The sequence below is a fragment of the Emcibacteraceae bacterium genome (assembly GCA_041396985.1).
In the GTDB taxonomy this organism is placed as follows: domain Bacteria; phylum Pseudomonadota; class Alphaproteobacteria; order Sphingomonadales; family Emcibacteraceae; genus Pseudemcibacter.
In genome coordinates, this window is sequence record JAWKXO010000002.1 from 312,843 (window position 1) to 428,185 (window position 115,343).

The 115,343-nt window shown below is 43.9% G+C and carries 108 protein-coding genes and 1 pseudogene (1 of these 109 only partly in view); 62 read left to right on the forward strand and 47 right to left on the reverse strand.

Going from position 1 to position 115,343, the window contains the following annotated elements; genetic code table 11:
- The 3 genes in view from coaBC to ubiE are tightly spaced (at most 48 nt apart) and all read right to left on the reverse strand, a layout consistent with a single transcriptional unit that may run on beyond the window.
- On the reverse strand, positions 1-1,089 hold the 5' portion of the coding sequence (gene coaBC, locus R3D86_06060; GenBank protein ID MEZ5757765.1) for a bifunctional phosphopantothenoylcysteine decarboxylase/phosphopantothenate--cysteine ligase CoaBC. The gene continues 126 nt to the left of window position 1, outside the view; 1,089 of the gene's 1,215 nt are visible here — the first part of the coding sequence; its start codon is at positions 1,087-1,089; its stop codon lies off the left edge, out of view.
- A gap of 48 nt (positions 1,090-1,137) precedes the next feature.
- Positions 1,138-2,667: a 2-polyprenylphenol 6-hydroxylase gene (gene ubiB / locus R3D86_06065; GenBank protein MEZ5757766.1), complete on the reverse strand. Its 1,530-nt coding sequence runs from the start codon at positions 2,665-2,667 to the stop codon at positions 1,138-1,140.
- Between the two features lie 2 nt (positions 2,668-2,669).
- Complete coding sequence (ubiE, locus tag R3D86_06070) at positions 2,670-3,485, reverse strand: bifunctional demethylmenaquinone methyltransferase/2-methoxy-6-polyprenyl-1,4-benzoquinol methylase UbiE (protein MEZ5757767.1); 816 nt, start codon at positions 3,483-3,485, stop codon at positions 2,670-2,672.
- Positions 3,486-3,531: 46 nt separating this feature from the next.
- Between ubiE and mutM the strand changes: the two genes are divergently transcribed.
- From mutM to gyrB, 8 genes are all read left to right on the forward strand, one after another.
- Positions 3,532-4,362, forward strand: a complete 831-nt coding sequence (gene mutM, locus R3D86_06075) for a bifunctional DNA-formamidopyrimidine glycosylase/DNA-(apurinic or apyrimidinic site) lyase (protein ID MEZ5757768.1) — start codon at positions 3,532-3,534, stop codon at positions 4,360-4,362.
- A gap of 13 nt (positions 4,363-4,375) precedes the next feature.
- Positions 4,376-4,777: a hypothetical protein gene (locus tag R3D86_06080; GenBank protein ID MEZ5757769.1), complete on the forward strand. Its 402-nt coding sequence runs from the start codon at positions 4,376-4,378 to the stop codon at positions 4,775-4,777.
- A gap of 327 nt (positions 4,778-5,104) precedes the next feature.
- Complete coding sequence (gene rpsT / locus R3D86_06085; protein MEZ5757770.1) at positions 5,105-5,368, forward strand: 30S ribosomal protein S20; 264 nt, start codon at positions 5,105-5,107, stop codon at positions 5,366-5,368.
- Between the two features lie 435 nt (positions 5,369-5,803).
- Positions 5,804-6,223: a rhodanese-like domain-containing protein gene (locus tag R3D86_06090; GenBank protein MEZ5757771.1), complete on the forward strand. Its 420-nt coding sequence runs from the start codon at positions 5,804-5,806 to the stop codon at positions 6,221-6,223.
- A 53-nt stretch (positions 6,224-6,276) separates the two neighbouring features.
- A complete protein-coding gene (dnaA, locus tag R3D86_06095; protein MEZ5757772.1) occupies positions 6,277-7,710 on the forward strand; it encodes a chromosomal replication initiator protein DnaA in 1,434 nt (477 codons plus the stop codon).
- A gap of 193 nt (positions 7,711-7,903) precedes the next feature.
- Positions 7,904-9,025, forward strand: a complete 1,122-nt coding sequence (gene dnaN, locus R3D86_06100; GenBank protein ID MEZ5757773.1) for a DNA polymerase III subunit beta — start codon at positions 7,904-7,906, stop codon at positions 9,023-9,025.
- A gap of 12 nt (positions 9,026-9,037) precedes the next feature.
- Positions 9,038-10,240: a DNA replication/repair protein RecF gene (recF, locus tag R3D86_06105; protein ID MEZ5757774.1), complete on the forward strand. Its 1,203-nt coding sequence runs from the start codon at positions 9,038-9,040 to the stop codon at positions 10,238-10,240.
- A gap of 57 nt (positions 10,241-10,297) precedes the next feature.
- Entirely contained in the window at positions 10,298-12,742 is a 2,445-nt protein-coding gene (gene gyrB, locus R3D86_06110; GenBank protein ID MEZ5757775.1) for a DNA topoisomerase (ATP-hydrolyzing) subunit B, read from the forward strand.
- Positions 12,743-12,787: 45 nt separating this feature from the next.
- Here the strand turns inward: gyrB and R3D86_06115 are convergent, their stop codons facing one another.
- Positions 12,788-13,321 (reverse strand): VOC family protein, encoded by a 534-nt coding sequence (locus R3D86_06115; GenBank protein ID MEZ5757776.1) that lies wholly within the window; start codon positions 13,319-13,321, stop codon positions 12,788-12,790.
- A gap of 135 nt (positions 13,322-13,456) precedes the next feature.
- Here R3D86_06115 and R3D86_06120 point away from each other — a divergent pair, with 135 nt between their 5' ends.
- Positions 13,457-15,340, forward strand: a complete 1,884-nt coding sequence (locus R3D86_06120; GenBank protein MEZ5757777.1) for a PBP1A family penicillin-binding protein — start codon at positions 13,457-13,459, stop codon at positions 15,338-15,340.
- Here the strand turns inward: R3D86_06120 and R3D86_06125 are convergent.
- The 3 genes from R3D86_06125 to R3D86_06135 are packed head-to-tail and all read right to left on the reverse strand — an operon-like array spanning position 15,324 to position 17,090.
- Positions 15,324-16,028, reverse strand: a complete 705-nt coding sequence (locus R3D86_06125) for a SprT family zinc-dependent metalloprotease (GenBank protein ID MEZ5757778.1) — start codon at positions 16,026-16,028, stop codon at positions 15,324-15,326. The two genes, R3D86_06120 and R3D86_06125, sit on opposite strands and share 17 nt — an antisense overlap.
- Positions 16,021-16,476, reverse strand: a complete 456-nt coding sequence (locus tag R3D86_06130) for a YcgN family cysteine cluster protein (protein ID MEZ5757779.1) — start codon at positions 16,474-16,476, stop codon at positions 16,021-16,023. The genes R3D86_06125 and R3D86_06130 overlap by 8 nt, the downstream gene beginning before the upstream one ends.
- On the reverse strand, positions 16,473-17,090 hold the full coding sequence (locus tag R3D86_06135; protein MEZ5757780.1) for an SCO family protein: 618 nt from the start codon (positions 17,088-17,090) through the stop codon (positions 16,473-16,475). The genes R3D86_06130 and R3D86_06135 overlap by 4 nt, the downstream gene beginning before the upstream one ends.
- A gap of 93 nt (positions 17,091-17,183) precedes the next feature.
- Between R3D86_06135 and R3D86_06140 the strand changes: the two genes are divergently transcribed.
- Positions 17,184-17,771: an ankyrin repeat domain-containing protein gene (locus tag R3D86_06140; protein ID MEZ5757781.1), complete on the forward strand. Its 588-nt coding sequence runs from the start codon at positions 17,184-17,186 to the stop codon at positions 17,769-17,771.
- A gap of 8 nt (positions 17,772-17,779) precedes the next feature.
- On the opposite strand, the gene R3D86_06145 is transcribed toward R3D86_06140, so the two are convergent.
- Together R3D86_06145 and R3D86_06150 are read right to left on the reverse strand one after the other, a co-directional pair.
- The gene (locus R3D86_06145; protein MEZ5757782.1) at positions 17,780-19,132 is read right to left on the reverse strand and encodes a hypothetical protein; all 1,353 of its coding nucleotides are present in this window, start codon (positions 19,130-19,132) and stop codon (positions 17,780-17,782) included.
- 79 nt (positions 19,133-19,211) lie between these two features.
- Entirely contained in the window at positions 19,212-19,877 is a 666-nt protein-coding gene (locus tag R3D86_06150) for a transglutaminase-like cysteine peptidase (GenBank protein MEZ5757783.1), read from the reverse strand.
- Positions 19,878-19,985: 108 nt separating this feature from the next.
- Here R3D86_06150 and R3D86_06155 point away from each other — a divergent pair, with 108 nt between their 5' ends.
- A complete protein-coding gene (locus R3D86_06155) occupies positions 19,986-22,094 on the forward strand; it encodes an HD domain-containing phosphohydrolase (protein ID MEZ5757784.1) in 2,109 nt (702 codons plus the stop codon).
- A gap of 101 nt (positions 22,095-22,195) precedes the next feature.
- Here R3D86_06155 and R3D86_06160 read toward each other — a convergent pair whose 3' ends face one another.
- Complete coding sequence (locus tag R3D86_06160; GenBank protein ID MEZ5757785.1) at positions 22,196-22,405, reverse strand: hypothetical protein; 210 nt, start codon at positions 22,403-22,405, stop codon at positions 22,196-22,198.
- Between the two features lie 169 nt (positions 22,406-22,574).
- Here R3D86_06160 and R3D86_06165 point away from each other — a divergent pair, with 169 nt between their 5' ends.
- Positions 22,575-22,910: a hypothetical protein gene (locus R3D86_06165; protein MEZ5757786.1), complete on the forward strand. Its 336-nt coding sequence runs from the start codon at positions 22,575-22,577 to the stop codon at positions 22,908-22,910.
- Here the strand turns inward: R3D86_06165 and R3D86_06170 are convergent.
- The 7 genes from R3D86_06170 to gltB form a co-directional block, all read right to left on the reverse strand.
- Complete coding sequence (locus R3D86_06170; GenBank protein MEZ5757787.1) at positions 22,907-23,299, reverse strand: DUF983 domain-containing protein; 393 nt, start codon at positions 23,297-23,299, stop codon at positions 22,907-22,909. The two genes, R3D86_06165 and R3D86_06170, sit on opposite strands and share 4 nt — an antisense overlap.
- Positions 23,300-23,309: 10 nt before the next feature.
- Entirely contained in the window at positions 23,310-24,176 is an 867-nt protein-coding gene (locus tag R3D86_06175; GenBank protein ID MEZ5757788.1) for an NAD(P)-dependent oxidoreductase, read from the reverse strand.
- Between the two features lie 10 nt (positions 24,177-24,186).
- Positions 24,187-24,405, reverse strand: a complete 219-nt coding sequence (locus tag R3D86_06180) for a SlyX family protein (protein MEZ5757789.1) — start codon at positions 24,403-24,405, stop codon at positions 24,187-24,189.
- A 106-nt stretch (positions 24,406-24,511) separates the two neighbouring features.
- Entirely contained in the window at positions 24,512-25,294 is a 783-nt protein-coding gene (locus R3D86_06185) for an FAD-dependent oxidoreductase (GenBank protein MEZ5757790.1), read from the reverse strand.
- 190 nt (positions 25,295-25,484) lie between these two features.
- Positions 25,485-25,928 carry a hypothetical protein gene (locus tag R3D86_06190; GenBank protein MEZ5757791.1) on the reverse strand — a complete coding sequence of 148 codons (444 nt, stop codon included), beginning with the start codon at positions 25,926-25,928 and terminating at the stop codon, positions 25,485-25,487.
- A 2-nt stretch (positions 25,929-25,930) separates the two neighbouring features.
- The gene (locus tag R3D86_06195; protein ID MEZ5757792.1) at positions 25,931-27,265 is read right to left on the reverse strand and encodes a glutamate synthase-related protein; all 1,335 of its coding nucleotides are present in this window, start codon (positions 27,263-27,265) and stop codon (positions 25,931-25,933) included.
- Positions 27,210-30,584 (reverse strand): glutamate synthase large subunit, encoded by a 3,375-nt coding sequence (gene gltB / locus R3D86_06200; GenBank protein ID MEZ5757793.1) that lies wholly within the window; start codon positions 30,582-30,584, stop codon positions 27,210-27,212. The genes R3D86_06195 and gltB overlap by 56 nt, the downstream gene beginning before the upstream one ends.
- Before the next feature lie 380 nt (positions 30,585-30,964).
- Between gltB and hrpB the strand changes: the two genes are divergently transcribed.
- From hrpB to R3D86_06215, 3 genes are all read left to right on the forward strand, one after another.
- A complete protein-coding gene (gene hrpB / locus R3D86_06205; GenBank protein MEZ5757794.1) occupies positions 30,965-33,475 on the forward strand; it encodes an ATP-dependent helicase HrpB in 2,511 nt (836 codons plus the stop codon).
- A gap of 380 nt (positions 33,476-33,855) precedes the next feature.
- Positions 33,856-35,697, forward strand: coding sequence for a ribonucleoside-diphosphate reductase subunit alpha (locus R3D86_06210; protein MEZ5757795.1), 1,842 nt, complete (start codon positions 33,856-33,858; stop codon positions 35,695-35,697).
- 30 nt (positions 35,698-35,727) lie between these two features.
- A complete protein-coding gene (locus R3D86_06215; protein MEZ5757796.1) occupies positions 35,728-36,687 on the forward strand; it encodes a ribonucleotide-diphosphate reductase subunit beta in 960 nt (319 codons plus the stop codon).
- 15 nt (positions 36,688-36,702) lie between these two features.
- Here the strand turns inward: R3D86_06215 and msrB are convergent, their stop codons facing one another.
- Positions 36,703-37,098, reverse strand: a complete 396-nt coding sequence (msrB, locus tag R3D86_06220) for a peptide-methionine (R)-S-oxide reductase MsrB (protein ID MEZ5757797.1) — start codon at positions 37,096-37,098, stop codon at positions 36,703-36,705.
- 87 nt (positions 37,099-37,185) lie between these two features.
- Here msrB and msrA point away from each other — a divergent pair, with 87 nt between their 5' ends.
- Positions 37,186-37,656, forward strand: a complete 471-nt coding sequence (gene msrA, locus R3D86_06225; protein MEZ5757798.1) for a peptide-methionine (S)-S-oxide reductase MsrA — start codon at positions 37,186-37,188, stop codon at positions 37,654-37,656.
- Between the two features lie 9 nt (positions 37,657-37,665).
- On the opposite strand, the gene R3D86_06230 is transcribed toward msrA, so the two are convergent.
- Positions 37,666-38,949, reverse strand: a complete 1,284-nt coding sequence (locus R3D86_06230) for a putative O-glycosylation ligase, exosortase A system-associated (GenBank protein ID MEZ5757799.1) — start codon at positions 38,947-38,949, stop codon at positions 37,666-37,668.
- A gap of 194 nt (positions 38,950-39,143) precedes the next feature.
- Between R3D86_06230 and R3D86_06235 the strand changes: the two genes are divergently transcribed.
- Positions 39,144-39,272 (forward strand): hypothetical protein, encoded by a 129-nt coding sequence (locus R3D86_06235; GenBank protein ID MEZ5757800.1) that lies wholly within the window; start codon positions 39,144-39,146, stop codon positions 39,270-39,272.
- A 51-nt stretch (positions 39,273-39,323) separates the two neighbouring features.
- On the opposite strand, the gene tdh is transcribed toward R3D86_06235, so the two are convergent.
- The 7 genes from tdh to R3D86_06270 form a co-directional block, all read right to left on the reverse strand.
- The gene (tdh, locus tag R3D86_06240) at positions 39,324-40,352 is read right to left on the reverse strand and encodes an L-threonine 3-dehydrogenase (protein ID MEZ5757801.1); all 1,029 of its coding nucleotides are present in this window, start codon (positions 40,350-40,352) and stop codon (positions 39,324-39,326) included.
- 5 nt (positions 40,353-40,357) lie between these two features.
- The gene (locus tag R3D86_06245; GenBank protein MEZ5757802.1) at positions 40,358-41,554 is read right to left on the reverse strand and encodes a glycine C-acetyltransferase; all 1,197 of its coding nucleotides are present in this window, start codon (positions 41,552-41,554) and stop codon (positions 40,358-40,360) included.
- Positions 41,555-41,653: 99 nt separating this feature from the next.
- Complete coding sequence (locus R3D86_06250; protein MEZ5757803.1) at positions 41,654-42,229, reverse strand: XRE family transcriptional regulator; 576 nt, start codon at positions 42,227-42,229, stop codon at positions 41,654-41,656.
- Between the two features lie 42 nt (positions 42,230-42,271).
- Entirely contained in the window at positions 42,272-43,024 is a 753-nt protein-coding gene (locus R3D86_06255; protein ID MEZ5757804.1) for a lysophospholipid acyltransferase family protein, read from the reverse strand.
- Entirely contained in the window at positions 43,005-44,399 is a 1,395-nt protein-coding gene (locus R3D86_06260) for an MATE family efflux transporter (GenBank protein ID MEZ5757805.1), read from the reverse strand. Before R3D86_06260 ends, R3D86_06255 begins: the two co-directional genes overlap by 20 nt.
- A 77-nt stretch (positions 44,400-44,476) precedes the next feature.
- A complete protein-coding gene (gene folD / locus R3D86_06265) occupies positions 44,477-45,358 on the reverse strand; it encodes a bifunctional methylenetetrahydrofolate dehydrogenase/methenyltetrahydrofolate cyclohydrolase FolD (protein ID MEZ5757806.1) in 882 nt (293 codons plus the stop codon).
- A 24-nt stretch (positions 45,359-45,382) separates the two neighbouring features.
- Positions 45,383-45,682, reverse strand: coding sequence for a YggT family protein (locus tag R3D86_06270; protein MEZ5757807.1), 300 nt, complete (start codon positions 45,680-45,682; stop codon positions 45,383-45,385).
- Between the two features lie 196 nt (positions 45,683-45,878).
- On the opposite strand from R3D86_06270, the gene R3D86_06275 reads away from it, so the two are divergent.
- Both R3D86_06275 and R3D86_06280 read left to right on the forward strand, forming a co-directional pair.
- Positions 45,879-48,653, forward strand: a complete 2,775-nt coding sequence (locus tag R3D86_06275) for an SBBP repeat-containing protein (protein ID MEZ5757808.1) — start codon at positions 45,879-45,881, stop codon at positions 48,651-48,653.
- A gap of 13 nt (positions 48,654-48,666) precedes the next feature.
- Positions 48,667-49,086 carry a hypothetical protein gene (locus R3D86_06280; protein MEZ5757809.1) on the forward strand — a complete coding sequence of 140 codons (420 nt, stop codon included), beginning with the start codon at positions 48,667-48,669 and terminating at the stop codon, positions 49,084-49,086.
- A gap of 7 nt (positions 49,087-49,093) precedes the next feature.
- Here the strand turns inward: R3D86_06280 and polA are convergent, their stop codons facing one another.
- On the reverse strand, positions 49,094-51,877 hold the full coding sequence (gene polA, locus R3D86_06285; GenBank protein MEZ5757810.1) for a DNA polymerase I: 2,784 nt from the start codon (positions 51,875-51,877) through the stop codon (positions 49,094-49,096).
- Positions 51,878-51,979: 102 nt separating this feature from the next.
- On the opposite strand from polA, the gene R3D86_06290 reads away from it, so the two are divergent.
- A complete protein-coding gene (locus R3D86_06290) occupies positions 51,980-52,924 on the forward strand; it encodes an ABC transporter ATP-binding protein (GenBank protein MEZ5757811.1) in 945 nt (314 codons plus the stop codon).
- Positions 52,925-52,927: 3 nt separating this feature from the next.
- Positions 52,928-54,559, forward strand: coding sequence for an L-aspartate oxidase (nadB, locus tag R3D86_06295; GenBank protein MEZ5757812.1), 1,632 nt, complete (start codon positions 52,928-52,930; stop codon positions 54,557-54,559).
- Here the strand turns inward: nadB and R3D86_06300 are convergent, their stop codons facing one another.
- A complete protein-coding gene (locus R3D86_06300; protein MEZ5757813.1) occupies positions 54,560-54,919 on the reverse strand; it encodes a DUF2794 domain-containing protein in 360 nt (119 codons plus the stop codon). It lies immediately after the preceding gene.
- Positions 54,920-55,156: 237 nt separating this feature from the next.
- Between R3D86_06300 and R3D86_06305 the strand changes: the two genes are divergently transcribed.
- The 3 genes from R3D86_06305 to R3D86_06315 all read left to right on the forward strand — a co-directional run bounded on the left by R3D86_06305 (position 55,157) and on the right by R3D86_06315 (position 58,807).
- Positions 55,157-55,837, forward strand: a complete 681-nt coding sequence (locus tag R3D86_06305; protein MEZ5757814.1) for a glutathione S-transferase N-terminal domain-containing protein — start codon at positions 55,157-55,159, stop codon at positions 55,835-55,837.
- Between the two features lie 87 nt (positions 55,838-55,924).
- Positions 55,925-57,799 carry a molecular chaperone HtpG gene (gene htpG, locus R3D86_06310; protein ID MEZ5757815.1) on the forward strand — a complete coding sequence of 625 codons (1,875 nt, stop codon included), beginning with the start codon at positions 55,925-55,927 and terminating at the stop codon, positions 57,797-57,799.
- Positions 57,800-57,964: 165 nt separating this feature from the next.
- Positions 57,965-58,807, forward strand: coding sequence for a hypothetical protein (locus R3D86_06315; GenBank protein MEZ5757816.1), 843 nt, complete (start codon positions 57,965-57,967; stop codon positions 58,805-58,807).
- 54 nt (positions 58,808-58,861) lie between these two features.
- Here the strand turns inward: R3D86_06315 and acnA are convergent, their stop codons facing one another.
- The gene (gene acnA, locus R3D86_06320) at positions 58,862-61,546 is read right to left on the reverse strand and encodes an aconitate hydratase AcnA (GenBank protein ID MEZ5757817.1); all 2,685 of its coding nucleotides are present in this window, start codon (positions 61,544-61,546) and stop codon (positions 58,862-58,864) included.
- A gap of 232 nt (positions 61,547-61,778) precedes the next feature.
- Here acnA and R3D86_06325 point away from each other — a divergent pair, with 232 nt between their 5' ends.
- From R3D86_06325 to ccmB, 3 genes are all read left to right on the forward strand, one after another.
- A complete protein-coding gene (locus tag R3D86_06325; GenBank protein ID MEZ5757818.1) occupies positions 61,779-62,006 on the forward strand; it encodes a hypothetical protein in 228 nt (75 codons plus the stop codon).
- A 73-nt stretch (positions 62,007-62,079) separates the two neighbouring features.
- Complete coding sequence (ccmA, locus tag R3D86_06330; GenBank protein ID MEZ5757819.1) at positions 62,080-62,739, forward strand: heme ABC exporter ATP-binding protein CcmA; 660 nt, start codon at positions 62,080-62,082, stop codon at positions 62,737-62,739.
- Positions 62,739-63,407, forward strand: a complete 669-nt coding sequence (ccmB, locus tag R3D86_06335; GenBank protein MEZ5757820.1) for a heme exporter protein CcmB — start codon at positions 62,739-62,741, stop codon at positions 63,405-63,407. Before ccmA ends, ccmB begins: the two co-directional genes overlap by 1 nt.
- 26 nt (positions 63,408-63,433) lie before the next feature.
- On the opposite strand, the gene R3D86_06340 is transcribed toward ccmB, so the two are convergent.
- Together R3D86_06340 and R3D86_06345 are read right to left on the reverse strand one after the other, a co-directional pair.
- The gene (locus R3D86_06340; GenBank protein MEZ5757821.1) at positions 63,434-64,453 is read right to left on the reverse strand and encodes a HAMP domain-containing sensor histidine kinase; all 1,020 of its coding nucleotides are present in this window, start codon (positions 64,451-64,453) and stop codon (positions 63,434-63,436) included.
- Between the two features lie 474 nt (positions 64,454-64,927).
- Positions 64,928-65,212: a PGPGW domain-containing protein gene (locus R3D86_06345; protein ID MEZ5757822.1), complete on the reverse strand. Its 285-nt coding sequence runs from the start codon at positions 65,210-65,212 to the stop codon at positions 64,928-64,930.
- 141 nt (positions 65,213-65,353) lie between these two features.
- Between R3D86_06345 and R3D86_06350 the strand changes: the two genes are divergently transcribed.
- The 8 genes from R3D86_06350 to R3D86_06385 all read left to right on the forward strand — a co-directional run bounded on the left by R3D86_06350 (position 65,354) and on the right by R3D86_06385 (position 71,255).
- Positions 65,354-66,085, forward strand: coding sequence for a heme ABC transporter permease (locus R3D86_06350; GenBank protein MEZ5757823.1), 732 nt, complete (start codon positions 65,354-65,356; stop codon positions 66,083-66,085).
- Positions 66,075-66,227 (forward strand): heme exporter protein CcmD, encoded by a 153-nt coding sequence (gene ccmD / locus R3D86_06355; protein ID MEZ5757824.1) that lies wholly within the window; start codon positions 66,075-66,077, stop codon positions 66,225-66,227. Before R3D86_06350 ends, ccmD begins: the two co-directional genes overlap by 11 nt.
- An 8-nt stretch (positions 66,228-66,235) precedes the next feature.
- Positions 66,236-66,712, forward strand: coding sequence for a cytochrome c maturation protein CcmE (ccmE, locus tag R3D86_06360; GenBank protein MEZ5757825.1), 477 nt, complete (start codon positions 66,236-66,238; stop codon positions 66,710-66,712).
- Positions 66,709-68,670, forward strand: coding sequence for a heme lyase CcmF/NrfE family subunit (locus R3D86_06365; GenBank protein ID MEZ5757826.1), 1,962 nt, complete (start codon positions 66,709-66,711; stop codon positions 68,668-68,670). The genes ccmE and R3D86_06365 overlap by 4 nt, the downstream gene beginning before the upstream one ends.
- Entirely contained in the window at positions 68,663-69,184 is a 522-nt protein-coding gene (locus tag R3D86_06370) for a DsbE family thiol:disulfide interchange protein (protein MEZ5757827.1), read from the forward strand. The genes R3D86_06365 and R3D86_06370 overlap by 8 nt, the downstream gene beginning before the upstream one ends.
- A gap of 5 nt (positions 69,185-69,189) precedes the next feature.
- Positions 69,190-69,648, forward strand: coding sequence for a cytochrome c-type biogenesis protein (locus R3D86_06375; protein ID MEZ5757828.1), 459 nt, complete (start codon positions 69,190-69,192; stop codon positions 69,646-69,648).
- Positions 69,648-70,784 (forward strand): c-type cytochrome biogenesis protein CcmI, encoded by a 1,137-nt coding sequence (gene ccmI, locus R3D86_06380; protein ID MEZ5757829.1) that lies wholly within the window; start codon positions 69,648-69,650, stop codon positions 70,782-70,784. The genes R3D86_06375 and ccmI overlap by 1 nt, the downstream gene beginning before the upstream one ends.
- 87 nt (positions 70,785-70,871) lie before the next feature.
- Positions 70,872-71,255: a hypothetical protein gene (locus tag R3D86_06385; GenBank protein ID MEZ5757830.1), complete on the forward strand. Its 384-nt coding sequence runs from the start codon at positions 70,872-70,874 to the stop codon at positions 71,253-71,255.
- Here the strand turns inward: R3D86_06385 and R3D86_06390 are convergent.
- From R3D86_06390 to R3D86_06410, 5 genes are read right to left on the reverse strand one after another with little or no spacing between them, the layout of a single operon-like run.
- Complete coding sequence (locus R3D86_06390) at positions 71,252-71,833, reverse strand: septation protein A (protein MEZ5757831.1); 582 nt, start codon at positions 71,831-71,833, stop codon at positions 71,252-71,254. The genes R3D86_06385 and R3D86_06390 overlap by 4 nt on opposite strands.
- Positions 71,834-71,847: 14 nt before the next feature.
- A complete protein-coding gene (gene ftsY, locus R3D86_06395; protein ID MEZ5757832.1) occupies positions 71,848-72,789 on the reverse strand; it encodes a signal recognition particle-docking protein FtsY in 942 nt (313 codons plus the stop codon).
- A complete protein-coding gene (gene mtaB / locus R3D86_06400; GenBank protein ID MEZ5757833.1) occupies positions 72,782-74,065 on the reverse strand; it encodes a tRNA (N(6)-L-threonylcarbamoyladenosine(37)-C(2))-methylthiotransferase MtaB in 1,284 nt (427 codons plus the stop codon). The genes ftsY and mtaB overlap by 8 nt, the downstream gene beginning before the upstream one ends.
- Positions 74,066-74,106: 41 nt before the next feature.
- Positions 74,107-75,552: a DASS family sodium-coupled anion symporter gene (locus tag R3D86_06405; protein ID MEZ5757834.1), complete on the reverse strand. Its 1,446-nt coding sequence runs from the start codon at positions 75,550-75,552 to the stop codon at positions 74,107-74,109.
- A 39-nt stretch (positions 75,553-75,591) separates the two neighbouring features.
- The gene (locus R3D86_06410; protein ID MEZ5757835.1) at positions 75,592-76,284 is read right to left on the reverse strand and encodes an outer membrane beta-barrel protein; all 693 of its coding nucleotides are present in this window, start codon (positions 76,282-76,284) and stop codon (positions 75,592-75,594) included.
- 242 nt (positions 76,285-76,526) lie between these two features.
- Between R3D86_06410 and ffh the strand changes: the two genes are divergently transcribed.
- The 9 genes and pseudogenes from ffh (at position 76,527) to R3D86_06455 (ending at position 84,541) form a co-directional block, all read left to right on the forward strand.
- Positions 76,527-77,888 (forward strand): signal recognition particle protein, encoded by a 1,362-nt coding sequence (gene ffh, locus R3D86_06415; GenBank protein MEZ5757836.1) that lies wholly within the window; start codon positions 76,527-76,529, stop codon positions 77,886-77,888.
- Between the two features lie 53 nt (positions 77,889-77,941).
- Positions 77,942-78,181 (forward strand): annotated as a pseudogene (rpsP, locus tag R3D86_06420) (30S ribosomal protein S16).
- A gap of 280 nt (positions 78,182-78,461) precedes the next feature.
- The gene (rimM, locus tag R3D86_06425; protein MEZ5757837.1) at positions 78,462-79,052 is read left to right on the forward strand and encodes a ribosome maturation factor RimM; all 591 of its coding nucleotides are present in this window, start codon (positions 78,462-78,464) and stop codon (positions 79,050-79,052) included.
- Positions 79,053-79,056: 4 nt separating this feature from the next.
- Complete coding sequence (gene trmD, locus R3D86_06430) at positions 79,057-79,800, forward strand: tRNA (guanosine(37)-N1)-methyltransferase TrmD (GenBank protein ID MEZ5757838.1); 744 nt, start codon at positions 79,057-79,059, stop codon at positions 79,798-79,800.
- Positions 79,801-79,855: 55 nt separating this feature from the next.
- Positions 79,856-80,236 (forward strand): 50S ribosomal protein L19, encoded by a 381-nt coding sequence (rplS, locus tag R3D86_06435; GenBank protein ID MEZ5757839.1) that lies wholly within the window; start codon positions 79,856-79,858, stop codon positions 80,234-80,236.
- Between the two features lie 114 nt (positions 80,237-80,350).
- Entirely contained in the window at positions 80,351-81,757 is a 1,407-nt protein-coding gene (leuC, locus tag R3D86_06440) for a 3-isopropylmalate dehydratase large subunit (GenBank protein ID MEZ5757840.1), read from the forward strand.
- 3 nt (positions 81,758-81,760) lie between these two features.
- Positions 81,761-82,378 (forward strand): 3-isopropylmalate dehydratase small subunit, encoded by a 618-nt coding sequence (gene leuD / locus R3D86_06445; GenBank protein ID MEZ5757841.1) that lies wholly within the window; start codon positions 81,761-81,763, stop codon positions 82,376-82,378.
- Positions 82,379-82,388: 10 nt separating this feature from the next.
- Positions 82,389-83,486: a 3-isopropylmalate dehydrogenase gene (gene leuB / locus R3D86_06450; protein ID MEZ5757842.1), complete on the forward strand. Its 1,098-nt coding sequence runs from the start codon at positions 82,389-82,391 to the stop codon at positions 83,484-83,486.
- 35 nt (positions 83,487-83,521) lie between these two features.
- Positions 83,522-84,541 (forward strand): aspartate-semialdehyde dehydrogenase, encoded by a 1,020-nt coding sequence (locus R3D86_06455; GenBank protein MEZ5757843.1) that lies wholly within the window; start codon positions 83,522-83,524, stop codon positions 84,539-84,541.
- Between the two features lie 66 nt (positions 84,542-84,607).
- Here the strand turns inward: R3D86_06455 and R3D86_06460 are convergent, their stop codons facing one another.
- Genes R3D86_06460 through sdhC form a run of 4 tightly spaced genes read right to left on the reverse strand, consistent with a single transcriptional unit; the run spans position 84,608 to position 87,980 of the window.
- Entirely contained in the window at positions 84,608-85,390 is a 783-nt protein-coding gene (locus R3D86_06460) for a succinate dehydrogenase iron-sulfur subunit (protein MEZ5757844.1), read from the reverse strand.
- A gap of 17 nt (positions 85,391-85,407) precedes the next feature.
- Positions 85,408-87,195 carry a succinate dehydrogenase flavoprotein subunit gene (sdhA, locus tag R3D86_06465; GenBank protein MEZ5757845.1) on the reverse strand — a complete coding sequence of 596 codons (1,788 nt, stop codon included), beginning with the start codon at positions 87,193-87,195 and terminating at the stop codon, positions 85,408-85,410.
- 12 nt (positions 87,196-87,207) lie between these two features.
- Positions 87,208-87,582 carry a succinate dehydrogenase, hydrophobic membrane anchor protein gene (gene sdhD, locus R3D86_06470; GenBank protein MEZ5757846.1) on the reverse strand — a complete coding sequence of 125 codons (375 nt, stop codon included), beginning with the start codon at positions 87,580-87,582 and terminating at the stop codon, positions 87,208-87,210.
- Between the two features lie 11 nt (positions 87,583-87,593).
- Positions 87,594-87,980: a succinate dehydrogenase, cytochrome b556 subunit gene (gene sdhC, locus R3D86_06475; GenBank protein MEZ5757847.1), complete on the reverse strand. Its 387-nt coding sequence runs from the start codon at positions 87,978-87,980 to the stop codon at positions 87,594-87,596.
- A gap of 254 nt (positions 87,981-88,234) precedes the next feature.
- Here sdhC and R3D86_06480 point away from each other — a divergent pair, with 254 nt between their 5' ends.
- The gene (locus tag R3D86_06480) at positions 88,235-90,301 is read left to right on the forward strand and encodes a S9 family peptidase (protein ID MEZ5757848.1); all 2,067 of its coding nucleotides are present in this window, start codon (positions 88,235-88,237) and stop codon (positions 90,299-90,301) included.
- Here R3D86_06480 and R3D86_06485 read toward each other — a convergent pair.
- Positions 90,298-90,828, reverse strand: coding sequence for a hypothetical protein (locus R3D86_06485; protein ID MEZ5757849.1), 531 nt, complete (start codon positions 90,826-90,828; stop codon positions 90,298-90,300). The two genes, R3D86_06480 and R3D86_06485, sit on opposite strands and share 4 nt — an antisense overlap.
- Before the next feature lie 178 nt (positions 90,829-91,006).
- Between R3D86_06485 and R3D86_06490 the strand changes: the two genes are divergently transcribed.
- Together R3D86_06490 and R3D86_06495 are read left to right on the forward strand one after the other, a co-directional pair.
- The gene (locus R3D86_06490; protein MEZ5757850.1) at positions 91,007-92,422 is read left to right on the forward strand and encodes a M20/M25/M40 family metallo-hydrolase; all 1,416 of its coding nucleotides are present in this window, start codon (positions 91,007-91,009) and stop codon (positions 92,420-92,422) included.
- Between the two features lie 56 nt (positions 92,423-92,478).
- Entirely contained in the window at positions 92,479-92,910 is a 432-nt protein-coding gene (locus R3D86_06495) for a PaaI family thioesterase (protein MEZ5757851.1), read from the forward strand.
- On the opposite strand, the gene R3D86_06500 is transcribed toward R3D86_06495, so the two are convergent.
- The gene (locus tag R3D86_06500; protein ID MEZ5757852.1) at positions 92,907-93,569 is read right to left on the reverse strand and encodes a YggS family pyridoxal phosphate-dependent enzyme; all 663 of its coding nucleotides are present in this window, start codon (positions 93,567-93,569) and stop codon (positions 92,907-92,909) included. The genes R3D86_06495 and R3D86_06500 overlap by 4 nt on opposite strands.
- A gap of 30 nt (positions 93,570-93,599) precedes the next feature.
- Here R3D86_06500 and R3D86_06505 point away from each other — a divergent pair, with 30 nt between their 5' ends.
- Positions 93,600-94,211, forward strand: coding sequence for a thiamine phosphate synthase (locus R3D86_06505; protein ID MEZ5757853.1), 612 nt, complete (start codon positions 93,600-93,602; stop codon positions 94,209-94,211).
- 3 nt (positions 94,212-94,214) lie between these two features.
- Here R3D86_06505 and R3D86_06510 read toward each other — a convergent pair whose 3' ends face one another.
- Entirely contained in the window at positions 94,215-95,075 is an 861-nt protein-coding gene (locus R3D86_06510) for a hypothetical protein (GenBank protein MEZ5757854.1), read from the reverse strand.
- A gap of 381 nt (positions 95,076-95,456) precedes the next feature.
- Here R3D86_06510 and R3D86_06515 point away from each other — a divergent pair, with 381 nt between their 5' ends.
- The 4 genes from R3D86_06515 (at position 95,457) to holA (ending at position 100,197) form a co-directional block, all read left to right on the forward strand.
- On the forward strand, positions 95,457-95,927 hold the full coding sequence (locus tag R3D86_06515) for a DUF3576 domain-containing protein (GenBank protein ID MEZ5757855.1): 471 nt from the start codon (positions 95,457-95,459) through the stop codon (positions 95,925-95,927).
- A gap of 101 nt (positions 95,928-96,028) precedes the next feature.
- Positions 96,029-98,593, forward strand: a complete 2,565-nt coding sequence (leuS, locus tag R3D86_06520) for a leucine--tRNA ligase (protein MEZ5757856.1) — start codon at positions 96,029-96,031, stop codon at positions 98,591-98,593.
- 18 nt (positions 98,594-98,611) lie between these two features.
- Positions 98,612-99,163, forward strand: a complete 552-nt coding sequence (gene lptE, locus R3D86_06525) for an LPS assembly lipoprotein LptE (protein MEZ5757857.1) — start codon at positions 98,612-98,614, stop codon at positions 99,161-99,163.
- Positions 99,163-100,197, forward strand: a complete 1,035-nt coding sequence (gene holA, locus R3D86_06530; GenBank protein ID MEZ5757858.1) for a DNA polymerase III subunit delta — start codon at positions 99,163-99,165, stop codon at positions 100,195-100,197. The genes lptE and holA overlap by 1 nt, the downstream gene beginning before the upstream one ends.
- 21 nt (positions 100,198-100,218) lie before the next feature.
- Here holA and R3D86_06535 read toward each other — a convergent pair whose 3' ends face one another.
- Positions 100,219-100,644: an Lrp/AsnC family transcriptional regulator gene (locus R3D86_06535; protein ID MEZ5757859.1), complete on the reverse strand. Its 426-nt coding sequence runs from the start codon at positions 100,642-100,644 to the stop codon at positions 100,219-100,221.
- Positions 100,645-100,793: 149 nt separating this feature from the next.
- Here R3D86_06535 and R3D86_06540 point away from each other — a divergent pair, with 149 nt between their 5' ends.
- Positions 100,794-101,867, forward strand: a complete 1,074-nt coding sequence (locus tag R3D86_06540; protein MEZ5757860.1) for a saccharopine dehydrogenase C-terminal domain-containing protein — start codon at positions 100,794-100,796, stop codon at positions 101,865-101,867.
- A gap of 125 nt (positions 101,868-101,992) precedes the next feature.
- Positions 101,993-103,375 carry a sodium-dependent transporter gene (locus R3D86_06545; GenBank protein MEZ5757861.1) on the forward strand — a complete coding sequence of 461 codons (1,383 nt, stop codon included), beginning with the start codon at positions 101,993-101,995 and terminating at the stop codon, positions 103,373-103,375.
- Between the two features lie 15 nt (positions 103,376-103,390).
- On the opposite strand, the gene hutI is transcribed toward R3D86_06545, so the two are convergent.
- Positions 103,391-104,608, reverse strand: coding sequence for an imidazolonepropionase (gene hutI / locus R3D86_06550; protein ID MEZ5757862.1), 1,218 nt, complete (start codon positions 104,606-104,608; stop codon positions 103,391-103,393).
- Positions 104,609-104,694: 86 nt separating this feature from the next.
- On the opposite strand from hutI, the gene R3D86_06555 reads away from it, so the two are divergent.
- From R3D86_06555 to hemN, 7 genes are all read left to right on the forward strand, one after another.
- Complete coding sequence (locus R3D86_06555) at positions 104,695-106,050, forward strand: formimidoylglutamate deiminase (GenBank protein ID MEZ5757863.1); 1,356 nt, start codon at positions 104,695-104,697, stop codon at positions 106,048-106,050.
- Positions 106,051-106,101: 51 nt separating this feature from the next.
- Complete coding sequence (hutC, locus tag R3D86_06560) at positions 106,102-106,821, forward strand: histidine utilization repressor (protein ID MEZ5757864.1); 720 nt, start codon at positions 106,102-106,104, stop codon at positions 106,819-106,821.
- 69 nt (positions 106,822-106,890) lie between these two features.
- Complete coding sequence (gene hutU / locus R3D86_06565; GenBank protein ID MEZ5757865.1) at positions 106,891-108,561, forward strand: urocanate hydratase; 1,671 nt, start codon at positions 106,891-106,893, stop codon at positions 108,559-108,561.
- Between the two features lies 1 nt (position 108,562).
- Positions 108,563-110,092 carry a histidine ammonia-lyase gene (hutH, locus tag R3D86_06570; GenBank protein ID MEZ5757866.1) on the forward strand — a complete coding sequence of 510 codons (1,530 nt, stop codon included), beginning with the start codon at positions 108,563-108,565 and terminating at the stop codon, positions 110,090-110,092.
- Positions 110,092-110,859, forward strand: coding sequence for an N-formylglutamate deformylase (hutG, locus tag R3D86_06575; protein ID MEZ5757867.1), 768 nt, complete (start codon positions 110,092-110,094; stop codon positions 110,857-110,859). Before hutH ends, hutG begins: the two co-directional genes overlap by 1 nt.
- Before the next feature lie 55 nt (positions 110,860-110,914).
- Complete coding sequence (locus tag R3D86_06580) at positions 110,915-111,157, forward strand: Lrp/AsnC ligand binding domain-containing protein (protein MEZ5757868.1); 243 nt, start codon at positions 110,915-110,917, stop codon at positions 111,155-111,157.
- A 60-nt stretch (positions 111,158-111,217) separates the two neighbouring features.
- Complete coding sequence (gene hemN, locus R3D86_06585; GenBank protein MEZ5757869.1) at positions 111,218-112,591, forward strand: oxygen-independent coproporphyrinogen III oxidase; 1,374 nt, start codon at positions 111,218-111,220, stop codon at positions 112,589-112,591.
- Between the two features lie 6 nt (positions 112,592-112,597).
- Here hemN and R3D86_06590 read toward each other — a convergent pair whose 3' ends face one another.
- Complete coding sequence (locus R3D86_06590; GenBank protein MEZ5757870.1) at positions 112,598-113,038, reverse strand: MarR family transcriptional regulator; 441 nt, start codon at positions 113,036-113,038, stop codon at positions 112,598-112,600.
- A gap of 106 nt (positions 113,039-113,144) precedes the next feature.
- Here R3D86_06590 and R3D86_06595 point away from each other — a divergent pair, with 106 nt between their 5' ends.
- Positions 113,145-114,134 (forward strand): fumarylacetoacetate hydrolase family protein, encoded by a 990-nt coding sequence (locus R3D86_06595; GenBank protein MEZ5757871.1) that lies wholly within the window; start codon positions 113,145-113,147, stop codon positions 114,132-114,134.
- A 49-nt stretch (positions 114,135-114,183) separates the two neighbouring features.
- On the opposite strand, the gene R3D86_06600 is transcribed toward R3D86_06595, so the two are convergent.
- A complete protein-coding gene (locus R3D86_06600; protein ID MEZ5757872.1) occupies positions 114,184-115,254 on the reverse strand; it encodes a hemolysin family protein in 1,071 nt (356 codons plus the stop codon).
- Positions 115,255-115,343: the final 89 nt, after the last annotated feature.

Below are 115,343 nucleotides of genomic sequence, written 5' to 3' on the forward strand. Positions count from 1 at the left end.
ACCCATCACATCACCGGATATATCATTGGCAACAATCCAGTCACAGCCTTTCTTCTTAAGTTTATCTTTTGCGTATTCCTCAACATTTTGTGTTTCAGCAGCAAAACCAATTACCAGCGGTGGTCTTTTCGTTTTGTGGTTTGAAATGGTTTTTAAAATGTCCGGATTTTCTGCAAAATTAAGGGTTGGTAATTTGCCGTCCTGCTTTTTTATTTTTTCCTTGGCTATGTCCCTGACATACCAGTCGGCGACAGCAGCAACACAGATTGCGGCGTCTGCCGGAAGGGATTTTTCCACTTCTGCAATCATCTCTCGGGCAGAGCTGACATTAATACGATTGACGCCAACGGGAGTTTTGAGGTTCGTGGGCCCGGAAATAAGCGTAACATCGGCTCCCATTTGTCGAAGTGCATTTGCGATAGCATATCCCTGTTTCCCGGAAGAATGATTGGATATATAGCGGACTGGGTCAATCGCTTCATATGTCGGTCCAGCGGTAACGGTAATTTTCCTGCCCAGAAGCGGGCTATCAGAATTGCTTAAAAAAAAAGCCTCAATACTCGCGATCATATCCGCTACTTCGGCGAGACGGCCTGTGCCAACCTCGCCGCAGGCAAGATCGCCATCCGCCGGTGGGATCACCAATATTCCCCGTGTTTTTAGGACGGATAAATTATGTTGAGTTGCTATGTTTCCCCACATCTGACTGTTCATGGTCGGGGCTATCATGACGGGTTTATTTGTGGCCAGCAGCGTTGTGGTTGCCAGATTATCAGCAATCCCCGCCGCCATTTTTGCCATCAGATCAGCACTTGCCGGGGCAACAAGAATAAGATCATTTTCACGGGATAGCCTGATATGACCCATTTCCGCTTCATCGGTTAGGGAAAATAAATCCTGATACACTTTATTTTCAGTCAGGCTGCTTACGGAAAGAGGCGTTACGAATTCAGCGCCTCCTTTGGTCAGGATGGCTTGAATTTCAACACCGCGTTCCTTTAATCGCCGGATCAGGTCAAGGCATTTATAAGCCGCAATACCGCCACCGATAATAAGGAGTATTTTTTTTCCATCAAGAATATCAGACACTTTTCAAGCCTTCACCGTTATCCATAGTTTAAAGATAATCACTGACGTCTATTGTTGCAACAAGATATAAAGTGAATAACAAATCGTGCTTCCAATCATTCCGCCAAGAACGCCATAGAGGAAGAGTTTTAATGAACTTCTGCGGCGGGCCTGGTGACTTTGCATTTCTTTGGATTGGTGAACCAGTTGCTCAACATCCTCAAGTATTTTTGGTAGTCTGGATAAAGTATCAATTGTCGTTTTGATCGTATCTTTTGCCCGTGCCATCGGGCTAAGGTTTTCAGAAACCCATTTTTCAATCACCGGGCGGGAGGCTTCCCACATATTTATTTCAGGGTTTAAATTCAGTGCCACACCTTCCGCCGTGACCATGGTTTTTTGCAGCAGGATTAGCTGAGGCTGAGTATGCATATTAAAGCGGCTGGTGGTTTCAAAAAGCTGTCCAAGCATTTTACCGGCTGAAATTTCGCTGAGCGGCTTACCGACCACAGGTTCTCCAATCGCACGGATGGCCTGCTTAAAATCAATATAATCCTGATCCTTTGGCACATATCCCATATCAAAATGGGCTTTCGCTATACGGTCATAATCCTGATTGGCAAAGCCGAACATTATATCGGCGAGAGCACGACGTGTTCTTAAATCCAGTCGGCCCATAATACCAAAATCAATGGCTGTTACTTTATTATTATTACAGGCAAAAAGATTACCCTGATGAAGATCGGCATGGAAAAAACCGTCATTTAAGGCCTGACTTAAAAATCCCTGAACAAGGTTTTCAGAAAGTTTTTTTGGATCAAGGCCCGCGTTTTTAATTTCATCCAGCTGTTTGAATGGAATGCCATCAACCCAATTTGTGGTAAGAACCCGACGACTGGTAAGGTCCCAGTCTACTTCCGGTACGTCATAATAGGGATTATCTTTCATATTTTGTTTAAGTTCTGCTGCAGCAGCCGCTTCCAGGCGCAAATCCATTTCGCGTTCGATGACATCAGCGATGGTTTCAACAACCTTACTTGGCCTTAAGCGTCTTGCTTCACGCGAGAAAAGCTCAACCATTCCGGCGAGCCACTGAAACGCTTCAAGATCACGGCTAAAGGCTTTGGCAATACCGGGACGCAGAACTTTTACAGCCACCTTTTTATTATCAGTGGTGATTGCCATATGAACCTGGGCAATTGAGGCGGCGGCAATGGGCTCATCTTCAAACTCATTGAAAAGCGTTTCAATGGATGCGCCAAGTTCCTGTGTGATGATTTGTTTTGCTTCTTCGCTGGAAAAGGGGGGCACCTGATCCTGTAATTTCATCAGGTCAAGGGCCGTTTCCGCGCCGATGATATCCGGGCGCGTTGCAAGGGCCTGCCCTATTTTAATAAAACTTGGGCCTAGATCTTGCAGGGCATTGACCAGATTGGTCTCCGGTTCGCCGTCTTGATCCTTCTTGCTAATCTTTGTCAGTTTTGCAAATCTTTTGGGCCGCTCACCAAAAATCTTGATCAGATCCGTCAGCGCATCATGTCTTGAAAGTGTATAGCCGACTTTCACAATGCGACCAATATGGAAGACCCAGCCAAACATTATTAAATACGCCAGCCAGAATGGATGGCAACAATACCACCCGATAAATTACGGTAAGTGGTTTTCTTAAATCCAGCATCCTTAATCATCGTTTTGAATTTTTCCTGGGATGGAAATTTTCGGATACTTTCAACCAGATACTGGTAGCTTTCCTTATCACCGGTGATAATTTCACCAAAATAAGGAATGAGATTAAATGAATATGCGTCGTATATCTGCTTAAGCAGGGGCAAATCCACTTTACTAAACTCAAGGCACATGAATCGCCCGCCAGGCCTTAATACCCTGAAGGCCTCTTTTAGGGCTATATCAATATGAGTAACATTGCGAATACCAAAGGCAATCGTATAGGCATCAACCGAGCAATCGGGTAAGGGCAGCATTTCAGCATTGCCGGTTACCCAGTCAATATAATCAAAATTACCCTGATCAAGGGCTCGTGCCCGGCCTGCTGCAAGCATATTTGAATTAATATCGCAGATAGTTACCTTTGCCGGGACGTCCCCTTCCTTCATGCGGGCATTTGCTGCTTTTAAAAAACGAAATGCGATGTCACCGGTGCCGCCTGCCACATCAAGCAGATGCATTCCCGGTTTTGGTCGCAGATCACGGATAAGATCATTTTTCCATAACCGATGAAGGCCTCCGCTCATGACATCATTCATGATGTCATATTTATCGGCGACACTATCAAATACACCTTTGACCAGGGACTGTTTTTCGTCTTCATTCACATCCCTGAAACCAAAATGGGTAGTTCCTTCCGCATTTATTTTTTCTTTATTTGTCATATTGCGGAACATAGCGCGTTGTTGCATTCTGTTCCAGAAGAAAACCTCATTGAAGAACAAGAGTTTAAAATAAATGCCAGAATTACCGGAAGTGGAAACCACAAGAAGAGGACTATTGCCCGCATTGGAAGGAAGAATGATCACGAATGTTATAAAACGACGTGATAAAATACGTATATTGATTCCGGAAGATTTTGAACAAAAAATAAAAGGTACAAGGGTAAGCAGGATTGCCCGGCGGGCAAAATATTTACAGATTTTTCTGGATAGTGGTGATGTTATAATCTGCCATCTTGGCATGTCGGGCAAATTCATTATCAAAGACCGTGACAGTAAGCCTTATGAGAAACATGATCATATTATTTTTGAAACGGATCAGGGGAAATTAATTATTTATAATGACCCAAGACGGTTTGGCCTGATGACAATATGCCCGGAAAAAATGCTTGAGGACCATAATTTATTCAAGGATATGGCGGCAGAGCCGCTGGGAAATGAATTTAATGGAAAATATCTTTCCTCCAAACTGGTCAATCGTAAGACACCGGTTAAATCAGCGCTCCTTGATCAGCATGTGGTTGTCGGGCTTGGAAATATTTATGTATGTGAAGCTCTTAATCTGGCAAAAATATCGCCTTTAAGAAAAGCGTCGGAATTATCGGAAAGTGAAATTGAAAAACTGGTTCAGATAATCAGGGATGTTCTTTTGCAGGCGATCGAAGCAGGGGGGGCAAGCTTAAAGGATTTCGTCGGTGCAGATGGAAATCTTGGATATTTTCAACACCATTTTGTTGCCTATGGCCGGGAAGGGGAAAGTTGTCAAAATGAAGGATGTCGCGGACAAATTGAAAGAATTAATCAGTCGGGTCGATCGACATTCTATTGCCCCACATGCCAGAAGTAAGTATGCTTAGGGCATGAAAAATATCATCAAATTATCTGTCATTACAATTTTCATGCTTTGCAGCATCGCCTTTCAGTTAAATGCCCAGCAAAATTCTGATGAGGCGATGCTCAGTGATCTTGCCATTCCTCTGATGGAAGGTCTGGTTGAAAATCAGGATGAAGCCTTACTTTTTGACAGTCCACAGGGACGTATCATTAATGCTGTGGCAAGCGGAGCCATTGAGGGTAAAAAGATATATGATTATTATGCTATGGTGTTGCCTTCACTCGGCTGGAACGTGGATAAGAGAAATAAATGTGATGAAAAAGCCGAGCTTTGTTTGTCAGCAATCAGGGATAAAGAAAGCCTGTCGCTGATGATTGATGTGAAGAGTGGAACTTCGACTGTAACCTATTCACTTTCTCCGAAATAAGGCACATATAAAATTATAATCATAATCAATGATTCGAATTTAATGACTTTTTTCTTGCCGGTGATGGCATTTATAAAAAGTAACTTGTTTGTTTTAATTAACAGGCATTTCAATTGCATAGGCAATAATCGCAATAAATACCCATAAAAAGAGGGATTTTTAAGCTCTTTTAGAGTAAATTAGCGAAAAGCAGGTTGACCAACGCGGGTCTCATGTTTATAAGCCACAGTCAAATTACGATATTGAAAAAATATGAGGATCATGATTCTCCTGCCTCCAGTATTTGGACGCAGTTTTGAGACAGGCCTCCTTAAAGGAATAAAAATAATGGCTAATACAATACAAGCTAAGAAAAGAGTGCGCCGTAATGACAAGCGCGAACAAATTAACAAAGCGCGCCGCAGCCGTATTCGTACTTTTGTAAAAAAAGTCGAACTTGCTGTTGAGGCAGGGAATGCAGATGAAGCTAAAATGGCTTTAAAAGCAGCACAACCGGAATTAATGCGCGGTGTGACCAAAGGCGTTCTCCACAAAAAGACAGCATCCCGTAAAGTTTCGCGTCTGGCAAAACGCGTAAAAGCCCTTGGCTGATTTTTCCTGAAAGGGAATTTCGAGTCGCGGTAGCATTCATCACGATTCGCATTAATTAGACGGTAAAAAACACTCAAAAATCTGAATAAAAGCCAATCCAAACTGTGATTGGCTTTTTTTATTTCTGCATTACGAAGGAGATTCACGTAATGTTCTTTTTATCTAAAATTTGAATCTTTTTTCTAAAATCACCACCTACTACATTTAGTAGGTTGGGGCAAGGTCAAGACATAGGATGGTATTTTATTTTATTTTTTCATCATCTGACATATTGCATCATGCCCTATAGATAGGTAGGGTATTTAAAGAATAATTTATCGACATCAATGGATGATACACCCTGCAAAAAATGATTTGCAGACTGAGGGCTCTGTTTTGGAAAAATGCCCGTTTTGATCGTCGGAAAAAATATACTAGTGTGAGGGATAGCTGTTAATGAGTGGACAGTATAAGGGCGATATTACGCCTAATGAAGCGTGGAGTATGCTGAAGGGACAGGATGATGCTGTCCTTGTTGATGTGCGTACTCTTGCAGAGTGGAAATGTGTAGGGGTCCCCGACCTTTCTGCAATTTCCAAAGATAATATTTACATAGAGTGGGTTAATTTTCCGGATCGCATTCCTAATGCACATTTTCTGGACCAGCTTTCACAGGCTGTGCCGGATAAAAATACCCCGATCTGCTTTTTATGTCGTACGGGTGTCCGCTCTATTGGTGCGGCTATTGCGGCGACAGAAGCCGGCTATGAAAATAGCTATAATATACTGGAAGGTTTTGAAGGGGACCCGGATGATCAGGGCCATCGCGGCAGAATATCCGGATGGCAAGGAGTGAATTTGCCCTGGAAACATTAAACCAAGGTAAAATGAACCGGTCAGTTAACTATATAAAATGAAGCAAAATATGAATGGCAAGTAAATTGGGTCAACAGGAAGCGACGGAAATTCAGGTGGAAATGACTATTGATACGCAATGGACCAGAGTTTTGGAATTTTTGCGCGCAGATTTTGATGAAAACACCTATAAAAGCTGGATAAAGCCACTCGCCCTCGTCAACATAGAGGAAGACAGAGCGGTTATGGCGGCTCCGACCCGTTTTATGCGTAATTGGCTGATGTCAAATTTCTCCGGCCGGATCAAATCCGCATGGTGTCAGATAAATCCAGACGTGCAGGACATTGATATAATCGTTCTTTCTGGCTTTAAGAATATTGATGATGAAACGACCGAACTAGCCTCTGAAGCTAAAGCGAATAATAAAATAAAAGATAAGCAAAAAAACACCGATACTATTTCTGTTATTGGTGAAAATGATTTCGGCGCCCTTCTTGACCCACGATTTACGTTTGATAGCTTTGTGGTTGGTAAATCCAATGAACTTGCTTATGCGGCGGCCCGCCGGGTGGCGGAGAATAAAGATGTTAATTTTAATCCGCTTTTTCTTCACGGCGGGGTCGGGCTTGGTAAAACCCATTTGATGCACGCAATTGCTTGGGCCAATCGGGAACGCTTTCCTGAGCGTAAAGTTGTCTATCTGTCAGCTGAACAGTTTATGTATCAGTTTGTCTCATCAATCCGTTATAAGGATACAATGTCCTTTAAAAGGAAGTTCCGAAATGTTGATCTGTTGATGATTGATGATCTTCAGTTTATAGCCAACAAAAACTCAACCCAGGAAGAATTCTTCCATACATTTAATGCATTGATTGACCACCATCGTCAGGTTGTCCTTTCTGCGGACCGTTCGCCGTCTAACCTGGACGGGGTTGAAGAAAGAATTCGTTCAAGGCTTGGCTGGGGACTTGTCGCAGATATTCACCCGACCGATTATGAACTCAGACTGGGTATATTACAGCAAAAGGCAAATGGTGTTCCAGAAGTTGAAATCCAGAGAGAGGTATTAGAATTTCTGGCCCGAAGGATCAGCTCGAACGTGCGGGAATTGGAAGGGGCGTTTAACCGCATGGTTGCCCATTCGACACTCATTGGACGTCCTATTACTCTTGAAATGACGCAGGAGGTTTTACAGGACCTGCTGAGGGCGAATGACCGCCGGGTTACTGTTGATGAAATACAGAGGCAGGTGGCAGACTATTTCAATATTAAGCTTGCTGATCTGCTGTCGGCCCGCCGGGCAAGACATGTGGCGCGGCCAAGGCAGGTTGCCATGTATCTTTGTAAGCATCTTACTTCAAAATCATTGCCGTCTATAGGTCGTAAATTTGGTGGACGTGATCATACGACCGTCATGCACGCAGTCAAAAGAATAGACGAACTTCGTCAGACTGACAGTGTGCTGGAAGAAGATATTCTGCATCTGGAACGTATGTTCAGCACCTAAATATTAAGGTCCTCTCCGGTTGGATTTAACTTCCGTTAAAATATATTGCGACTCGGCAGAAATGCAGTGAAAAAGCAATTGACCTGCCTGCTGGTTATGGTAGTCTGTTCATCAAAATAATTTAAAATTATGAGAGGGGCTTTTACGGTCCTGGGTCAGATAATCTAGTTAATATGAAGCGTGAAAGTATCAAATGAAATTGAATATAGAACGAGGCGCCTTACTTAAATCTCTGGGGCATATCCAAAGCGTTGTTGAGCGTCGGAATACTATTCCCATTCTGTCAAATGTATTACTGGAAGGTGAAGACGGGAACCTGAGCTTAGCGGCAACAGACCTTGACATTGCCATTGGCGAAACGGTTGCAGTTGAGATAGAGGAAGAAGGGGGCATTACAGCTCCTGCACATACGCTTTATGATATTGTCAGAAAACTGCCTGAAGGGTCTCAGGTTGAGCTTTACTATGACGTGGACAGCGGGCGCCTTTCCATCAGCGCGGGACGGTCACGCTTTACACTTTCCTGTCTTCCCAGAGAAGATTTCCCGGTTATGTCGGAAGGGGATTTGCCGGTAAGCTTTAAAGTGACAGGCGTTAATCTGAAGCGGCTTATTGATAAAACGCGTTTTGCGGTTTCCACTGAAGAAACACGCTATTATTTAAACGGAATTTATCTTCATACGACGACGGACGATAGCGGCGAAGCAGTGCTGCGTGGTGTCGCTACCGACGGTCACAGATTGGCACGATTTGATGTTGATCAGCCGGATGGTGCGGCGGACATGCCGGGAATTATTGTTCCCCGTAAAGCCGTGGGCGAGCTTCGTAAGCTCATTGATGAATATGAAGGCGATGTTGAAGTTAGTCTTTCAGAAACAAAAATACGTTTCACATTTGCGGACATTGTGCTGACTTCAAAACTGATTGACGGCACTTTCCCGGATTATTCACGGGTCATTCCTGAAGGGAATGATAAAAATATGGAAGTGGACAGCAAAGTCCTTGCGGAAGCTGTGGACAGGGTTTCAACCATTTCATCGGATAAAACCAGATCAGTTAAACTGGCGATGGATTCAGGGCAGCTCAAGCTTTCTGTAAATAGTCCGGAGCATGGAACGGCGACAGAAGAGCTTTCCGTCAGTTACGATTCTGAACCAATGGAAATTGGCTTTAATTCAAGATATCTTCTGGATATTCTTGCTCAGATTGAGGGGGATGTTGTGCAGGTTTCTTTTGCCGATTCAGCGGCGCCGACAATACTGAAAGATCTTACTGATGAAGGAGCGTTATATGTTCTGATGCCGATGAGAGTGTAACGGGAACGCCGGGTGAGCGATCTAGCGCATTCCAATTCGGGCAACAATATTTCGAGTGCTTTATCCTTGGGTAAGGCACTCGTGCTTTATGTGGATCGGCTTAAGCTCAATAATTTTCGCTCTTATGACAATATGGAACTTAATGTCGGTGCCAATTCCGTGGTTCTTACAGGGACCAATGGATCGGGTAAAACCAACCTGCTTGAGGCCTTATCCTTTTTGTCGCCAGGAAGGGGACTTAGAAGAGCCAAGCTTTCAGAAGTAACCAGAATTGGAGCGGCATCCCCGTGGGCGGTGGCTGGGCGTGTCATGACACCTGATGGACTGCGTCAGCTCGGTAGCGGACTTTTGCAACGTGAGGACCGCATTTCTGAAAATTCTGTAGACCGTCGTATCGGAAGAGTTGACGGTGAAAATCTATCATCCCCTGCTTCTTTTGGAGAAATTTTACAGATTGCCTGGCTTACACCACAAATGGACAGACTGTTTATAGAAGGCACGTCAGGTCGCAGAAGATTTCTCGATCGTCTTGTGGCGGCCTATCATCCAGCGCATGCCCGTGAAGTCAATGCTTATGAGAAAGTAATGAGAGATCGGGCAAGGCTACTTTCAGACGGAAATGCAGATCCGGTATGGTTGACGAGCCTAGAGCAGAGAATGGCTGAGCACGGAGTGGCGGTCGCAGCGGCCCGGCTAGATGCTATTAAGAAACTTTCACAGGCAATAAGGGAAAGTCAGTCGGCATTTCCAGGTGCGATACTGACAATCGGGGGAGATCTGGAGGCCGAACTGTTATCGCGTCCTGCGGTTGAGGTTGAAACAGAGTTTCTTGAACGGCTGAAACGGACGAGAAGCCATGATGCCAGATCAGGGCGTACTTCAGTTGGCCCTCATAAAACAGATCTTCTGGTTCGTCACGCCGTAAAGGATATGCCCGCAGAACTTTGCTCAACCGGTGAGCAGAAAGCATTGCTGATAGGAATTGTTCTTGCCAGTGCCAGATTAAGTTCCGTTCAGTTTGGGGCGCCGCCTCTTTTACTGCTTGATGAGGTGGCAGCACATCTTGATGAGGAGAGGCGCGGGTTTTTGTTCGAGGAACTCCGTGATTTGGGATCACAGGTCTGGCTTACAGGAACAGATCAGTCATTATTTAAGCAAATGAAAAATAAAGCAAAATTTTTTCACTTCGAAGGCGGATTAATCGCCGAAGACTAGAAGAAATGTGCTATAGTGATTTAAGTAAAATACTATTGAAGAAAAGGACGGGACTTTATGTCTGAAGAAACTGAACATAAGGACGCTGCATCAGGCGCAGAAGGTTACGGCGCGGATTCAATTAAGGTGCTAAAGGGCCTTGATGCAGTAAGAAAAAGACCAGGTATGTATATTGGTGACACGGATGATGGTACCGGACTACATCATATGGTTTTCGAAGTTTCTGATAATGCGATTGATGAAAGTCTTGCCGGCTACTGCGATAAAATTCTTGTAACAATGAATGCTGACGGATCAATATCTGTGACCGATAATGGCCGTGGAGTACCGGTGGATATCCATGAGGAAGAAGGGGTTTCCGCAGCCCAGGTAATTATGACCCAGCTCCATGCCGGAGGAAAGTTTGATTCAAACAGTTACAAGGTATCTGGCGGCCTTCATGGTGTGGGGGTTTCTGTTGTGAATGCCCTTTCTGATTATCTTGATCTTCGCATTTGGCGTAATAATAAAGAACATTATATGCGTTTTGAACATGGCGAAGCATTAAAGGATCTTGAAATTGTTGGTGACACGCCGGGCAAAACAGGAACACAAGTCACTTTTAAGCCGTCAAAAGATACATTTACCAATGTTGAATTCAGCTATGAAACATTAAAACATCGGTTTCGTGAACTGGCCTTCCTGAACAGAGGAGTCCGCATTATTGTGCAGGATCATCGCACAAGTGACCATCAGGAAGTTGACCTTTATTATGAAGGGGGAATTCAGGCTTATGTCGAGTATCTTGACCGTAGCAAAACGGCATTGATTTCAGAGCCAATTACCATTGTTGGCGAAAAAGATGATGTTATTTTTGAATGTTCACTGCAGTGGAATGACAGTTATCATGAAAATGTTCTATGTTTTACCAACAATATTCCTCAAAGGGATGGTGGTACTCACTTGGCTGGGTTTCGTGGTGCTTTAACGCGGACAATTAATAACTACGCAACGACAATGGGCATTGCAAAACGTGAAAAGGTCTCCATTTCCGGGGATGACAGTCGTGAAGGTCTGACCTGTGTGTTAAGTGTTAAGGTGCCTGACCCAAAATTCTCATCACAGACCAAGGATAAGCTTGTTTCATCAGAAATCAGGCCCGTTGTTGAAGGCTTGACCAATGAAAAACTTGGACAGTGGTTTGAAGAGCATCCTGTTGAGGCAAAAATCATTATTGGGAAAATTTGTGAAGCGGCGGCGGCTCGCGAAGCGGCCCGCAAAGCAAGGGAGCTGACCAGACGAAAAGGAGTGCTTGATATTTCCTCACTGCCAGGGAAGCTGGCCGATTGTCAGGAGCGGGACCCGGAAAAAGCTGAAATTTTTATCGTTGAGGGTGATAGCGCCGGCGGCAGTGCCAAACAGGGCCGCCACCGTAAAAACCAGGCAATTCTGCCCCTTAAGGGTAAAATTCTTAATGTGGAGAGAGCGCGATTTGACCGGATGCTTGGCTCGCAGGAAATTGGTACATTGATCACTGCACTAGGCACAGGGATTGGGCGAGACGATTTTGATATCGAAAAGCTGCGGTATCATAAAGTCATCATCATGACTGATGCTGACGTCGATGGTGCCCATATCCGAACATTGCTGCTGACATTTTTTTACAGACAAATGCCTCAGCTAATTGAAAAAGGGTATCTTTATATTGCACAGCCACCGCTTTATAAAGTCAGCCGGGGAAAATCAGAAGTTTATCTGAAAGATGATCCTGCGCTGGAAGAATATCTGATTTCCCAGACGTTAGAGGAAATGATGCTAACACTGGCAGATGGAACCCAGATTGCCGGAAATGATCTGGCGGATCTTGTTGAAAGTACGCGCCGGGTCAACCGGGTACTTGCCCACGTCTCCAATCGTTATAATAAGGAAATTATTGAAGAGTTGGCAGTGCTTGGCGCACTTAATGAAGACACGCTAATCAGAGGAAACGGTGCGAAGGAAATTCTGGAAAAAGTGACAAAGCGGCTTAATGAGCGGGCCAGTGTCGGAGAAGATAACTGGAGCGCAAAGCTTGACGAAGACGGCAATGGGGTCATTTTCACCCAGGAAATTCGTGGGATTAAAGATGTTTACCGCGTTGATGCCAATTTCATCACTTCAGCAGAGGCCCTCAAGCTGAACGAAGCGGCGGCAGAAAGAGCAGAGGTTTTCTCCGCGCCGTCAACCATTACACGAAAAGAAGAAAGTAATGAAATTCATCTGCCAAGCGCATTGCTGCAGTGCATTATTCAATATGGCCGTAAAGGACTTTCCATTCAGCGCTATAAGGGATTGGGAGAAATGAACCCCGACCAGCTTTGGGAAACCACTCTCGACCCTGAAGCCAGAAGCCTGCTTAAGGTAAAAGTCAGTCATGGTGATACGGCAGATGAAATATTCTCCAAATTAATGGGGGATGTTGTTGAACCAAGACGGGAATTTATTCAGGATAATGCATTAAGTGTAGCAAATCTGGACGTTTAATTCGGGATAAATTAAGAAAAGAAAAGCGGGAATTACCCGCTTTTTTTATTTATTAAACTGTTCTTCATGAAGCCAGGCTGTATGTTTTAGCGTTTTTTTGCTTTTTGCCCATTCGATCATCATTTCAGGGGCAATTTCATGTAATTTCTTCATTTCATCTTCGCTCGCTGTATCATAGGCGAGTTCCAGCCGATGACCATCAGGATCACGAAAATAGATTGACTGGAAAATATGATGATTGGTTGGACCAATGACCTCAATGCCATCTTTTTCCAGCCGGGACTTTGCCTTCATCAGGGTTTTTTCATCAGCAACTTTAAAAGCAATATGCTGAACCCAGTCTGGCGTATTTTTATCCCAGCCCATTTTAGGGGAATTGGGCACTTCAAAAAAAGCAAGAACGTTTCCATTGCCGGCATCCAGAAAAATATGAATATAGGGGTCTGGCTCACCAGTTGAGGGGACTTTGTCCTCAGAAATGGCAAGAACCAGATCCATATCCATATACTTTTTGTAAAACTCAACGGTTTTGTTTGCATCCATACAGCGATAGGCAACGTGGTGAATTTTTTCTAGCATCTTAAAATTCCTCAAGAAAGTATGATATTATAATAGTTACATATGAAACTAATGTCAAGTTAATTATCGGAATAACAAGCTTGTCATAATTTGGCCCTTCTCTTATTGTCTTTTATGCGAAAGTTTAGGTGAAGTATGGATTGGCCAGGTCGGAAAAAAACAAAATCCAGAAAAGAGGCGATAGCCAAGATAGACAAAACCAAGGCACCAAGGACGGGCTTTGCGAAGTTTTTCTATGGGCTTTTTGTCGTCATCGTCTGGGGCATAATATTGCTTATTCCGCTGGTGGTTTATTATGCATATGATCTACCTGACATAGCCAATATTGATAAAACAAATTCACAGTCAACCATTATGGTCATGGACAGAAACGGTGAGGTCGTATCAACATACGGGGATGTATTTGGTGAATGGCTTGATTATGAGGAAATACCCCCAGCGCTCATTGAGGCCGTTATTGCCACTGAAGATAGACGATTTTTCGACCATAAAGGAATTGATGTCCGTGGCCTTGGTCGTGCTGTAATGAATAATTTAATGGCAGGAAGTATGGTGGAAGGTGGCAGTACCATTTCGCAACAGCTGGCCAAAAATCTTTACTTAAATTCAAACCGGACTTTTAAACGTAAAATACAGGAACTGCTTCTCAGTTTTCTGCTTGAAATGAAACTCGACAAGCAGGAAATTATGACAATTTACCTGAACCGCGTTTATTTTGGGACCGGCGCATATGGCATTGACGCGGCTGCAAGAACGATATTTGATCATAGTGCCCGCACTTTAACGCTAACAGAAGCTGCAATGCTGGCGGGTATGTTAAAAGGGCCAGCCCTTTATTCACCGTTACGGGATGTTCAAAGATCTTATAGCCGCACTTCAATTGTGCTCGACAATATGGTCGAAGTGGGCTTTATCGATCAGGCTGCCGCGAATAGTGCGAGAAAAAAAAGTGTTAATATTAAAAATACTGAAGCAGGTGGCGATGTTCGTTATTTTTCGGATTGGATCGTTGAGCAAATTCCAGACCTGATTGGCAATGTAAATGAACCAATCGTTGTATACACAACTTTGGTGCCGGAAATGCAGCAGATGGCAGCCAATGCAGTAAGGCAGGTATTAAACCGCCAGGAAAGGTTTAAAGATTCCCAGGCAGCCCTTGTTTCGATGGATTATGACGGTGCCGTCAGGGCGCTCATCGGCGGTAAGGATTATAATGAAAGCCAGTTTAACAGGGCCGTTCACGCACAAAGACAGCCGGGAAGCGCTTTTAAATTATTTGTTTATCTTGCAGCACTTGAAGCCGGATATGGTCCACTGACAGTTATGAGAGACAGCCCCATCATCCTTGATGGTTGGGCGCCTAAAAATTATAGTGAAACTTATCTTGGTGATGTAACGCTAGAAGACGCATTTGCCAAATCCATCAATACTGTCGCCGTAAAATTATCAGAAAGGATTGACAGACGATCAGTGGTTGATATGGCAAAACGACTGGGTATTTCGTCCCCGATCACGGCCGAACCTAGTCTGGCATTGGGCACTTCTGAACTTAACCTACTCGAGCTTACGGCTGCCTATAGTGTAGTTGCCCGTGGTGGTATTGAAACAAAACCATACGGTATAATTGAAATACAAAATAGTGCCGGGCAAATTTTATACCGCCATATGCCGGGGCCGGAAGTCCGGCTTTTGGATCAGGAAGTAGCCTTTACAATGAATTCCATGCTCCAGAATACAGTTGCGACCGGGACAGCGCGCGCCGCTTTAATGGATTTTCCGGTTGCAGGAAAAACAGGGACTACTCAAGATTATAAAGACGCACTATTTGTTGGATACGGAAAGGATATGATTAACGGCGTTTGGGTTGGCAAAGATGACAGCACACCAATGTTAGGGGTAACGGGTGGCGGAGCACCGGCAAATATCTGGAAAAATTTCATGTACCGCGTTTCCACAGGAAGGAATGATGTAACTCTGGAAACGCCAAATGTAACACCAAGGTCTAAACCGGTTCAGTAGCTTTTGGTGCTTCACTTAAAATGAACATTAGTTGCTGGCCTTCACCTTTTAACCATTTTCTTGATGCAAGTGCATTGTCAACCAGACCGTCAACAACCTTCCAGAAGGCTGGGCTGTGATTCATTTCCTGCAGATGGGCCACTTCATGGGCAACAACATAGTGTAATATATGCGGCGGAGTCATAATAAGCCGCCATGAGAAAGAGAGTGTTCCCGAGGATGAGCAACTCCCCCATCGGCTTTTGGTATCTTTAATTTGTATTCGGTTAAATTTTTTACCAATTTCAGAGGCCATTTCAAATGCCAGAGACTCAATTGTTTTTTTGGCATATTTTTTCATATAATTTTCTAGCCGTTTCGAAAATCCATGAATAGGCCCTCCGACAATAATTTGTCCTTCAGAAATAGTGACATTGCCACGACAGTCAGGGTTATGTGCAATCAGATAGTCAATGCCTTCAATAGGAATTTTATAACCGGGATAAAGAAAGCGACATTCCGGGGATTTATTTCGCTGTTTTTGAAGCCAGGAAACATGCTTGCGTGCAAATTTCAAGGCATCTTGTTCACTGCTTCTGTAGGGCAGGGTTACAATCGCTTTATCATTTAATGCGTCATAGCGGAGCTTAAAACTTCGGGCTCTTTTATGTTTTTTAAAGACGAGAGGAATATTGATCACATCATCCATGAGAAAATTCTTTCAGGTTAATGATATGATCTTCCAGATCACCCGCATCTCTTTCGGAGATAACCTTGTTAATTACTGAAACGCCAATTTTATGGATGGTTTCGCGATCCCCACTGATTAAATGGTGCCAAGGGAATAAGTCTTTATTTTCTGAAATAAGCCGATAAGCACAGGTTTCAGGCAGCCACTTAAACTGGTCAACATATTCAGGTTTTAAAATCACACAGTCCGGAACCAGATTCTTTCTCTTTTCATAGTTTTTGCAGCGGCACGACTTAATATCAAGAAGCCGACAGGCAACATCGGTATAGGCAATTTCACCAGTATCAGCATCTTCGAGCTTATGCAGACAGCAAAGTCCGCATCCGTCGCACAACGCTTCCCATTCTTCGGTGGTCATTTCGGAGAGGGATTTACGTTTCCAAAAGGGAATTTTTTGCTTTGTCATTTGTTCATGTAAGATGCAATTTTGGCAGCCATTTCCTCAGCATCTTCACCATGATTAAAATGTTGTAAAAATATACCGTCTTTATCCATAAGATAGGTATATGCCGTATGATCAACCAGATAGTCAGGTGAATCATCCGCTTTTGCAGCATATACGCGGTACGCTTTTTTAATCTTATTTATCTGCTCAACAGTTCCGGTAAGTCCGATAAGTTTTTCATGAAAGAAAGTCACATATTCAGCCATAGTTTCAACTGTGTCGCGTTCAGGATCAACTGTTACAAAAACAGGATTTATCTGGTCCAGCTGTTCTGGTGTTAAATAACGGAGAGCATCTGCCATAATCTGAAGATCCATGGGGCAAACATCCGGACAATAGGTGTATCCAAAATAGACAAGCATATATTTCCCGAGAAAATCCTTTTCCGTAACGGGTTTACCCAAATGATTAACAAGTTCAAACGGGCCACCAATCAAGGCCCGGCTATTTTCAACAGCTGTTGGCGTTCTGTCAGTCTTCATAAAGCTGAACCAGGCCAATATTGCTATCAGGGTAAGGGCGACTATTATAAATAACCTGATAAAGACTTTGTAGCGGGCTACATGTTGACTCATTGGACGTTACACTTCATGTTAGGTTAAGAATAGACTAGTAATATGTAATGTTATAGTATGGAGTGAATAAAAATTAAAGTCCGGAGTTTAGGTATGAGCCTTAAAAAACATATCAGTTCAACTTTACTGATGATAATTATAACGACTTTTCCTGTTGGAGGGTATGTGTTTGCACAGCAGGGGAGTATGTCAGATTCTTATAAGCTGTTAAAATCGGTTAAAGACAAAAACTATTCTGACCTTAGAAATTATCTACAAAAAGGCACCAATGTAAATACCAGAGATTATAATGATGGTGAGACACCGTTATACCTTGCAACACTGGAGAAAGACAAGGTAATGGTCACATTTTTGCTTGCCAATAATGCCAATACGGACTTGTCAGTGAAATCAACAGGGGAAACTCCCCTTATGGTGGCTGTCAGATTACGGGCCCATGAAATACTAAAAATGCTGATATCACAGCGTGCAGATCTTAATATTAAAGATAAAAACGGTGAAACAGCACTTTATAAAGCGGTACAGTTAAATGACCGTGCTTCAGTGAAAGAGTTACTTGATGCGAAGGCGGACTGGTCACTCGCCGATAATACTGGTCGAACTCCTTATGATCTAACTTTGGAAAATAGAAGATTAAGATCAATTCAACAGATGCTCGATGAAGCAGGCGCTGAATATTAGAAGAAAATTTACGACGGTTTTGCCAGTTTCTGTAGCTTATCAATTTCAAAGCCCTGATACATAACTATACCCAGTTCATTTCCGAATTTAATGGCTTCTTCTGAATCGCAATCGGAAAGCACTACACGCATCTTGCCCTGGGTTTTAATCGCTTCTTTAATCCTGTCTTTATCTGTCTGACTAAGGGCGTTTAGATAATTCTTTTTCCAGCGAATTTTCAGAAAATCAACATTAATGAGTTCGCGGTTAAGAACATAAAGTGACTGAACATCCATTTTGCAAATGCATATTTTACAGCCTAATCGATTAATTTTTTCCTGTGCCTTATAATAAGCAGTTAAATCCGACATGATATCAAATAAGGTTATCTCCAGAACCAGAGGATGATCTGACAGGGATTTTTGTTTCGCAATAAATTTATCAAATTCTTTGGTTGAAATGGTAGAGACATTCATATTGATGGAGAGCACTGTCTCAGGGAAGCTTTTATAATCTATAAGAGCCTGCATCAGTTTTAGGTCAAATGTTTCTGTCAAACGTTGGAAAAGCCATATGTCGCCAGAAATATTATATCCAGGCAGAATAGAGTTGTTGACCTCATCAAGAGAAATATATTTTTTTGTAAAAACGATCTGAGGGGCCAGGTTGTCGACAACAACACAGATATTTTGCTCATCAATGAGAGAGTACATATCCATATTCAAAACATTACGTTCCAGTTTATCAAGCTGGATTGGTCCAATTGCCGGCGTAATAGACTTTTGAAATAGATGTTCATAACTGGGAACTGTCTTTTGTTCCTTTTTTTCAACAACATTCTGAGAAGGTTTATTTTTTACCGGCATATTATCCTGATCAAGTGATGTCATAAGAGTTTTCAAATTAGGCGCCTGGCTCACATTCTCAGTATTGCCTTCATTCATTCCTCTGCGAAGCTTTTCGACAAAATCATAAAACTTCTCATATTCTGTTGAAAGGTCATACCAGTCACAAAGTTCATCATCTTTACTGTTGTCGATAATTTGTTTCAAAATCGGCGAATCATTGACGGCCCTAATTGCATCAAATTTTGCTGCTTCGATTCTTGATGTCGGACAGCCTTTGCAAACAAAGAAAAAATCAAAATTTTGTGTCCAGAATAACTTTCCTTCATATGAATTGACCAGCTTGTTAAAAGCGGTTGCAATTGCCCGACGGTGATGTGGCTGCTGATGTAATCTGTCAAGAATAGAAAAATGCATATGAATAGCGCGATAGCCATTTGGGAACCGCCGAAATGTTCTAATATACTGGTAAAGTTCTTCTATCTGTGAGGGGGGCGCAGAACTTTCTGAATAAGGATCTTTTTTTGTCGCTTGCATCTTAAATTTTAAACTCGTTCAATTTGTTATTCACCCTTTAGACACTATAGTTCCAATTGGTTAAAATTTTATTGTTTGCTTAAGTGATTTTATGGAGCCACCAGGCTTTCTCGTTAATAGAATAAAGTGGCCGGTAATGGACAACCTGATCAGAGCTGATGATGTGGGAAACCTGATTATCAAGAATCCAAATGTTATCATTGAGATAAACGGCAAGAATAGCATGCGCTATATTTAGGTTATTGTCGTGTACAATAACGATGCGCATTTGATCCACTTTGAACCCAAGCTCTTTTAGTGAATAATATTTGGCAATAGCATAATCCTCACAATCACCATCTTTACCCAAAAATTGATTGATTGTTGCCCAGTAATCCTCCTGATGCCAGTTAACCATATCAGTTATATAAGAAGATTCGTTCAGATATTTATTGACCGTTTCCATTTTATCTTTATCGGGTTGGTTTCTAACGGAATTTATCATTTCCTGCCAAGCCTGATCCACACATTTGAATGCTTTCGTTCTGCGGCAGTTTTGATCTGCCTTATAAGGCGTTTTTTCTGATTGATGTAAGTCATTATTATGACGGCTTCTCTGGTCGGCCCATTTTTTAAAAGCACTCAGTTCAGTGGATTTAAATTCGATAGATCCAAATAGCCCGTTTCTGACTTCTGCATAGGCAATGGAAATACTCAGGCAGAGCAGAATACAAAATATCATCGATTTTTTTATAATTTTAAGCATTTATTTTCTTCAATCGGCCTTAATCAGTAAAATATTAAAGAAATATACATAAGTTATGGTTACCTATCGGTTAAGAATGAAAAAAATTTGATGGATAAGGCGATACCAATGAATAATAGGATGGGGAAAAAATTAAAAAATAAAACACTCATCATTGTCATATTACTCCTGATTGCTGCAATGGCGGCTATGATTTCTGCCTGGCAATTTTCCAGATCGGAAGAGAAGCGTGAGACCCTCGTATGGCAAAGTCATCTGTCCCTTGTTCTCAATGGCCGTAGTGATGTTTTATCCAAATGGATTAATAAACAAAAAGAAGTGATTGAGCTGCTTTCTCAGAATAGCTCGGTTCAATTATATTTCACCAATCTAAATAATGATATGGGGCTTGATAGGTCAGCGGCAGAAGCGATGAAAGAATATCTTTTGCCATTATTATCGGACCGTGCTCTGGAAAACGGATATATTTCTAGTCAGAATGAAGCAGGCTATCAGATAAAGGCAAATATTGAAAAGCATCATGATGCGGGGATTGCCCTTACCGATGCGCAGGGTCAGATCATAACTTCAACTCTGTCGATGCCAACGGTTCCTGATGATGTAAAGACGTATCTTTCCAAAGATGCTGTTCAGAATACGCATTTAATCGGACCTTATATGGGCGAGAATGGGTTGCCAACAGTTGCCATTATCGCCCCGATTTTTGCAATAGACGGTGATCAGAAAAGCGGTGCGCTTGGTTTTGTGATCGCTATAAGAATGTTGGGCAACGAATTTTTTGAGTTGCTTAAACAGCCAGGTGAAACTGTTCTGACGGCAAATAATTATTTGATCGTGAAAAAAGATGGAATGATCCACTATATACAGAATATCAGGGAAACAGATCCTGATTATCAGCCTTCTTTATCTGCCGAAACGCCATTGCTGGCTGCGGAATATGCTTATGAGAATCCTGGGAAAATGGGTGTGATGATGAATTCTTCAGGGGAATGGGTTCTTGTTTCAGGCAAAATGATTGACGGAACAAACTGGATGCTGGTCAGGACAATAGATCGGTCAGAAGCACTATCCGATACAGTTGCAAGAAAAAGAAACATTCTGATTATTTCCTTTCTGATCATAATCAGCTTTGCAGCTATCCTTGTACTTGTATGGCGCCATAGCATATCGGTACGTTTGGAGAAGGCGGTTAGAAAACAAAAAGCATTATTAAGAAAATACGAGAACCTAAGCGAATTTATGAGCATCGTTACCAACAGCCAACCCAGCGAAATTACGGCTGTTGATGAAAATGGTCATTATACTTTTGTAAATTCAAAAGCGGCGACGATGGCTAATTCCAGACCGGAAGATATGATCGGCAAACAGCCATCCGCAATTTTGGGACGGGCCAAAGTACGCATTGATGAAGTTCATTGTGAAAAAGTTCTTACCGATAATAAAATTGTAAGCGAAATAAGGAATGTAGGCCCTACGGATAATCCTAAGACAATCAAGGCAAGTTATATTCCTATGCTGATCAGTGATGGAAAAGCGCATCAGGAAAAAGGTGTGCTTATTATTAAGGATGATATTACAGAAATTGAGCAAAACAGACTGAAAAGAGAGCTTGGATTAAAAAGCCTGGTTTCTACTCTTACAATGATTATTGCCAGTCGTGATCCGTATAGTGCGGCCCATTCGCAACGTGTTGTTGCTGTTACTAAAATATTATCTGCGGAATTGCAGGTTGATGATACAACATCGGCAACGGCGGAGCTGGCTGGCGCAATGATGAATTTGGGTAAAATACTGGTTCCAAGAGAAATCCTGACCAAACCGACAAATTTAACCAGGGAAGAGCTGACCACAATCCGTTCAAGTATGCTTAAGAGCGCTGATTTGGTTCAGGATATTGAATTTGAAGGTCCGGTTGCTGAAACGCTCAGGCAAATGCAGGCGCATTGGGATGGCAGCGGTCAGCCATCAGGCCTTTCAGGCGAAGATATTTTGCTTTCAGCAAGAATTGTTTCGGTTGCCAACGCATTTGTCGGTATGATCAGTATGCGTGCCCATCGTCAGGGAATGGAAATGAATAAGGCGGTTCAGATTCTTATGAATGATGCGGACAGAATTTATGATCGTCGTCCTGTTATTGCTCTTATGAATTATTTGGAAAATAAAAATGGATACAGTATATGGGCCGATTTTAGTGAACCACCGGCAGATGTAGGGTAGGAGAATTAGCAAAAAAAAGGCACCTTGTTAAAACAAGGTGCCTAGTAACAGTACTTATCAGGTATTAAGTACTCAGGGTATTCACTTTAAAAGGTTCCTGATTATTCAGGATGTTTGGCTTCCCAGTCTTTCTCAATTTTATCGCGCGAATTTAACATTCCGTCAGCGACATAAATACAAAGACCACCAATCCACACAGTTACGATCATTGCAGTTGCAGGAAGCAATAAATGCGGACCTGCCAGTGCGATTGAGAGTAATAAAAACGCGGTTACAATAACGCACACAATAAAAGTAATTGTATTAGCCATCTTCTTCCTTTTCTTTCCTGAGTATTTTTAAATCTTTTTTCAATAAAAGCATTGACCTAAGTCAAGTACTTCTAATTTTCTAAAAAATCAAGTTTATTGATAAAAATAAATGCTTTTAATCCATAAAAACTCTATGAATGAAAAAATAATAAAATGATTGGAGATTATTATGGTCGACAAAAAAATAAAATTAAATGCACTTCAGACCAAAACGCTGGCTCTGTTTCAGGAACTTGCCAAAAGTGAGGAAACTTCGGCCAGAATTGAGGGATCGGAGGATATTTCGATTATGTTTATCCCGCGGCCACACGGTAACCATGTCCATATTGGTAAGTTTGTGGTTTCAGCAAAGGATGCCAGCGGACTTGCAAATGAAATAGTCTGGAAAGTGCTTGAAAGAAAAGGTCTGGCTAAATCAGAATTCCCATACCGTATTATTCTGACGAAAGCAGGGCTTTCCTTCAGAACCGGTTATCACGATGAATTTGAAGTCTCAGATCATTAATGCTGTTCGTCACCCTTAATTCTTAAATACCACATCAAGCCCAATGCGCCTCCTTTGATGAAGGGTAAGAATAATAGAGTGAGAAGCAGGGCAAGAGTTGGCCAGATCGCCATCTGAAAAAATAAAGATGGATGATAAAGTGCTTCAACAAATAGCAGCAGTGGCACAACTATATGGCCGACCAGAAAAATTGTCAGATAGGGTGGCAGATCATCTGCCCTGATCTCTCCAATCGGTGCCGCGCAGTTTGTGCAGTCATTCGGCTTTAGATATCCCTTGAAAACATGACCTTTGCCACAATGTGGACAGGAACGTTTTAAACCCCGCCCTATTGCCGTAAATAAAGAATAACTGTCGCGTGAAAAAGTGGCTGAAGTACTTGTCATCATAATATACCTGTTAGTGTTTCGTAAGCAGGGTAATGAGGGCTGATGTATCCCAGCGTCCGCCACCATTTTCCTGTATTTCCTTATAATAGCCATCTACAAGCCTGGTTATCGGTAAGGATATATCATTTTTTTCAGCTTCTGCAAGAGCAAAGCCCAGATCTTTTCTCATCCAGTCCAGCGCAAAGCCAAAATCAAATTCGCCCCGGATCATGGTTGAGGCACGGTTATCCATTTGCCAGGACTGCGCGGCTCCCTTTGAAATAACATCAACCACATCATTAGCATTCAAGCCTGTTTTCATGGCAAAGTTGAGAGCTTCAGACAATCCCTGTACAACACCGGCTATACATATCTGATTGACCATTTTGGCCAGCTGTCCGCTCCCGATTGGGCCCAGTAACCGGCTTTTTTTGGCATAACATTTGATAATCGGGTCAATTTTCTGAAAAGCTTCTTCCTCTCCACCGATCATAACGGTGAGGGCACCATTTTCAGCACCGGCCTGCCCGCCGGATACGGGTGCATCAAGAAAGGCAATATTTTTTTCGCGACAGGCTTTTCCCAGTTCCCGTGCAAGTTCAGCGGATGTTGTCGTGTGATCAACCAATTTGGTTTCAGGGGCCATTCCGGCAAGAGCGCCATCCTTGCCATAAATAACAGAGCGGACATCATCATCATTGCCAACACAGACGAAAACAATTTCCGCCCCCTTCACAGCTTCACGCGGGGTAGGGGCAAAATTACCACCATATTTCTTTGTCCAGTTTTCGGCTTTTTTTGTTGTCCTGTTATAAACGCATACATCATGACCGGCTTTTTGAAGGTGTCCTGCCATCGGGTAGCCCATGACACCAAGTCCGATAAAACTGAGTTTCATAATTTATCCTTTAGTAATGTGGTGGTTTCTCATCCAGTAAACTGGATCCATCGCCAGCACTGTTATTCTCAAGGCTTTCCAGACGTGCATCTGCCTTGGAAAGCAACCTTCCAAGTTTTTCAATCATCTTCCACTGTTCAGAAACCATATCGCTGAGGTCATTAATATGTCTCTCGTGATGAGCAATCTTGATTTCCAGGGCATCAAGCCTGTTTTCCAATTCTTTCATAACTTAGCTTCCTTAAAAAGGTCGTATATCACGGAGGAAGTTTTATATCTATAGAAATGAAAAAGGCATCCTGCATTCAGGATGTCTTTTTATAACTCTGTTTTAACTATCTGGGCAAATCTGACTTGCCCATCAAATATTCATCAACCGCCTGTGCGGCCTGTCGACCTTCCCTAATTGCCCAGACAACAAGGGACTGTCCACGGCGCATGTCTCCGGCAACAAAAACTTTAGGCAGATTGGTTTTGTAATTCGTTGTTGGCGCTTTGACATTGCCCCGGTCATCCAGGGCAACAGATAGCTGCTCAAGAAGACCTTCTTTTACCGGATTGGTGAAACCCATGGCAAGCAGCACAAGATCAGCATCCATTTCATACTCGCTGCCTTCTATTTTGTTAAAATTGGCATCAACATGATGCATACGGATCGCCTCAACATTTCCGTCTTCGTCACCAATAAATTCTGTTGTTGCCACGCTGAATTCTCGATCTGCGCCTTCTTCCTGTGATGTTGAGGTCCGGAATATATGGGGCCAGTTTGGCCAGGTTACCCCTTTATTCACTTTAACAGGGGGTTTAGGCATAATTTCAAGCTGGGTGACGGATACTGCACGCTGGCGAAAGGCCGTCCCGATACAATCGGAACCGGTATCGCCGCCGCCAATCACGACTACTTTTTTACCCGATGCAACGATATCTTTAATATTGGGCAAGGGCTCACCAGCATTACGGCGATTTTGCTGGGTCAAATAATCCATTGCAAAGTGAATACCTTTTAATTTACGCCCGGGGATCGGCAGATCGCGGGGTTTTTCAGCTCCTCCCGCAAGAACAACAGCATCATAATGTTCAACAATTTTATGAGCCTGAATATCGTTTCCAACCTCCATACTGGTCAGAAGGTGACACCTTCCTGTTCCATTTGTCGCACGCGGCGATCAATCAGTGATTTTTCCATTTAAAATCAGGAATGCCATAGCGCAGCAACCCACCAACCCGGCGGTTCTTTTCATAAAGAGATACTTTATGACCAGCCTGGCAAGTTGCTGAGCGCAGGCCATCCAGCAGGACCAGACCCTATCACAGCAATTTTTTGTCCGTTTTAACACGGGCAATTTGTGGTTTAATCCAGTGATTTTCCCATCCCTTGTCAACGATGGCACATTCAATCGTTTTGATGGTTACCGGCTGATCTTCGATATTTAATGTACAGGCAGCCTCGCAAGGAGCCGGGCACACACGACCAGTAAATTCTGGAAAGTTATTGGTTGAATGGAGGTTGTCACAAGCTTCTTTCCAGTCCCGGTTCCAGACCAGATCGTTCCAGTCGGGGATCATATTATTGACCGGACAGGCCGTATGACAAAAAGGAATGCCGCAATCCATGCAGCGGCCACCCTGTTTTGCAATGGCGCCGTCAGATAACGGATTAACAAATTCCTTATAGTGTCGAACCCGGTCACCGGCCGGTGCATATGTACGGTCCTGACGGGGGAGTTCCAGAAATCCAGTTGGTTTACCCATTATTATTCTCCTTGTCCGGTATAGGCAGAAAGTGATGTTGCTGCGGCGGCCATTTCTTCAAGCGCGCGTTTATACTCTACCGGCATTACTTTTACGAATTTTGGCAGATACCAGTCGATATTGGCGAGTATCTTTTTCGCCCGTTCACTGTTGGTGTAGCGCATATGATTTTCAAGAAGCCGAGTTAGTCGTTCCTTATCATATCCTGACATATTACCACGAAGCACATCAACGCGACCATGGCCTTCCAGCTCCCCAGAAGCATGGATTAGTTTTGCCATGGCATCTTCTTCAGGAAGCGGCTCAAGTGCAACCATTGAAAGGTTGCAGCGACTTTCAAATTCACCTTCTTCATCAAGAACATAAGCAATACCGCCGCTCATGCCAGCCGCAAAATTACGACCCGTTGGCCCGATGACCACCACGCAACCACCAGTCATATATTCACAACCATGATCGCCGACTCCTTCGACGACTGCAATGGCGCCACTGTTTCTTACGGCAAACCGTTCGCCAGCTACACCGCGGAAATAACATTCACCATTGATAGCGCCAAATAAGACGGTATTGCCGACTATAATACTTTTTTCCGGAACAATATGGCTTTCTTTCGGTGGATAAATGATTAGTTTGCCACCGCTTAAGCCCTTACCGACATAATCGTTTGCCTCACCTTCAAGTTCAATAGTAATACCTTGTGCAACAAACGCGCCAAAACTTTGTCCTGCTGTACCATTGGCCTTAATATGAATGGTATCATCCGGCAACCCTTTATGGCCATAACGCTTTGCCAGTTCACCGGAAAGCATTGCCCCAGTGGAGCGGTCATAGTTATGGATATCGGTTATAATCTGAACCGGTTTTTTATCTTCAAGTGCTTTCTTAGCCTCTTTGATTAGTTTCCGGTCAAGAATATCGGCAATTTCATGGGTCTGTTTTTTGGTGTTGTAAATATCATCCCCTTTTGCTGCGGGCACCATGTGGAAAATCTTTGAAAAATCAAGTCCGTCACTTTTCCAGTGGCTAATCGCTTCATTTTTATCCAGCAGGTCAGACCGTCCAATAATTTCATTAAGACTGCGCACACCCATTTCAGCCATGATTTTTCTGGCTTCTTCCGCGACAAAGAAAAAATAATTTATCACATGTTCCGGCTTGCCGGTAAATTTGCGGCGAAGGACAGGATCCTGTGTAGCCACCCCAACCGGGCAAGTATTTAAATGGCATTTGCGCATCATGATGCAGCCTGTTGCAATAAGCGGCGCGGTGGCAAAACCGAATTCATCCCCCCAGAAGGGCACCGATAATAACATCGCGGCCGGTTTTAAGGCCGCCATCCACCTGTACCGAAATTCGGTCACGTAGACGGTTAAGAACCAAGGTCTGTTGTGTTTCAGCCAGTCCGATTTCCCACGGAGAACCGGCATGCTTCAATGATGTAAGCGGGCTTGCCCCGGTACCACCATCATAACCTGAAATGGTCAAATGATCTGCCTTTGCTTTTGAAACGCCGGCGGCAACAGTACCAACACCAATTTCAGAAACCAGTTTTACGCTTATGCGTGCAGCTGAATTGACGTTTTTCAAGTCGTAAATCAACTGTGCCAGATCCTCAATCGAATAAATATCATGGTGAGGTGGTGGCGAAATCAACCCAACGCCCGGCGTAGAATGACGCACTTTGGCAATCACCGGGTCAACTTTATGTCCGGGCAGCTGACCACCTTCACCGGGTTTTGCACCCTGTGCCATTTTAATCTGAATATCATCGGCATTGACCAAATATTCGGTGGTGACGCCAAACCGGCCGGAAGCAACCTGTTTAATCGCACTGCGGCGCAGATCCCCGTTTCTGTCGGGGGTAAACCGGTCTGGTTCTTCCCCACCTTCACCTGTGTTTGACTTTCCGCCGATTTTGTTCATGGCGATGGCAAGTGTTGTATGGGCTTCCCGACTGATGGAGCCAAATGACATGGCGCCGGTTGCAAACCGTTTTACGATCTCTGCCGCTGGTTCCACTTCATCAATAGGAATGGCTTTGTTAAGCGGTTTGATTTTGAAAAGACCTCGAGGAGTCATCAGTTTTTCTGACTGTTCATTGACCAGCTTCGAGAATTGCTCGTATGTTTCTGCTGAATTGCTCCGCACCGCATGCTGGAGCGTGCTTATGGTGTCTGAATTCCACTGGTGGGCTTCTCCACGTACACGGACCGCATAATCACCACCCACATCCAGTGATTTTTTATAAATCAGACTGTCGCCAAAGGCCTGGGCATGTCGCATCACAGTTTCACGGGCGATTTCATTAAGGCCTACACCTTCAATTGCTGATTTGGTATTGGTAAAATATTTTTCAATAAAAGCACTGTTCAGGCCGACTGCATCAAAAATCTGGGCACCGCAATATGACTGATATGTCGAAATGCCCATTTTGGACATAACCTTAAGAATGCCTTTGTTGATGGCTTTAAGATAACGCTGTTTTGCGGTTTCAACGCTCACTTCTTCCGGAAGCTGCGGCAACATATTTTCAATGGTTTCAAAAGCAAGATATGGGTTAATTGCTTCTGCACCATAACCGGCCAGGGCACAGAAATGATGGACTTCTCTGGCTTCACCAGTCTCGATGACGAGCCCGACAGATGTTCTAAGACCTCTTCTAATCAGATGATGATGAACCGCAGAGGTGGCCAGCAGTGACGGAATGGCAATCCGATCTTCTGATACATTGCGGTCGGAAAGAATAATAATATTATCCCCCTCTATCACCGCAACTTCGGACAGAAGGCAGATGCTTTCAATCGCATTATCCATGCCACCGGCGCCGGTTTTGGCATCATAAGTAAAATCAATAGTGATGGTTCTGAAATCATTGTCGGGAATATCGCCAATCGTTCTGATTTTTTCCAGATCCTGATTGCGCAAAATGGGCTGACTGACTTCCAGACGTTTATGGGTACCAATACCTTCCAGATCAAGAAGGTTCGGTCTTGGCCCAATGAAGGAAACCAGCGACATAACAGCTTCTTCGCGGATCGGATCGATCGGTGGATTTGTCACCTGAGCAAAATTTTGCTTGAAATAGGTATAAAGCGATTTTGATTTATCAGATAGAGCTGAAATGGGCGTATCGGTTCCCATTGATCCGAGGGCCTCCTGACCACTGGTGACCATTGGCGGGAACAGAAGCTTTAAATCTTCCTGTGTATAGCCAAAGGCCTGCTGTTTTTTAAGCAGATCAACGCCACTTGACGGTTGCGGCGCAACTTCAGACGGCAGTTCTTCCAGTTTAATCTGAGTGCGGTTCAGGATGTCCTGATAATCAAAAGCACTGGCCAGTTCCTGCTTTATTTCATCATCTGAAATAATGCGTCCCTGTATAGTGTCAATCAGCAGCATTTTGCCGGGTTGAAGACGCCATTTCTGGACAATTTTTTCTTCCGGGATCGGCAGCACGCCTGCTTCAGACGCCAGAATAACCATATCATCGTCAGTCACAATATAGCGTGCCGGACGCAGTCCGTTCCGATCAAGGGTCGCCCCAATTTGAAAACCGTCTGTAAAGGCAACGGCCGCCGGTCCATCCCATGGTTCCATAAGGGCCGCATGATATTCATAAAAGGCCCTTCTTTCTGCGCTCATCAGTGGGTTCCCAGCCCATGCTTCCGGGATCATCATCATCATCGCCTGTGTTATGCTGTACCCGCCGGCCACCAGAAGCTCCAGCGCATTATCAAAACATGCCGTATCTGAAAGGCCCTCGGGAATTAGCGGCCAGAGTTTGGCCAGGTCTTCGCCAATAACCTCCGATTTCATATTGAAACGGCGTGAGGCCATCCAGTTGACGTTACCGCGAACAGTGTTAATTTCACCATTATGGCAGACCATGCGAAACGGCTGCGCCAAACTCCATGTTGGGAATGTATTGGTCGAAAAACGCTGGTGAACGAGAGCAAGGGCGGATGTTACCCGCTCATCGAGCAGGTCTTTATAATATTCACCGACCTGACCGGCAAGTAGCATGCCTTTATAAAGAATTGTCCGGCTTGAACAGCTACACCCATAGTATGCGCTGGTATCTTCTTCCATTTCAATAACGATATTGGAAAGCTGTTTGCGGATGATATAAAGTTTGAGTTCGAAATCACCGTTTCTTTTAATATTGTCGGCCTGTCCGACAAAACCCTGGGCAATAAAAGGTTCAGTAGATTTCACATTCTCACTGAATTTTGAATTATCGGTTGGCACATCGCGCCAGCCAAGGAATTTCTGACCTTCCTGAACCACCAGATCTTCAAATGTTTTTTTGATTTTTTCCCGTGTTTTTTTCTCATGTGGCAGAAAGATCATCAACACGCCATATTCACCTGCTTTAGGCAATGTGATATCAAGCTTTTTGGCTTCAGCACGCATAAATTTATCAGGAATTTGAAGCAATATTCCGGCTCCGTCGCCAGCCAGCGGGTCGGCACCTACAGCACCGCGGTGAGTAAGATTTTCAAGAATTTGTAAACCCTGCTTAATTATAGCATGACTTTTCCGGCCTTTAATATTGGCAAGAAAACCGATGCCGCAGGCATCATGTTCATTTTCAGGATTGTACAGTCCTTGGGATTTTGGCAGTCCACGACTATTTAATGGCACCTGATGGGTCATTCAATAATTCCTCATTAATATAAATATATCATACTTTGACACATGTGAAACAATTCACAGGCATGCGTCAGGCCGAGCATTATGATCAACGTTTCCTAAAGGGAAAATTGTTTATGATCAGTGCTCAGCATTTTTGTAGACAGCCGCAGTTTATGGTTATGTTAAACAGGGTTTAACCCATAGTGTCTGCAGACTAAAACTGTATCCAGGCGATATAACTACATTGTGATTTCAGAAATTGCAAGATGAAAAATTAATCATCACGAAGAAAATTCGTTTTATCTCAGCAAAAATAAAAGAATATTTTAGAATAAAGGGATGAATTTGAGCATTAAATTAGAATATTTACTTTGCGTTCAAGCCAATTTAAACAGAGTGTCATGACAGTTAATCTCCCCATTTATGAAATTATTCCATTGCTTAAAAAAGCATGTCTGGAGAATAATAGACTTGTTCTACAGGCGCCGCCCGGAGCCGGGAAAACGACGGCAGTACCGCTTGAACTGCTTGATGAAAGTTGGTTGGGCAATAAAAAAATAATCATGTTGGAACCAAGACGACTGGCGGCCCGCGCAGCAGCAAGACGTATGGCAGAACTTCTGGGTGAAAAAGTTGGTGAAAAGATTGGTTACCGTGTAAGGATGGAAAGTAAGATCAGCACCCGTACGAGAATTGAGGTCGTAACGGAAGGTGTTCTTATTCGTAAAATTCAGAACGATCCGGAGCTTGACGGTATCGGCCTTATCATTTTTGATGAATTTCATGAAAGATCTCTTGAGGCGGATTTGGGACTCGCGCTTAGTCTTGATATTCAGGAAGGGCTTAGGGAAGATCTGAAAATTCTGGTAATGTCTGCGACGATTGATGGGGCACGACTTGCAGAACTGATGTCAGGTGCTCCAGTTCTGACCAGTGTTGGCCGCAGTTTTGATGTTTCTTATCGTTATCTGGATAACAAAATTTCGGGTCGGATTGAAGAAGAAACAGTCAATGTGATTGTAAAGGCCTTAATAGAAGAAAAAGGCAGCATCCTTGCCTTTCTTCCTGGTGCCGGGGAAATTGAGCGCACAAGAAAACTATTGGAAGAGAAACAGTTGGATCAGAATGTCATGATCTGCCCACTTTACGGGATGCTGTCTTTTGAGGAACAGGACCGTGCCATCAAACCGGTGCCGGAAGGCATGCGGAAAATTGTATTGTCTACTGACATAGCGGAAACCAGTCTGACAATCGAAGGGATAAGAATTGTTATAGATGCGGGCCTGAGCCGCACGGCCGTTTTTGATATTAAAAGCGGGATGACGGGTCTTGAAACATCAGTTGTTTCAAAAGCCTCTGCGGACCAGAGAGCTGGGCGGGCTGGACGTCTTGAGGAAGGTGTTTGCTATCGTCTTTGGACAGAAGCCGCAAACAGAGCGCTCAGGCCCTATAATGACCCAGAAATAACCAATGCGGATCTGGTTCCGTTGGTGTTAAATCTGGCACTTTGGGGTGTTGATGATCCGGCAAAATTAAAGTGGCTGGATATACCGGATCCGGTGTCAATCGAACAGGCAAAGGGGCTGCTTTACGCCCTTGGAGCCCTGGATAAAAATTACCTGATTACGGATCATGGCAGGCGGATGGCTAAATTTCCTATGCACCCGAGGTTGTCGCATATGATTTTAAAGTTGACTGAACTTGGTCATGGTCTGCTAGCTATAACCATTGCGGCACTGCTTCAGGAAAGGGATATTCTTCAGTTAAAGACGGATTTCAAAACGGTGGATTTGCGTCTACGTATAGAAGCCCTTGAAATGGTGAGACGTGGCGATATAAAAGAAGCCAAAAATATGGACTGTCAAATCAATGCCGCAAAAAAAATATTAAAACAAATAAATATCTGGCAAAAAGAATTTAAAATAAACGATGCAACACTGAATATTGAAAAGACCGGCCTTTGTCTGGCAACAGCCTTTCCGGACAGAATTGCTGCCCGGCGTCAGAATATGTCAGGAAGTTATATTTTATCCGGTGGCAGAGCTGCGCTACTTCAAAAAGAAGACCCGCTGAGTACTGAAAAGTATTTGTCGGTTGCTAACCTGGATAAAGGTGAAAGGGATGCCCGGATTTATATGGCGGCTCCCATTTTATTGGAAGATATAGAGGAGCATTTTAAATATCTTATTTCAGAGGAACAAATTATTGAATGGGATGATAAACTAGAAAAAATTAATGCCCATAATAAAATTATGCTGGGAAAAATTCCCCTCAAGGTCACCATTCTTGAACGTCCTGATGCCGAAAAAATAATATCGTCCATGGCGGACGGAATTAGGAAAATGGGCCTTGAAGCTCTTCCCTGGGATAAAAAAAGTGTTTCGTTCAAAGAAAGGGTAGAATTGATCAGGAAAGAATATGATGCTGATTTTCCGAACCTTAGTGACGAACATTTATCTTCAACACTTGAAGACTGGCTTGGTCCGTTTCTTGAAAATATTACCAGTCGTGCCGCATTAAAAAAACTTGATCTATATGATATACTCAGAAACAGCATGAGCTGGCAGCAAATTCAATTATTGGATAAGCTGGCACCAACACATTTTAAAGTCCCAAGTGGCTCTGAAATCGCTATTGATTATTCAGTCAATCCGCCAGTTCTGTCTGTGAAGCTGCAGGAAATGTTTGGCGAGCAAAAAACACCATCCATTCTTGATGGTAAACTTGCTCTTTCAGTTCATCTTTTATCGCCTGCGCGAAGACCGCTTCAGATCACAGCAGATCTGGCGGGTTTCTGGAAAAACTCCTATCCCGAAATCAAAAAAGAGATGAAAGGACGTTATCCAAAACACCCGTGGCCGGATAATCCGTTAGCAGCACTTCCAACAGGAAAAATAAAACCGAAAAAATAATTTATTTTTTTACCGGCTGAAGGCCGCAGAAATATTATAGTTAACAAAAATTTAAAAAAATGCGGCATACTAGTTGTTGACATTTTTTTATGTCGCAAATACCATATCTTGTGTTATTTGAATTTTTGAAGGGTGGCGATCAAGAAAATGATTATACTACAATACACTAGCAAAAATTAGGATGATTTTTAGCGTGATTTGTTTGTTCGAGTGCCTATTGTAGTCGCCTAAAAAAATACAGGAAACACATCGAAATTATAAGCCGTCAGGTTCATGTTTGGTCGAATCTAATGTATAATATTGGCTTTTTCGGAGTCGTTTTATAAAAAATGCTTTTAACCTGAAAGAATGTTCGGGTTAGATTAAAGGGAGTGGAAATATTGTCTGCATCAGTTCTTAATGAAACTATTCAGGTTAAAGATCATTCACGGGTAAAAACCGACGATCGCAGAGACGACTTGTTAACATCTTTTGGTAAGGCGACCCTTACCGATCGATATTTAATGCCGGATGAAACATATCAGGATATGTTTGCCCGCGTAGCCAGTTATTATGGTGATAATGAAGCGCATTCTCAACGACTTTATGATTATATCAGTCAGCTTTGGTTTATGCCGGCCACCCCGGTCTTAAGCAATGGCGGCACCAAACGCGGTCTCCCTATATCTTGTTTTTTGAATGAAGCAAACGACAGTCTTGCCGGTATTGTGGAACTATGGAACGAGAATGTCTGGCTGGCTTCCAAAGGGGGTGGAATTGGCAGTTTCTGGGGTAATCTCCGCTCAATTGGTGAGAATGTCAGCACAAATGGTAAAACATCCGGCATCATCCCGTTCATTCGTGTGATGGACAGTCAGACGCTGGCCATTTCACAAGGGTCTCTCCGTCGGGGTAGTGCTGCCGTTTATCTGCCGATCAGCCATCCGGAAATTGAAGAATTTATTGAAATCCGTCGCCCAACCGGTGGAGATCCTAACAGGAAAGCCTTAAATCTTCACCATGGTGTTGCCGTATCAAACGCTTTCATGCGTGCGGTGGAAGCGGATGAGGAATGGGGACTTACCAGTCCGCATGATGGTACTGTCCAGAAAAGGGTTAAAGCGCGGGATTTGTGGATCAGAATTCTGACCGCCCGTATTGAAACCGGCGAACCCTACATACTTAATATCGACCATGTGAATGACGCAACACCCGAACATCACAAACTGGCAGGACTGAATGTTAAAACATCCAACCTTTGTTGTGAGATTACATTGCCGACAGGGATGGACCATCTGGGTAACCAGAGAACGGCCGTATGCTGTCTTTCTTCCATCAACCTTGAAAAATATGACGAGTGGAAAGATCAGGAGCTCTTCATTGAAGATCTGATGCGCTTTCTTGATAATGTGCTTCAGGATTTCATTGACCGGGCGCCGGATTCCATGTCTCGGGCTAAATATGCAGCTATGCGTGAGCGCAGTGTCGGACTAGGAGCAATGGGATTCCATTCTTTCCTTCAGGACCGTATGATCCCGTTTGAAAGCGTAATGGCACAGGTCTGGAACAAAAAAATGTTCAATCATATAAAAGAAGGTGTGGATAAAGCGTCCAAAAAACTGGCACTTGAAAAAGGACCATGTCCGGATGCGGCAGATTACGGCATTATGGAGCGGTTCTCCAATAAAACCGCAATTGCCCCGACCGCTTCTATTTCTATTATCTGTGGTGGGGCAAGTCCAGGCATTGAACCGATTGCTGCAAACAGCTTTACCCAGAAAACCCTTTCCGGCTCGTTTAACGTAAGAAGCCGGGCTTTGACCCGACTGTTGGAGGAAAAAGGCAAAAATACAGAGGAAATATGGTCCAACATTACGGTCAATGGCGGGTCTGTACAACATCTTGATTTCCTGAGTGATCATGAAAAGGATGTCTTCAAAACCGCATTTGAGCTTGATCAGCGCTGGGTTGTTGAGCATTCGGCTGACCGTGCACCGCTTGTTGATCAGGCACAATCCGTAAATATTTTCCTGCCGGCGGATGTCCATAAGCGGGACCTCCATCAAATTCATTTCCAGGCATGGAAAAAAGGCCTTAAAAGCCTTTATTACTGCCGTTCGCTTTCAATACAGCGTGCGGAAAGTTCCGAAGCATCAAGCAATCAGGCTAAAGATGCGATGCTTAAGGAAATGGCCAGAACACACGAGTCAGCGGATTATGAAGAGTGTCTGTCTTGTCAATAAGAATAAACCACAAACAAACCGGATAACATAATGCCGCTACTACAGGAACGTATTTATTATAAACCTTTTCAATATCCCTGGGCATATGACGCCTGGCTGACACAGCAGCGTGTTCACTGGCTACCGGAAGAAGTGCCGATGGCCGATGATATTAAAGACTGGAATATGAAAATCTCTGATTCCGAGAGAAATCTTCTGATGCAGATATTCCGCTTTTTTACCCAGGCTGATGTGGAAGTGAATAACTGTTATATGCAGAAATATGGCCGGGTTTTCAAACCGACCGAGGTACAGATGATGTTGGCAGCATTTTCCAATATGGAAACCGTTCATGTGGCAGCCTACAGTCACCTTCTGGATACATTGGGCATTCCTGAAGTGGAATATGAAGCTTTCCTCAAATATGAACAGATGAAAGATAAATATGATTATATGCAGATGTGGGGCGTCGATACCAAGGAAGACATTGCCAAAACTCTTGCTGTTTTTGGTGCCTTTACGGAAGGACTTCAGCTTTTTGCTTCATTTGCAATTTTGATGAATTTTCCGCGCTTTAATAAAATGAAAGGCATGGGCCAGATAGTGACGTGGTCCGTGCGTGATGAAACGCTTCATATGACGTCAATTATCAAACTGTTTCATACGTTTGTACGTGAATATCCGGAAGTCTGGACGGAAGAACTGCAGAATGATTTGATGGAAGCCTGTAAAACGGTGGTAGAGCATGAAGATGCGTTTATTGATCTTGCTTTTGAAATGGGAGACATTGAAGGGCTTACCGCTAAGGAAGTAAAGGATTATATTCGTTATATTGCTGATCGCCGCCTTACCCAACTTTCATTAAACCCAATATACTTTGTTGGTAATAATCCGCTTCCCTGGATGGATGAAATTCTGAATGGCGTTGAACATACCAATTTCTTTGAAAATCGCGCCACCGAATATTCAAGGGCATCGACCCAGGGCAAATGGGAAGAGGCATTTGATTAAGCCCTTCGATTAATCTTATTCTGTATTTTTAACCGGCTTAAAATCCAGCGATAAACTGTTAATGCAGTAACGCAGGCCAGTGGGTGGTGGTCCATCGGGAAAGACATGACCAAGATGGGCATCACAATGTTGGCATTTTACTTCCTCCCGGATCATGCCGTGACTGGTATCGCGCAGGCCTATTATTGAGTCTTCGTTAAAAGGCGCATAAAAGCTTGGCCATCCACTGCCGCTGTCATATTTTGTTGATGAGCTAAAAAGCGGCTTCTTACAGCAGTTACAAAGATAAGTGCCCTCTTCCTTATGGTTATAATATTTTCCGCTGAAAGGATGTTCAGTGCCGCCACAACGAGTGATTTTATATTCTTCCTCGCTTAATTCCGACTTCCAGTCAGTGTCATTCTTTTGCATGTTTTTGACTTTTCATATTGGTTGAATAGATATAGATATTAACATATATGCCAATCAGGGCGACAGAAAATTACAGAGGAGCTTATAATGGAAAAAGCGATTTTTGCGGCAGGGTGTTTTTGGGGAGTGGAACTTAACTTTTCTAAAGTAAATGGTGTCGTTGAAACCTGTGTCGGTTATACCGGGGGAGATACGAGCGACCCGACATACGAGGAAGTTTGCGGCAAAACAACCGGTCATGCAGAAGCTATTGAAATTACGTTCAACCCTGAAATAGTGAGCTATGATGAATTGCTTGAATATTTATGGGAATTCCATGATCCGACCACCCTCAATAGACAGGGACCAGATGTTGGAACTCAATATAGATCAGCTATTTTTTATCTGAATGAAGATCAGAAAATGAAAGCTGAAGCCTCAAAAGAAAAGCTTGAGCACTCAAATAAATTTAAAAATCCAGTTGTCACCGAGATTTCCCCGGCATCCAAATTCTGGCCTGCGGAGGAATATCATCAGAAATATCTGGCGAAAAAAGGGATTAATATCGCCTGCCACTGATTTGAATTGTTAAGCAGCCATCGCCACGGGCTTGTAAAGATCAAACTTGTCCGAACCCCTGTATTTCTGCATCACATTATCGGCGATTGTTGTTATTACAATCAGAAAATATAGAAGGTCAAAAAACGCGATGTTAGCCGTGAAGGCCAAAATCATATATCCAACCACGGAACTTCGAATAGCTATTGAAAGATCTTTAAACCAAGGCATATTGGGGACATCCTTGGATTGGCGACCTAATCGTCGGGCAACTAAATATGTATAGGCCAGTATACCCATCCAGATCATAAACCCGGCATACCCGTGTTCAGCGATCATTTGAAAATAGCCGGAATGAATGGCACGGGCTCTTACCCCCAATGGAATATATTCAACAATTACTTCCGGCACATAAATAACGTTAAAACCACCCCCCGTTATCGGATGATCATTGGCAATTTTAACAGAGGCGCGCCACATATCCACCCGACCCTGAAATGATGCGTCTTCTTCCAGATTTGTTGATGTTCCCATTCGGTCAGTCCAGCTTTGCGGCATAAAATAAATGGCGACAAAAGCAATAGGTGCAATAATCAATATCGCGCGGAACAGTTTTTTCTGTAACCAGGTGAAATAAAGAACGGTAACGACAAGCGCAGCAAACCCGGTTCTGGATTGAGTGCCCAATACACCAATTGCCGTAAATATGGCGCAAACCAGAGAAAAATATTTTTGATAAATATTTTCAGCATTGGAAACAAAATAAATCATAAAAGGAATTGTCATCACAAGTACCAGCGCCATACCGTTATTATCCCCGAAAAAACTGTTTACGGGACCTAATACGTGAGCTGTTCCTCCGCTGATTATTGTAAAAAGACCACCTTTAATTCCATAAAATCCAAAGGACAACACCATAACCTTTATTAACGCAATCAATCTTTTCTCGGTATTGAGCATAGCATAAACGACATAGGCAATGAGCAGGATTTTAGAAAATTTAACCCATGGCTCATATGAATAATACATGTTGAATGAGAAAAGAGTAGTTACACATGTCCATAAGAAGAATATTATCAAAGCGGTTACAAGGGGGTGGTGCTGATAGTTTTTATACCCCTGCTGAACGATATAGCCCCCGACCGTCAACACAAAAAACATATCAATCCACTGAACGGAAAGCGCAAATCCGTAAGTATTACTCTGCGGATACATGAAGGAAATAAACGCAATAACCAATCCTCCGATCTGGTATCTGTATAATACCAATGGAAGAGCAGACAGGAGGAAAAGGGCTAATAGGATGTCTCTCACTATAATTTATCCTTATATCACATTCTTAATTTTTATTCTTTTGAACATGATGTAATTTATTGAATTCTACTTTAACTAATTTTTATGGTATCAGTTATATAGTTAAATTACTAAAAAATTGTTGATGGATATAATTCGGCAATTATAAAGTAACGAGGTGGCTTAATCGCCATAACTAACAAGAGGAAAAAATAATGGTTGCGGCCTTTATGTTTGGTATGATTACACTGGTATTTTATGTGATTTATGAGTCCGTACTTGCCGAAGACAAAGAACGGAAAGAAAAAAATAAGGGGAAAATGTTCAAAGAAAAAAACCAATAAGCGTATTTTTTCAATAAATGTTTTTTTTATTGAGTATTTATCGTCTTTTCTCTATTGCCAATCCAGTATGACTTTCCCTGAATTTCCGGATCGCATAATCTCAAATCCTTCCTCAAAATCATCAATTTTAAAATGATGAGTAAGAACCGGGCTCAGATCCAGTCCACTTTCCAGCATAGCTATGGTCTTATACCAGGTTTCAAACATTCTGCGGCCATAAATTCCTTTGATCTCCAAACCTTTAAATATGACATGGTTCCAGTTAATGGCAGTGTCCCCTGGCATAATACCAAGCATCGCAATTTTACCGCCATGATTCATTACATCCAGCATATCTGAAAAAGCCCGCGCATTACCGCTCATTTCAAGCCCGACATCAAAGCCTTCCGTCATATTAAGATCTTCCATTACATCTCTAAGGGATTTACGGCTGACATTGACAGCCCTTGTCGCTCCCATCTGTTTGGCGATGCCAAGGCGATAATCATTTATATCCGTAATGACAATATGGCGTGCACCGACATGTTTTGCGATCGCGACAGCCATGATACCGATTGGTCCGGCACCAGTGATCAGCACATCTTCACCAACCAGATCAAATTCAAGTGCCGTGTGCGCGGCATTGCCAAGCGGATCAAGTATGGCCCCAAGATCATCACTGATGGTTCTCGGAAGGGGGCAGATATTGGTTGCCGGAACACTTATAAATTCGGCAAAAGCCCCTGGACGGTTAACACCAATTCCAACCGTGTTTCTGCATAAGTGACGCTCGCCCGCCCGGCACTTACGACAATGACCGCAGGTTACATGTCCTTCTGCTGAAACGCGGTCACCTATTTTAAGTCCATTTACCTCAGATCCCAGTTCAACAATCACGCCGGAGAATTCATGCCCGACAGTCATAGGCACCGGAATTGTATTCTGGGCCCAGTCATCCCAGTTGAAAATATGAATATCAGTGCCGCAAATGGCCATTTTATTCACCTGAACGAGCACATCATTATGGCCAATAGTCGGTTTTTTGACATCTTCAAGCCAAATCCCAATTTCTGCTTTTGCTTTTACAAGGCTTTTCATCATCACACCTATTCAATTATTTTAAGTTCGCGGCCAATTTTTGCAAATGCGTCAATGGCTTTATCCAATTGTTCACGGCTGTGGGCGGCGGACATCTGGGTTCTGATCCTTGCCGCACCCTTTGGTACAACAGGGAAAGAAAAGCCAATGACAAAAATACCCTCTCTCAATAATCTCTCAGCCATTTCGCCCGCCACGCGGGCATCACCCAGCATAACGGGGATGATTGCATGATCGGCGCCAGCAAGGGTAAATCCTAGAGCAGTCATTTTTTCCCTGAAATACTCACTATTACTTTTCAGTTTTTCGAGAAGCTCGTGGCGTTCTGAAATTAAATCGATCACTTTACATGACGTTGCGGCAATAACGGGAGCGAGCGTATTGGAAAATAGATAAGGTCTCGACCGCTGCCTTAACCAGTCAACAACCTCTTTTGAGGCTGCAGTATAACCACCGGAGGCGCCACCCATTGCCTTGCCCAGCGTGCCGGTAATAATATCAACGCGGTCCTGTACGCCAAAAAACTCTGGGGTGCCCGCGCCTGTTTTGCCGGTAAAGCCAACGGCATGACTATCATCAACCATAACCATAGCATCATATTTTTCAGCAAGATCACAAATGGCAGGCAGGTTTGCTAGAATGCCGTCCATGGAAAATACCCCATCAGTTGCAATGAGCCGGAACCGAGATGACTGTGCTTCCTTAAGACAGTCTTCAAGGGTTGCCATATTATTATTTTCATATCTGTAGCGTTTGGCCTTGCACAACCGGACACCGTCTATAATACTGGCATGGTTTAATGCGTCCGATATGATGGCATCATCCTGATCAAGCAACGTTTCAAACAATCCGGCATTGGCATCAAAGCAGCTCGGATATAGAATGACATCTTCCATTTTAAGAAATTTGGCCAGTTTTTCTTCAAGCTCTTTATGAATATCCTGTGTTCCACAAATAAACCGGACAGACGACATGCCGTAACCATATTTATCAAGGGCGTCTTTTGCGGTTTTAACCAGTGTCGGGTCGTTCGATAATCCCAGATAATTATTGGCGCAGAAATTAATAAACTCGTCATCCCCGCTTTCTTTTACTTTAACGGCAGCACTTTGCGGGGTGGTTATCACACGCTCTGATTTATAGAGGCCTTCTGTTTTTAGCTCGTTCAGCTTTTCCGATAAATATTTTTGATAACGGCTGCTCATAATTTGCTCCAGATTTTTATATCGACTCATTTGTACAATATATAGGATATCATATTTAATATAACAGACAAGCCTAAAAATTATTCAATATAAAGGAAATTATTTAGGACTATGTACCAACAGGATGACGTGAGCCGCTTTTTTTCCGATATTGCTGATTGAATGATCAACGTCTGCATCATAACGCGCTGTGTCACCTGTGGCTAATATCATTTCCTGATTTCCTGAGGTTACAGAAATATCACCGTTAAGAACTGTCAGGTGTTCTTTTGTCCCCTTAACATGGGGATCAGACTCAAGAATTCCACCCTGTTCTATAAAAACATCATACCATTCCACTTTTGATACGAGATCCAACGGACCCAGGATTTTTAAAGTGCATTTACCGTCGGCGCTTTGAATTTCAGGGGTCTGATGAGACTTGGTTATTGAAATGTGCTTATTTTTATCCTGAGCAGATGGTTTGCTGCCAAGTAGCTCACTGATATCAACGCCTAGTGCCTGGGTCATGCTCCAGAGTGTTGCGACAGTCGGATTTGTTTTATTTCTCTCAATTTGGGAAAGCATTGACTTTGAAACTCCGCTCTGGCTTGCAAGCTGGTCAAGCGTAAGATTTCTAGCAGAACGAAGCTGCTTGATTTTTAGGCCAATGTCTGGAGGAGAGGATTGTGACATATTGTGAATTCCCGTATTTTTGTTCAATATAATGGAATTCCACTATTTTAACAACATTAATTCTTCACTTCTGTCCAACAACCGCTTTGAAATTTCATCCATAAACTCTTCTTTTTCAAGATCTTTAGGCATTGGCGGGTGATATTCAATGGTCAAAATTCCGGGCCACTTTATCCATGATTTTTTGGGCCAGGAAACCCCGGAATTATGGGAAACAACAATAACATCCAGCTCAGGATTTTGTTTTTGATAGTAAAATACACCTGATTTTAGTGTCCGTCTTTCTCCAACAACCGTACGGGTGCCTTCTGCAAATATAATCATTGGGATTTTTCTTGTAATAAGCTCTTTTGCAATCATCGGTGTTTGTTTCTGTGCCTGGCCAGCACCGCGATTGATAGCCATCACGCCCATTTTATGAAACACGAGACTGAGAAGAGGAACTCTGAAAAGCTCTTTCTTGGCAAGAGCCGTTAAATTGGGTGATCGTCTATAAAGAATTAACGCGTCCATATTACTCATATGTTTGCTGCAATAGATAAAGCCTTTGCCTTTTGGGATATTTTCAGTGCCGACTTCGACAATTTTAACTCTCGCAATTTTTTCATACATATAAATAATTGAATTGATTACCTTTAAAATTGCCCGCCGCATGGGCCTCGCGGATTTTAAAAATGAAAGAGGGGCCAGTAAAAATATAATGGCAAAGGTGACGGCTAAATAAAAATAACAATTGAACAGGATAGAACGCAGCGCGATAGAAAGGGTCAGTTTTTTAAGCGTATTTTCTGTCATCTTCTTGTTGTTTTTTAATCAACGTTAAATAAAAGAAACGCGAACTTAATAACATCAGAGACAAAAAGCTCGCAACGATAATACATTCTATAAGACCTATAGCGCCATGTTCCAGTGTAAAAGTCAGAAAATAGGCCAGCGGTATCATGATTAGACTATAACAAAAAACATAAAAAATGGCAGGTACCCATATATCCTGTAGTCCACGAAGTGCATTTCCCATCACTGTTTGTGCCGTATCAAGGAATAGCATCCACGCAGATAGCGCAATGAGCGGAACTGTTGCAGCGACCAGTGCGGTATCTTCACTAAAAATACCGGCAATAGTATCAGGGGCAAAATGGAGAATAGACATTAGCGGCAGGCAGATCATTCCGTTAAAGGCAAGACCGCAAAGTCCGGCAAGGGCCATATCATGACGATCCCCACGACCAAGAGCAATGCCGACCCGGACCGAGGTTGCCCCGGCAACTCCATAACAAATCATAAAAGGAACCCCGAATACGGTAAATGCGATAGTGGCAGCACCCAGACTGATGACCCCCAATAGCCCGGCAAAGACATAAAGTGCTGCAAACCCTAAATGTTCTACAATATTGGTAAAGCCGGCGGCATAACCTATATGGCGCTGCTTGCGCCAGACATTCCAGGACATGTCCACTTTTTCAAACAGACCGTATTTTTCACGATCAACGAAAAAAATGATATAAAAAAGCAGAGAACTGGCCAGAAAAATTCTGACAATATTTGTGGACCAGGCAGAACCAATGACCCCCATAGGTTCAAACCCGAAATGACCATAAACCAAAATCCAGTTGAAAAAAATATTAAGCAAATTGGCAATAAACATAAAGATCATCCCGGGAAGGGGACGGTTTATGCCTTCCAGAAAAAACTGAGAACAGAGCATGAGGGCGGTCATCGGGATCCCAATGGATAGTACCCGAATGACTTCGCCGCCACCTCGGGCAATATCCTCCGTCTGTCCAAGAAAAAGCAGAATGGGTTCCCCAAAGAAACAAATAGAAAACCCGATAAATCCGAATACAAGACTATAGGGAATGGAACGGCGCCAGATCTGCCCGCATTTTTTATAGTCTCTTGCACCGTAGGCATTGGATGTAAGCACCATTGTGCCCATTAAAAGACCGATAAAGGCAATAATCAAGGTTGAGGCTAGGGCGCTGTTTGCAATTCCCTGATAGCCAACCTCCACAGTTGAATAATGACCGACCATTGCCGTATCGACAATCCCAAGGGTCATAATGCCAAGACGCTGGAGAATGATAGGAATTGACAAGGTAACCAGTTGAGAAAACTGACGTTTTGCCCGATCCCAACTCCATTTGTCATAATGTGTATCAAGTATGCTCATAGCGTCCCCAACAAATTTTAATCAAGAGAGGTACATAAAATTAAAATTTTGGCAATGATTATTTTGTTGTGGTTATATTACGCTGGCTCACTTATGCCATTTTGGCGGCAGGCGGCGGTTACCGTATTTTGCAGTAAAACGGCAATGGTCATCGGGCCAACGCCTCCTGGAACCGGGGTAATGGCACCGGCACGTTCGACGGCGGATGTAAATTCAACATCACCAACCAGTTTTGTTTTACCGTCTTCTTTTTCAATTCGGTTAATGCCAACATCAATGACGGTTGCACCTTTTTTAATCCAGTCCCCTTTGACAAGCTCTGGAACACCGACGGCAGCGACCACGATATCGGCACGGCCAACCACGTCCGGTAAATTCCTCGTCCGGCTATGGGCAATGGTCACCGTGCAGCTTTCATTGAGGAGAAGCTGCGCCATTGGCTTACCGACAATATTGGATCTTCCGACGACAACAGCATCCAGTCCGCTTAAATTTCCAAGAACATCTTTTAGCATCATCAGACAGCCAAGCGGGGTACAAGGAACCATGCCTTTTCCGCCAGTTGCCAGAAGACCAGAATTGATCACATGAAAACCATCAACATCTTTTTCAGGTGAAATGGTTTCAATGACAGCCGCTTCATTAATATGCTTTGGTAACGGCAGCTGAACAAGAATACCATGGACAGTCGGGTCATTATTTAGCTCTTTGACTTTTGCGATCAGCTCCGCTTCTCTGACAGTATCTTCCATCAGAAACTCGAAACTGTTCATGCCTGCGGCAACGGTTGATTTATTTTTGTTTCTGACATAAACCTGACTGGCCGGATCCTCCCCCACCAGCACTACGGCAAGCCCGGGGGTAAGGTTATGATCCTTTTTTAAAATTGCAACTTTTCTGGCGACGTCTTCTTTAAGGTTGGCGGCAAAGGCCTTGCCATCAATAATTGTTGCGCTCATAGCATTTCCTGTTTGCAGATGGGTTTATGCCAGCCCTCTTATGGCAGTGGTAATAAACGGTGTTCCATATTGAAGTAAAAACCAGATCACGATTGGCGAAAGGTCAAGACCACCAAGGTCCGGCATTACATTTCGTATTGGTCTAAGCATTGGCTCAAATAGTTTGTATAGGGATCCATAAACGATTGATACAAACTGATTATAAGTATTGATAACGTTAAATGAAATCAGCAGACTGAAAATAATATAAATAAATAGTAAAAATGAAATCAGATTGGCTAAGCCTGCTACCATGTTTGCCAGTAAATATGCGTATTCACCCATTTTTAGTGCCTGTAATTAAATCATTTAAAAAATTTTCCTTAAATAGATGTAGTTGGCTATTGAAAATCTTTCAATAGTTACTTGGTAAAAACTGTCTGAATTAGCTCAAATTGACCCAAAAATATAGTTTTTGTTAACTTATTGTCATTATTCTAGTATATGAATAATTGTATCTGAAGAAATCAGAGAGAAAAGAGTGGTAGAATTTAACCTTATCAGTTTTGACGTGTCTATTCTAGGCACCCAGTTTAATGCCAGAAACGGCATCGGGACGAGCATATATAGCACGTCGTCATCCTTGGCTTCATCCAGCCGCGGACCGGCAGTGGTAACACCGTGGGACGAAACTGATGATACATCGCTGCTCAGTCGATATAATAAAATCAGAAATAAAACCTCCTTCATTAATGAAAACACCTCAGCGGTCAAAGAAGCGGGCTTTGATAAGGATGACAAGGCCCTTTTCACCCTTTATGCGGCCTTAAATGATCTAAAAACCATTGCCGAATATGCCAAGGATAATAAAACACCATCATCACTTATCGCCGCGTTGAGTGCTCAATTTCAGGGAGGTCTTGCTGAAATTGACCAATATATAAAAAGTGCTGAACTTGATAAGTTAATTTTGCTTGCCGGGGAAAAAAAATCATATGTAACATCCACGGCGACTTTAGGGAAGGATGACCGTGATATCAGCGGCCAGGCGATCGCCACCAGCAAGACTTCAGAATTAACGGGCCTTAATGGCGATGAAGTTTTTACCATCAGCATTTCAGACGGATTTTCCGTTGCTGATGATGTCGTTATCAATCTGGCTGATATTAGCGGTGATATCACCCTGACCAGTTTGAAAGATCTGATTAATAGTCAAATAGCAACGCTTACCAAACTGAATGGCTCAGGGGAAACCGTTAGCAAATATAAAAGCCGGATTGCCATTGAAGAAATCGGGAATGGTACTTTTGGTTTTAAATTAAATGTTGATGGCACTGAAAAAATTTCTCTGAATGCCGCATCGTCTTCACCGTCACTTATTATCACATCAAGCAATGTGTCCAGTGATTATGGTGCGGTGAAAACGGGAACGATCACTGAATATGCTAATCTTGATGGCTCGGGGCTCTCAAAATCCTACAGTCATGAAATTGTTGGTATTGATGAAAACGGCTTTGTCATTCCGGCCGATCCTAATGAAAAAGGTTCAGAAGCAACAAATTCAACGCCTGTAAAATATGAAACCACACCCACAGCTGTTAAAGTTGACAGTCATGGCAATAGCTATGTGATTGGTACGACCCAGGGAGATTTTGGCGGTCAGATTAATGGCGCGCAGACAAGTGATGTCTTTCTTTCAAAATTTGATTCCGTCGGCAATTTGCTCTGGTCACGTCTGGTTGGTGCAAGTGATGAAGCCGAGGGGTTCGATCTGGCCATTGACAGTGATGATAATGTTATTATCGCCGGAAAAACCAATGAAGAACTGATCGCATCCGATGTCTTTAGCGGTACAGATAGTTTTATCACTAAATATTCGGCTAAGGGTGAAGAACTCTGGACACAGCAACTTGATACCATCTCAACCGATCAGGCCAATAGTCTGATCACCGATGCCAATGGCGATATTTATTTCACAGGTCAGGTCAGTGGGCGATTTGATATTACAACAACGGATAATGGCGGCAGTGATGCCATTCTGGTAAAACTTGGGGGTGCCAGCGGCACCGTCCTTGAAACCACCCAGTTCGGAACATCGGCAAATGATTATGGTAAAAAAATAGCCATTGCGGACGACGGAAACCTGCTTGTTCTGTCCGAAGAAGATGGAAATGCTATCATTCGCAAACTGGATAAAGATAATCTGAATACCACACTGGCAAGCTATAACATTGGCGATCTATCCGGCGGTAAAGTCACAGGTATTTCTGTGGTCGGCTCTGATATTTATATTTCAGGGTCCACATTTAGTGGCGGCCTTAACGGCGGCAATGTGACGAGTTCATATAATGGTGGCAAAGACGGATTTGCGACCAAACTGACCGATAATGGTGCCTCTTTTTCTGCTGACTGGACATCCTATCTGGGGACAGGTTCATCCGATGATCTGGCCGGAATTGATGTTTATAACGGAGCCGTTTATGTTGCCGGTACAACAGGCGGGACATTAACGGGTGGAACCCGGAAAGGGCTTACCGACGGTTTTGCCGTTAAATTAAATGCAGCAACAGGTGCTGTTGACTGGCAACAACAACTTGCCGGAACAACGGGTTATAATCAGGTAACGGGCATCGCTGTCGCACAGAGCGGATCTTCTGTTCTTGATAAGCTGGGATTGCCCAGCGGGACAATTGATCATACACAGGCCAGAAACCTCGCAACTCAAACTTCGTTAAGGGCGGGGGATCATTTTTATTTCACTGTTAATGGTGGGCGAAAAATAAAAATTGATATCCGGGAAGGGGACACCTTTGACCGGCTGGTGACAAGAATAAACGCACTTTCCACAAGAAATCTGAAAGCAAGTATAACATATGGTGAAAATGGACCCGCACTTAAACTGGAAGCAAGGAATGGCGCGACCATTGATTTTATTTCAGGGGCAGATGGCCGTGACGCGCTTTCAAAACTGGGCTTTGAAGAACGCAGTATTATTTCATCGGAAGTGTTATTCAATCTGGATAATAAAGAATATGGACCGGATAATCTTGGCGGTATTTTTGCGCTCGGCCTTAATAATGCATTCTCATTTAGCACAAGAAAAGAAGCCGAGTATATTTTTAATCAGCTGGAAAATGCGATACAGGTTATTCAAAGTGCACACAGATCATTAACATATGATCCGGTAAAAGCACAGATACTTGCTGATGCCAAGAAAAATATAGGTCCCGCGCCGGCCTTTTTGCAGGAAAGGCTGGCAAGATATCAGGACGGACTACAACGTGTGCTGGCCGTTACCGGCGGCACATTAATTTAAAACAGGATTCTTAATGAGTATCAGACTATTTTTCATTGTGCTGATAGGCCTTCTCATGGGCACTATGACCGCTTCGGCAAACTCTACCGAAGAGAAAAAGGAAAAAGCAGAAGAAATTAGTGAATTTGTTGAAATTCCACCGATCAGCGTTGCCATGTATAACAGACGAAAACGTCCGGCCGGGACCATGACAGTTCTTCTACAGTTAAAAATTGATGATAGCGAACAGCGTGAGGAGGCTATAAAAATACTTCCACGTCTCAAAAATGCCTACATGCAGGAAACGCTTAAACTTGCACTCAATTTTTTTGATATTGACCGACCGGTCAATGCCAATCTGTTAAGCCGTTCTCTCCAGAATGCAACAAATATCGTTCTTAAGCATGATAAAGCACGAGTCCTTATTAGCGATGTAGCTGTTATGAAACGCTGAGTTCTTTTTAGTGCGCCTCATTCCAGTTATCGCCAATACCACAATCCACGGTTAGAGGAACGCTGATTTCAAGTGCTGGCAGGGCGGCATTCTCCATTACTTTTTTGATGATCGGAACGGTTTTATCGACTTCATCTTCCGGTACTTCAAATACCAGCTCGTCATGTACCTGAAGCAACATTCTTGCATTCAGATTTGCGGCATTCAAAGCACCGGGCATTTTGATCATGGCCCTTCTAATAACATCCGCGGCTGATCCCTGAATGGGGGCGTTGATCGCGGCCCGTTCACCAAAAGACCGATGCATTCCGTTTTTATCATTTATGCTGGCAATATGGATTTTGCGACCAAAAATGGTCTGGACATATCCATTGTTGCGGCAATATTCCTTAGTATCTTCCATATAATGGCGAATGCCGGGAAATCTTTCAAAATAACGGTCAATAAAGGTTTTGGCTTCTGATCGGCTCATGCCGAGCTGTCGGGCAAGACCGAAGGAACTGATACCATAAATTATACCAAAATTGATCGCCTTGGCCTGTCGTCTGATAGCCGGGGCCATCCCTTCAATGGGAACGCCAAAAACTTCTGATGCGGTCATTGCATGAATATCAATGCCATTCTTAAATGCTTTTTTCAGGCTGTCCAGTCCGGCAATATGCGCCAGTAGACGAAGCTCAATCTGGCTGTAGTCAGCGGCAATTAACTTAAATCCTTTTTCGGCGACAAAAGCATTTCTGATTTTTCGCCCTTCTTCGCTTCGAATAGGAATATTCTGTAAATTCGGTTCATTGGATGAAAGCCGTCCCGTCGTTGTCGCGGCAAGTGAATAGGATGTATGAATCCGGCCGGTATCCTTGTTTATTTCATTCTGAAGGGCGTCGGTATAAGTGCTTTTAAGTTTGGCAAGCGCCCGCCATTCAAGAACCTTTTCCGGTAGCATATGACCGTCAGCCGCCAGATTTTCAAGTATATCTGCCCCTGTGGAATAGGCACCTGTTTTGCTTTTCTTGCCTCCGGGTATGCCCATCTCATCAAAGAGAACTTCGCCCAGCTGTTTGGGGGAAGCGATGTTAAAAGGATGCCCTGCCAGAATATGTATTTCGCCTTCCAATTCGGAAAGCCGCACGGCAAATTCATTTGAAAGCCGGTTTAAAATATCGCGGTCAACCTTTATACCGTTATATTCCATATCAACAAGCACGGGGACCAACGGCCGTTCAAGCGTTTCATAAACGGTGAGCATTTTTTCCTGGACAAGCCTCGGTTTTAAAAGCCGGTGAAGTCGCCCGGTAATATCCGCATCTTCGGCGGCATATTCGGTGGCCTTGTCAATGGGTACTTTATCAAAAGTAATTTGTTTTTGTCCGGTGCCGGCAATCTGTTTGAACGGGATCGGCTCAATTCCCAGATGGACCCGTGAAAGTTCATCCATGCCATGCTTGTTAATCCCGGCATCAAGCACGTAGGATATCAGCATCGTGTCGTCAATTGGCGTAATCGGAATTCCATATTTTTTAAGAATTAGGGCGTCATATTTTATATTCTGGCCAATTTTTAAAATAGCCGGATTTGTCAGGAGCGGCTTTAAAAGTGAGAGCGCTTCATTGATCGGGATCTGGTCCGGCAATGGTTCATCATTCTTTTCAGATAGCAGATCGACGGGCTCATCACTATGGCTGACATGCTGAAGCGGGATATAGCAGGCTTCACCGCTTTTAACAGACAATGATACACCAACCAATTTTGCGGCCATGGCATTTACCGATGTGGTTTCCGTATCTATCGTAACCTGACGTGAATTTTCAGATTTTTTTATCCAGTCTTTAAGTGCATCAACAGTGGTCACTGTTTCATAAGCAACATCCTTTGGCACTTCCTGTTCAATGGGCTCATAACCCGCAGTAACCTCAGGGCCAAGGTGGGTAAAAATTCTTTTTTGCAGGCTTTTGAAATTCTGCTCCTCCAAAAACGGCATTACCCTTTCCGGATCAATATCCTTTAACTTGAAACTGTCGATATCGGGCAACCCTGGAACATCCTGGTCAAGAGTGACCAGCTGCCGGCTTAACCTCGCCTGATCCGCAAATTCAATCAGGCTTTCCCGGCGTTTGTTCTGCTTTATTTCACCGGCTCGTGCAAGCAGGGTATCAAGATCGCCAAATTCCTCAAGTAGGGCTGCTGCCGTTTTAACACCTATGCCGGGAACCCCCGGGACATTATCGGCGCTGTCACCGGCCAGAGCCTGAATTTCAATGACTTTATCGGGACCAAGACCAAATTTTTCAACCACTTGTGCTGCACCGATAAAGCTGTTTTTCATACTGTCAAACATATTGATATGATCATCAATCAGCTGCATCAGGTCTTTATCCGAAGAAACGATGGTAACCTTATGGCCATCGGCTTCTGCCCTTTTTGCGTAAGTCGCGATAATATCGTCAGCTTCATATCCTTCAAGCTGGATTGAGGGCAGATTGAAGGCCTCCACGGCTTCATGAATGATTTTAAACTGCGGGATAAGGTCTTCTGGCGCTGGTGGACGATGAGCTTTATATTCAGGATAAATTTCATTTCGGAATGTTTTTAGTCCGGCATCAAAAATAACGGCAAGGTGGCTGGGTCGTTCAGTATCATCAAGATCACGCAGCAATTTAAACAGCATATTGCAAAAACCTGAAACGGCATTAACCGGTGTACCGTCCGGCCGTGTAAGTGGCCTTATGGCGTGATAGGCCCTGAAGATAAAGCTGGATCCGTCGATCAGATAAAGATGTTTTCCGTTAGACATGTTTCTCATGTTCCATATATTTTTAATTTATACCCGATTATTCATTGACCCATAGACTAGCGGATGATACCGAATAAACAAGTTTATATTGGATCATAAAAGATGACAGATCAAGAACTGGCCATAAAAATTCGTGGCCTGAGGAAAACATACGCCGCTGAAGGGGCATCAGCAGAAAAAATTGCCCTTAAAGGCATTGATCTTTCAATCCCAAAAGGCTCAATTTTTGGACTTTTGGGGCCAAACGGAGCAGGAAAATCAACGACTATTAATATTATTGCTGGTATTGTTGATAAGACAGCCGGGTCTGTCGAAGTGTGGGGTTTTGATACGGATAAGGATATCAGAAATGCCAAAGCCAATATTGGTATTGTACCGCAGGAAGTTCATATCGACGCCTATTTTACCCCATTCGAAATCCTGGAACTTTATGCGGGCTTTTATGGAATTCCAAAGTCTGAACGCCGGTCCATGGAAATTTTAAAAGCTATGCGTCTTGAAGAGCAGCGCGACGCATATACCAGGTTTTTATCGGGCGGAATGAAGCGGAGACTTCTGGTAGGAAAGGCAATGGTGCATAACCCGCCAATTCTGGTGCTTGATGAGCCAACGGCAGGGGTTGATGTCGAGCTGAGAGCTCATATCTGGCAATATGTCAGGGATCTGAATAAAAAAGGGGTAACGATTGTACTAACCACTCATTATCTTGAGGAAGCGGAAGAGCTTTGTGATGAAATCGCCATTATCAATCACGGCGAACTGGTGATTTGTGAAAAAACGCCTGTGCTTCTTAAGCAGCTGGATGAAAAAATGGTAATTATTACACCGGTAACACCCGTTGGAACATTGCCTCCCGAATTGGCCGATATTGGCGGAAAATTAAATGAGCAGGGGGACATTGTCATTCATTTTAACCCAAGCTCAATCACCATAGGTGACATATTTAAGAAAATTACCGAAACATCGATCGAGATTGCTGATCTTAAAACCGAAGAAAGCGATCTTGAAGACATCTTCCTGCAGTTAACCAAGTCTCAGGAAGGATAATAAATGGCAAAAAGTCATGATTTTGATGTTCTGGTGATTGGCAGCGGTGCTGCAGGACTTAGTCTTGCTCTATTGGTGGCGGACCATGCAAAAGTGGCGGTGCTTTCCAAAAATAAAATTTCAAGCGGCAGCACATCTTGGGCCCAGGGCGGTATTGCTGCGGTGCTTGACGACCGGGACAGCACGCAGGCCCATATTGAAGATACGTTAAAAGCTGGTGCCGGTCTTTGTGATTATGAGGCTGTAAAATTCGTTGTTGAGCACGGTAAAGAGGCGATCAACTGGCTCATTGCCAATGGCGCCGATTTTACCAAAGATGATGAAGCGGATAATGAAAAGGTTGTTGAGGGGGATTATCACCTGACCAGGGAAGGGGGACATTCTTTCCGCCGCGTCATTCACAGCGCCGATGCGACGGGTAAAGAAGTGCAGATTTCCCTTGAGAAGCAGGTTAAAAAACACCCGAATATTACCCTTTTTGAACATCATATGGCTGTTGATCTGGTCAGTAACAGTAAAAAAAATATCAAGACACAGAAATGTATCGGCGCCTATATTCTGGATACAAAACATGGAAATGTTGATGTGTTTCGGGCAAAAACTACGGTCCTGGCAACAGGTGGGGCGAGTCGGGCCTATCTTTATACATCAAACCCTGACGGCTCGACCGGCGACGGGATAGCCATGGCCTGGCGCATGGGATGTCGGGTGGCCAATATGGAATTTAATCAGTTTCATCCAACCTGTCTTTATCATCCTGAGGCCAGAACATTTCTGCTGACTGAAGCCCTCCGGGGCGAGGGGGCCGTTCTGCGTCTGCCCAATGGCAAACGCTTTATGGACCGCTTTGATGAAAGGGCCGAACTTGCGCCGCGCGATATAGTTGCCCATGCCATTGACCATGAAATGAAACGTCTTGGGGTTGACTGTCTCTATCTTGATATTTCCCATAAGGACGATCAGTTTATTAAAGACCATTTCCCAACCATCTATAAAAGATGCCTTAAGCTGGGATATGACCTGACAAAGGATCAGATACCTATCGTGCCAGCAGCCCATTATACTTGTGGCGGTGTTATGGCTGACCTCAATGCACGTACGGATGTTAAGAACCTTTACGCCATCGGTGAAGTTGCCCATACCGGGCTTCATGGGGCCAACCGCATGGCCAGTAACTCTCTGCTTGAATGTCTGGTTTTTGCCAAAGCGGCGGCCAATGACATTCTGAAAATTATAAAAAATGAAAAAATGACAGACGAGATAAGGCCCTGGGATGAGAGCCTCGTGACCGATTCTGATGAAGAAGTCGTTGTATCCCATAACTGGAATGAGCTTCGTCATTTTATGTGGGATTATGTTGGCATTGTCCGTTCAACCCGCCGTCTGCAAAGGGCGGCGAGGCGTATTGATATGCTGGCCGGGGAAATTCGCGAATATTACAGCACGTTCAGAATTAAGCCCGATCTTCTTGAGCTTCGTAATCTGGTGACAGTTGCGGATCTTATTGTTCATTCAGCGCTCAGCAGAACAGAAAGCCGTGGCCTTCACTATACACTTGATTTCCCGGATACGGATTCTGAAATGGACGGTCGAAACACGGTTTTAAAACCGCCACGACGGCCAAACAGCCGGTGATTATTGAACAAGTTTGATTAATTTCTTATCAAAATATTTTAAAACGTGGCCCAATTCCTGACCACGTTTTAAAATCAGGCCCTGACTATTGAGAATGGCAAAGGCTCCCTGTTTATGTTTAAGGGCGGGGGTTTTCGTAATTCTGAAAATCGGGCGTTCACTGGCTTTCTGGAACACGGCAAAGGTTGCAACATCTTTGCTGGCGGAAATTGCGTAATCCTTCCAGTATCCGGACGCGACCATTTTGCCGTAAATATTGAGTATCGCTTCAAATTCACGACGTTCAAAAAAAATTGATGAGGGGACCCCTTTATTATGAAAGGCTGAATGAAAAGGAATTATGGTTGAGTGATCCGTCATTAAGTGAATATTGAGCCTATCAAAAAATGATTGCAACCTAAAATGCCACAAAATGACCTTAATTCACTCTTAACTCCGCCTTAATTGTCAAATATATCTATTATTGTTAGTCCCTGCAGCCAGTGATTAGATATTGCGAAACCCTTTTCCCTCCCCTTCACCCAGCAATATTTATTTCACTGGCTGCAATTTTATTTAGAGCATGATATAGTTCAGAAATAAAAAGGGGATCTTCTCATGAAACTTTATGAACTTGTTGGTCGTGACAGAACAAATGGCTATAGCCCTTTTGTCTGGCGAAGCAGATTGGCACTGGAACACAAGGGACTGGATTATGAACTTGTGTCGCTACGGTTTACGGAAATAAAAGAAACACTTGGCTTTTCAGGAAGCAAAACCGTGCCTGTGCTTGAGGATAATGGCAAAGTCGTAGCCGATAGCTGGGACATTGCCTGCTATCTTGAGGATACATACCCTGACAGACCGGCGCTATTTTCGGACCGTGCTTCGGCAAAACTTTTTGATCTTCAGGTTGCCATGCCGTTACTTGCTCCTTTGTTCAGAACCATAGTCAGTGATATTTATAATATTCTTGATGAAGAGAATCAGCATTACTTCAGACAAACCCGCGAACCACGAATCGGTTGCACCATAGAAGAAGCGAGAGATAATTACGAGCTTCCCTTTAAAACATTTAAAGATAATCTCTGGCCCTATAGCCAGTATTTTAAAAATGCTGACTATATTGGTGGTCCTAATCCGCTATATCAGGACTATGTTCTTTATGGCATGTTTTTATGGGCAAGAATGACCAGCCCTAAAAAACTGCTTGATGATGGAGATCCCATTCTTTCATGGATTGAAAGGATGGATCAGCATTATGATGGCCTTGGTGGCCGCATGAAATATATAGGATAAAATCTTTTTTCCCTTAAAACCCTTGAAATCATAAAAGCTCCCGCCATATTTCAACTAGTAATAAGAATAATTTAGGACATGTTGAAAATGACGAAAGAAAAACACGGTTTTGAGGCGGAAGTTTCCCGTCTGTTACATATGATGGTTCACTCGGTTTACAGTGACCGGGAGATTTTTCTTAGAGAACTGATTTCAAATGCATCCGATGCCTGCGATAAGCTTCGTTATGAAGGTTTGACCAATAGCAAGCTTCTAAAAGATGCGGGTGAGTTTGCAATCACCATTCGCGTCGATCAGGACAAAAAACAGCTGATTATCTCCGATAACGGCATCGGCATGAACAAGGAAGACCTTATTTCCCACCTTGGTACAATCGCGAGAAGCGGAACGTCATCTTTTGTTGAAAAAATGACCGGTGATAAGAAAAAAGACGTTAACCTGATTGGCCAGTTCGGGGTTGGGTTCTATTCTGTTTTCATGGTTGCGGACAAGGTCGAGGTCTTAAGCCGAAAAGCAGGTGAGGATAAGGCTTATAGCTGGGAATCAGATGGCATTGGCGAGTATACCATTTCAGACGCCAAAAAAGACAGCGCAGGAACCCAGATTACGCTACATATAAAAAAGGATGCCAAGGAGTTTCTGGAAGTTTACCGCCTGAAAAATATCATTAAGACTTATAGCGACCATATCACATTGCCGATAACGCTGATCAGCAAAAATGAAGAAAAGGATGCAAAAGAAAAGGAAAAGTCGGAAAAGGTCAATGACGGCACTGCCATTTGGGCCCGCCCAAAATCAGAAATTACAGAAGAACAGTATAAAGAATTTTATCATCATGTGGCCCATGCCTTTGATGATCCGGCAATGACCATTCATTACCGGGCCGAGGGCAAGATTGAATATACGGTTCTTATGTTTGTGCCCAGCCAGCCACCAATGGATCTTTTTGATCCGGCCCGTAAGACAAAAGTGAAGCTTTATGTAAAGCGCGTCTTCATCACTGATGATTGTGAAGATTTGCTTCCCGGTTATCTGCGCTTTATGCGCGGAGTGGTTGACAGTGAAGATCTGCCGTTGAATATCAGCCGTGAAATGCTGCAAAATAATCCGGTGATGACGAATATCAGAAATGCAGTAACCAAACGTGTATTAGGTGAGTTAGAGAAAAAAGCCAAAAAAGATACGGATGGATTTAACGAATTCTGGAATGCTTTTGGGGCCGTGCTTAAAGAAGGTATTTATGAAGATTTTGCCTTGCGTGATCAGATCCTCAAAATGTCCCGTTTCAATTCAACGGCGGATAAAGGACTTACGACAATTGATGATTATTTATCCAGGGCAAAGGATGATCAGGATAAGATTTATTATATCACAGCTGATAACCTGGCCGCCGCTAAACGTTCTCCGCAACTTGAAGGCTTTAAGGCCAAGGGAATAGAAGTCCTTTATTTCTGTGATCCCGTTGATGAATTCTGGCTACAGATGGTTCCGGAATTTGCGGGTAAGAAATTTGTCTCAGTGACCAGGGGCTCTGCGGATCTTAAAGATAAGAAGGATGACAAAAAAGAGGAAAATACCCCAGAGATTGATGCATTAATCGCTGTTCTTAAAACCAATCTAGGCGACTCGGTAAAGGATGTTCGTCTATCAAACCGTTTAACCGATAGTGCCGTGTGCCTTGTCGCGGATGACAACGACATGGATATTCATATGGAACGTATACTTAAGATGCATAACAAACTTGATGGTGCATTAAGTGCCCGGGTGCTTGAAATAAATCCTGCAAATCAGTTGATTATAACTTTAGCAAAAGAGGCAACAAAGGACGGGTCAGTTGATAAACTTAAAGACGCCTCTCAAATCCTTTTGGATCAGGCCCGAATTATGGAAGGTGACCTTCCGGATGATCCGGTGGCTTTTGCTGCGCGGCTTTCGGCAATGATGGCAAATAGCTTTAGCTAAAAAGGGATGGAAAGCCGCTGAAATTATAAGTCAGCGGCTTTTTTATTCTAGTTAAAATTATTAATAGAGGTAACAACTTGTTCAGAAATATATGATATCTCTCGCAAATGGGAAGATTGCTTTAGCGTGCCAACGCGTAAAGCACAGTATTTGGAGATTAGTTTGTTGCACTCTGAGAAAATAAACAAGGCAAAGGTTGCGGACGAAATATCGATTAATGCAACAATTTCTCAAAGCTACCTGTTTTTTATGGGCCATTTTAATCATTTTATTCGTCTGGCAATTATACCGATTATATTTTGGGTATTGATCGAATTGGGCTGCGATTATGCTTTGCACGAATATAATATGATTTTAGCTCCTACGGTGAGCAGAGCGATCATATGTGCTGCATTTGCTCTCGTCTGGTATAGACAATTTTTAATGGGTGAGAAATATGCCACCTATAGTCAGCTTATTGATCATGTTGTCTCACCGGGTGTTTTTAAAATCGACAGTTTGCTAAGATCTTTTGCTCGCATTGTTATTACGACTGCTATCTTATTCGTGCCTACATTGATGCTCTCATTAAGTTTTATGGTTTACCAGTTTTCGCAAGGTGTGGTTATGGATCAGCTGGCAATAAGGGACGTTGCCATAAAAAGTACGTCATTGGTCATACTTTTATTTTCGCCAATTTTAGTCAGGCTGTCTCTATATACTGTTGGTGTGGCCCTTGGCCGACGGTCAATGAGCCTTCGGGAGATCTGGCGTAAAACAACAGGAAGAACCTGGGGACTTTGGCTTCTAATCATCAGGGCTTTTCTGCCAATAACTCTTTATACTTACTTTATCACTTGGGCATTTGAAAAAATCGCATGGAGTTTGGATATTAACTATCTGTGGTCAAGTATTCTTGTTAACGTACCAACGGCATTTTTGACATTTATGATGTTGGCAATTGTTGTGGCAGTGAACGGAGAAGTTTTCCGCGTTCTGGTCGGCATTAGAGAAAAAGAACGGCTCTAGAAATAAAAAAAGCCGGCTCATGACTGAGCCGGCTCACCTTAATAATTTCTGATTTTATGAAGAGGCCAGATTACGTAGAACGTAATGCAGAATACCACCATTCTTATAATATTCGACTTCATTTGCCGTATCTATTCGACTTAAGACAACGATATCTTTTGTTGAGCCGTCGGCATAATTAATTTTAACATTTACGTCCTGTTGCGGCTCAATACCATCGGCAATGCCTGTAATGTCAAATGTTTCTGTTCCCACCAGGCCAAGGCTGGCACGATTGTCATTTCCTTTAAACTGAAGTGGAAGAACACCCATACCGACCAGATTGGAGCGGTGAATACGCTCGAAGCTTTCCACAATCACGGCTTTAACGCCAAGCAGATTAGTGCCTTTGGCGGCCCAGTCACGAGATGATCCGGTGCCATACTCCTTGCCACCAACGACAACAAGTGGTGTACCGCTTTGCTGATATTTCATCGAAGCATCATAAATGCTCATCTGTTCTCCCGTCGGGATATAGGTGGTAATACCACCCTCTGTTCCCGGTGCCATTAGGTTTCTTAAGCGAACATTGGCGAATGTACCGCGCATCATGACTTCATGGTTACCACGACGTGAGCCATATGAGTTAAAATCGATACGTTCTACACCATGTTCGGACAGATATTTACCCGCCGGGCTATCGGCTTTAATGGCTCCGGCAGGCGAAATATGATCTGTTGTGATGCTGTCACCAAGAAGCGCAAGTAGATTAGCGTTCTTAATATCAGACATTTTGCCGATTTCCATAGTCATGCCCTGGAAGTATGGAGGATGCTGGATATAGGTGCTGCTATCATCCCAGGCATATGTTTCGCCTTTCGGGAATTTGATTTTTTGCCACTGCTCCGTACCGGCAAAAACATCCTTGTAACGCTCAACAAACATTTCACGGGTCAGGGACATACGGATGGTTGCGTCAATTTCAGCATTTGATGGCCAGATATCTTTCAAATAGACATCGTTGCCGAGCTTATCCTTGCCAATAGGGTCTCTCGTAATATCAATCTGAAGTGTTCCTGCAATGGCATAAGCTACCACAAGCGGTGGTGACGCCAGATAAGAGGCTTTTAGATCCTGACTGACGCGGCCTTCGAAGTTTCTGTTACCACTAAGCACGGAAGCACAGATCAGTTCATTATTGTTAATTGTGGTCCGCAGATCATCGGCCAGCGGTCCTGAGTTACCAATACAAGTGGTACAGCCATAGCCAACAAGATCAAATCCCAGTGCATCAAGATGCGGACTAAGGCCTGCTTTATCCAGATAATCGGTCACAACCTGTGATCCGGGGGCGAGGGATGTTTTTACCCATGGTTTTGATTTAAGGCCAAGTTCATTTGCCTTTTTAGCCACAAGACCGGCAGCCATCATCACGCTCGGGTTTGATGTGTTCGTGCATGATGTGATCGCTGCAATTAGCACATCGCCATGATGAAGTTCAAAATCTTTACCTTCAACAGCATAACCTTTATCTTTTTCAGCGCTTTTGCCACGGGTCTCAAGAACTTCGTTAAAAGCCTTTGTTGCGTTGCTGAGAACGACCCGGTCCTGCGGACGACTTGGTCCTGCAAGGCTTGGTTCAACTGTTGCAAGGTCAAGTTCAAGACCGGAAGTATATTCAGGATCGAGCGAAGATGAATCACGCCACATGCCTTGCGCTTTAGCATAAGCCTCAACGAGCGCTATTGTATCATCATCACGTCCTGTAAATTCCAAATAATCAAGGGTTGCTTTTGAAACCGGGAAGAAGCCGCATGTGGCTCCATATTCAGGGGCCATATTGGCAATGGTTGCCTGATCGGCCAATGTCATCTGATCAAGACCATTTCCGTAAAATTCAACAAATTTTCCGACCACGCCATGTTGGCGAAGCATTTGCACGACAGTCAGAACGATATCTGTTGCGGTTACGCCTTCACGGGCCTTGCCGGTCAGTTTAAAGCCGACAACTTCCGGGATCAGCATGGAAACCGGCTGGCCGAGCATGGCGGCTTCGGCCTCAATACCACCAACACCCCAGCCGAGAACAGCAAGGCCGTTGATCATAGTTGTGTGGCTATCCGTACCAACACAGGTATCAGGGAAAGCGACCGTTTTACCGTCAACATCAGCCGTCCACACGGTTTTGGCAATATATTCAAGGTTTACCTGATGGCAGATACCTGTTCCAGGGGGAACGGCACTGAAATTATCAAAACTGTTCTGGCCCCAGCGGAGAAACTGGTAACGCTCATTGTTACGGGACATTTCCAAGTCAACATTTTGCTGGAAAGCTTTATTGGTGCCGAAATTATCAACCATCACACTATGGTCAATGACAAGATCAACCGGACTTAACGGATTAATCTGCTCCGGCTTTCCGCCAAGCTCAACAACCGCGTTACGCATGGCCGCAAGGTCAACAACGGCAGGAACACCTGTAAAATCCTGCATCAGAACACGGGCCGGGCGGTATTGAATTTCACGGTTCATGCGCTTTTCTTTTTGCCAGTCGACAATAGCCTGAACATCTTCCGTAGAAACAGTAACGCCATCTTCAAAGCGTAACAGATTTTCAAGCAGCACTTTCATCGAATAAGGAAGTCTGGAAATGTCACCAAGCTCCTTTGCTGCTTCAGAAAGGGAATAATAATCATATTCTTTGCCACCCACGGTAAGTGTGCGGCGTGTTTTCAGGGTATCTTGACCAACTGTTGCCACGGTTAAACTCCTTATTATTTTTTTGAAAATTCTCATGGGTGTTTTGACTGAAAACAAAGGATAATTCAAGGAAAATCCTTCATATTTTCATTGTGAGGGCCATTTAGTTGATAAATTGTGACCCGACCGCCTTTATTCGTCAGAAAATTACCTTATTCATGTCAAAAAATAACCAAACCCGATCATCATAGTAGGCATAAGGGGAATAATTTTGCGATAATGAGAATGAATTATGATTATACAAAGAAAATCTAAAACTGAATGGATTTCAGGTTTATTAAATGGAAAAAACTTTTTTATCAGTCTGATGGTTGCAACTTTTTTCATGTTTGCTTCCGGCTCAGGCATTATTGGTGACAGCGAGAAAATTCTTTCAATTTTGATTGGTGCCGGTCTTTTTACATTTGCCGCCGCCATGTTGATCTGGGCTAAGGATATTTCAAAAAACCTTTATCGGTAAACTCGGGTCTTCTCACTCATCCAATATACTGCTATAGCTTTTTATAAGGAAAAAATGCAGGCAGTAAATTTAAGTGAATAAAACACAGACATTTTCAGTTGTAAATCTGACAGTCAATCGTGGCGACAGGCTGGTATTTCGCGATCTTGAATTTACTATTAAGCCCGGCACACTGCTTAAGCTTATCGGCCCAAACGGGTCAGGCAAATCAACACTTCTGAAAACACTTTCAGGATTAATAGAAGCAAAGTCCGGCGATATTTGCTCGGATGAGAGTTCTGTTCAGGGCGATCATGAATGGATTTCCAGACATGTTTGCTATCTCGGCCATAAAAACGCTCTTAAGCGCGAGTTCACTGTTTTAGAAAATATAGAATTCTGGGCCAGGCTTTGGAATAATCAGCAGAGCGTATCCCCTGCTATAGAAAAAATGGGGATCAGCCACCTTCGTGATACGCCGGTACGCTATCTTTCATCAGGTCAGGCAAGACGGACTGCTCTGGCCCGTTCCATGTGTCATGCAGGTAAAATTTGGCTGTTTGATGAACCAACGGTTGGACTTGATGATCAGGGACTAAAGCTCTTATCCAAAACTATGAAACTTCATCTTGATGACGGGGGGATGATCATATGTGCAACCCATGTTGATCTTGGAATTCATTCTGAAGACACGAATATACTTAATCTTGCTGATTATTCGGTATCGGCATCGCAATTTATGGAACAGTGGTAATGTCGGCACAATTCTGGTCCATAGCACTACGTGATATAAAAATTAGCTGGCAAGGCGGCAGTACCAGCGCCATGGTCGTTGCATTCTTTATCATTGTTGTAACTTTATTTCCGCTTGGTGTGGGGCCTGAGCAAAATATGCTCGCCCGAATTGCCGTTGGTATAATATGGGTCGCGGCATTATTATCCTGTTTGTTGTCTTTGGACAGAATTTTTCAGGCAGATTACGAGGACGGCACACTTGACCAGTATTCCATAAGCCCATTATCGCTGGAGCTTATTGTAATTTCAAAAGCTTTGGCACATTGGCTAACCACGAGTGTACCGCTTATCATCATTACACCGTTTTTGGGCATTCTGATGAATATGGATGACAGGGCATTTTTGCCATTAATTTATGCTATGATCATTGGGACACCGGCTTTGTCATTGATCGGTACAATTGGCGCTTCCCTGACCGTTTCATTACGCCGTGGCGGGGTGCTGCTATCATTGTTGATTCTGCCTCTTTACGTTCCGGTGCTTATTTTTGGCGTAATGGCGGTTGATTCCATGGTCATGGGTGCGGGCGGGAACGCTCCATTTTTATTCTTAGGCGCATTTACCCTGTTTAGTCTTGCGATCACCCCATGGGCCTCGGCAGCCGCAGTTCGGCTTGCGTTGGATTAAAAATATCAAAACGCGCTTTTCATAAATTAAGTTAAAACGAGTTTACCAGTCGGGTCTTCAAACTGTCTGGGAAATGTAAGTTTAACCGCTGTTCCAGAATTTTCTTTAGAATGGAATTCTATTTTCCCGTTTAACAGCTTAAGCAATTGACAGACAATAATTAGACCCAAGCCAGTCCCTTCAGCACTTGAAATAAAATGAGCTTCGGAAGAAGATGTAGAAATTTTAATCTGTTCAATTAACTCTGCCGACATGCCTTTACCCTGATCTTTAACGACAATTTCAATATTATCATTGCCGGCTTCTTTTATTTTCAGTTCAATGGTCGAATTTTCGGGCGAGTATTTCTGAGCATTTGAGAGAACATTATATAAAATTTGCTTAAACAGCCGCTTATCGGTTGTTATTTCGGCGCCGTTTGTTTGAGTGTAAAAATTTATAATCTGGTTTTTTTCACGGGAAATTGGCTTTAACTCGTCAATATAATCTTGTGAAAGCCTAAGAACATCTATGGGTTCAATTGAAAGTGTAACTTCACCTGTTGCAATTTTATTATGATCCAGCAAATCATTAACAAGGGCAAGAAGATGGTTTCCGCCTGAATTTATAAATTCCGCATATTCTATAATTTTATGTCTATCTTTTGGGAAATATTCCTCATTTTTGAGCATTTCCGAGAAGCCGATTATAGCATTTAGTGGCGTTCGAAGCTCATGACTCATATGTCCAAAGAAAGAAGACTTAACATCGAGTGCACTGTTTAGCTCTGAAATTTTGTTAGCCAATTTGTAATTTGTTTCAAAAACAGTCCTTCGCTGGCGCTCCGTTTTGATAAAAGCCAGAGTACTAAAAGTAATAATGGCCAGGAGTCCGGATGCATATTGCATAATATCAATACCGTCTATCGTTGATATAAAGAGCAAGAAGATTGTACCGCTCATAATCAGCAAGGTTATCACAATATAAAAGCGCGAAGAAAAAAATATGGAGACCAATAAATATCCTACAGCCAAAGCGATTGGCCCGCTCCCCTGAACGACATCCATAAAACTAAGTAATGAGGCAAACAGAAACGAGCTAACGATCGTAACCCAAACGCAGATTTTTTCTATAAGTAAATTATTTAAACCAATTTTTAGTACAAACCGGATGGCAAGAAAAATGATAAAAAAGAAAATGGATACATTTGTATAATTATAAATGTGATTATATTTTATCGCGTCAATTGGGCCAGTATTGCCTAAAATAAAAATGATGCATGCTACGCAGGTTACCATGGAAAAAGCCCGCGCATTATCGACATTCTGTGCGTGCACAAATGCCTGAAATTTTTGCTTAAATTCGTCTTCCTTAAGCAATAATATACCTCATTTTTAAAACCGGTTTAAATTTTGCAACTAAAGACTTATACAAGATAAAAATAAAGTAAGTATTAAAACATAGTAAAAAATGAAGATAAAGACTCGAATATATTCAGAATAAGTCTTTATTAAAATTGAAAAAATTAGAGATAAGCGGATCTACTCACCCAGATGGATCGGATCAGTGTCTTCAATCACTTTTTTCAGGAATTTTGGCATATGTGGATGAATAAGTTGCAGGTGACGACCAATAATTGGCATGCGGCGTCTTAGTTTCTGCACTTTAATTTTAACCCAGTGGCTCTCCGATACAAGAATGCTCAGACCGATCAGCGCGACGATTTGGCCGATTGGTAAAGGTATTGGCGCCGTTATGATGCCAACAATAAACATCACCCATCCAATGAAAAGTTTTAAGGGTCTTTTAAGTGCTTTAAGGTCCATAATATTCGTAAATGCCCAATCATTTTGTTTGATGATTATATATAATAAAAGTTAAAGAAATAAGAAGGCTTAAATTAGGCATGATGTCGTTTTTTTTTACTAATTCTTGATTATGCAGCGTGAAAGGGATAGATCAAAGCTATGCATAAATTTGCCAACCCAGCCCGTTTCATGCGGATCAGTAAATTAATCACACCGTGGTGTTTTATCTTAACCGCAGTGACTCTTGTTGTCGGACTATATTGGGGGCTTTTCATTGCCCCGGCTGATTATCAGATGGGGGATGCTTACCGCATTATTTTTGTTCATGTGCCTGCCTCCTATATGTCAATGTTCTGCTATGGTTTTATGGCGGTTGCCAGTGCTGTTGGAATAATCTGGAAACATCCGCTCGCTGATCAGTCGGCCAGGGCAGCAGCGCCAATCGGCGCGGTCTTCACTGCGCTTGCTCTTTTTACGGGAAGTCTCTGGGGAAAACCGATGTGGGGCACATATTGGATCTGGGACGCTCGTCTGACCTCAGAACTGGTATTGCTGTTTTTATATTTTGGTTATATGGCGGTTTGGGAAGCCATTGAAGATACTGTCAAGGCCGCTCGGGTGGCCGCTATCGTGGCGCTTGTCGGCGCGCTGAATATTCCCATTATCAAATTCTCGGTTGACTGGTGGAATACTCTGCACCAGCCCGCCAGCCTAATGAAGTCGGGCGGGGCCAGCATACATCCTGACATGTTATGGCCACTTTTAATTTCAATCCTTGCTTTTAATCTTTACTTTATAACAGTGGTTCTCTGGCGTATACAATCGCTGATAATACGTCGTCAGATTCGCGGCCTGAGAATGAGGATCGCGGAGGAGAAGGATGATGGGTAATTATGGCATGTTCGTCTGGCCGAGCTTCGGTGCCGTTATCGTGCTGCTCAGTATTTTAGGCTATACAAGCTGGCAAAGAAAAAGGAATGACGAAAAGACATTGAACGAACTTCGTCAGGAACTTGAAAATTTAAGCGATTAGGATGAATTATGATGGCTATGAGCAGGGCGGCAAACAGGAAACAAAAAAGACTTTATCTGGTACTCACATCAATGGCGGTTTTGGCATTTGCCATTGGGCTTGTCCTGTCCGCTCTCCAGGATAACATCAGTCTTTTTCTTGATCCGACAGAACTAACAGAACGCAATCTGCCGGACGGGGAACATATCCGGCTTGGTGGTCTGGTGGCGATTGACAGTTTTGAAAAAGCGGATGACGGACTGACATATCATTTTGATATTACCGATGGTTCAGAAACAGTCAGTGTTGTCTATAAAGGCTCTCTACCGGATCTTTTCCGTGAAGGGCAGGGTGTGGTTGTTGAAGGGGAGGTCCATAAAAACGGTCCTTTTGTCGCAACAGAAGTGCTGGCCAAACATGATGAGAATTATATGCCCAAGGAGGTGTTGGACAGTCTGAAGAAAAGAGGACTTTATCAGGAGCCCGGGGAAGAAGGCAGTATATGATTGTTGAAGCCGGGCATTTTGCGCTTATCCTTGCGTGTTTTTTAGCCATTATCCAGGGAACATTTCCACTTTACGGTGCTTTGAAAAACCATGGGCGACTGATGGCACTGAGCGCGCCTGCCGCCTATGGTCAGTTCTTTTTTGTCACTATTTCTTTCGGCGCATTGATTTATGCTTTTATAGTCTCTGATTTTTCGGTGGTCAATGTCGCGCGGAATTCCCATACGTTAAAGCCAATGCTTTATAAGGTAGCTGCTGCCTGGGGAAATCATGAGGGATCAATCTTATTCTGGGCTTTCATTCTTTCTCTTTACGGTGCGGCAGTGGCTTACTTTGGCCGCAAGTTACCCAGAACTTTTTATGTAAGGGTTCTGGGCATTCAGGCACTTGTCGGTATGGGATTTTATTTATTTCTGCTCTTAACATCAAACCCGTTTGAGCGGTTATACCCTTTTCCTATGGAGGGAAACGGTCTTAATCCGCTATTGCAGGATCCGGGGCTCGCCTTTCATCCGCCCCTTTTATATATGGGATATGTGGGCCTGTCCGTGACTTTTTCATTTGCTGTCGGGGCACTAATAGAAGGGCGTGTTGATGCGGCATGGGCGCGCTGGGTTCGCCCATGGACACTGCTTGCCTGGTGTTTCCTGACATCGGGCATTACGCTTGGATCATGGTGGGCTTATTACGAACTTGGCTGGGGCGGCTGGTGGTTTTGGGATCCGGTTGAAAATGCATCCTTTATGCCGTGGCTGGTGGCAACAGGGCTTCTTCATTCAGCGATCGTTGTTGAAAAGCGCGATACCCTGAAAGCATGGACCATTCTTCTGGCAATTATTGCCTTTTCATTCAGCCTGCTTGGGACTTTTATTGTAAGAAGTGGTGTGCTGACATCGGTTCATGCTTTTGCAACCGATCCTGAGCGGGGCGTATTCATCCTGCTCTTTTTATTCATTGTTATCGGCGGCAGCCTGCTGTTATTTGCGCTTCGGGCCGATAAGTTGCAACCGGGCGGGCTTTTTGCACCGATCAGTCGGGAAAGTATGCTGGTTGTCAATAACCTCCTGCTGTCGGTGGCGGCGCTTGTGGTTTTGTTTGGAACTTTATACCCGTTGCTGCGTGATGCGCTGACGGGCGATAAAATTACGGTTGGGCCACCTTTTTTTAATCTTGCTTTTGGCTTTCTGATGATCCCTTTGCTTTTGGTTATGGGGCTTGGCCCTTCAACCAACTGGAAACGGGCCGATCTTATGGGTCTGGCATCCCGGCTTAAATTCATTTTTGCCGCAGCACTTGTTGCTTCCCTTGCACTCTTTTATATTGCCGGCGGTGGTGACATGATGGCCGCCGTATGGCTTGGGCTGGGTCTTTGGGTGTTTCTCAGCACTTTATACGAGTGGGCGGAACGGGTTAAACTCTTCAAATCTGACGCAATGAAACGCATATTAAGGCAGCCACGAGCATCGGTCGGTATGAGCCTTGGCCATCTGGGCATGGGCATTGTTGTGATCGGCATGGCGGGCAGTGCCTTCTGGGGAACGGAAGACCAGAGCATAATGACTTACGGTGACAGTCAGGAAATTGGCGGCTATGAAGTTAAGTTTAACAGCACAGATGGCGTATCCGGTCCCAATTATTCAGCGGTTCGTGCCTCCTTTGATGTCAGCAAGAATGGAAAAGAAATCACGACATTGGAACCGGAGGCGCGCACATATTTTGCCCCACCTATGCCAACCACGGAAGCGGCGATTTACAGCACATTTATGGGGGATCTTTTTGTGGTGATCGGCGAAGCCAACAACAAAACCTATGACCAGTGGGCCGTGCGTCTTTATTATAAACCGCTTCAAATCTGGTTATGGGGGGGTGTCGCCATCATGGTTATTGGTGGTCTGATTTCGCTGAGCGACCGACGGTTCAGATTGGGTGCGGTGACGAGAAAGGTGAGAGATGAATAAATTTATCCCGCTCGCCATTTTCTGCGCCATTGCAATTGCGCTTTATGTTGGGTTAAGCCTTAACCCCAGCAATATCCCATCTGTACTTATCAATGATCCGGTCCCAGAATTTGCATTGCCAGCTGTTGGCGATGGTGAGGGGGGCTTTTCTTCTGCTGATCTGGCGGCCGAAGACGGGGTTGTTCTGGTCAATTTCTTCGCGTCCTGGTGTGCGCCCTGTTATGTGGAACATCCGTTTCTAATGGAGCTAAAAAAACGCGGCTATAAAATTTATGGCGTCGCTTACAAGGATAAGTCCTGGGATACAAACGGATTTATAAAGGATCGCGGAAATCCATATTATAAACTGGCGGCGGATGATAAAGGCCGTGTTGCCATTGATTTTGGCGTATATGGCGTGCCGGAAACTTACGTTATTAAAAACGGCATTATCCGCTATAAGCATGCAGGACCTATTCAGGAAATGGATTTTGAAGACAAAGTGATTCCAATCATTGAAAGTGTCGACAAATGAGAGGGTTGATCAGTTTATTCTTATTTATTGGCCTTTCGCTTTCTGCCTATGCGATTGGTGTTGATGAAATGCCGCTGAAAGATCCGGCGCAGGAAGCCCGTGCGCAGGCAATCATGAAGCAATTAAGGTGCCTAGTGTGTCAGAACGAGTCGATTGTTGACAGTGGTGCGGACCTTGCCAAAGATTTAAGAAATATAGTAAGAGAGCGCATCACTCTGGGGGATACGGATGAACAGGTCCTTGCTTTTATGACTGCACGGTATGGCGACTGGGTCTTGTTGAAACCACCATTTGAAGGGGCCACGATAATTTTATGGTTTTCACCGATCCTTTTATTGCTCATGGGTTTTTATATTATTTACAGAAATTATAAAAATCGTAAGCCTTTGGGGGAGGTCGCTCCCCTCACGCCTGATGAAGAGCGGCGATTAAAGTCACTCCTGAATAAGGGGGCAGAAAAATAATGTATTTAATTCTGCTGATCCTATTTGCTGCAATTGCCCTATCAATTATTTTGTTACCCTATTTTAAGAACCGGGCTGACGAAATGGCGGGTAAACCGGATATAGATGTTTATAAAGCACAGCTGGATGAACTTGAAAATGACCTCAGTCGCGGGCTTGTCAGTGAAGAAGAGGCAAAAAGATCACGCATTGAAATTGAAAGACGAATATTAAAAGCGGCAGATCATGAAAATAAGCTAATTAAATATGAAATGCCGAACTGGACCATTGCAGGTTCAATCATAGCCGTGTTCATTTTGTCGGGATTGTTTTACTGGAAAGTTGGAACGCCGGGAATGCCGGATTATCCAATTAGACAGGTGACTAAAGACCGTACCGAAAAGGAACAGGCAGAAGAAATAGAAAAGACAGAAAAATTAAAAGCCCAATTGGTCGAGACACTGGCCAAACATCCGCCGGATGCTCGCGGGCTGGTGTATTTGGCCCGGCTTGAAATGAGCCTTGGAAATTTTCAGGAAGCGTCCGAAGACCTTTACCAGGCACACTTACTTGATCCGGATAATTTTGATTTACTGCTGATGTATGCCGAAAGCCTGATTGTAGCTGCACAGGAAAGAGTAACGCCGGCGGCACTTGTAATTCTCAATAAAGCGGCAAAAATAAAACCGGATCATCCGGGCCCGCAATATTATCTGGCACTTGCCGATTTTCAGGCAGGCGATGTTGAAACCGCCCATAGTGAATGGGTTAAAATCAGCAATAGTCTGGACGCGAATAATCCACTGAAATCATTGGTTGATTTGTGGATTGGCCGTGCTGAAAAGGAATTGGGGATAGCGCAAGGACTTCCGGAAACAAAAGCGCCGGCCATAAGTTCGGAACAGGCAGAAGCCATTAGCAATATGGATGAAAGTGAACAACAGGAATTTATCCGTCAGATGGTCAACCAGCTAGCTGAAAAACAACAGGAAAATCCGGAGAATATTGAAGGCTGGTTGCGATTATCCAGAGCTTATACAGTTCTCGGTCAGAAAGATGATGCAATTGCCGCCATGAAGAGCGCAATTGAAAATGCACCGGATGATCAAAAAGGCGCCTTGCAAAAAGAACTGGAAAAATTAACCAATTTGCGTTAGAATCAGCTTCACGTCGCAGAATAGAGACATTATCCATACAGGCAGAAAGTCTGAAATCCGCTTATCAAGAAGGTAAGTGGGCTTTTAATGTTGGTTAATGTTATGAAAATTGGTTCGCAGTCACAAACACTTGTCTCTTTAAATTCGCTGCTTGATGCTTCAAAGCAACAGCAACAGACTCAGCGCGAGGAATTTCAGGAAAAGAAGCTTACTGAAAGCCGTGAAGGCCGAATTACAGCGCGGCAGAATGAACGGGAAGCTCTCATTCAGCAGAATCGGGATGCCCTCAAAAAAATTCAGGACGATATTCGCCTTAGAAATTTGAGAAAACTGCAAAATGGTGATGAAGTTGACAATGAAGGGCAAAATAAAACAAATTTAAATCACCGGGAAAATTTCTTTCCGGCTCAAAAAGTGAATAATCAACCTGCTTTTGAAAAGCTCGGCCAAATTATAGATATCAGAATTTAATCTTCTTTTTCGTCATCTTCATCAAGTTGATATTTCATGACGATGGGCATTTGTGCCAGGGCGAAAATAAAACTCAGCGGTATAAAGACCCAGATTTTTGTGGCAATCCAGTCTGCATTGCTAAGGTTTCGCCATAAAATTTCATTTAAAACCGCACAGCCTACAAAAAACAGTCCCCAGTTGCGGCTCATTTTCATCCAGGCAATTTCCTCAATCGGTGGAAATCCTGCTTCCATAAGATTTTTAATGAACGGTTTTCCAAAGGCGTAACCACCAAGTAAAGTTGCAGCAAACAGGCCATAAAGGATGGTTGGTTTTACTTTTATAAATATTTCATTATCAAAATATATTGTCAGTCCGCCGAAAACGGCAACAAGTGCTGCTGATACCCAGAGCATGACAGCAATTTTTTTAAAAATGATTTTTGAGAAAATCATGGAAATGACCATGGCAACCATGAATATTTTAGTGGCCGGAATAATTCCGCCAGCGCCGTCAGCATCAGAATAGGCCCCATTGGCATAGAAAAAGACTACGATAGGTCCGATTTCAATGAGTAATTTTATAATCTGGTTCATTCCACACTTTCCTTTTACCTTACGTCTACACCAACAAGCATTTTTGAAAAATCTCCTGCATCAAACGGCTGAAGGTCATCAATTGTTTCACCAACGCCAATGGCGTGGATGGGCAATTTAAATTTTTCTGCGCAGGCGACAAGTACGCCGCCACGGGCTGTCCCATCAAGTTTTGTCATGATAATGCCGCTGATCCCTGCCATTTCGCGGAAAACCTCTGTCTGCATTACGGCGTTCTGGCCGGTTGTCGCATCAAGGATGAGAACCGTATCATGTGGTGCTGTTTCATCAAATTTTTTAATGACCCGAATAATTTTTTTAAGCTCATCCATAAGATGGCTTTTATTCTGTAGTCTGCCTGCCGTATCGATCATTAAAATATCGGTATTTGTTTCCTGCGCACGCCTTAAGGCATCATAGGCAAGCCCGGCTGCGTCGCACCCTTCCTTGCCGCTGACCACGGGCACGTCATTGCGCTGCCCCCAGATTTGAAGCTGTTCGATTGCCGCGGCGCGAAAGGTATCGCCAGCGGCCAACATCACTGATTTTCCCTGATTTTTAAACTGTTTGGCCAGCTTGCCGATTGTCGTCGTCTTCCCTGCGCCATTAACACCAACCATAAGAATGACATGGGGCTTATGCTCACCGCTGACGATAAGGGGCTTCGCCACATCCTGCATGATTTCACCGATCTCCTCTGCCAAGGCGACTTGTACTTCTTCTGCGCTGATTTGCTTGTCAAATTTGTTTTTGGATAGCCGTTCGCAAACCCGGGCGCTGACAGCGACGCCAAGATCAGACATAATCAGCAGGTCTTCCAGCTCTTCCAATGTTGAAGCATCAAGCCGTTTTTTGGTGAAAATATTTGTAATGCCCTCGGTCAGGGCTGTGGAGCTTTTTTTTAGTCCCTGTTTGAGGCGGCCGAACCATCCCAGTTTTTTTTCTGTTTCAGTCATTTATTACTTCCGCGTTAAGTAGTCCATCTTGATAGCCTGTCACTATGGCCTTTGCAATATGTCCCACTTTATGACTTCCGGTTATTTTAGCAGGGGCAAAATGTTCTGTATGGCCTATGGCCGCATTTTCACCTTTTATATTTTTCTCAATTAGAATGCTGACCTGACGTCCAACTGATTTTTTTAAATATTCATCAACCTTTGCTTCCCCAAGTTTTCTAAGTCTTGCCGCACGTTCTTTTCTGATAGTTCGGTCAAGCTGTGGCATTTTTGCGGCTGGGGTGCCTTCGCGTTCCGAATAAGGGAAGACGTGCAAATATGTCAGGTTGCAATCCTCTACCAGAGCCATTGAATTTTCAAACATTTCTTCTGTTTCGGTCGGAAATCCGGCAATGATATCTGCTCCAAAAACAACGTCTGGACGGGCTTTTAGGACAGCGTTACAAAACTCAATGGAATCCTCCCGACTATGACGCCTTTTCATTCTTTTAAGGATCATATTATCACCGGATTGAAGCGATAAATGAAGATGTGGCATCATCCGTGACTCTCTTGTAATTATGTCAAACAGCGCTTCATCGGTTTCTATTGAGTCAATTGAACTTAATCTGAGCCGTTCAAGATCCGGCACATTTTTAAGTATTTTCTGGCATAATTTCCCAAGTGTCGGATTTCCCGGCAAATCCGGACCGTATGACGTAATATCAACTCCGGTAATAATCACTTCTTTATAACCGTTATCCACCAGCTGCTGAATCTGGCTGACCACTTCACCAGCAGGGACCGAGCGGCTATTACCACGGCCATAAGGAATGATACAAAAAGTACAGCGGTGATTACATCCGTTTTGGACCTGTACGAAAGCGCGGGAGCGCTCTACAAAGCCTTCTATCAGATGAGGAGCCGTTTTCCTGACTGACATAATATCATTGACCGAAATGCGCTCGGACTTTGCAATGCCAAAGTCCTGATAACTACGGGCGGTCAGTTTTTCCTCATTGCCAAGGATCTGATTTACTTCTTCCATTTCGGAAAATTGTTTAGGGTCAATCTGTGCCGCACAGCCGGTGACGATAATATTGGCATCCGGGTTTTTGCGGCGGGCTCGTCTGATGGCCTGTTTGGCCTGCCTTGTAGCTTCTGCGGTAACAGCACAGGTATTAAAAATAACAGCATCCGTTAGCCCTGCTTCATCAGCATGCTTTCTGATAATTTCAGATTCATATGTATTTAATCGGCAGCCGAATGTAACGACTTTTGCTTTTTTCTCGCTCATAGTGATCTATATGGACTGATTCTGTTAAAAGTCCAGTAAATTTAGCCAAAAATAATCGGTACCAGAAAATAGCTGAGGCTGGTAATTGCAACAATCGCAAACAAATTTACTCTGAAGCCGGCATAGGCCATTTGCGGTATAGTTATTTCCCCACTGGCATATATAACGGCGTTGGGCGCTGTCGCTACGGGTAACATAAAAGCACAACTGGCCGATATAGCCACGGGAACGAAAAGGATCATCGGGTCTAGTCCCGTTGCCACAGCAAGGGCGCCGAGAATGGGAAGAAGGGTTGCTGTTGTTGCCGTGTTGCTGGTCAGCTCGGTAAGAAAGACCACAAGTGAAACCAGAATAAAAATAATGAATATAAGATCAAAAGTGCCAATGGCGCCGAGTTCATTGCCGATCCAGACGGCAAGACCGCTTGATTTGACAGCCGCAGCAAGGCTTAATCCACCGCCAAACAATAAAAGCACACCCCATGGAATTGTATCAGCCGTTTTCCAGTTGAGTAGAGTGGCATGCTTTTCATCTTTACAGCCGGCGGGAATCATAAACATGATCATCGCTCCAAAGATAGAGATTAATGCGTCACTCAGCCAAAGCATCATGTCCAGATTATTCTGAATAGGTGTTCTGAAAATCCACAAAGCAGCAATGAAGGCAAATGTAAAAGCCATTCTTTTTTCAGGCGTCGACATAGGGCCCATTTCATTTAGCTCCTGATGAAGTAAATCCTGAGCAACAGAATTTTGATCTAATTCAAATGGAAATGCCCAACGGGTCAGAACAAAACAGGCGATAGGCAGCATCACGAGTGTTGCGGGGACACCAAACAGCATCCAGGAGAGGAAACTCACATCAATGCCATAATTTTCCTTCATGAAGGCAATGACCAGAAGGTTTGGGGGGGTGCCGATCGGTGTGCCAAAGCCGCCAATATTTGCACCGTAAGCTATGCCCAGAACCAAGCAAAGAATGAATCCTGCATTTTTCTCACTTTTTTCTTTTATAATCTCACCGGCAAGGGATAAAGCAATCGGAAGCATCATCAATGTGCTGGCTGTATTGCTGATCCACATGGAAATCATGGCGGTTACAGTCATAAAACCGCCGATTAAGGCTATTGGGTTATTACCGACTCTGACCAGAACCATCAAGGCAATACGCCGATGGAGGTTCCACCTAGCAAGCCCTGTTGCCATGATAAATCCACCCATAAGCAAAAATATTGTTGGTGCTGCATAAGGGGCTGTGGCCTCTCCAATTGACGTAACCCCAAGGGCTGGAAACAAAACGATTGGTAATAATGAAGTAATTGGCACGGGCAGGGCTTCCGATGACCACCAGTAAGCAAGTAAAACGGTGACAGCTGCCACATTCCAGGCACTTGCACTCATTCTGGCAGGGGCAGGCAATAAAATCATAATCGTAAAAAGCACCATGCCCATAAGCATGTTAAAATTTCGCGTACCGATTTTACTCATCTCCCCTTAAATCCCTTTGTTATGAATAACTGTATGAATTTAATACATATGTAAAACGATGCTTAGCATTATGCGTGACGTTTTAGGTTTGAAAGTAAATTCATCGGATCCGTCAAGATAGACGGCGTCATTGATGTGAGCGCGCGTGTATTCAGCTCTGATCGCTATATTTTCCATGAAGGCCAGCTCAACACCGCCCCCATACTGTATGCCGGTTACCCGTTTATTGTAATCAAGATTATCTCGATCGGTCTGTCCATTTGTACCCTTTGATTTGAGATTAACGCCTGTATATCCTATCAGGCCGAATAGCAGGGCTTTATCTGAAAGTGTAACACCTCCACGAAGGTTAATATCTAAGGTGTTGCTTTTATAAAATCTGATGCTGGTTGTACCGTCGCTATATGTAGTGCTCCCTTTATCAATGATAAAGGCTGCTTCGGCTCCAGTATAAAAAATTCCATAATTCAGGCCGTATCCGCCTATAATTCCGCCCCCATAACTGTTTTTTGATTTTGCAGAAGTAATGCCATTAAAAACGCTGGGTGTTTCCGCTATCCCTGCATCACGATGGGTCGCGGTTGATGAAAAAGTGGATTTGCTTGTAACAAAACCAACATATAGGCCTTCAAAAGGGCTTCCATCGACACCTGCCTGTGCCTGTACGCCAAAAAGAGACAGGGTAGAAATAATCAGTATACTGAAAAAAAATTTAATCCGGATAAGGGTCATTCGCTAATGGTCCAATAGTGATAATTGATTAATTTAAAGGAAATATATTACATTTTTTATGGAATGCGTAAACAAGAACTTGACTCTTAAGCCATTTGCCCATATTTTCCGCCCATTCCCGATGGATGAAACATAATATTGTGTCCAAGGATACCCACCAGTCAGCGAAGGTTCGCCCACTGGTGTATTTTTGTTATGTAAAAATCTTCGGGCGAAAATGAGGCAACGGAATTGAGAATATAATGTTCGATAGCTTAAGCGATAAACTAGGCAGTATTTTTGACAAGCTAAAAAAGCGCGGCGCATTAAGTGAGAGCCATGTAGATGAAGCAATGCGTGAAGTCCGTCTTGCTCTTCTTGAAGCGGATGTTGCCTTACCAGTTGTCAAAGATTTCATTTCAAAAGTCAAATCGGCAGCAGTGGGGCAGGAAGTTGTAAAGTCAGTGACCCCCGCTCAGATGGTTGTAAAGATCGTTAATGACCAGATGGTCCAAATGCTGGGCGGAGATGCAAAAACCATTGATTTAAATGCGCCGGCCCCTGTTCCGGTTCTTATGGTGGGATTACAGGGGTCAGGTAAGACCACAACAACTGCAAAAATTGCCAAACGGCTTAAAGAAAAAGAACGTAAAAAAGTTTTAATGGCTTCATTGGACGTTCAGCGCCCGGCAGCGATGGAACAACTTGAAATTTTGGGTAAGCAAATTGGCGTGCCAACCCTCCCGATTATCCCGGGACAGATGCCGGTTGATATTGCCAAACGGGCACTGACCTCTGCCAGATTACAGGGCTTTGATGTTGTCATGCTTGATACAGCAGGGCGTCTCCATGTTGATCAGGCGCTAATGGCCGAAGTCGTGGCTGTGAGAAATGCTGTTGGCCCCCATGAAACACTTCTTGTTGTTGATGCGCTCACCGGTCAGGACGCAGTCAATGTGGCGGAAAAGTTTGGTGATCAAATCGGCATAACCGGCGTGGTTCTTACCCGTATGGACGGTGATGGGCGTGGTGGTGCTGCACTCAGTATGCGGGCCGTTACCGGCAAACCAATTAAGCTGGTTGGTGTCGGTGAAAAAATTGACGATCTGGAGGAATTTCATCCTGAAAGGGTTGCTTCCCGAATCCTTGGAATGGGTGATGTGGTTTCGTTGGTTGAAAAAGCGGCGGAAACTATTGAGGCTGAAGAAGCCGAGCGCATGATGAAAAAAATGAAGAAGGGTATGTTTGATTTTGATGATCTTCGTTCCCAGCTTCAGCAGATGAAAAAAATTGGCGGTATGGGAAGTATTCTAGGTATGCTTCCGGGTCTTGGCAAAATGCAGAAACAAATGGCGGCCGCCAAGATTGACGATAAACTGCTGCTCAGACAGGAAGCAATCATCAACAGCATGACCCCAAAAGAACGGGCACACCCCAATTTAATGAACGCGTCACGTAAAAAACGTGTGGCTGCCGGTGCGGGCGTATCAGTGCAGGAAGTCAATAAACTGATGAAAATGCAGAAGCAGATGGCAACAATGATGAAGAAATTAGGCAAAAGAGGGGGGCGCTTGCCGCTGCCCGGTTCATTGCCCCCCGGAATGGAAGGTTTGCTTCCCAAGTAAGCAGATCATCTAAAATGATTTAAATGAATTAAAATAAGCTAGAGGAAAATTAAATGGCTGTAAAAATAAGACTGGCACGTGGTGGTGCTAAAAAACGTCCTTACTACCGTGTGGTCGTAGCAGATTCGCGTTCACCGCGTGATGGTAAATATATTGAAAAAGTGGGTACTCATAACCCACTTCTTCCTAAAGATCATCAAGACCGGATCAAACTTGATGTTGAACGTATTGAGTTCTGGCTAGGCCAGGGTGCAAAACCGACAGACCGTGTTGCCCGTTTTCTTGATGCCGCAGGCGTTCTGAAGCGTGAAGCCCGCAATAATCCCAATAAAGGAAAGCCAGGGGCAAAAGCTCTTGAGCGTATTGAAGAACAAAAAGAAAAAGCTGCCGCAGCTGCTGAAGCCGCCGCAGAAGCAGAAGCCACTGCAGCTGCCGCAGAAGCAGCTCCTGTTGAAGAAGCACCAGCAGAGGAAGCAGTAGCAGAAGAAGCACCAGCCGAGGAAACTCCGGCTGAGGAAGTTGCTGCTGAAGAAGCGCCTGCAGAAGAAGAGAAAAAAGAAGAAGCATAAATTTATGAACGCACTGGCCGAAAACCATAGCCTAGCCGAAAAGCGTACTGATATGATTTGTATCGGGGCAATATTTGGTGCGGCTGGAATTCATGGGGCAGTGCGGATCAAGGTATTTACCGAAGATTTAAATTCCATTTCCGACTATGGGCCGGTAACTCTGGTCGGGCGTGAATTTCCGCAAGGGCAAAAATTTGATGTTAAAATTCTTCATCAGGTTAAGGGCGGAGTTGCGGCTAAACTTAAAGGCGTGAACGACCGCAATCTTGCAGAAACCCTTAAGGGGGCAGAGCTTTACATTGACCGCTCAGCACTTCCTGAAATTAAGGAAGACGGGGATTTCTATTTTGAAGATCTGATTGGCCTTACCGCCAAAGATCAGAATGGAAACCAGTTTGGACAGGTCGATGGGGTTTTTAACTTCGGTGCAGGTGATATTATTGAGGTAAAGCTCACGACGGAAAAAGGGAAACGTATGTATCCTTTTTCCAATGAAGTGGTGCCAGAGGTAAACCTTGAAGAAGGGTTTCTGGTGATAGACCGGGATGCTTTTAACGACGGGCCGGAAGATACGGAAACTGATAAAAGGGAATAGAAAAATGTGGCAGGCTCAAATTCTGACCCTCTTTCCCGAAATGTTTCCCGGACCTCTTGGTTTTTCTCTGGCGGGTAAAGCGCTGGAAAATAATTTATGGGCACTGGACGTGATGCAAATTCGCGACCATGCCCTGGACAAGCACCGAAATGTGGATGATACCCCCTCGGGGGGTGGTCCCGGAATGGTGATGAGAGCGGATGTTATGGGCCGAGCCATTGATACGGCACAGAACAAAAGGCCGAAAGGCGTAACAGACGATGACTGGCCGCTCATATATTTGTCCCCACGTGGCAAACGACTTGATCAGAAAATGGTTCATGAATTTGCCAGTAAGAAAGGAATAACGCTTATCTGTGGCCGGTTTGAAGGACTTGATGAGCGGGTGCTGGAAAAACGTAAAATCAGGGAAATATCCTTGGGAGATTTTGTGTTATCCGGCGGAGAAATAGCGGCGCTGATGCTGATTGATGCGGTGGTGCGGCTTATTCCCGGTGTGATCGGTGAGCCGGATACACTACTTGAGGAAAGTTTTAGTAGTGGATTGCTTGAATATCCGCAATATACCAGACCACAAAGCTGGGAAGGACTGGAAATACCCGATGTTCTGATGTCAGGACATCATGAGAATATAAGGAAATGGCGTCAGGAAGCTTCGGAGAAACTGACAAAGGAAAGGCGCCCCGACCTGTGGAAGGAATATAGTCATCAAAAAAATGCACTTAAGCATAAGAAAAGTGATGATTGATGTTGAATTATGGTTCAAACTTGTTTAAAAGAGCCGCCGTATAAGGATAAAAGTTATGAATATCATTGAAAAATTAGAAAAAGAGCAAATGGCTCAGCTGACAGAAGGCAAAACAATTCCTGAGTTTGCCCCTGGTGATACTATTAAGGTCAACGTAAAAGTTGTAGAAGGCACAAACGAACGTATTCAGGCGTATGAAGGCCTTTGTATTGCACGCTCTAACCGTGCGCTGAATAGTTCATTTACAGTGCGTAAGATTTCTTACGGTGAAGGTGTAGAACGTGTATTCCCACTTTATTCACCGAATGTGGCAAGTATTGAAGTGATTCGCCGCGGACGAGTCCGTCGCGCTAAACTATACTATCTTCGTGGCCTTCGTGGTAAAAAAGCCCGTATTGCTGAAAAAACGGATTGGCATAAGAAGTCTGCGAATTAAGACCTGACCGTCTTTATAATTTCGAGGCTTCATTTTAAGAGCCTCTGGCAAAATGAGGCTCGGGAAACGGAGCCTCATTTTTTGTGTTTGGAATTAGGAAAAACAGGAAGAGCAATGACAAATCCGCGTACATTATATGATAAAATTTGGGATGCTCACGTTGTTGAGGAACAGCAAAGTGGCAATAGCCTACTTTATATCGACCGCCATATTATTCATGAAGTAACAAGTCCGCAGGCCTTTGAAGGGCTTAGACTGGCAGGTCGTGGTCTGCGCCGGGTTGAAACAATCCTGGCCGTTCCTGATCATAATGTACCAACAACGGCTGACCGTGAAACACGTATCGACAGTATAGAAAGCAAAAATCAACTTGATGCGCTGGAGCGAAATGCAAAAGAATTTGGCGTTGATTATATCCCGATGATGGACGCCCGTCAGGGTATTGTTCATATTGTCGGCCCTGAACAGGGTTTTACATTGCCCGGGACCACAATCGTTTGCGGTGACAGTCACACATCAACCCATGGGGCATTTGGGGCTTTGGCCTTTGGGATTGGCACCTCCGAAGTTGAGCATGTGATGGCGACACAAACCCTGATACTGAAAAGATCAAAAAACCTTCGCATTGATGTTAGCGGCAAACTGGGTCTTGGTGTTACCGCGAAGGATGTCGCACTGGCAATCATTGGAAAAATCGGCACTGCGGGCGGGACCGGTTCAGTTATTGAATTTACCGGCTCCGTATTCCGTGACTTATCTATGGAAGGGCGGATGACCGTCTGCAACATGTCGATTGAGGGTGGTGCGCGTGCTGGTCTGATCGCCCCAGACCAGAAAACATATGACTATATCAAAGGAAGGCCCAAAGCACCCAAAGGGGCTGAATTTGAAATGGCCATGACGTACTGGAACAGTCTGAAATCGGATGAGGGAGCAAAATATGACAAGGAAGTCTTTATTGATGCCGCCGATATCGTGCCACAGGTAACCTGGGGAACCAGCCCTGAAGACGTTCTGCCCATTACCGGTATTATTCCAAATCCGGCAGATGCGCATGATCCTGATAAAAAGGCATCCATTGAACGGGCCCTTGCCTATATGGGGCTGGAGCCGGGAACCAGACTAACCGATATAAAAGTGGATAAGGTCTTCATAGGGTCATGCACCAATGGCCGAATTGAAGATATGCGTGCCGTTGCTGAAGTGGTTCGCGGTCGCAAAATAAACCCGTCTGTTGAAGGACTAATCGTACCGGGAAGTGGGCTTGTCAAGCTTCAGGCGGAACAGGAAGGGCTGGATAAGGTATTTATCGATGCCGGCTTTGACTGGCGGGAGCCGGGATGTTCAATGTGTCTGGCGATGAATGCGGATAAACTGCTGCCGGGTCAGCGCTGTGCGTCAACGTCAAATCGTAATTTTGAAGGGCGTCAGGGCCCGAAGAGCCGCACCCATCTGGTTAGCCCGGCAATGGCTGCTGCCGCTGCGATTACCGGCCATTTAACTGATATCAGGGAGCTATAAGACATGGATAAATTTACAAAAATCCGCGCGGTTGCTGCCCCGCTTCCCATAACCAATGTAGATACAGACATGATCATTCCGCAAAAACACCTGCGGACCATTGAGCGGACAGGACTTGGAAAATATGCCTTTTCAAATATCCGTTATAATGATGATGGGTCTGAACGAGCTGATTTCGTTCTGAATAAGCCAGCTTACCGAAATGCTGAAATCCTTATTGCCGGGGAAAATTTCGGCTGTGGTTCCAGCCGTGAACACGCGCCCTGGGCTTTAAAGGATTTTGGCATTAAAGCCATTATTGCTCCAAGCTTTGCCGATATATTTCATGGCAACTGTTTTAAAAATGGCCTGCTGCCAATTGCGCTTCCTGAAGAAATCGTTGACGAGATGATGAAGGATGCCGAGCATGGCGCCAATGCCGTCTTTACCATTGATCTTGAAAATCTGGAAATTACCCGTCCTGACGGGCAGGTGGTAAAATTTGAAGTGGACAGCTTCCGTCAGCACTGCCTGATCAACGGACTTGATGATATCGGCCTGACCATGGTCAAAGGCGATAAAATAGCGGCCTTTGAAGCAAAACAAAAAGCCCAGCAACCATGGCTTTATAGTCAAAGATAAGAGAAGTAAAATGAGCAAAACACACAGTATGTTAATATTGCCAGGGGATGGCATTGGTCCGGAAGCCATGACAGAGGTTAAAAAGATTGTCACCTGGCTTGAAGAAAATAAAAACATAAAATTTGACCTTTCCGAAGATCATGTTGGCGGCCGCGCATATGACGAATATGGCACATCACTGGCGGATCATACCCTTGAAAAAGCAAAACAGGTTGACGCCGTTATGTTCGGTGCCGTCGGTGGCCCCAAATGGGACGGTGTTGCCTATGACAAACGCCCGGAAGCGGGTCTTTTAAAATTGCGGAAAGAACTTAATCTTTTTGCCAATCTGCGCCCGGCAATGTGTTTTGAACCGCTGGTTGATGCCTCCAGCCTGAAACCGGAACTGGTCAGCGGCCTTGATATTATGATCGTCCGTGAACTGACCGGCGGTGTTTATTTCGGTGAGCCGCGTGGCATTACCGAACTTTCCAATGGTCAGCGCCGTGGTGTAAACACGCAAGTATATGAAACATATGAAATTCACCGGGTAGCCCATGTGGCATTTGATCTTGCCCGGAAAAGAAAAAGCCATGTGACATCCGTTGAAAAAGCCAATGTGATGGAAAGTGGCCTGCTGTGGCGCGAAGAAGTAAATGTCATTGCCAAGGATTATCCGGATGTGAAACTTGAACATATGTATGCCGACAACTGCGCCATGCAGCTTGTCCGCACACCAAAGCAGTTTGATGTTATCCTGACCGACAATCTTTTTGGTGATATGCTCAGTGATATTGCCGCTATGCTGACCGGTTCCCTCGGAATGCTTCCTTCCGCCAGTTTGGGCGAGGCGGGCAAAGGTGCCCTTTATGAACCCGTGCATGGCAGCGCACCGGATATTGCCGGTAAGGGGATTGCAAACCCGATCGCCACCATTCTCAGCTTTGCCATGGCGCTTCGTTATACATTTGATGAGCCGGCAGCAGCAGATTTAATTGAAAATGCGGTGAACGCGGTTCTGGCGAATAACATTCGAACGGCCGATATTAACCAGCCTGGAATGACGCTTGTCTCAACAGGTGAAATGGGCAGCCATATTGTCGCTGCCATGGAAAAATTAAGCAACTAAACCCTAAAATAAATTAATAAATACTGGAGAAACTAATGTCCTATAAAGTCGCCGTCGTAGGAGCGACCGGCAACGTTGGCCGCGAAATGCTGAATATACTGCATGAACGCCAATTCCCCGTTTCAGAAGTTGTGGCTCTTGCGTCACGTAAATCGATCGGTCAGGAAGTGACCTTCGGGGACAAGACGATTAAGTGCAAATGTCTTGATGATTATGATTTTAAGGGCACGGACATTGCCCTTATGTCAGCGGGCGGCGCTATTTCCAAAAAATGGGGAGAAAAAATCGGTAAAACAGGCTGTATTGTGATCGATAACAGCTCATATTTCAGGATGGATCCTGATGTGCCGCTGATCGTACCAGAGGTAAATGCCCATGCGATTAAGGGATATACAAAGAAAAATATTATTGCCAATCCAAACTGCTCTACCGCACAGATGGTGGTGGCCTTAAAACCGCTTCATGATGCGGCAAAAATCAAACGCTGTGTGGTTTCAACCTATCAGTCCGTCTCCGGCAGCGGCAAGGCGGCGATGGAAGAGCTCTGGACCCAGACCCGGGCTATTTTTGTCAATGATCCTGTGGAAATGAACGTTTATCCGAAACAGATTGCTTTTAACGTCATTCCGCATATTGATGTGTTTATGGAAGACGGGTCAACAAAGGAAGAATGGAAAATGGTTGTGGAAACCGGCAAAATTCTTGACCCGGATATCAGCGTGACCGCAACCTGTGTGCGGGTTCCTGTTTTCTTAAGTCACAGTGAAAGCATCAACCTTGAATTTGAACGTGAAATGACCGTGAAACGCGCCCGTGAAATCCTGCGTGAAGCACCGGGTATCATGGTCGTTGATAAACGTGAAGACGGTGGCTATATCACACCGATTGATGCAGCGGGTGAATTTGCGACCTATGTCAGCCGTATCCGCAAGGATGACACCGTGAAACACGGCCTTAATCTCTGGTGTGTGTCTGATAACCTGCTGAAAGGCGCGGCACTAAACGCCGTTCAGATTGCAGAAGTTTTGTGCCGCGATTATCTGAAAAAAGGCTGAATTTAAATATAGACCAACAAAAAAAGGCCAGCTCACGAGCTGGCCTTTTCTTTTGGAAATTTTGAATTACCCCTGTCTTTCCACCATCATTTTCTTAATTTCTGCAATCGCCTTGGCCGGGTTAAGGCCTTTGGGGCATGTGTTGGTGCAGTTCATAATGGTATGACAGCGATAAAGCCGGAACGGGTCTTCAAGATTATCAAGGCGCTCACCGGTATTCTCATCACGGCTGTCGATAAGCCAGCGATAGGCTTGCAGCAGCACGGCCGGGCCCAGATAACGGTCACTGTTCCACCAGTAACTTGGACAGCTGGTTGAACAGCAGGCACAAAGCACACATTCATAAAGCCCGTCCAGTTTTTCCCGGTCTTTCGGGCTTTGCAGCCGTTCAGTGCCGCTTGGTGTTGGTGTCTGGGTCTGCATCCATGGCTTGATTGATGCATATTGCGCATAGAAATTGGTCAGATCCGGCACCAGATCCTTTACCACATTCATATGCGGCAGCGGGAAGATATTCACATCCCCTTTGTATGCCGCGATATCAATAGTACAGGCAAGGGTGTTTTTACCGCCGATATTCATGGCGCAGGAGCCACAGACCCCCTCGCGGCATGACCGTCTGAATGTCAGGGTCGGGTCAATTTCATTTTTAATTTTAATCAGCGCATCAAGCACCATCGGCCCGCACTTATCCAGATCGATTTCATAGGTGTCGATGCGCGGGTTTTCCCCATCATCCTCGTTCCAGCGATAAATATTGAACCGCTTGATGCGTGTGGCACCTTCCTCGGCGGGCCATGTTTTGCCTTTTTTATAAGTAGAGTTTTTTGGAAGTTTAAATTCAGCCATTTTGTCTTATCCTCCACTTAGTAAACACGTGGTTTGGGTTTAATATAGTCAATTTCATCGGTCAGCGTATAATCATGAACCGGACGGTAGCTGATATCAACCTTGCCGTTTTCAAGCTTTGCAACCGTGTGCTTCATCCATTTATCATCATTACGGTCCGGATAATCCTCATGCATATGGGCACCGCGGCTTTCCTTGCGGTTGGCGGCGCAGTGCATGGTTATCTGGGCCTGTGCCATCAGATTTTCAAGCTCAAGCGATTCAATCAGATCACTGTTCCAGACCAGCGAACGGTCAAAGGTTTTAATATCAGGAAGCAGTTTTGCCACGTCGTCAATTTTATGCTTTCCTTCTTCCAGAACCTCTTCCGTTCTGAATACGGCACAGTTTCCTTGCATGGTCCGCTGCATTTTATCGCGGATTTGCGCTGTTGAAATAGCCCCGTCCGCATGCCTCAGACGATCAAGACGGGAAAGCGCCATATCGGCATGGTCCGCTGCGAGGGTTGGATGGGCTTTGCCCGGTGTAACCACGTCGGCAACCCGTTTTGCGGCCGCACGTCCAAACACAACTAGGTCAATTAGCGAATTTGATCCAAGCCTGTTGGCACCGTGAACCGAAACGCAGGCCGCTTCGCCAATGGCCATTAGGCCGGGGACAATCCGGTCAGGATCGCTCTTGGACGGGTTTAACACCTCACCATGATAATTGGTTGGAATGCCGCCCATATTATAATGAACAGTCGGCAGAACCGGAATTGGCTGTTTTGTCACATCAACACCGGCAAAAATTTTCGCAGATTCCGAAATACCGGGAAGACGCTCATGCAGAATTGCTGCGTCCAGATGATCAAGATGCAGATAAATATGATCCTTATGTTCACCTACACCGCGCCCTTCACGAATTTCGTATGACATAGAGCGCGATACCACATCAAGTGATGCCAGATCCTTTGAGGACGGGGCATAGCGTTCCATGAATCGTTCCCCTTCCGAATTGACCAGATATCCACCTTCACCACGGGCCCCTTCGGTAATCAGAACCCCTGCACCATAAACACCTGTCGGATGGAATTGCACAAATTCAAGATCCTGAAGCGGTAATCCGGCACGTTGAACCATACCGCCACCATCCCCGGTGCAGGTATGCGCAGATGTTGCCGAGAAATACGCCCGTCCATATCCACCTGTTGCAAGGGTTGTTGAATGGGCCCGGAAACGATGAAGTTTGCCGCTGTTCATATCAAGGGCAATAACCCCGCGACATTCACCATTTTCCATAATCAGGTCGATGGCAAAATATTCAACATAAAAGTCGGTATCATATTTAAGCGACTGCTGATAAAGCGAATGAAGCATGGCATGACCTGTTCGGTCTGCGGCGGCACAAGTGCGTTGCGCGGCCGGCCCTTCGCCAAATTCAGTTGTCATCCCACCAAAGGGGCGCTGATATATACGCCCAGCTTCCGTACGGCTGAAAGGAACCCCGAAATGCTCCAGTTCATAAACAGCTTCCGGTGCCTGACGTACCATATATTCGATGGCGTCCTGATCGCCAAGCCAGTCTGATCCTTTTACAGTGTCATACATATGCCATTGCCATTTATCCGGCCCCATATTGCCAAGTGAAGCGGCAATGCCGCCTTGCGCAGCGACTGTATGCGACCGTGTCGGGAATACTTTTGATATACAGGCGGTTTTAAGACCGCTTTCAGCAATACCCATAGCGGCGCGAAGGCCAGCTCCGCCGGCGCCGACGACGATGGCATCATAGGCGTGATCTTCTATTTCATATGATTTTGTCATTATGATTTAACCTTAAAGCGCTATTTTTAAAATGGAAAATACGGCGGCTGTACCAATGATAATGCAGCAAAACGAAACAAGCATCTGAAGCACAATTTTTGTTGCTTCCGAATGGATATAATCTTCAATAACCACCTGAAGCCCCAGTTTTAAATGATAAATGCCAGTTGCGACAAAGAGTGTCATCAATACCGTGACGATCGGTGAAGTCATCCAGTTAATGACCACTTCATAACTGGCCTGTGTCATTTGTACGACACTTGATACAAACCAGATCGTCAACGGGATCAGGGCGACAGCGGTTACTTTCTGCATCCACCAGTGATGGGTACCGTTTTTGGCAGAGCCAAGGCCGCGGACTTTACCAAGCGGGGAACGTAAGCTCATATTATCTCTCCCTATATCATTTGATAGCCGATGACCCAGCACAGGATCGTCAGCACGATGCTGGAAAACAAGACCATTTTGCTTGAACGGTGTGTATCTTCAAGCTCAAATCCTTTGCCCATATCCCAGAATAAATGGCGAATTCCATTACACAGATGCAGCATAAGTGAGAATGTAAACCCAAATAAAATGGTCTTCCCGATTATCCCACTCATAAACATGCGAAACTGGTCATAAGCATCCGGGCCTGTTGCAATGGCAATAACCCACCATGTTATCAGCAAAGCGCCACCACCAAGGGCAACACCGGTTGCCCGATGGAGAATGGACAGTGCCATCTCAAGGCTCCATGAATATACCTGCAGATGCGGCGAGGTTGGCCGCTTGATATCTGACATCCTCTACTCCTTTCAGAGGTTTAGATTACGGAGAAATAATTTCTCCCCTTCCATATTGTTTTTAACATAATGAATAGATAGAGCAAGAAATTACCTGTCTAATTTGATCAGAAAAATACAATTTAATCTTTTTCCTATTCCAGAAAATTAATTATATGCGGGAATTGAATGAATAAGTTAAAATGACTTGCAGGCTTTCAGGGAATTATATTAACTGCCTTATAAAATAATATGTTAAGAGACTAAAAAACACTATGATCAAAAAGATTTCAGCTCCGGTCGCCAAAAAAATCCCCCACAAAACGGAAGTCCATGGACACGAACGAGTCGATAATTATTACTGGATGCGCGATGATAATCGTGAAGACCCGGAAATTTTGTCACATCTTGAAGCGGAAAATGATTATCTGAAATCTGTTATGGCTCATACAGAGGGATTTCAGGCTAAGTTATATGATGAAATTGTTGGGCGAATAAAAAAAGATGATAGTTCCGTTCCTGTGCGACACAGAAATTATTGGTATCAGTCAAAATTCGATGAAATAAACGAATACCCGGTCCATGTAAGATGGAAAGATGAAGAAAATGCAGCAGAAGAAATTTTGTTTGATGTCAATGAAATGGCCAAAGGATACAGTTATTTTAATCTCGGTGGGTATTATGTAAGCGCTGATAATAAAGTGGCGGCATTTTCAACGGACACCTTAAGCCGAAGAATATATACGATCCGGTTCAAAAATCTTGAGACGGGAGAAGTGCTCGTCGATAAACTAAAGGGCACCTCAGGTCAGTTATTCTGGGCAAATGACAATAAGACAGTTTTCTATATTAAGAAAAACAGACAAACCCTGTTAGGCAACAAAGTCTATCGTCATAAACTGGGCACGGAACAGAAAGAGGATGTTCTTGTATATGAAGAGAAGAACCTCATTTTCTATACATTCCTTGGAAAATCAAAAGACGAAAGCATGCTTTTTATTTTTCATAATACCACGAGCCGTGCGGGTGTTTCCGTACTTGAGGCCGATAATCCGGACGGAAAATTCAGTCATTTCTTACCCTTAGAAGAAAATCATGAATATACCGTCGATAAAATGGGGGATTATTTTTATATTTATACGAATTATGAGGCCAGAAACTTTCGGATTATGAAAGTTCATAAAAATCATACTGCCGATAAAAGTAAATGGGAAAATGTCGTTGCTCACAGGGAAAATGTCTATATTTCAGACTTTACAGTTTTTAAAAATGATCTTGTTTTTCATGAAAAGGAAAATGGTGAAAATCGAATATGTGTTTTAAATTTAGAAAACGGAAAAATAAGGAAATTACAATTTGATGATCCGGTTTTCGATGTCAATATTTCAAGTAATCCGGATTTTGACAGCACTCATGTTCGCCTGACATATAGCTCCTTAACCACACCGCTGACCGTTTATGAATTTGATCTGCAAAGCGGAAAGAGGGTTCTTTTAAAACAGGATAAGATTTTAGGGGATTTTGATCCGAAAAATTATACCAGCGAACGACTTTTCATTGAAGCGCGGGATGGCGTCAAAGTTCCAGTTTCGCTTGTTTATAGAAAATCCAAATTTTCAAAGGATGGGAGCAATCCGCTCTTTCAGTATGCCTATGGATCATATGGTATCACCATTGAGCCAAGTTTTAGTGCAACCAGACTAAGCCTTCTTGATCGGGGTGTCGTATACGCAATAGCCCATGTCAGGGGAGGACAGATGCTGGGCAGACCCTGGTACGAGTCCGGAAAATTGCTCAACAAGAAAAATACATTTACTGATTTTATTGATGTTACCAAAGCACTGATTAATAGGGGCTATGCGGATAAAAAGAAAATATATGCCAATGGGGGTAGTGCAGGCGGGCTGTTGATGGGAAGTGTTCTTAATATGGCCCCAGAATTATATCTGGGTGTTGGGGTACATGTTCCCTTTGTTGATGTGGTAACGACAATGCTGGATACCAGTATACCACTAACCACTAATGAATATGACGAATGGGGTAACCCTGAAATCAAAGAATATTATGACTATATCTTATCCTATTCACCTTACGATAATATCACGCGTCAGGATTATCCGAATATTCTGGTTACAACAGGTCTTCATGACAGCCAGGTGCAATATTTTGAACCGATGAAATGGGTTGCCAAACTTCGGGAAAATAAAACAGATAAAAACCTGCTTCTGTTTGAAACGGATATGGAAGCAGGGCATGGGGGCGCTTCCGGGCGATTTAAACGATATAAGCAGATCGCTCTTGAATATGCGTTCTTTTTTGATCTTTTAGGAATTAAGGACTAATTAATTTTACGAAAATATTTTTTAGTAAGGGATAATAATCTTTCCCTTTCCTCTTTATATTCTGTAACTAATGGAATAATAGGTTCCCATAGGTGCACTATTTTTCCATCTAAATCGAATATTTTACCATGGTTTTTTGGAGCTATATTACACATTTGGGCAAAATTACTTTCGAATTTATTAATTCCACTTTTTAGTGCTATTTCTTTAATTTTATCATCAGTGATAATTTTTAGACCTTTTTTTTCTAAATCTAAGTATGTGTTTAGAATTATTGAATTAATTTGATTTGGACGCTGTACCCATCTTTTTAATTTTCTTTTAATTTTGTTTATTTCGTCTACAATTGTTTCATCTGATTTTTTATTTTCGGAAAAGGCTACTTTTTGTTTTAGCGAATTTAATTGCATTATGATTCTCATCGCTTGATTGTGCAAATTTTTACGATCTACTCCCTGGCCTATATCGAAAACTAAATTGTTTAGATTGGTGTTAAGAAGTTCGTATTCTTTCTCAACTTCTAACATTCTATTCTCCTTTTGGTTTTATGAAAAGATTATATATAAAGAGCTGTTGAGTCAATTAAAATTAATTAACTCTAATTAGTCTTAATTAATTTTAAATTTCAGATAATTTGTGCTTCTTATTTTGACTTTACTTATCTTCTTGTTATTCTCTTTCAAAAATAAAGATTGGGAGAAAAAAATGAAAAAACTGGTCTTGCTGACCGCTATTGGCTTAATCGGATTATCCGCAAATTTCGCTTCGGCACAAAATAATGTGCTGACAAAAGAAATGATTGATCATGCAAACATGATTGGGAAAAATGCTCTTAAATCAAGCGTAACGGAAGATGTGATTACGTCACTAACAACTGAGGTCGGCCATCGTCTTGCCGGTACGGCAAATGATAAAAAAGGCAGAGAATGGGCTGTCGCCAAAATGAAGGAAATGGGGTTTGATCGGGTCTGGACAGAACCTGTACCATTTCCAGTATGGCATCGCGGCAATACAGCTATATTGCGGATGACTGCACCTTTTGAGCAGAATTTAGCCATGACGGCACTCGGAACCAGCGTTGGAACCCCGGAAGGCGGCATCACTGCAGAGGTCGTTCAGTTTGATGAATATAAGGATCTGGCGGCGGCTGCGCCGAACAGCCTTGACGGTAAAATTGCCTATATTTCCTTTAGAATGGAAGATAGCGGTGTGGCCGGGGCTAAAGGATATGGCTATGCCGGTCAGGCACGTCGGAATGGGTCTGTGGCCGCGGCAAAAGCCGGCGCTTCCGCCATTATCATCCGCTCAATAGGTACAGATGATAACAGAACGCCTCATACAGGCAGTATGACCTATGTTGACGGGGTTAAGAAAATCCCGGCAGCGGCCATTTCAAATCCTGATGCTGATTTGCTTGATCAGGCTTTAAAATATGGAAAACCAGTGACACTTCATCTTGAAATGAACCCGCACCCTCATGATCCGGTAACAACTTATAATGTTATTGGCGAAATTACCGGAACGGAAGACCCTGAAAAAGCGGTGCTTATAAGCGGCCACCTTGATAGCTGGGATCTGGCAACTGGGGCTCTTGATGATGGGACCGGTGTGTCAATCGTAATGTCTGCGGGCAAACATATTATTGATGGCGGGGTCAAGCCAAAACGATCCATCCGTGTCGTGCTGTGGGCTGCTGAAGAAGAAGGCCTGCTTGGTGCCCATGAATTTGTCCGTGCCCATAAAGAGGACAGCAAGGATTTTGATAATATGCTTCTCGGAGCTGAGTGGGACAGTGGTACCGGACGCATTGTTGATTTTGAGCCTGGCGTGGGGCCCAAGTCGCTTGCTGTTGCGCGTGAAATTGCTGCGGTACTGGCACCATATGGTGTCGCAACACTAATGACAAATACGGCGAAAGGGGATTCCGATATGTCGGCCCTTGGCAATGCCGGCATGCCCGCCGTTAATTTTGGAATGGAAAAAACCAATTATTTTGACTTTCATCACACTGCAAATGATACACTGGATAAAGTCGATATTCCGGCGATTACCAATAATGCAGCCGTATTTGCCATGTTTGCATATCTGGCCGCTTCTGTGGATGTGGATTTTAGAAAGTAAAATATTATTAAGGCGACCCCATGTGGGTCGTCTTATAAATTCTTATCGGAAAATTGATGTCTTTTGACAAAATGACGGGTCTTGAAATTTTGCAGGCGATGATGGCAGGAAAAATTCCGGCACCGCCCATGGCTGAAACTGTGCCTTCCAGATTGGTGCATGCGGAAGAGGGCTTTGTCAGATTTGTTGTGCGTGCAGACAAAAGGCATTTAAACCCGATGGGGGGTGTTCACGGTGGCTTTAGTGCAACCATTCTTGATTCTGTTACAGGCTGTGCGGTGCAGACTTTGATGGAGCCGGGGATTAAATACAGCACAATTAATCTTGAAGTAAAAATGATCAGACCAATTCCGCTTGATCAGGATCTGATTGCTGAGGGGACGATGATTAACCGCTCACGCCGACTTACCGTTTCAGAAGGAAAAATCATGGATGAAGAAGGCAAGATTTACGCCGCCGGCTCGGCGACCTGCATGATTTTATCCTAATATCCGGGCCGTGTACCAAAAAGGGCAGTGCCAACCCGAACATGGGTTGCGCCATTTTCAATGGCTTTTTCATAATCACCACTCATGCCCATCGAAATTATGCGAAGCTCATTACGGTCAGCAATCTGTTTAAGCAGTTTAAAATGATCTGTCGGGTCCTGATCAAATGGCGGAATACACATTACCCCTTTTACCGGTAATTTAAGCTCGTCACGGCATAGTTTTATGAAATCATCTGCATTTTCAGGAGACATCCCCGCTTTCTGTTCTTCATGTCCCGTATTAATCTGAATGTAAATATCGGGATATTTATTTTCTTCCTCACAGATGCGTGCCAAGGCTACTGCCAGTTTGGGACGATCAACCGTTTCGATAACATCAAACAGCTGAACTGCCTGTCTCACTTTGTTTGTTTGCAGTGGTCCTATTAGATGTAAATATATTCCATCGAATTTATCTTTCAAAGGTGGCCATTTCTCGGCCGCTTCCTGCACACGGTTTTCACCAAAGATCCGCTGTCCGTCTGCTAGTACAGGAATGATCGTTTCTGCCGTATGAATTTTTGATACGGCAACGAGAGTAACGCTCTCTTTACTTCGGCCGCTATCTAGGGATGCTTTTTCAATTTTATCTTTTATTTTTTTAAGATTACTGGTCATTAATATTGCCTTGGGATAAAGTCTTTTTTTATGAAAAGAACCCTAACAGACATTTCATTTGAGCTCAATCGTCAAAGCGGCCAAGATAAAGTACCGCCCGTGATTTTTATTACGGATCAGGAAGCACAGCCATTGCCGGAGCAAGTCATCGAAAAATTACCAGCCGGGTCACTTGTTATCCTAAGGGACTATAATTTACAGAACCGTTATGATCTGGCCGTGGCGCTTGGGTATATCTGCAAACAAAAAAATATAAAATTCAGTGTAGCGGCTGATCTGGAAATTGCATTGGCAGTCCAGGCCGATGGAATACATTTGCCAGAACACAGAATCTCTGAAGCAGAAATTATCAGACAGAATTATCCGGATTTTTTTATTTCTGCTTCTTGCCATAGCGAAAAGGCTGTTTCAAATTTACCGACAAATATTATTGATGCCGTTTTATTGGGGCCTGTCTTCCCGACGGAAAGTCATCCGGAAACTTTTAATAATCCTGCTCTTACTCTTGGCATAAATCATTTCTCGGAAATATGTAAGCAAAGTCAAATGGCGATATTTGCTTTGGGTGGCGTTAACGAGAATACGGCAGAAAAATTGTACGGCAGCGGTGCGGCCGGTATTGCAGCAATAAGAGGATTTTAAAAATTAGAAACTTACGTTGGTTCCAAATATCAATGACTGGACATCATCAATAGAAGCAAAATCATTGCTTGCTCCATAAGAATAATATGTAAATCTGCCGGTCAGACTTACATTTGAGAATAATCTGTAAGCGGCACCAAGTTCATATGCGGAAATATGATCAAAAATATTATAATCCTGAGATAGAAGCAATGGTCGCGCACTGTTATAAGCGCCAACACTGATATTTGCGGACCAGCTTCCACCTATATAACCGAACCCTAAGTCAAACCCTGACATATCAGGTGAAAAAAGGAAATTATTACGGCTGAAGGACGCACCAAGTCTAAAGCCGGAATATCCAAGCCCAAGAGATAAGTTATAAGCTTTTTGAGAAAGTAGCCCGTTAGTCAAATAATCCGAAACAAGGCTTTCCGCTGTATTAATAAAACTTGAGCCCACAACCAGTTTAATGGATTTGTCACTTTCAAAAGCCGTACCGGCCTTTCGGGAAGGATTGAGTGATACGACCATTTGTGAACCACCAGTGCGACCAGAAATTAAGCCTGAAGTTGTGTTACTACCGATGGACGGAAGACTGAAAGACAAGGACGGATTATACATATACTGATGCGTTACCTGTAGGAGAGGTACCGGAGTTTCATTCGCCTCTCCAAGAGAAACATAAGATTTTTGTTTGCTTTCAGGTTCTGTCAGCATGATGTACTGATCATTTTCCTCATGGGGATTTAGAAACTGATTAAAATCATTTTTGAGGTTGTTATTAAATAATTCATTAGCGGATTGCAGAGAATCAAGTTCTGTTGGGGCTTTATAGTTTGGATTCGCGCGAATCTGATCCTGTGCATGGGCATCCAATTGCATAAAAGCAACCCCGGCCAAGCATAAAATTATGGCGGCAGCGCGTATATTACAGATGATTTTTTTTACTTCAAATCCCATGTACAAACCATAAATCATTCAACAATACCAATACGTTACAGCATAAATGCTGTAAACTTGTGGTCACAAAATTAATTATTCCAAAAAATACTTCATTTCTGTACCAATATAAGTATATAGAAATAAAATAAAATTTCAATCACTTGAGAAGAATAAGAACATTTTTTTTGGTAATAAATCAAGATTAAATAGATTAAATCTATAAACAACTTTATCTAATCTGCTGCAGTCGTTATGATGCAAAAAATGTGATGGTACGAGTATTGGATACAGCCCCTTTATGGAAATAGGAATGGAATTTAAATGACAGTTAAACAGGGAAAATCATTAGGCGTTTTTCTGACAACGATAGTGATGCTTATATTACTTCCTCTGATGGGATGTAGCAAAAGAAGTGAAATTGGCGAACCCCGGGATAATATTCAGGCTGCGGAAGAAGTATTTTCTATCGGTGTAAATGCCTATCTTTGGCGGGCGTCTCTTGACACTTTGTCATTTATGCCAATGCTGGAAGCCAATCACGAAAGCGGAACAATTCTAACCGATTGGGCAGTCAATCCAAACGATTCAAATGAACGCAGTAAAGTAGATTTGTATATAGTCGGTAAAGAGCTTCGCGCAGATGCGCTTAAGATAACAGTACATCGTGAAGCATTGCAGAACGGCTCATGGGTTGAAATAGCGCCCCGCCCGGAAGCGGCAGAACAAATCAACTCTGCAATCATTATTCAGGCGAGGCTTTTACGCCGTGACAATGCGCCGATAACAAATTAACAATTTAGTAGAAATAAGAAATGCAAAATGTGTAATTTATGTCGCCTAATAAGGTTCAGGCGGATAATCCACATAGTTTGCAAAGACCGGGACCGATGACTATGACACGCTATAACGCTGGTGCGACAGAGGCAAAATGGCAAAAAATATGGGCGGATAATAATACTTTTGTCGTAAGTGAGGATTATTCGAAACCAAAATACTATGTGCTGGAAATGTTTCCATACCCTTCTGGCCGCATTCACATGGGGCATGTCAGAAATTATACACAAGGGGATGTTGTCGCCCGGTATAAAAGAGCAAAAGGGTTTAATGTCCTTCACCCAATGGGATGGGATGCGTTTGGTATGCCGGCTGAAAATGCAGCCATGCAACATAACGTGCATCCGGCAAAATGGACCTACGAAAATATCGATCATATGAAAAACCAGTTAAAATCTATTGGTTTTTCATTTGACTGGACCCGTGAACTGGCAACCTGTGACCCGGAATATTATGGTAAGGAACAGGCCATGTTCATTGACTTTCTTGAAGCTGGTCTTGTGTACCGTAAGGAAAGCTGGGTTAACTGGGACCCAGTGGATAATACGGTACTTGCCAATGAGCAGGTTATTGACGGTAAAGGCTGGCGAAGTGGTGCGGTCGTAGAGCGAAAAAAACTAAATCAGTGGTTTTTAAAAATTACCGCAGTCGCCGATGATCTTGATGAAACACTTGATATACTTGACCGCTGGCCGGAAAAAGTCAGAACCATGCAAAAAAACTGGATTGGAAAATCCAGAGGAATGCATTTGACCTTTAGCGCATCAGTTGGGGAAGAGAGCATTACCGTTTATACGACCCGCCCGGACACGATTTTCGGGGCGTCTTTTATTGCCATTGCTGCCGATCATCCGATTGCCTCGAACTATGCAGAAAAAGATCAGGGGTTAAAATCCTTTATTGAGGAATGCCGCAAACTGGGCACAAGTGAAGAGGCGCTTGAAAAGGCTGAGAAAAAAGGGTTTAAACTTAACCTGACCATGAAACATCCTTTTGTGGATGGGTGCGAACTTCCTGTCTATGTGGCTAATTTTGTCCTGATGGAGTATGGCACTGGCGCTGTTTTCGGGTGCCCTGCCCATGATCAGCGGGATCTGGATTTTGCCAGAAAATATAATTTAAATGTAAAAGCTGTTGTTATCCCAAAAGGCGAAGACCCGGCGACATTCAAAGTTGATAATATTGCCTATACGGATCCAGGCATCATTGGAAATTCAGAATTTCTAAATGGATTATCGGTGGAGGATGCCAAATCAAAAGTTATAGAGCTTGCCGAGAAAGGCGGGTTCGGCGAAGCGACAATAAATTATCGCCTGCGTGATTGGGGTGTCAGCCGCCAACGGTATTGGGGTGCGCCGATCCCGATGATTTATTGCGCTGATTGTGGGGTGGTACCTGTCCCCAAATCTGATCTGCCTGTCGTGCTGCCGGATGATATCACCTTTGATAAGCCGGGTAATCCGCTGGACCATCACCCGACCTGGAAACATGTTAATTGTCCAAAATGCGGAAAAGCGGCAGAGCGCGAAACCGATACTTTTGATACTTTTATAGACAGTTCCTGGTATTTTGCCCGATTTGCGTCACCGCATTCTGAAAGTCCGTTTGACAGAAAAGCAGCGGATTACTGGTTGCCGGTGGACCAGTATGTAGGTGGGATTGAACATGCTATCCTGCATCTGCTTTATTCGCGTTTTTTCAGCCGGGCCATGAAAGAAATCGGCCTTTGTGATGTAAAAGAACCGTTTGACGGATTGTTTACGCAAGGAATGGTTTGCCATGAAACGTATCAGGATAGTAAAGGCAACTGGATTTTACCTGAAGAGCTGGAAAAACAGAGTGATGGCAGCTTCATTCACAAAAAAACAGGTGAAAAAGTCACTGCCGGCCGATCAGTGAAAATGTCCAAATCAAAAAAGAATGTGGTTGATCCGACAGATATCATTGATACATACGGAGCGGACACAGCGCGCTGGTTTATGCTTTCAGACAGTCCGCCTGAGCGTGACCTGGAATGGACAGAAGAAGGAGTCGAAGGTGCCTGGCGCTTTACCCAAAGGCTCTGGCGAACTGTTACAGAAAACATAGATCTGTCAGCAAAAGAATTAATTGAGCCGTCTGATTTTAGTCGACAGGCTCAGGATTTAAGACGCATGACACATTTATCCATTTTTCAAATTGGCAAGGATATTGAAGATTTCCATTTTAATAGCGCTGTTGCGCAAGCTTATAAATTTACCAATGCCATTGCAACCTTTAAATCAGATGGTAGTGAAGGCGATAATTTTGCTTTAAATGAAGCTATTAAAACAATTATCTTACTGACCGCACCAATGATGCCGCATCTTGCTGAGGAAATGTGGTCAAAAATTGGTGGGGAAGGTCTGGTTTCCGACGCGTCCTGGCCGGTTGCAAGACCCGAACAGATGCAGGAAACGACCGTCACTGTCGTTGTTCAGGTTCAGGGCAAGCTTAAAGATAAACTGGATGTTGAAAAAGATATGGATAAAAAAGCCTTGGAGGAACTGGCCCTGTCATCTGAGAAGGTTCAAAATTCAATCGCCGGAAAAGAGATCAGGAAGATTATTGTGGTTCCAAACAAAATTGTTAATATTGTTATATAGGTCATAAAAAGGCGCTTCATGATTCATTGGCTAAAACCATCCGTTAGAGTTTTTGGCATACTTAGTCTGCTATTCATATCGGCGTGTGGATTTAAACCTATGTATGGTCAGAATTCAGAAAGCGGTGCCGGTCTGGCACAGGTCATGGCCAATATTAAAATAGATCAGATTCGTAATGAGTCCGGTCGTCAGGAACGACTTTCCCAGCTTCTTCAAAACAATCTTAATGAACGGATTTCACCACTATCTTCAGATGGCTCAGCAACCGGCTACATTTTAAAAGCGGGTTATAATCTGCAGGAAGCAGGCTATGGTATCCGTGAAGATGAAACGGTGACCCTGCAAAACCTTAAACTGACTGTTGACTTTGCCCTGGTTGATGTGGATACGGATCAATCCATTATGGATGGCACTGCCCGGGCCATTGTGACCTATGACCTTGTCAGATCTGATTATTCAAACAAAATCGCCCGCGAAACGTCATTGGAACGCTTATCAGAAGAAGTCGCCAATCAGATCATCACACGGATAGGAACTTACCTGAATGAAAACCCGCGTGAGGCAAGGTAATGAAACTTACCTACCGCGACATAGATGCACAGGTAAAAAAACTTTCCCCTGAATATCTGGCTGTACTTGTCTATGGCCCGGATGAGGGACTGGTACGTGAGAGGGCTACTTTGATCGCAAAACAGGTGGTTGCCGACTTGCAGGATCCTTTTCTGGTTGCCAATATTGATCCGGACAATCTTAAAAACGATCCGGGAATTTTGGCTGACGAGGCGGCGGCTATTTCTATGATGGGGGGACGTCGGGTGATCAGGGTCGAGGGCGCCGCTGAAAATGCAACGAAGGCCGCTGAAAATTTTCTTGCAAATCCATTGGGCGATGGTCTGATCGTGATTTCGGCGGGCAATCTTCGACCGACTTCAGGGCTGCGTAAACTGTTTGAAAAGGCCAAGAACGCAGCAGCACTCCCCTGTTATGAAGATAATCAGGCGACTATTGATGCCTTAATCCATGAAGTGATGCGGGAAAATAGTCTCACCATTACTGCTGATGCCGCCGCATTTTTACAAATGAATTTGGGGAATGACAGGCTTGTATCCCGTAGTGAGCTGAATAAACTTGCTCTTTATATGGGGCCAATTGGAAAACGCAGCAGCGATCAGGTCACTTTTGATGATGTTGTGGCCTGTGTCGGCGATAGCGGGGCGCTCACTATTGATACCATCACCAGTGCCACCATAAGCGGCGACCTCCGCACCCTTGATGACAGCCTGTTTAAAGCGTTTAATCGCGGCGAAAGTCCCATATCGGTTCTTCGTTCACTGCTTCGTAAAATTCAACGCATGCACCTGGCCCGTGGTTATATGGATCAGGGAATGTCAGCGGACCAGGCCATGGGAAAGCTTATCCCGCGTGTTTTTGCCATGGAAGCTCAGCGTTTTAAAGCCGATCTTTCTAAATGGACAACCACAAGACTGGCCAGTGCAATGGCCATAACCTCGGAAGCGGAAGCTGCCTGTAAAACGACAGGTAAGCCGGTTGAAGCCATCTGTGCCCGTGCCTGCCTGCGTATCGCAAATGCAGCAAGAAGGTGAGACATTCTTTTTTTAATTGCGTTAAACCTCATATTTCCGGGACAGGATGATCGAGGTAGTGGTTTTTTCCATACCGGTAAGAATGCCAATATTATCAATAGTTGCATCAAGCTCTTCGGTGGTCTGTGCCCGAACCGTGGCAATAAGATCATAAATACCGCTGACAGTATAGATGGATACGACCCCGGGCATTTTTTTCAGTGCCTGAACTATGGCGGTTGCATATTTTGGCTGAAAGGTCATCATCACCTGAGCAGAAATCAGCCGCTGGCTGTAAGCCTCATTAAGACGGATCGTATATCCTGCAATTATACCGCGATCTTCAAGTCGTCTGATCCTATCCTGAACTGTGCTTCTGGAGAGACCAAGAAGACGGGCCAATGTCGTTGTTGATGCCCGACTGTTTTCACTGAGCAGATTAAGCAATTGTTTGTCTTTATCGTCCATCTGGAACCCTTTTGAATTTTATCGTCATTTTGAAAAATTTTCCGTCATAATGTCAATAAATAACATACAATTCGACGAAATGTACCCTTCATTATGTTAATATTACTCTATATGGTGTTGGCATCAATAGTTTTTTATAGGATGTTTAAATGAAAAAAATACTTCTTATGGGCGCTGGTAAAATAGGTGAAATGATTACTGAAATGCTGGCCGGTAGTGGTGATTATCATGTCACTGTCGCGGATATCAATGATGCGGCCCTTGCTAAAATGCCAGCATATGACAATGTCAGAACCATTCATCTTGATGTAAAGGATCAATCGGCTCTGGATAAGGAAATGGCCGGAAAATTTGCTGTCCTTTCAGCGGCCCCTTATCAGATAACCAAATTTATCGCAGAAGCCGCGGTGAGAAACAACGTTCATTATTTTGATCTGACGGAAGATGTTGCCTGCACGCGCATCGTAAAGGAACTGGCAAAAAAAGCGGATGTTGCCCTTATCCCGCAGTGTGGTCTGGCACCCGGGTATATTTCAATTGTTGCTTATGACATTGCCAAAAAATTTGAACGCTTACAAAACGTTCATCTTCGTGTTGGTGCACTTCCAAAAATTCCGTCAAATGCTCTAAAATATAATCTGACCTGGTCGACTGATGGGCTTATTAATGAATATTGTCAGCCATGTGAAGCGGTGATAAATGGACGTCTGGTTGAAACACCGCCGCTTGAAGAGTTGGAAAATTTCTCAATAGATGGTATTGACTATGAAGCCTTCAATACATCCGGTGGCCTAGGCACTCTCTGTGAAACGCTGGAAGGAAAGGTCCAAAACCTGAACTACCGGACAGCCCGCTATCCGGGGCACCGTGATATTCTTAAACTCCTCCTGCAGGATCTCCGACTTAATGAACGGCAGGATGTGATAAAGGATATTTTTGAATATGCACTGCCTTTTACCTATCAGGATGTTGTTCTTATTTATGTGACTGTGACCGGAGATGTGGATGGCCGTTTCGTTCAGGACTCATATGCGCATAAAGTTTATAATCAGGAAATTGGCGGAAAAATGTGGTCTGCTATTCAGGTGACAACTTCTGCAGGGATATGCGCTATGGTTGATCTTCTGGCGCAGGGAAAATTGCCAAACAAAGGATTTGTCAAACAGGAAGATGTTGATTTCAATGACTTCATAACCAACCGTTTCGGAAAATATTACGCTTAAATATTTAATCATGCCTTAAACTTAGCCGCGCTCTCTTGGGGGGGTGCGGCATTATTTTATGGACGCAAAAAATACTTATGCTAATTTATGATGATCAAAAAAAATAAATATCGGGAGTTTTTCAAGTGACACATGTAACACAGGAAAAATGGTCGTCAGGAATGGCATTCCTTCTTGCGGCGATCGGAAGTGCCGTTGGCCTTGGTAATATTTACCGCTTCCCTTATGTGGTTGGTCAGAATGGTGGTGGTGCCTTTGTCCTGCTTTATCTTGGTGTCGTGTTGTTTTTTGGCATTCCGCTTATTATGACAGAACTGACCATTGGACGGCGTAAGCAGTTACCACCGATAGCTGCGTATGGTGCCCTTGCAGAAGGAATGAAAAGCAGGCCATTCTGGAAATTTATTGGCTTTACCAATATTATGACACCGATCGGAATTCTCGGGTTTTATTTTGTAATTGCCGGCTGGACCCTGAATTATGTTTACAGCATGATAACCGGGCAGCTGAGCAATCTTGTTGACGGGCAAACACAGACCGTTTTTGCAGACATGATGAATAGCCCGGGAACCCTTATTTTCTGGATGACACTTGCCGTACTTATTACGGCATTTATTATTTCACGTGGCATTAAGGCAGGGCTTGAAAAAGCAGTTAATGTATTAATGCCGATGCTTTTTCTTATCCTGGTTTTACTGGTCATTTATTCGCTTTTTAACGGTGGTGTTGTAGAAACCTTTAAATTTATGTTCTACCCCGATTTTTCAAAAATAACCGGTGAAACTGTGCTTGAAGCCACGGGTCAGGCTTTCTTTTCACTTTCTTTGGGTAGCGCGACAATGATGGTATATGGATCCTACCTTCCAAAAAACGAATCTATTCCTAAGCTTGCCTGCGGTGTTGCATTTGCGGATACGTTTGTTGCCCTGGTTGCCGGATTTGCCGTTTTTCCAATTATCTTTACCAACGGACTTGATCTGGATTCCGGTCCTAACCTTGTGTTTGTAACGCTGCCGGTGATTTTCGATCAGATGCCGTTTGGGCAGATTTTTGGTATTCTTTTCTTTATGCTTCTGGCTTTTGCCGCCATTACATCGACTATTTCATTGTTTGAACCAACGGTTTCCACGCTTGAGGAAAAAGGGATCTGCTCCCGCCCTGTGGCTTCACTGTTTGCCGGAATAGGTCTCTGGTGTCTGGCCGGACTGTCGGCCCTTTCCATGAACGTACTTTCTGAAGTCCGCTTACTTACCTTTACCGAGACGGTTGCAGGCAAGAATATTATGGATCTTCTGGAATATATGTCGGCCAATGCCATGATGCTGTTTAATACCCTTTTTGCCGGAATATTTATAGGATGGATGATGAACAGGAAAGATGTACTCGAAGAAATCGGACTGGGCGACAGCCTGCTTTTTAAATTCTGGCGATCCATTATCCGGTTTGTTGTGCCGGTTGTCGTCGGCTATCTGATTTATGCATTCTTTTCCGGTAAGTTGAGCAGCTAGGGCTTTAAATTTCTGTCAAATATTGTGATAAACCACATTGCCGTTTTTTATGACCGATAAAACGGGAGAACCACCAACCTGATAGGCGAGCTCGGCCGGTTGACTGATATCCCAGAGCACCATATCAGCTTTAAGCCCTTCTTTTAGCTGACCACGATCACAAAGTCCCAAGGCTTTGGCCGCGTTTCTTGTCACGCCGGCCAGGGCCTCTTCCGGGGTAAGCCCAAAAATAGTTGATGCCATATTGATCATGAGTTTTAATGAAAGAACAGGGGATGAACCGGGGTTGCTGTCGGTGGCAACAGCCATAGGGATATTGCGTTTGCGCATTGAATTTACCGGCGGCAGTTTTGTATCCCTTAATGTATAATATGCACCGGGCAGTAGCACGGCAACGGTGCCGGATTTTTGCATCAAATCCATACTGCTTTCACTTAAATATTCAAGATGATCAGCGGAAAGGGCATTATAGCTAGCCGCCAGGCCGGCACCGGAAAGGTCTGATAGCTGCTCCGCATGAAGTTTTAAATTAAAACCATGTTTTTTTGCAGCACCAAATATCCGGTCCATTTCAGAATATGTAAAACCGATATTTTCCAGAAAGCCGTCAACGGCAATTGCCAGCTTTTCTTCGGCCACTTTTGGCAGCATGTCTTTGATGATTAGATCAATATAACCGTCTCGGTTATCACTATATTCAGGCGGCATGGCATGTGCGCCAAGAAAGGTGGCAACGACATCAGCATGGCTAATTTCATCCAGTTTTTTTGCTGCCCGGAGCATTTTAAGTTCATTTTCAACATCCAGTCCGTATCCTGATTTGACTTCAATTGTTGTGACACCATCCTTTTCAAGATGCCGCAGACGTTTTAATGCATTTGATACCAACTCATCCTCTGTTGCTGCACGTGTTGCCATGACCGTCGATAGAATGCCACCACCGGCTTTTGCTATTTCTTCATAAGTAGCACCATTTAACCGCTTTTCAAATTCATCTATCCGGTTGCCGCCATAGATAAGATGGGTATGGCAATCAATTAAGCCGGGTGTCATATAAGCGCCTGAGCATTCTATTATTTCACCATCGTAATGTGCCGGCATATCAACTTTATTGCCAACCCAGTTTATAATCCCGTCCTTTTCAACCAAAGCAGCATCAGTAATTAAACCATAAGACATTCCCGTTTCGCTCATAGTCAGCAGATTTACATCGGTCCAGATTGTATGGCTCATATGATAGTCTTTTCGATTAAATTTGACAATTTTCATAATTCGAATAAATTAAGTTGTATAGACAACTATATCCAGAAAATTTTAAAATGAAAAGAATTATATTCAATAAGGCATTATTACCCTCCGGATGGGTCCGAAATGTAGCTCTGGACATTGATGAAAGGGGAATGATTTCAAACATTATCTCCGGCTACAGCGGGGAAGGAGAGTGCTATGCTGGTTATGCTATGCCGGGCCAGAATAATATTCATAGTCATGCTTTTCAGCGGGCAATGGCGGGTCTTGCCGAATATACGTCTTCAACAAGTGACAGCTTCTGGACCTGGCGCGATATTATGTACCGTTTTGCCGCGCAGATTTCACCGGCAGATCTTGAGGTTATTGCCTCTCAGCTTTATCTGGAAATGTTGAAAGCGGGATATGTCAGTGTTTGTGAATTTCATTATCTGCATCATAGTGGGGAGGGTAACCTTGCTATGTCCAATGCTATATTGAAAGCAGCTAAGAATGCAGGAATTGCCCTTACGCATTTGCCTGTTTTATATATGACTTCCGGCTTTGGTGGAAAACCATTGACGGAAAGCCAATTAAGATTTGGACATGACGTGGAAAGTTATCTGGATTTGATGTCCACACTTCAAAAACTTTTGGAAAATGAACCTGACCAAAAACTTGGTATGGCATTTCATTCACTTAGAGCGGTCCCTGAAGAAGCCTTAAAAGAATGTTTGTTAAAATTAACAGTCTCAGGTCCAATCCATATTCATATTGCTGAACAAATGAGGGAAGTTAACGACTGTCTTTCCTGGTCAGGTCAACGGCCGATTGAATGGCTTTATGATCATGTGGAAGTTAATGAAAACTGGTGTCTGGTCCATGCGACACATTTGAACGATAATGAAATTACCATGATCGCAAGGTCAGGGGCCGTTGCCGGACTATGCCCGGCGACAGAAGCAAATCTGGGTGACGGATTATTCCCTTTAAAAAAATATCTTGATCAAAATGGCCGGATCGCTATTGGCTCGGACAGTCATATATCTGTCAGTATCAGCGAAGAGCTGCGCTGGCTAGAATATGGTCAAAGGCTTCAACATAACAGGCGTAATATCGCTGCGGATGAAGAAGAAAGCCATACAGGCTCAAACCTTTATCAAAAATGTCTGGCGGGCGGAGCTGTGGCCAGCGGGTTTGATAATGGGATCATCGCTGTTGGTAACCGGGCTGACCTGATTGTCCTTGATGAATACTCTCCCATACTTATTGGATCACCCGACAAAGCAATTATTGACCGCTTTATATTTAATGGTAATCAAAACCCGGTAAGGCACGTCATGGTGGCCGGAAAATGGGTGGTCAGGGATTATAAGCATGCTCGGGAAGATGAAATTTTCCATGAATTTGCTGCCACTATGGGCAGGTTGAAGAAAATACTTGACTAGCTTGTATATACAAGTAAATAATAAAGCGTTTAATATTTGAAGGAACTGACAATGACTGTGGATTTGCAATCGGAACCCTTATACCGGAAAATTAAAAAACATATTCTCGATCGCATTGATAGCGGTGAATGGGTCGCATCCATGCGTGTGCCTTCGGAAAATGAACTGGTTAAGGAATTTTCAGTATCCAGAATGACAACCAACCGTGCGCTTAGGGAACTGACCGACGAAGGATACCTGATCCGCATCGCTGGTGTTGGTACGTTTGTTGCCGAGCTTAGGGCAAAAAGCAATCCACTGGAAATCCATAATATTGCTGATGAAATACGTGCCCGTCATCATAAATACAGTGCTGAGGTTCTCGCACTGGAACCCGTAAAGGCAAATGAAAAAATAGCCTCTTTCATGAATGTAGAGGTTGGTCAAACGCTTACCCATTCGATGATTGTACATAAGGAACAGGGTATCCCAATCCAGCTGGAAGATCGGCTGGTCAATGAAGACATTGTGCCAGGGTATGGCCAGCAGGATTTCAGCGAAAATACACCATATGAATATCTGATTAAAATGGCGCCACTGCAAAAGGTTGAGCATGTTGTAAAAGCAATCATTGCCACGCCGTCAATTAAATCACTACTTGATATGTCGGACGAGGAAGCCTGCTTGCTGATTGAACGGCGAACATGGACCAAAGGCCGCGTTGCCTCCACCGCTAAATTATATCACCCGGGTTCAAGATACGAACTGTCGGGCTTATTTAAACCGGAATAAATTAATTTTTTTCTCCTTCATATATAGGGAGAAGTTTAAAATTTTTACTTGTATATACAGGATAGAAAAATGCAAAAACTTAATAGCAATAACAGAATAATCAAGGCCCCGACGGGACCAGAGCTGAATACAAAATGCTGGGCAACGGAAGCACCGCTAAGGATGTTGATGAATAACCTTGACCCTGAGGTGGCAGAAAAGCCTGAGGAACTCGTGGTTTATGGCGGCATTGGCCGCGCCGCCAGAAACTGGCAATGTTTTGATAAAATTGTTGAAAGCCTTAGAAGATTAGAAAATGATGAAACCCTGTTGGTACAATCCGGAAAGCCGGTTGGTATTTTCAGAACCCATGAAAATGCGCCGAGGGTACTGATCGCCAACTCAAATCTGGTGCCTCATTGGGCGACTTGGGACCATTTTAATGAGCTCGATAAAAAAGGTCTGATGATGTACGGGCAGATGACAGCCGGAAGCTGGATCTATATCGGCAGTCAGGGCATTGTTCAGGGTACCTACGAGACTTTTGTTGAAATGGGCCGTCAGCATTATGGCGGAAACCTTAAGGGAAAATGGATTTTAACTGGTGGTCTTGGCGGCATGGGCGGTGCTCAGCCGCTTGCTGCCACCATGGCTGGGGCATCTATGCTCGCTATTGAATGCCGCAGTGACCGGATCGATTTTCGTATTCGAACAGGTTATCTGGATCGGCGTGCTGAAACCCTTGATCAGGCAATGACTATAATCAATGAGGCAACAGCTTCAGGGAAAGCCGTTTCCGTTGGCCTGCTTGGCAATGCGGCGGAAATAATCCCGGAAATGATCAGCCGTGGTATACGCCCTGATGCGGTAACCGATCAGACATCGGCCCATGACCCGGTCAATGGCTATTTACCGATCGGCTGGACGGTTGACGAATGGGAAGAAAAAATTGAAACTGCCCCGAAAGAGGTGGAGGCAGCGGCGATTAAATCAATGTCCGTCCATGTGAAAGCCATGCTGGACTATCAGAAAATGGGCATTCCGACATTTGATTACGGCAACAACATCCGCCAGGTGGCCTTTGATGACGGGGTTAAAAATGCCTTCGATTTTCCGGGATTTGTGCCGGCCTATGTGCGGCCATTATTTTGCCGCGGTATCGGGCCATTTCGCTGGGCAGCGTTAAGTGGGGATTCTGAGGATATTTATAAAACCGATCAGAAGGTTAAAGAACTGGTTCCGGATAACCCGCATCTTCATAACTGGCTGGACATGGCCCGTGAACGTATAAAGTTTCAGGGACTCCCGGCCCGTATCTGTTGGGTTGGATTGGGTGATCGCCACCGTCTTGGTCTTGCCTTCAATGAAATGGTGAAAAACGGTGAACTTAAAGCACCGGTCGTTATTGGTCGCGATCATCTGGATTCAGGCTCGGTGGCAAGTCCCAACCGTGAAACAGAAAGCATGCTGGACGGTTCGGACGCCGTATCCGACTGGCCACTGCTTAATGCTCTTCTTAATACGGCAAGCGGGGCAACATGGGTGTCGCTTCATCATGGTGGTGGCGTAGGCATGGGCTTTTCTCAGCACAGCGGCGTTGTCATTCTCTGTGATGGCACCGATGAAGCGGCGGCGCGTATCGGCCGTGTTCTCTGGAACGATCCGGCAACTGGTGTCATGCGCCATGCAGACGCCGGTTATGACATCGCTAGGAAATGTGCTCGCGATCAGGGCCTTAATTTGCCAATGTTGGAGGATTAAAATGTTACTCAAAATAAATCCCGGTCAAATGACCCTGGCAGACCTTCGGGATGTTTATAGACATGATATTAAAATCACACTGGCGGATTATGCCTGGACAGATATCAGCGCTTCAAGAGACGTTGTTGATGATATTATAGCCCGTGGAAAAACGGTTTATGGTATCAATACCGGCTTTGGTCTGTTGGCACAGACATCAATACCGGCTGATCAGCTAACTTTATTGCAATCCAATTTGGTTCTTTCCCATAGCACAGGGGTGGGTAGGCCTCTTGATGATGATGTGGTTCGGTTAATATATGTCCTGAAAGTTTCAAGTCTGGCACAGGGGCATTCCGGTATTCGTGTTTCCACAATGGAAGCTATTATAGATTTTATCAATTCAGGCATTATCGCTGAAATTCCTGAAAAAGGATCGGTTGGCGCGTCAGGCGATCTTGCGCCGCTCGCCCATATGACGTCGGCAATGATGGGGGAAGGATTTGCGCGTTTGAACGGGGAAAGGATGAAAGCAAGTGAAGCTCTTAAGAAAGCAAATCTTAAGCCGGTAAGCCTAGAATCAAAAGAGGGGCTTGCCTTCTTAAATGGAACTCAGGTTTCCACTGCCCTAGCTTTAAAAGGACTTTTTAAAACAGAGGATATTTTTGCTTCTGCCATTGTGGCAGGTTCAATGAGCATTGATGCCCTGATGGGCAGTGTTGCACCATTTGATGCCCGCATTCATAAAGCCCGCGGGCAGCCCGGGCAGATCACTGTGGCGCCCATTTATCTTGACCTGATGAAGGGCAGTGAAATTAATTTTGCCCATCATGACTGTAAAAAAGTACAGGATCCATATTCATTAAGATGCCAACCGCAGGTCATGGGGGCCGTACTTGATCTTATCAATAATGCCGCCAATACCATTCTTATTGAAGCCAATGCCGTCACAGATAATCCGCTGATATTTACTGATAATGGTGATGTGATTTCCGGCGGCAATTTCCATGCGGAACCCGTGGCCTTTGCAGCGGATATGCTGGCCATGGCTCTTTGTGAGATTGCATCAATTTCAGAACGGCGAATTTCAATTATGGTCGATCCGAAAATGAGCGATCTTCCCCCGTTTCTGGTGGAAAACAGCGGAGTTAATTCCGGATTTATGATTGCACAGGTCTCGGCCGCAGCACTGGTATCTGAAAATAAAACCAAAGCCCATCCTTCGAGCATTGACAGCATTCCGACCTCTGCCAATCAGGAGGACCACGTCAGTATGGCAACGTATGGGGCGCGCAGACTTGATGATATGGCCTTTAACAGCGCAACAGTTATCGCAATTGAACTGCTTGCAGCGACGCAGGGTATTGATTTTCGCGCTCCCTATAAAACTTCAGTACCACTTTCAAATTATCAAAAGCATATCAGGGACTATATTCCGCATTATACAGTGGACCGTTATTTTGCGCCGGATATTGAACGGGCAACGGGCATGGTTCTGGCGGGTGATTTTTCTGACCATGTGATGAAAATTTTGCCAAGCGGGAGCATCTGATGAGCAAATTTCATTTTCATCAGGGAAGTGGCCCGCTTCTGGTCAGCATGCCCCATGTCGGTCTTGAAATTCCGGATAAACTTAAAAAGGATATGACAGAAGATGCATTATCTCTTGTCGATACGGACTGGCATATCGACAGACTTTATAATTTTTTAGCCGAAATGGATGTGTCTGTAATTGCCGCAAAATACAGCCGTTATGTTGTTGATCTTAATCGCAGCACTGATGGCAAAAGTCTTTATCCCGGGCAAAAAGTTACCGGCCTTTGCCCGCTGGAAACATTTGATGAAAAACCGCTTTATAAAAAGGGCAAATCGCCTGATAAAAATCAGAGGGTTGAAAGCTACTGGCAGCCTTATCATGATAAAATCCGTAATGAGCTAGGCAGAATTAAGGAAAAGCACGGGCGGGCCATGCTTTGGGATGCTCATTCAATCAAAAGCCGCGTTCCCATGCTTTTTGACGGGCGCCTGCCGGACCTGAATCTTGGGACAGGAAACGGCATTTCCGCCGATCATCTTCTTGTTGAAAAGTTGGATAGGATCATAAGCCAGTCTCCCTATAGCTCTGCCCTGAACGGCCGCTTTAAGGGGGGGTATATTACGAGACATTATGGTGACCCTAAAAAGAATATCCATGCCGTACAGCTTGAAATTTCGCAAGTCGCCTATATGGATGAAGAACCCTTTGCCCGATTTAATGAAGAAAAAGCCAATAAACTCCGTCCGGTTTTAATCAGACTGATTGAAACAATGATTGAATAAAGCGGAAGAGTTTTTTATGATGCCCTGAAATGTAAAACAATACGGGCAAATCACCATGCAGAATATATTCGTACAGGTTAAATGTGAGTTGGGCAAAGTATATGACGTTGCAGAAGCCCTTGTTGATAATATCGAAGAAGCGGAGGATGTATATTCAATTTCCGGTGCCTTTGATCTTATGGTCAAATTTCATCTGGATGAAGAGGTGGATATTGGCCGTTTTGTCAATGAGAAGGTTCAAACCATTCCGGGGATAAAAGATACCTTCACCATAATGACCTTTAAAGCCTTTAAATAATTTTCATTTTTCTGATCTGGATCAATTTTTCAGGATATTATTTTTTCTATAACTTCGGTTATGAAACAACAGAATATAGCTTCAAGACATACGGAACTGGCGCGGCCAAAGCGCCTGCCAAGATATACGAGCTATCCAACGGCACTTGAATTTGGTGCATTGGACGGCCAGATTTATGACAAGTGGCTGAAAAGTCTTCCTTTATGCAAGCCAGTCAGCCTTTATTTCCATATTCCTTATTGTGAAAAGCTTTGCTGGTTTTGTGGTTGCTTCACCACCATCAGCAACAAATATGAACCCGTTAGAAATTTTGTAGATGTTTTAAAGCAGGAAATTATCAGAACCGCCCAAAAAACGGGGCCGTTAAAAGTAAGCCATATTCATTTTGGTGGTGGTTCTCCTTCCATTCTTGAAGCGGCGGACTTTGAAAGCCTTATTGAAACGTTACGTGAGCATTTCAATATTGATGAAGTCGATGAATTTGCCATCGAAATTGATCCAAGGACAGTGGACCGGGAGAAAATATTTGCCTATGCGCGGGCAGGGGTAAACCGGGTCAGTCTTGGTATTCAGGATTTTAATCTAAAAACACAGCAGGCGGTCAACCGTATTCAACCGGTCGAGCTGATCGCGAAAACCATGCAGCATTTCAAAGATGCGGGTATCACCCGCATAAATTTTGATCTGATATACGGACTTCCCTATCAAACTCTTGAAACAATAAAGTCCACGATTGAGCAGACTATGAAGTTTGCCCCAAGCCGAATTGCTTTGTTTGGTTATGCCCATGTCCCCCACATGAAGAAACATCAGAAACTGGTGGGGGATCATTTGCTTCCCACCCAGAAAGAGCGTCAGGAACAGTTTGATCTGGCCAGTAAATTACTTGTTGCAAACGGCTATAAATCTATTGGTCTTGATCATTTTGCTCGGCCCGATGATCATCTGTTTGTCAGTTATGACCAGCGTTTGTTAAAACGCAATTTTCAGGGCTATACGGAAGATAAAGCTGACACACTGATCGGTTTTGGACCATCCGCCATTAGCAGTATGCCTGATGGATACGCACAAAATATTCCAGTGATCAAAACCTATATGGAAAAAATATCCGCAGGTCAATCGCCGGTCGTTCGCGGACTTTTGGTCAGTAAAGAGGATAAAATGTTCCGCAATGTGATTTCCACATTGATGTGCTATTTTGAAGTTGACCCTTTTAAAATCGCGACCACACACAAAATTAATTATGATTTTGCTAAAGAACTGGAAATGCTTAATAAGCTTGTCGCCATAGGATATATGGAGAAAAAACAGACCCTCTATCGTATAAAAGATCAGGGAAAATTATATTTAAGGGCGATAGCAACGGTCTTTGATCAGTATTTTGACCAGTCTTCGGATATTATTGACCGCTGCATTCATGAAAGTGAAGGATAAGGCGTTTCATTCACTGACATAACGTGTCAGTTTATTTAAGATCAGGTCAAGGGCGGCCTGCTCATCCTGATTGAGTGTTTCCAGTAATTTTTGCTCATAATTCTGAACCAGCGGTACAATTTTCTCATACATTTTTCGGCCCTTTTTAGATAATTTAAGTTCTGACCGCCTTTTATCCTCGTCTGAAAAGTCCCGCTTTATAAGTCCGATTTTTATCATATTATTTATGGCCCGGCTGACCGCAACTTTGTCCATCGCGGTTTTTTGGGCGACCTGTCCGGCCGATATGCCGGGTGAAATCCCAAGCACAGCCATTACCCGCCATTCTGTATGCGCAATGCCAAATTTCTCGGTATAAAGCAGGGCAAGGTCCTGGCTGATCATATTGGTAAGATAGGAAAGCTGATATGGTAAAAACGCCTCAAGCAGCAGATCGGATTTGGACATATAAATTATTTCCTGTTTTATCTTGCAATTAGTTACATATGAAACTATTATAGATTTATGAAAATCATTCGTCAATAGACCATAAAGCCAAGGAAAGAGCAACCTAATGAAACTGGCATCACTCAAACACGGAAGAGACGGCAAGCTGGTCGTCGTTTCAAAAGATCTTTCAAAATATGTAAGCGCAGAACATATTGCGCCAACGATGCAGGCGGCATTGGATAACTGGGCAGATGTGGAAGCGGATCTTAAAGCGCTTTATGATGCCCTTCAGTCTGGTGAGCTCTCCGGGGAAGGGTTTGACCCTGCTTTATGTGATGCGCCGCTGCCGCGGTCATACCACTGGGTGGACGGTAGCGCTTATGTCACCCATGTTGAACTGGTCCGAAAAGCCCGTGGTGCCGACTTGCCACCAAGTTTCTGGACCGATCCGCTGGTTTATATGGGGGCGTCCGATGCGTTCATTGGCCCGCGAGATGATGTGCTTGCTGGCTCCGAAGACTGGGGTATTGATTTTGAGGCTGAAGTTGCCGTAATCACCGATGACGTTCCGGCAGGAGTCAGTAAAAAGGGCGCGAAAAAACATATCAAACTGCTCAGCATTCTGAATGATGTTTCACTTCGAAACCTTATTCCGGCTGAGCTTGCCAAGCAGTTCGGCTTTTATCAGTCAAAACCGCAGACGGCTTTTGCCCCCGTATTTGTGACCCCTGATGAACTGGGCGATGCGTGGGATGGTTGCAAACTTCATCTTCCGCTTCATGCAATCTTAAATGGTCAGAAGGTCGGCTCCCCCAATGCAGGGATTGATATGACTTTTGACTTTTGCGATCTTATTGCCCATGCTGCCAAAACACGCGCATTGATGGCCGGTACTGTTGTCGGCTCTGGCACCGTTTCCAATAAGGGATCAAATGATGGCTCCTGCTGCCTTGCAGAAGTCCGGTGCCTTGAAACTATTGCTGACGGCAAACCCGTGACCTCCTTCATGCGTTTTGGCGATCGGGTTGAAATTGATATGTTTGATAAGGATGGCAATTCAATTTTCGGCCGAATTGATCAACGGGTCGTAAGATTTGATGTTCCTGCCGACTGATCTGTGCAAATATATACCAATTAAAAGTCCGCTTTGCCAAAGCGTACAATCATTTATTTTCTGTATCAAGAATGTCGGGGTCTAACCCCATTAATGTCATTCGGTTCCGCCATTGTTCATGTGCAAGAGCTTGCATATCTTCAACTCTATCCGTTTCATCAGTGATCTCCAGACCGATTAATGCCTCTACAATATCTTCCTGAGTGATCAGACCCTGAACTGTCCCAAATTCATCAATCACCAGGGCCAGGTGACTTTTTTCATGCATCAACAAATCGAAAACATCGGATGTATTGCGGCTATCTAAAATCAGCAAAAGTTCACGTCGAAATTCTGACAGGGGTTTATCAAACTGATCCTTGGCTTGAGCGATAAGCAGATCTGTTTTTAATACATAGCCTTTTATATTATCACGGGAATCATCATAAAGCGGTATCCGCGAAAATGGTTTATCATCATGCATTGAGAAAAATTCTCTTACCGTCATTGTGGAAGGCATTGCAAAAATCACGGGGCGAGGTGTCATAATCATCCGTACCGATAGTTTTCTAAGGCGCAACAAGTTGATAACGATTTTCAACTCCTTGGGCTGTAGCAATCCTTCCTGGGCCCCTATTTCTGCCATAGCCTTTATCTCAGCACGACTGAAGGTAGCGCCATTACCATTTGAGCTGGAAATCAGCCTGGTCAACTTTGCAGACATCCACACAAAGGGAAATAAAAGCTTAGTTAGAAACTCAATTAATATTGCAAAAACGGGTGCGAGCTGCTTCCAATAATTCGCCCCTACTGTCTTTGGTATAATTTCTGATAATACAAGAATTAGTAGGGTCAGAATTGCAGAGGTGAGACCTAAATATTTATTGCCAAAAAGCAAGGATGCTTGTGCGCCAACGCCAGCTGCGCCAACTGTATGTGCAATGGTATTTGCGGTTAATATCGCAGCCAAAGGGCGGTCCAGATTATTGGTCAATTTTTGCAATATTTGAGCAGACTTTCTACCCTCATTGTTCAATGCCGCAACATAAGACGGGCGGACAGACAACAAAACTGCTTCAGATATCGAACAAAAGCTAGAAACAACCAAAGCCAGCAATAAATATGTAATTAAGAGGGTCATATAATAATTTTTTCCTTAAATGTTTGATTGCTGATAAATATAAATAAATATTTATGACCTGTTTGCCAAACATAATTACCAAAAAGCGG

Coding starts and splice junctions, on each gene's coding strand:
- polA (MEZ5757810.1), bottom strand. CDS start 51,877: ATGTCTAACGGAAAACATCTTTATCTGATCGACGGATCCAGCTTTATC.
- holA (MEZ5757858.1), top strand. CDS start 99,163: ATGAAACTTACCTACCGCGACATAGATGCACAGGTAAAAAAACTTTCC.
- R3D86_06325 (MEZ5757818.1), top strand. CDS start 61,779: ATGATTATACAAAGAAAATCTAAAACTGAATGGATTTCAGGTTTATTA.
- R3D86_06190 (MEZ5757791.1), bottom strand. CDS start 25,928: ATGGGTAAACCAACTGGATTTCTGGAACTCCCCCGTCAGGACCGTACA.
- R3D86_06370 (MEZ5757827.1), top strand. CDS start 68,663: ATGAATAAATTTATCCCGCTCGCCATTTTCTGCGCCATTGCAATTGCG.
- dnaN (MEZ5757773.1), top strand. CDS start 7,904: ATGAAATTGAATATAGAACGAGGCGCCTTACTTAAATCTCTGGGGCAT.
- R3D86_06195 (MEZ5757792.1), bottom strand. CDS start 27,265: ATGGCGGCCTTAAAACCGGCCGCGATGTTATTATCGGTGCCCTTCTGG.
- R3D86_06140 (MEZ5757781.1), top strand. CDS start 17,184: ATGAGCCTTAAAAAACATATCAGTTCAACTTTACTGATGATAATTATA.
- R3D86_06155 (MEZ5757784.1), top strand. CDS start 19,986: ATGAATAATAGGATGGGGAAAAAATTAAAAAATAAAACACTCATCATT.
- hutG (MEZ5757867.1), top strand. CDS start 110,092: ATGAGCAAATTTCATTTTCATCAGGGAAGTGGCCCGCTTCTGGTCAGC.
- ffh (MEZ5757836.1), top strand. CDS start 76,527: ATGTTCGATAGCTTAAGCGATAAACTAGGCAGTATTTTTGACAAGCTA.
- R3D86_06170 (MEZ5757787.1), bottom strand. CDS start 23,299: ATGATGACAAGTACTTCAGCCACTTTTTCACGCGACAGTTATTCTTTA.
- R3D86_06580 (MEZ5757868.1), top strand. CDS start 110,915: ATGCAGAATATATTCGTACAGGTTAAATGTGAGTTGGGCAAAGTATAT.
- R3D86_06535 (MEZ5757859.1), bottom strand. CDS start 100,644: ATGGACGATAAAGACAAACAATTGCTTAATCTGCTCAGTGAAAACAGT.
- ccmD (MEZ5757824.1), top strand. CDS start 66,075: ATGATGGGTAATTATGGCATGTTCGTCTGGCCGAGCTTCGGTGCCGTT.
- R3D86_06390 (MEZ5757831.1), bottom strand. CDS start 71,833: ATGAACCAGATTATAAAATTACTCATTGAAATCGGACCTATCGTAGTC.
- sdhC (MEZ5757847.1), bottom strand. CDS start 87,980: ATGTCAGATATCAAGCGGCCAACCTCGCCGCATCTGCAGGTATATTCA.
- leuS (MEZ5757856.1), top strand. CDS start 96,029: ATGACACGCTATAACGCTGGTGCGACAGAGGCAAAATGGCAAAAAATA.
- R3D86_06255 (MEZ5757804.1), bottom strand. CDS start 43,024: ATGACAGAAAATACGCTTAAAAAACTGACCCTTTCTATCGCGCTGCGT.
- gyrB (MEZ5757775.1), top strand. CDS start 10,298: ATGTCTGAAGAAACTGAACATAAGGACGCTGCATCAGGCGCAGAAGGT.
- R3D86_06540 (MEZ5757860.1), top strand. CDS start 100,794: ATGAAAAAAATACTTCTTATGGGCGCTGGTAAAATAGGTGAAATGATT.
- R3D86_06345 (MEZ5757822.1), bottom strand. CDS start 65,212: ATGGACCTTAAAGCACTTAAAAGACCCTTAAAACTTTTCATTGGATGG.
- mtaB (MEZ5757833.1), bottom strand. CDS start 74,065: ATGAGCGAGAAAAAAGCAAAAGTCGTTACATTCGGCTGCCGATTAAAT.
- R3D86_06150 (MEZ5757783.1), bottom strand. CDS start 19,877: ATGCTTAAAATTATAAAAAAATCGATGATATTTTGTATTCTGCTCTGC.
- R3D86_06505 (MEZ5757853.1), top strand. CDS start 93,600: ATGAAAAGAACCCTAACAGACATTTCATTTGAGCTCAATCGTCAAAGC.
- dnaA (MEZ5757772.1), top strand. CDS start 6,277: ATGGCAAGTAAATTGGGTCAACAGGAAGCGACGGAAATTCAGGTGGAA.
- hutU (MEZ5757865.1), top strand. CDS start 106,891: ATGCAAAAACTTAATAGCAATAACAGAATAATCAAGGCCCCGACGGGA.
- R3D86_06235 (MEZ5757800.1), top strand. CDS start 39,144: ATGGTTGCGGCCTTTATGTTTGGTATGATTACACTGGTATTTTATGTG.
- R3D86_06185 (MEZ5757790.1), bottom strand. CDS start 25,294: ATGGAGGTTGGAAACGATATTCAGGCTCATAAAATTGTTGAACATTAT.
- folD (MEZ5757806.1), bottom strand. CDS start 45,358: ATGAGCGCAACAATTATTGATGGCAAGGCCTTTGCCGCCAACCTTAAA.
- R3D86_06555 (MEZ5757863.1), top strand. CDS start 104,695: ATGAAAAGAATTATATTCAATAAGGCATTATTACCCTCCGGATGGGTC.
- hrpB (MEZ5757794.1), top strand. CDS start 30,965: ATGACAGTTAATCTCCCCATTTATGAAATTATTCCATTGCTTAAAAAA.
- R3D86_06495 (MEZ5757851.1), top strand. CDS start 92,479: ATGTCTTTTGACAAAATGACGGGTCTTGAAATTTTGCAGGCGATGATG.
- leuD (MEZ5757841.1), top strand. CDS start 81,761: ATGGATAAATTTACAAAAATCCGCGCGGTTGCTGCCCCGCTTCCCATA.
- R3D86_06510 (MEZ5757854.1), bottom strand. CDS start 95,075: ATGCAATTGGATGCCCATGCACAGGATCAGATTCGCGCGAATCCAAAC.
- hemN (MEZ5757869.1), top strand. CDS start 111,218: ATGAAACAACAGAATATAGCTTCAAGACATACGGAACTGGCGCGGCCA.
- lptE (MEZ5757857.1), top strand. CDS start 98,612: ATGATTCATTGGCTAAAACCATCCGTTAGAGTTTTTGGCATACTTAGT.
- hutH (MEZ5757866.1), top strand. CDS start 108,563: ATGTTACTCAAAATAAATCCCGGTCAAATGACCCTGGCAGACCTTCGG.
- R3D86_06500 (MEZ5757852.1), bottom strand. CDS start 93,569: ATGACCAGTAATCTTAAAAAAATAAAAGATAAAATTGAAAAAGCATCC.
- R3D86_06145 (MEZ5757782.1), bottom strand. CDS start 19,132: ATGCAAGCGACAAAAAAAGATCCTTATTCAGAAAGTTCTGCGCCCCCC.
- R3D86_06160 (MEZ5757785.1), bottom strand. CDS start 22,405: ATGGCTAATACAATTACTTTTATTGTGTGCGTTATTGTAACCGCGTTT.
- R3D86_06490 (MEZ5757850.1), top strand. CDS start 91,007: ATGAAAAAACTGGTCTTGCTGACCGCTATTGGCTTAATCGGATTATCC.
- R3D86_06485 (MEZ5757849.1), bottom strand. CDS start 90,828: ATGTTAGAAGTTGAGAAAGAATACGAACTTCTTAACACCAATCTAAAC.
- R3D86_06590 (MEZ5757870.1), bottom strand. CDS start 113,038: ATGTCCAAATCCGATCTGCTGCTTGAGGCGTTTTTACCATATCAGCTT.
- R3D86_06120 (MEZ5757777.1), top strand. CDS start 13,457: ATGGATTGGCCAGGTCGGAAAAAAACAAAATCCAGAAAAGAGGCGATA.
- R3D86_06515 (MEZ5757855.1), top strand. CDS start 95,457: ATGACAGTTAAACAGGGAAAATCATTAGGCGTTTTTCTGACAACGATA.
- hutI (MEZ5757862.1), bottom strand. CDS start 104,608: ATGAGCCATACAATCTGGACCGATGTAAATCTGCTGACTATGAGCGAA.
- R3D86_06305 (MEZ5757814.1), top strand. CDS start 55,157: ATGAAACTTTATGAACTTGTTGGTCGTGACAGAACAAATGGCTATAGC.
- R3D86_06130 (MEZ5757779.1), bottom strand. CDS start 16,476: ATGACAAAGCAAAAAATTCCCTTTTGGAAACGTAAATCCCTCTCCGAA.
- R3D86_06260 (MEZ5757805.1), bottom strand. CDS start 44,399: ATGAGCATACTTGATACACATTATGACAAATGGAGTTGGGATCGGGCA.
- ccmE (MEZ5757825.1), top strand. CDS start 66,236: ATGATGGCTATGAGCAGGGCGGCAAACAGGAAACAAAAAAGACTTTAT.
- htpG (MEZ5757815.1), top strand. CDS start 55,925: ATGACGAAAGAAAAACACGGTTTTGAGGCGGAAGTTTCCCGTCTGTTA.
- R3D86_06290 (MEZ5757811.1), top strand. CDS start 51,980: ATGACAGATCAAGAACTGGCCATAAAAATTCGTGGCCTGAGGAAAACA.
- ccmI (MEZ5757829.1), top strand. CDS start 69,648: ATGTATTTAATTCTGCTGATCCTATTTGCTGCAATTGCCCTATCAATT.
- leuB (MEZ5757842.1), top strand. CDS start 82,389: ATGAGCAAAACACACAGTATGTTAATATTGCCAGGGGATGGCATTGGT.
- R3D86_06245 (MEZ5757802.1), bottom strand. CDS start 41,554: ATGAGCAGCCGTTATCAAAAATATTTATCGGAAAAGCTGAACGAGCTA.
- ccmB (MEZ5757820.1), top strand. CDS start 62,739: ATGTCGGCACAATTCTGGTCCATAGCACTACGTGATATAAAAATTAGC.
- R3D86_06115 (MEZ5757776.1), bottom strand. CDS start 13,321: ATGCTAGAAAAAATTCACCACGTTGCCTATCGCTGTATGGATGCAAAC.
- R3D86_06385 (MEZ5757830.1), top strand. CDS start 70,872: ATGTTGGTTAATGTTATGAAAATTGGTTCGCAGTCACAAACACTTGTC.
- R3D86_06250 (MEZ5757803.1), bottom strand. CDS start 42,229: ATGTCACAATCCTCTCCTCCAGACATTGGCCTAAAAATCAAGCAGCTT.
- R3D86_06135 (MEZ5757780.1), bottom strand. CDS start 17,090: ATGAGTCAACATGTAGCCCGCTACAAAGTCTTTATCAGGTTATTTATA.
- msrB (MEZ5757797.1), bottom strand. CDS start 37,098: ATGCAAAAGAATGACACTGACTGGAAGTCGGAATTAAGCGAGGAAGAA.
- leuC (MEZ5757840.1), top strand. CDS start 80,351: ATGACAAATCCGCGTACATTATATGATAAAATTTGGGATGCTCACGTT.
- R3D86_06350 (MEZ5757823.1), top strand. CDS start 65,354: ATGCATAAATTTGCCAACCCAGCCCGTTTCATGCGGATCAGTAAATTA.
- sdhD (MEZ5757846.1), bottom strand. CDS start 87,582: ATGAGCTTACGTTCCCCGCTTGGTAAAGTCCGCGGCCTTGGCTCTGCC.
- ubiB (MEZ5757766.1), bottom strand. CDS start 2,667: ATGTTTGGCTGGGTCTTCCATATTGGTCGCATTGTGAAAGTCGGCTAT.
- sdhA (MEZ5757845.1), bottom strand. CDS start 87,195: ATGACAAAATCATATGAAATAGAAGATCACGCCTATGATGCCATCGTC.
- R3D86_06215 (MEZ5757796.1), top strand. CDS start 35,728: ATGCCGCTACTACAGGAACGTATTTATTATAAACCTTTTCAATATCCC.
- R3D86_06595 (MEZ5757871.1), top strand. CDS start 113,145: ATGAAACTGGCATCACTCAAACACGGAAGAGACGGCAAGCTGGTCGTC.
- R3D86_06280 (MEZ5757809.1), top strand. CDS start 48,667: ATGAGTATCAGACTATTTTTCATTGTGCTGATAGGCCTTCTCATGGGC.
- R3D86_06455 (MEZ5757843.1), top strand. CDS start 83,522: ATGTCCTATAAAGTCGCCGTCGTAGGAGCGACCGGCAACGTTGGCCGC.
- R3D86_06090 (MEZ5757771.1), top strand. CDS start 5,804: ATGAGTGGACAGTATAAGGGCGATATTACGCCTAATGAAGCGTGGAGT.
- R3D86_06600 (MEZ5757872.1), bottom strand. CDS start 115,254: ATGACCCTCTTAATTACATATTTATTGCTGGCTTTGGTTGTTTCTAGC.
- R3D86_06480 (MEZ5757848.1), top strand. CDS start 88,235: ATGATCAAAAAGATTTCAGCTCCGGTCGCCAAAAAAATCCCCCACAAA.
- rpsT (MEZ5757770.1), top strand. CDS start 5,105: ATGGCTAATACAATACAAGCTAAGAAAAGAGTGCGCCGTAATGACAAG.
- gltB (MEZ5757793.1), bottom strand. CDS start 30,584: ATGACCCATCAGGTGCCATTAAATAGTCGTGGACTGCCAAAATCCCAA.
- ftsY (MEZ5757832.1), bottom strand. CDS start 72,789: ATGACTGAAACAGAAAAAAAACTGGGATGGTTCGGCCGCCTCAAACAG.
- R3D86_06175 (MEZ5757788.1), bottom strand. CDS start 24,176: ATGAAACTCAGTTTTATCGGACTTGGTGTCATGGGCTACCCGATGGCA.
- trmD (MEZ5757838.1), top strand. CDS start 79,057: ATGTGGCAGGCTCAAATTCTGACCCTCTTTCCCGAAATGTTTCCCGGA.
- msrA (MEZ5757798.1), top strand. CDS start 37,186: ATGGAAAAAGCGATTTTTGCGGCAGGGTGTTTTTGGGGAGTGGAACTT.
- R3D86_06165 (MEZ5757786.1), top strand. CDS start 22,575: ATGGTCGACAAAAAAATAAAATTAAATGCACTTCAGACCAAAACGCTG.
- ubiE (MEZ5757767.1), bottom strand. CDS start 3,485: ATGCAACAACGCGCTATGTTCCGCAATATGACAAATAAAGAAAAAATA.
- mutM (MEZ5757768.1), top strand. CDS start 3,532: ATGCCAGAATTACCGGAAGTGGAAACCACAAGAAGAGGACTATTGCCC.
- R3D86_06300 (MEZ5757813.1), bottom strand. CDS start 54,919: ATGACGGATCACTCAACCATAATTCCTTTTCATTCAGCCTTTCATAAT.
- R3D86_06405 (MEZ5757834.1), bottom strand. CDS start 75,552: ATGAGTAAAATCGGTACGCGAAATTTTAACATGCTTATGGGCATGGTG.
- R3D86_06080 (MEZ5757769.1), top strand. CDS start 4,376: ATGAAAAATATCATCAAATTATCTGTCATTACAATTTTCATGCTTTGC.
- nadB (MEZ5757812.1), top strand. CDS start 52,928: ATGGCAAAAAGTCATGATTTTGATGTTCTGGTGATTGGCAGCGGTGCT.
- tdh (MEZ5757801.1), bottom strand. CDS start 40,352: ATGATGAAAAGCCTTGTAAAAGCAAAAGCAGAAATTGGGATTTGGCTT.
- R3D86_06410 (MEZ5757835.1), bottom strand. CDS start 76,284: ATGACCCTTATCCGGATTAAATTTTTTTTCAGTATACTGATTATTTCT.
- R3D86_06125 (MEZ5757778.1), bottom strand. CDS start 16,028: ATGGATGATGTGATCAATATTCCTCTCGTCTTTAAAAAACATAAAAGA.
- rimM (MEZ5757837.1), top strand. CDS start 78,462: ATGAACGCACTGGCCGAAAACCATAGCCTAGCCGAAAAGCGTACTGAT.
- R3D86_06365 (MEZ5757826.1), top strand. CDS start 66,709: ATGATTGTTGAAGCCGGGCATTTTGCGCTTATCCTTGCGTGTTTTTTA.
- R3D86_06460 (MEZ5757844.1), bottom strand. CDS start 85,390: ATGGCTGAATTTAAACTTCCAAAAAACTCTACTTATAAAAAAGGCAAA.
- rplS (MEZ5757839.1), top strand. CDS start 79,856: ATGAATATCATTGAAAAATTAGAAAAAGAGCAAATGGCTCAGCTGACA.
- R3D86_06180 (MEZ5757789.1), bottom strand. CDS start 24,405: ATGAAAGAATTGGAAAACAGGCTTGATGCCCTGGAAATCAAGATTGCT.
- R3D86_06340 (MEZ5757821.1), bottom strand. CDS start 64,453: ATGGATGTCGTTCAGGGGAGCGGGCCAATCGCTTTGGCTGTAGGATAT.
- R3D86_06270 (MEZ5757807.1), bottom strand. CDS start 45,682: ATGGGTGAATACGCATATTTACTGGCAAACATGGTAGCAGGCTTAGCC.
- hutC (MEZ5757864.1), top strand. CDS start 106,102: ATGACTGTGGATTTGCAATCGGAACCCTTATACCGGAAAATTAAAAAA.